The sequence below is a fragment of the Streptomyces lavendofoliae genome (assembly GCF_014649735.1).
GTDB classification, from domain to species: Bacteria; Actinomycetota; Actinomycetes; order Streptomycetales; family Streptomycetaceae; genus Streptomyces; species Streptomyces lavendofoliae.
The window spans coordinates 1-111852 of sequence record NZ_BMTP01000007.1; the positions used below are offsets into that span (position 1 = coordinate 1).

Sequence of the window (111852 nt, forward strand, 5' to 3'; positions counted from 1 at the left end):
AGATCGAACCTCGGGCCGAAGCTGCCCACACGCTTGACGAGGAACATAGAGGCACCCCCCCACCGGCAACGTGCCCGGCCCCGCCCGTGCGCGTACGGGCGGGGCCGGGCGCGGGCCCGTGGGCGGGGCGGAGCGGCTACGCCTCCCGGGCGGCGGAGGTGAGCGACATGTCCGGGTACCGGTCGCCGGCCACCTGGGCGGCGATCGCCTCCAGCTGCGCCAGCTCGTCCGGGCCGAGCGTGATCCGGGTGGCGGCGGCGTTCTCCAGGAGGCGGGCGCGCTTGCGGGTGCCGGGGATGGGCACGACGGTCAGGCCGTGCACCTCCGCCCGCTGTTGCACCCAGGCGAGCGCGACCTGGGCCGGGGTCACCCCGTGCGCCTCGGCGACCTTCCGGACGGGCTCCAGCAGCGCGGCGTTGCGGCGGGCGTTGTCACCGGTGAAGCGGGGCTGGTGCTTGCGGAAGTCGGTGCCGGACAGCTCCGCCGCCGCGTCCGTGAACGCGCCGGTGAGGAACCCGCGGCCGAGCGGCGAGTACGGCACGAACGCCACGCCCAGGTCGGCCGCGGCGCCCACCGCGCTGTGCTCCACGTCACGGGAGAACAGCGACCACTCGGACTGGAGCGCGGTGATCGGGTGCACGGCGTGCGCCTCGCGCAGTTCCGCCCCGGTCACCTCGCTCAGCCCCAGGTGCTTCACCAGTCCGCGCTCGACCAGCTCGGCCATGGCGCCGACGGACTCGGCGAGCGGCACGGCCGGGTCGCGGCGGTGCATGTAGTACAGGTCGATGACGTCCACGCCGAGGCGGCGGAGGCTGCCCTCGACGGCGGACCGGATGTACGCGGGGTCGTTGCGCACGCCCCGGTGGTGGGGGTCGTCGGTGCGCTCGATGGCGAACTTCGTCGCCAGGGTGATCTCGTCGCGGTGAGCGGCGGCGAACGGCGCGAGGAACTCCTCGTTGGCGCCGCGGCCGTAGATGTCGGCGGTGTCGATCAGGGTGACCCCGGCCTCCAGCGCGGCCTCCAGCGTGTCGCGGGCGGCGGCCTCGTCGGTGTCGCCGTAGAACTCGCTGATGCCCATGGCGCCGAAGCCCTGCACGCCCACCAGCGGGCCGTCGGAGCCGAGGCGTACGGTCGCGATCTTCTCGGTGCTCATGTGGTCCTCTCCGGGGCCCGTCGGGCACCCGCGTAAAAGTCGATCTTGTGGTCGAGCACGGCGAGCGTGTCCTGGAGTTCCGCTATCCGGGCCCGTACGTCCCGCCGGGTGGCCTTCAGCAGTTCCTGCCGTGCCTCGAAGGTGTGCTCGCCCTCGCGCACCAGCTCGGCGTAGCGGACCATGTCCGCCACCGGCATCCCGGTCAGCCGCAGCTTGCCGACGAAGGCGAGCCAGTCGAGATCCCTGTTGGTGAAGCGGCGCTGACCGGTGTGCGACCGGTCGACGTGCGGCATCAGTCCGATCCGCTCGTACCAGCGCAGGGTGTGCGCGGTGAGCCCGGTCCAGGCGGACACCTCGCTGATCGTGTAGCGGTCCTGCCCGTCGGGACGCGGATGCGGAGGTGGCGTGGACACACAGGGCCCGGGGCGCCCGGTCCGTACGGGGGTGCTCTCGATCACCGTCATGGCCTCCACGCTAGGACCTTGGAGTGCACTCCAGGCAAGCCCGTTCCCCGGCAAGGCGCGCACGGGCACGGGGATACGCTCGGACGCATGCGAAGTGTGGCGATGATCGAGAACTGGCCGGTGGAGACCGCCGCGGCGGCCGTGGTGCGCGCGGACGGCACGGTCGCCGGGGCGCACGGCCCCACGGACCGGAGGTTCCCGCTGGCGTCGGTGACCAAGCCGCTCGCCGCGTACGCGGTGCTCGTGGCGTACGAGGAGGGGGCGGTCGAGCTCGACGAGCCGGCCGGGCCCGAGGGGTCGACGGTGCGGCACCTGCTCGCCCACACGTCGGGCCTGGCCTTCGACGAGCACCGGGTCATGGCGGAGCCGGGCACGCGGCGGATCTACTCCAACGCCGGGTTCGAGGTGCTGGGCGACCACGTGGCCTCGGCCACCGACATCCCCTTCCCGGAGTACCTGCGCCAGGCGGTGCTGGAGCCGCTGGGGATGAAGGACACGACGCTGGACGGCTCGCCCGCCAAGGACGGCGTGTCGACGGTCGACGACCTGGTGCGCTTCGCCGCGGAGGTGCAGGCGCCGCGCCTGCTGGACCCGCGCACGGTGCTGGAGGCCATGTCGGTGGTCCACCCGGGGCTGACCGGAATCCTGCCCGGGTACGGACACCAGCGGCCCAACGACTGGGGGCTCGGCTTCGAGATCCGCGACGGCAAGTCGCCGCACTGGACCGGGACTTCGTCCTCCCCGCGCGCCTTCGGCCACTTCGGCCAGTCGGGCACGTTCCTGTGGATCGACCCCGACGCGGGGGCGGCGTGCGTGGCGCTGACCGACCGGCCCTTCGGGCCGTGGGCGGTCGAGGCGTGGCCGCCGTTCACGGACGCGGTGCTGGCGGACCTCGCGGCGGCCCGCTGACCGTCCGGCGGCGGGCCCGCCGCGCCCGTACGGAGGACTACCGACCGGCCCGGCGGGGAACACATACCTGTCACCACCGGTACAGAATTACGGGAAATTGTGGATGACATTTTCCCGACCCGCCGGGCCGGAGCCGAAAACGTATCGCCCGCTCCGGCCCGCACCGTGCTACTGTGTTCTCAGTTGCAGTTGTGGTTCCCAATGACTTTGCGTTCATTTTTCCGGTGTTTTCCGGAGGGGAAATCATCCCAGCGACTCCGGAGTCGCAAGGTGCGTCTCCGGGCACTGCCCCAAAGGGAGATCAAATATGGCATCTGGCACCGTGAAGTGGTTCAACGCGGAAAAGGGCTTCGGCTTCATCGAGCAGGACGGCGGCGGCGCTGACGTGTTCGCCCACTACTCGAACATCGCCGCTTCCGGCTTCCGCGAGCTTCAGGAAGGCCAGAAGGTGAACTTCGACGTCACGCAGGGCCAGAAGGGCCCGCAGGCCGAGAACATCGTTCCCGCCTGACGCTGACGCGTACGACGCGTGCCGGGGCCCGCACCATGGGTGCGGGCCCCGGCTCGTCGGCTTTTTCTTCCCGTCCGATACGACGGTCTCGCGCGCGAATACTGATTGCCGCTTCTTCCGGCTCGTATTCCCGGCGCTCCCCCGGACGAAGCGGTGACGCCCTCGGCGCCCGCACGTGTGTCGTCCATTTTCTCGGTTCGTTCTTGCAATTCCTCGTGCGGCCCCGCCGCCGGGAGGAATTCCTCGATACGTGCCGCATCGAGGAAGGTTCCGCATGAACCGCACCGCTCGCACGAACGACAGCTCCTACCGCTCCCGTACGACCACCGCCGGCTCCGGCCGGGGCGGCCGTGGCCGCCCGCAGGGGTCGGCCCGTCCGGCTGCCGCCGGACGAACGGGTGGCGGTTTCGGGCGCCGGCCCGCCCCGCTGCGGGGCGAGTTCGCCCTTCCGGTGGGCGGCAGCGCGGCACTGCCGCCGGTCGAGAGGTTCGACGACCTCGGCCTGCCCGCGAGCCTGCTGGCGGCGCTCCGCTCGGCGGGCATGAGCGTCCCGTTCCCCATCCAGGCGGCGACGCTGCCGAACTCGCTGGCCGGCCGGGACGTCCTGGGCCGCGGGCGCACCGGCTCGGGCAAGACGCTCGCGTTCGGGCTCGCCCTGCTGACCCGTACCGCCGGCAAGCGGGCCGAGCCCCGGCAGCCGCTGGCGCTGGTGCTCGTCCCCACCCGTGAGCTGGCCCAGCAGGTGACCGACGCGCTCACCCCCTACGCCCGGTCGCTGCACCTGCGGCTCACCACGGTGGTCGGCGGGATGTCGATCGGCCGCCAGGCGGGCGCGCTGCGCGGCGGCAGCGAGGTCGTCGTGGCGACGCCCGGCCGGCTCAAGGACCTCGTCGACCGCGGTGACTGCCGGCTGGACCAGGTCGCCATCACCGTCCTGGACGAGGCCGACCAGATGACCGACATGGGGTTCATGCCGCAGGTGACCCACCTGCTCGACCAGGTGCAGGCCGGCGGGCAGCGCCTGCTCTTCTCGGCCACCCTGGACCGCAACGTCGACCTCCTGGTCCGCCGCTACCTCAGCGATCCGGTCGTCCACTCCGTCGATCCCTCCGCGGGCGCGGTCACGACGATGGAGCACCACGTGCTGCACGTCCAGGGTGCCGACAAGCACGCCACCACCACGGAGATCGCCGCCCGCGACGGGCGGGTGATCATGTTCCTGGACACCAAGCACGCGGTGGACCGGCTGACCAAGGACCTCCTGGCCGTCGGCGTACGCGCCTCCGCCCTGCACGGCGGCAAGTCCCAGCCGCAGCGCACCCGCACCCTGGACCGGTTCAAGAGCGGGCACGTCAACGTCCTGGTGGCCACCAACGTCGCCGCCCGCGGCATCCACGTCGACGACCTCGACCTCGTCGTCAACGTCGACCCGCCCACGGACCACAAGGACTACCTGCACCGCGGCGGCCGCACCGCCCGCGCCGGCGAGTCCGGCACCGTCGTCACCCTGGTCCTGCCGGGGCAGCGACGCGGCATGGAGCGCCTGATGACCGACGCCGGCATCACCGCCCGGGTCACCCGGGTCCGCTCCGGCGAGGCGGAACTGAACCGCATCACCGGCGCCCGGACGCCCTCCGGCGTGCCCGTCGTCATCACCGCGCCGGCCTCCGAGCGGGCCAAGGGCCCCGGCACCGCCGGTCGCGGGCGGCGCCGCCGTCCGTCCCGCTGGGGCCGCGGCGCCACCGCCACCGCCGCCGCGTAGGGCGCCTCGGGACGCGCTCCCGATCGAACGGTCCGACGCCCCACGTCCCACGAAGGAGAAGCCCTTGACGCAGGTTCAGACACGGCCGGCGGTCACCCGCGCGACAGTGGTGACCCACGGCACGGGCCTGACCGCCCGTGACGCCATGGAAGCGCCCGGACCGCAGGTCGACGACCACATGACGGTCGACGTGGCCATGTCCGTGCTCATCAGCGCCCGCGTCGAGCACCTGCTCATCCAGGACGAGACCGGCCGCTGCTCCGGTCTGGTCACCCGGGCGCAGCTCGCCGCCCACCGCGGCGGCTCCTGGTACGTCGACCGCACCCGGCTGCGCGACATCCCCCTCGACCGGGGGCCGTTCACCTGCTCCGCGGCGGTCCTGGGCGACGCGGAGGCGGCGATGCGCGGCCGGACGCTGGACGTCTCCCCCGTGGTCGACGAGCACGGCTACCCGCTGGGCATCCTGTCCCTCTTCCCCTGAGCCCTCCGCTCCCCTCCTCACCCTCCCGAGGCCCCATGCGCTGCGTCATCGCCCACTTCCCCTTCGACCTGTTCGCCGGCGACGTCCGGGAGTCGATGAAGGGCATCCGCCCCGAACCCGTCACCGGGCCGTCCGTGACCATCGGACGCCGTACGTACCCCGTCAAGCAGGTGGGGGAAGTGATCACCAGGCAGGACCGCCGTGACTTCTCCTCCGCCGAGGTGACCAGGGCGCTGACCCGGCTCGGCTTCACCTGCCACGACGCCACGGCCGCGCCGGCGACCGCCGCCACCCCGCTGGAGACGGCGACGGCGCTCCTCGGCGGCGGGGCGCTCCGGTGACCTCCGGCGTCCGCGGGAGCGCGCCGGGTTCTAGAATCAACGCCCATGTCGAACCCTGATGAACTGCTCGTTGACATCGCCGCCACGGTGGAGTCGGAGCAAACCACTCAGATGTCCCTCACCGTCGTGGTCCACGGAGCCGTCATCACGGGCCGCCTGGCGCCCGAGAGCGTGTGGCGGCAGCGGGTGGCCGAGGTACTGAGGGACTCGGACCGGCTCGGTCCGTTCGCCGGCACCTTCGCCCCGCCCGGAGGCACCGGGTCGCGCCCGTCCGGTACACCCACCCACCTGCACTTCCACGTCGCCAGAATCCTTCAGGGCCAGGTGGGCATCCCCGAGACCGGCGGGATGTACCGCATCGCCATCAAAGACGTCAGCGCCTGGACGGTGGGCGACTTCAGCTACTCGGACCAGTGACCGCCCGCGCGGTGCGCCCCCACGGGGCGCACCGCGCGCCGTGCTCACCGCCCCGGTCGCCGCGGCCCGCGGGCGGGGTCAGCCGGTCATCTCCCACAGCAGCACCTCGGCCGCGCCGAGTGCCTCCAGCTCCAGTCCCCGCGCGCCGGTGATCCTGGCCGCGTCCCCCGGGGCGAGGTCGTCGTCGCCGAGCCGTACGGTGCCGCGCACGACGTGGACGTACACGAAGGCCGCGTCCGGGACGGCGACGCGCTCGCCGGGAGCGTCCGGGCGGCGCACGTGGAGCGTCGCGCCCGCGGCCGGCACGGCGTACGGGGTCGCGTCGGCGATGCCCCGCACGACCTCGTACGCCGGGGCGCCGCCGGGCTCCTTCGGGGCGAGCCACATCTGCACGAAGACCAGCGGCGCGTCACCGTCGTTGCGCTCCTCGTGCCGGACGCCGGCCGCCGCGCTGAGGTGTTGTACGTCACCCGGGCCGATCCGCGAGGTGTGCCCGGCCGAGTCCCGGTGGGTCAGCTCGCCCTCCACGACCCACGTGACGATCTCGGTGTGGCTGTGGGGGTGCTCGTCGAACCCGGAGCCGGGTGCGAGCCGCTCCTCGTTGCACGCCAGCAGGGCGCCGAAACGGAGGTTGTCGGGGTCGTAGTGGCGCCCGAAGGAGAAGGCGTGCAGGGTCTCTATGCCGGTCGTCGCCCCGCCACCGCGGTAGCGCTCACCGGCCCGCCGCACGGACCACACGGGTGTGCCCGGGCCGGGCCGCGCGGCGGCCGCCGCGGCGTCTGGATGCCATGAACTCACGGGACCACCGTAGACCCGGCGCCGCACTGCCCCGTCCGGATAAGGCAGTCTTGTCCCGTGCCTGAACCCGCAGCGAACGACACCCATCCCCATGCCGCCACCCTGAAGCGCCTGGAGCAGTCATCCGGGCGGCTCGCGGCGAGCGCCATTGCCCGCATGGACGAGACGCTGCCCTGGTACCGGGCGATGCCCCCGGAGAACCGGTCGTGGATCGGCCTGGTCGCCCAGGCCGGTATCGCCGCGTTCACCGAGTGGTTCCGGCATCCGGAGACCCCGCAGGCCATCTCGACCGACGTGTTCGGCACCGCCCCGCGCGAGCTGACCCGCGCCATCACGCTGCGCCAGACCGTGGAGATGGTGCGGACGACGATCGAGGTCATGGAGTCGGCGATCGAGGAGGTCGCCGCTCCGGGCGACGAGTCGGTGCTGCGCGAGGCGCTGCTGGTGTACGCCCGGGAGATCGCCTTCGCGACGGCCCAGGTGTACGCCCAGGCCGCCGAGGCGCGCGGCGCCTGGGACGCCCGGCTGGAGTCCCTGGTGGTGAACGCGGTGCTGTCGGGCGAGGCGGACGAGGGCGCGGTCTCACGGGCCGCCGCACTCGGCTGGAACTCGCCGGAGCACGTGTGCGTGATCCTGGGCACGGCCCCGGACGGGGACAGCGAGCTGACCGTGGAGGCGATCCGCCGGGCGGCCCGGCACGCCAAGCTCCAGGTGCTCACCGGCGTGCTGGGCGACCGGCTGGTGGTCATCGCGGGCGGCAGCGACAACCCGCTGCACGTCGCCAAGGCGCTGATCGGCCCGTACGCCGCCGGGCCGGTCGTGGCCGGGCCGATCGTGCCGGACCTGCTGGCGGCCACCCGGTCCGCGCAGGCCGCGGCGGCGGGGCTGAAGGCGTGTTCCGCCTGGCAGGACGCGCCGCGGCCGGTGCTGGCGGACGATCTCCTGCCGGAGCGCGCGATGGCCGGCGACCCGTCGGCGCGCGAGCAGTTGGTGGAGGAGATCTACAGACCGCTGGAGGAGGCGGGCTCGGCGCTCCTGGAAACCTTGAGCGTTTATCTGGAGCAGGCGAGCAGTCTGGAGGGCGCGGCCAGGATGCTGTTCGTCCATCCCAACACCGTGCGCTACCGGCTCCGACGTGTGACCGACGTCACCGGATGGTCACCGTCCGATGTGCGGTCCGCGTTCACGCTGCGAATCGCGCTGATCCTGGGACGTCTGGTCGACGGAGATCCTCAGTCCTAGACTTTTGTCGAACGTCCACAATTCCCCTGACGGTTCTTCGTCCCTGTCCTCACGGGCGCCGGAGGCCGTCCACAAGAGAGAGTGTGAGGGTGCTCGTACTCGTCGCTCCCGGCCAAGGCGCTCAGACGCCCGGCTTCCTGACTCCCTGGCTCGACCTGCCCGGCGCCTCCGACCGCGTCGCCGCGTGGTCCGACGCCATCGGGCTCGACCTCGTCCACTACGGCACCAAGGCCGACGCGGACGCGATCCGCGACACGTCGGTGGCCCAGCCGCTGCTCGTCGCGGCCGGTCTGCTGTCCGCCACCGCGCTCGGCACCTTCGCCGCCGGCGCGGCGGGCTCCCCGGGCGCCGTCGCCGGCCACAGCGTCGGTGAGATCACGGCGGCCGCGTTCGCGGGTGTCCTCGACGACACGGCCGCGCTCGGCTTCGTACGGACCCGCGGTCTGGCGATGGCCGAGGCCGCCGCCGTCACCGAGACCGGCATGTCCGCGCTGCTGGGCGGTGAGCCGGAGGTCACCGTCCCGCACCTGGAGAAGCTCGGGCTCACCCCGGCCAACGTGAACGGCGCCGGCCAGATCGTCGCCGCCGGCACCATGGAGCAGCTCGCGGCGCTGGAGGCGAACCCGCCCGAGGGCGTACGCCGGGTCGTGGCGCTGAAGGTCGCCGGCGCGTTCCACACGCACCACATGGCGCCCGCCGTCGGGACGCTGCAGAAGGCGGCGGACGGCCTGACGGTCGCCGACCCCACCGTGACGTACGTCTCGAACAAGGACGGGCGGACCGTCGCCACGGGTGCCGACGTCGTCGCCCGTCTGGTGGGCCAGGTCGCCAACCCCGTCCGCTGGGACCTGTGCATGGAAACGTTCCAGCAGCTGGGCGCGACCGCCCTGGTCGAGGTGTGCCCCGGCGGCACGCTCACCGGTATCGCCAAGCGCGCCCTGAAGGGTGTCAAGACGGTCGCCCTGAAGACGCCGGACGACCTCGACGCGGCCCGTGCGCTCATCGCCGAGCACACGACGCCCGCCGTCTGACAAGGAGCCGTAGAGCATGGCGAAGATCAAGCCCAGCCAGGGCGCCCCGTACGCGCGCATCATGGGTGTGGGCGGCTACCGGCCCACCCGTGTCGTGCCGAACGAGGTGATCCTCGAGACGATCGACTCGTCCGACGAGTGGATCCGCTCGCGCTCCGGCATCGCCACCCGCCACTGGGCCTCGCCCGAGGAGACGGTGACGGTGATGTCGGTCGAGGCGGCCGGCAAGGCCATCGCGGACGCGGGGATCACGGCCGAGCAGATCGGTGGCGTCATCGTCTCCACCGTCTCGCACTTCAAGCAGACCCCCGCCGTCGCCACCGAGATCGCGGACAAGATCGGCGCCGGCAAGCCGGCCGCGTTCGACATCTCGGCGGGCTGCGCCGGCTTCGGCTACGGCCTGACCCTCGCCAAGGGCATGGTGGTGGAAGGTTCCGCCGAGTACGTCCTCGTCATCGGCGTGGAGCGGCTGAGCGACCTGACCGACCTGGAGGACCGCGCGACGGCCTTCCTGTTCGGTGACGGCGCCGGCGCCGTCGTCGTCGGTCCCGCCCAGGAGCCGGCGATCGGCCCCACGGTGTGGGGCTCCGAGGGCGACAAGTCCGAGACGATCAAGCAGACCGTCGCCTGGACCGACTACCGCGACGGCACGGTCGACAAGTTCCCCGCGATCACGCAGGAGGGCCAGGCGGTGTTCCGCTGGGCCGTCTTCGAGATGGCGAAGGTCGCCCAGCAGGCCCTGGACGCGGCCGGCATCTCGGCGGCCGACCTGGACGTCTTCATCCCGCACCAGGCCAACATGCGGATCATCGACTCGATGGTGAAGACTCTCAAGCTGCCGGAGCACGTCACGGTCGCCCGGGACGTGGAGACGACCGGCAACACCTCGGCCGCCTCGATTCCGCTCGCGATGGAGCGGCTCCTGGCGACCGGTCAGGCGAAGAGCGGTGACACCGCGCTCGTCATCGGCTTCGGGGCGGGTCTCGTCTACGCCGCGACGGTCGTTACCCTCCCTTAGACACCGTTCGGGGTTTCTCCGGACGATCAGCCTCAAAACCCTCTGAGAAACACCTCTGAGACACACACCGAAGGAGCGCCACATGGCCGCCACTCAGGAAGAGATCGTCGCCGGTCTCGCCGACATCGTGAACGAGATCGCCGGCATCCCGGTCGAGGACGTCCAGCTGGACAAGTCCTTCACCGACGACCTGGACGTCGACTCGCTCTCCATGGTCGAGGTCGTCGTCGCCGCCGAAGAGCGCTTCGACGTCAAGATCCCCGACGAGGACGTCAAGAACCTCAAGACGGTCGGCGACGCCGCCGATTACATCCTGAAGCACCAGAACTGATCGGACCGCCACCCGGCGGTGGCGCCGCGTTCCCCGCATACCTCATACACGTGGAGAAAGAATTCCTGTGAACTCGACCAATCGCACCGTGGTCGTCACCGGTATCGGCGCAACCACACCGCTGGGTGGCGACTCCGCCTCGACCTGGGAAGGTCTGCTCGCGGGACGCTCCGGCGTCAAGCCCCTCGAGGGTGACCGCTTCGCCGACATGCCCGTCCGGATCGCGGCCCCGGCGGCCGTCGACCCGGGAGAGGTGCTGCCGCGCCCGCTCGCCCGCAAGCTGGACCGCTCGGCGCAGTTCGCCGTGATCGCGGCCCGTGAGGCGTGGGCGGACGCGGGCTTCACCGGCCCGGCGGGCGAGGACGCGTCCGTCGAGCCCGAGCGGCTCGGCTCCGTCATCGCCTCCGGCATCGGCGGCGTGACGACCCTGCTCGACCAGTACGACGTGCTGAAGGAGAAGGGCGTACGCCGCGTCTCCCCGCACACCGTGCCCATGCTGATGCCCAACAGCCCCTCCGCCAACGTCGGCCTGGAGGTGAACGCCCGGGCGGGCGTCCACACCCCGGTCTCGGCCTGCGCGTCGGGCGCCGAGGCGATCGGCTACGCCATCGAGATGATCCGTACCGGCCGTGCCGACGTGGTCGTCGCCGGCGGCACCGAGGCGGCGATCCACCCGCTGCCGGTCGCCGCGTTCGCCAACATGATGGCGATGTCGAAGAACAACGACGAGCCCGAGAAGGCCTCGCGCCCGTACGACAAGGGCCGTGACGGCTTCGTCCTCGGCGAGGGCGCCGGCGTCGTCGTCCTGGAGTCCGCCGAGCACGCCGCCGCGCGTGGCGCGAAGGTGTACTGCGAGGCGCTCGGCCAGGGCCTGTCGGCCGACAGCCACCACATCGCCCAGCCGGAGCCGACGGGACGCGGGATCGCCGCCGCCCTGCAGAACCTGCTGGAGGACACCGACCTCAAGCCGGCCGAGGTCGTGCACCTCAACGCCCACGCCACGTCCACCCCGCAGGGTGACGTCGCGGAGGTCAAGGCGCTGCGCAAGGTGCTGGGCGAGGACCTGGACCACGTCGCGGTGTCGGCCACCAAGTCGATGACCGGCCACCTCCTGGGTGGCGCCGGCGGCATCGAGACCGTCGCCACGGTCCTGGCCCTGCACCACCGCACGGCCCCGCCGACCATCAACGTCGACGACCTGGACGAGGAGGTCGACGCGGACATCGTGCGCGACACCCCGCGTCCGCTCCCGGAGGGCACGATCGCCGCGATCAACAACTCGTTCGGGTTCGGCGGCCACAACGTGGTGCTGGCGTTCCGGACGGTCTGACCTGGCGGTCGGCGACCGTAGGACATGGCTGTGGGCCCGCCCCCTTCGAGGGGGGCGGGCCCACAGCCATGTCCACGCCGCGCGGCGGTACGGGGGCGAGCCCCGGGCGACGGTGGGGTCAGACGACCTGGTGGAGCCAGCGGACCGGGGCGCCCTCACCGGCGTACCGGAAGGGTTCGAGCTCGTCGTCCCAGGGCTTGCCCAGGAGCCGGGCGATCTCCGCCTCCAGCTTGGTCTCGCCCTGGGCCGAACGGACCAGCGCGGCGCGCAGCCGGTCCTCGGGGATCAGGATGTCGCCGTGCATGCCGGTCACCGCGTGGAAGATGCCCAGCCGGGGCGTGGCGCTGTAGCGCTCGCCCTCGGCGGTGGCGCAGGGCTCGGCGGTGACCTCGAAGCGGAGCATCTGCCAGCCGCGCAGGGCGGAGGCCAGCTTGGAGGCGGTGCCGGGTTCACCCCGCCAGGAGAACTCCGCTCTCCAGGTGCCCGGGGAGGCCGGCTGCCGGATCCAGTCGAGCTGGACCCTCGCACCGAGCACTCCCCCCACCGCCCATTCGACGTGCGGGCACAGCGCGCGCGGTGCGGAGTGTACGTACAGGACTCCACGTGTCGTCACCGGGACCTCCAGTGTGGGACGAGGTTCGCCTTTCCCAGCGGCCTCAGTAAACAGCATCGGGAGTGAAACTCCGCAAAAGGGACAGCATGTGACGTGATGTAATTTACCGGAGCCGGTCGGCGAAGGCGCCTGACGGTTCGACGGGGAAAAGCTACCGTGCGCCGGGGCGCTTGGGATGACGTACGGTCTGCCCGGGGGAGCTCGACACCAAGCTTTCACTCGCCAGGACGCCGACGAAAGGGCTACCGGATGCCCGCCAGCCGACGAGGCCGTATACGACCGTTCGCCGCGTGCGCGACCGCAGCCGCCCTGGTGGCGGCCGTGGGCGCGTCCGGGTGCGAGGCGCCACCGGAACGGGGTCCGGGTGCGGCGGCGCGCCCCTCCCCGTCGCCGAGACCCACCCCGGCGTGGGACCCGAGCCCCGCCTCCATCGCGGCCGTCGGCGATTCGATCACCCGTGGGTTCGACGCCTGTGGGATCCTGGTCGACTGCCCGGAGGTGTCCTGGGCGACCGGCGCGGACGCGCGGGTCAACAGCCTCGCGCGGCGGCTGCTGGGCCCGTCGGCGCTGCCCACGCGCAGCTGGAACCTGGCCAGGTCCGGGGCGCGGGTGGCGGAGCTGCCGAGCCAGATGGCGAAGGCCGCGGCGAGGAGGCCGGGGCTGGTGACCGTGACGATGGGCGCCAACGACGCCTGCCGGGACAGCACCGATCTGATGACGCCGGTGGCGGACTTCCGCGCCTCCTTCGAGGAGGCGCTGCGGGAGCTGCGCGAGGTGGCGCCGAAGAGCCAGGTGTACGTGTCGAGCGTGCCGGACCTGATGCGGCTGTGGTCGACCGGGCGGGGCAGCGCGCTCGGCAAGCAGGTGTGGAAGCTGGGCGTGTGCGCGTCGATGCTGCGGGACGCCGACGACCTCGGTCCGGCCGCCCGGGAGCGCCGCGAGGAGGTGTACCGGCGGGTGATCGCGTACAACGGGGTGCTGCGGGACGTGTGCGCGAGGGACCGGCTGTGCCGGTACGACGGCGGGGCGGTGTTCGCGTACCGGTTCACCGGTGAGCAGTTGAGCCCCTGGGACTGGTTCCACCCGAGCGGTGACGGTCAGGAGCGGCTGGCGGAGATCGCCTACCGCAACGTCACGGCGCCGGTTCCGCCCGCGTAGGCTCGACGGGCATGAGCGCCGAGGAGTGCGGCCGGCTGGCCGACGGAACGACTGTCCACCGCTGGGTCCTGGAGCGGGGCGGTACGCGGGTGGGGGTGCTGACGTACGGCGGCATCGTGCAGTCGGTGGAGGTGCCCGACCGGCACGGTGCCGTGGCGAACGTGGTGCTGGGCCACGACTCGCCGGCCGGTTACGAGGCCGACCCGGGGCCGTACCTGGGGGCGCTGGTGGGGCGGTACGCGAACCGGATAGCGGGCGGGTCGTTCACGCTGGACGGGCGTACGTACCGGCTCGCGCTCAACGGCGGGCCGAACAGCCTGCACGGCGGTGAGCGCGGGTTCGACAAGCGGGTGTGGGACGCCGAGCCGGTCGACGGCGGGGTCCGGCTGTCGCGGGTGAGCCCGGACGGCGAGGAGGGCTTCCCCGGGCGGCTGGAGGTCTCCGCGACGTACACGCTCGACGAGCGGGGCGCGCTGCGGATCGCGTACGAGGCGGTGACGGACGCGCCGACGGTGGTGGCCCTGACGAACCACACGTACTGGAACCTGGGCGGTGCGCAGGAGATGCGGCTGGCGGCCGCGCACTACACGCCGCTGGACGACGCCTCGGTCCCGACCGGTGAGATCGCGAAGGTGGACGGCACGCGCCTCGACTTCCGCGCGTGGCGCCCGGTGGGAACGGGCCTGGATCACAATTTCGTCCTCGACGGCGGCGACGGCGGTGACGGGGAGCGCGGCGCCCCGGCGGCCGAGCTGTACTCCCCGGCGACGGGACGCCTGCTGACGGTCCGTACGACGGAGCCGGGGCTCCAGGTGTACGCCCCGGACCACCTGGACGGTGTCGCGCTGGAGACGCAGGCCTTCCCGGACTCCCCCAACCGGCCGCGGTTCCCCAGTACGGTGCTGCGGCCGGGCGAGGTCTACGCGTCGCGGACCGTGTACGCGTTCGGGGTCCGCTAGCCCTCCACCTCCAGGGGCGCGCGCAGGCGGGTGTCGGTCACGGAGCGGCCGGCCTGGATCTCGTACGTCCCCGGGATCGCCGTCCAGGCGCGGGCCCCCTCGTCCCAGATCTCGAACGCGCGCCCCGGGAGCGGGATCCCGGCCTCGGCGGCCTCGCCGGGGCCGGCCTCGACGGCCGCGAAGCCGGCCAGCCGGCGGGCCGGGCGCTCCACCGGGTCGTCCACGGGGGCGACGTACAGCTGGACCACCTCGCGGCCGGGCCGGGTGCCGGTGTTGCGGACCCGGACCGTGGCGGTGTCCGGGGTGAGTTCCAGGGACTCGTACTCCCAGGTGGTGTAGCCGAGGCCGTGGCCGAAGGGGTACGCGGGGGCGGTGCCGGCCCGGTCCCAGGCGCGGTACCCGGTGAAGAGGCCCTCGGTGTAGCGCAGTTCGCCGTCCTCCGGGACGACGCGGGTGACGGGTGCGTCGGCGAGGGTGGCCGGCCAGGTGGTGGGGAGGCGGCCGCCGGGCTCCTCGGCGCCGAGGAGGACGTCGGCGAGCGCGGCGCCGCCCTCCTGGCCGGGGAACCAGCTCAGCAGCACGGCCGCCACGTCGTCGCGCCAGGGCATCTCGACGGGGGAACCCGCGTTGACGACCACCACGGTGTTCGGGTTGGCGGCGGCGACGGCCCGCACCAGGTCGTCCTGGCGGCCGGGCAGCGTCAGGCCGGCGCGGTCGAAGCCCTCGGACTCGACGCGTTCGGTGGTGGCGACCACGACGATCGCGGTGCCGGCGGCGCGGGCGGCGTCGGCGGCCTCGGCGATCAGCTCGTCGGGGTCGCGGCGCGGGCCCCGGTGGACGAGGGAGAACAGCACGGCGGGCAGCGGCGCCGCGTGCTCCCGGTCCAGCGGGTGGAGCAGCGACACCCCGACGGGGACGCCCTCGGTGAGGGCGACGGCGCCGCGCTCCAGCGGGGCCCCGAAGAGCGCCTCGAAGGGGTCGGCCTCGTCGCCGGTCTCCTGGACGCCGTCGTAGAGCGTCTCGCCCGCGACGGTGAGGGTGAAGGCGCCGAGGCCACGGGTGCCGAAGGCGTGCTCGCCGCTCTCGCGGGGCGTGAAGGTGCCGGTGACCTCGACGCTGTGCAGGTTCTCGTGGGTCACGCCGGCGGGCAGGTCGTCCCCGATCCACTGGACCTGGCCGCTGGGCAGCGACCCCTCGCCGATGATCCTCCCGGCCGCGTCGCGGCAGACGGCGCGCAGCGTGAAGCCCTGACCGGCGGGGGCGGGTTCGTCGCCGGGGTCGGCGCCGGTCGCGTAGGTCAGCGCACCGGCGGGGAGCGCGGCGGTGAGGCCGTCGAGCGGGGAGACGGTGTGACCGGGGAAGACCTGGGCGGAGCCGCCGCCCAGGACGCGGGCGTCGCGGGCGGCGGCTCCGAGGAGGGCGACGGTGCCGCCGGGCTGGAGCGGGAGGGCGGCGTCGTTGCGCAGGAGGACGAAGGAGCGGCGGGCGATCTCGCGGGCGAGGGCGGCGCCGTCGACGGGGGCGGGCGGCGCGGCGACGGCCGGTCCGGCGCCGGCCAGGGCGCCGACCCGGGCGGCGAGCCGCAGCACGTTGCGCACGGCCCGGTCGACGAGCGCCTCGTCGACCTCGCCGGCCCGGACGGCGGCGGCCAGGGCGTCGCCGTACACGGTGACGGGGCCGGGCATGGCGATGTCGAGGCCGCCCTCGACGGCGCGCCGGGTGTGGCGGGCGGCCGTCCAGTCGGAGACGTTCACGCCGTCGAAGCCCCACTCGCCCCGCAGCACCTCGTTGACCAGCTGGTGGTGCTCGGTCATGGTGCGGCCGTTGACCTGGTTGTAGGCGGTCATGACGCCCCAGGGGCGGGCCTGGGTGACGATCGCCTCGAAGGGGGCGAGGTACAGCTCGCGCAGGGGGCGGGGGGCGACGACGTTGTTCACGGTGAAGCGGTCGGTCTCGGCGTCGTTGGCGACGAAGTGCTTCACGGTGGTGGCGACGCCGCCGTCCTGGACGCCGAGGACGTAGCCGGTGCCGATCTCGCCGGTGAGGTACGGGTCCTCGCTGTACGCCTCGAAGTGGCGCCCGCCCAGCGGTGAGCGGTGGAGGTTGACGGTGGGGGCGAGGAGGACGTGGACGCCCTTGCGGCGGGCCTCCTGGGCGAGGAGGCGCCCGGCGCGGCGGGCCAGGCCGGGGTCCCAGGTGGCGGCGAGCGCGGTGGGGGACGGCAGGGCGACGGACGGGTCGTCGGCGGTCCAGCGGACGCCGCGTACGCCGATCGGGCCGTCGGACATGACCAGCGATTCCAGGCCGATTGCGGGGAGGGCTGGGAGGGACCACATGTCCTGGCCCGCCAGGAGGCGGGTCTTGGCGTCCAGGTCGAGCGTGCCGAGCGCCGCCTCCACGGCCTCGTCGTACCGGCTGCCGGTCGCGTCTGCCACTGTCGTACCTCCGGGTCGGCGTGCGTGCGGGTCGGCGTGCGTGCGGTACGCCCCATGGTGCGCCCGGCACCTGTAGGTCGGTAGGTTTCGTTATGGTTCCGTGATCGAATGGATCGGGGTGCGAGGATGGCAGCGGCCAGGGCCAGGAGCGGGGAACGACGCGCGGAGATCGTGCGCGCCGCCCTCGAAGTGATCGCCGAGCGCGGCTACCGGGGTGCTTCGCTCGCCGCCGTCGCCGAGCGGGTCGGCCTGACCCAGCAGGGGCTCCTGCACCACTTCCCCACCAAGGAGGCGCTGCTCGTCGCGGTCCTGGAGGAGCACGACCAGTGGGACACCGGCGGGGGCGGCGGCCGGGACGGCTGGCGGCTCGACCTGCTGGAGCCGCTCGTCGAGTACAACGCGATGCGCCCGGGCATCGTGCAGACCTTCTCGGCGCTGCTCGGCGAAAGCGTGACGGAGGGTCACCCGGCCCGGGAGTTCTTCACCCGGCGCTACACCCAGGTGCGGGCCGAGCTGGCCGGAGTGCTGCGGGCGGAGTTCGGGGACCGGCTGCCCGGCGGGCTGACGCCGGAGGAGGCGGCGCCGCTGGTGACGGCCGTGCTGGACGGGCTGCAGTACCAGTGGCTGCTGGATCCGGACGCGGTGGACATGCCGGCCGCCTTCCGGGGCTTTCTGCGGCTGTTGGGGGCGCGGTAGCGTTCCGGCACCCGACGGAAGGACTGCCGCCTGTGTCCCGCATACGGTCGCGTACGACGCTGGTCGCCGCTCTCGCCGCGCTGGCGGCACCCCTTGCCCCCGCCCACGCGGCGCCGCCGCCCCTACAGCCCCCCTCCGTACGGCCGGCGGCTGTACAGCCCCCCGCCGCCCGGCCCGCCGCCGCGCGAGCCACCGTCGAGGAGGCCCGCCTCGACCGGGCCGTGCCGCGCGAGATCCTCGCCCGCAGCGGGTTCGACGCGGTGGCGCCCGGCTTCGCGGCCGCGCTGGAGGACGCGGGGTCGTACGCGGCGGCCGAACACGCCGTCGCGCGGCACGGCTCGCGGCTCTGGCAGCGGGCGGTGGACCGGGTGCGGGGGCGGGGCCCGGCGGGCGGCGATCTCGCCCGGGACGACGACCGGCCGCTGTACTGGGCGCGGTTGGCGATGACGCGGGAACTGCGGTCCTGGGTGCCCGGATTCGCACTGCCGGCGGAGGCGCGCGAGCGGCTGCTGGACCGGCTGGAGACCTCCTCGCGCGGCCAGGACACCATCCGCTACCCGGCCGGCAAGGGCGTCAGGCGGGTGTTGGTGACCGGGTTCGACCCCTTCACGCTGGACCGGGACGTCCGGATCAGCAACCCGTCGGGAGCGGCGGCCCTCGCGCTGGACGGGACACTGATCCGGACGGCGGACGGGCACCTGGCGCGGGTGGAGACGGCGGTGTTCCCGGTGCGCTGGGCGGACTTCGCGGACGGCGAGGTGGAGCGCACCCTGCGGCCGCACCTGCCCCGCGTGGACGCCTTCGCCACGGTGAGCCAGGGCCGGGTCGGCCGCTTCGACGTCGAGCGCCACAACGGTGCCTGGCGCGGCGGGTTCGGCGACAACGAGAACGTGTCGGAGACGGGTCCCGTGCCGGTCCCCGACCCGGCGTCGCAGCCGCAGTGGACGGTGACGACCCTGCCGTACGCGAGGATCACGGCGGCGGACACGGGCCGGTTCCCGGTATACGACAACACGTCGGTGACCGAGGTGCCGGCGGGCGGCACGGCCCCGGTGGTCCGGCCCGGGGGCCCGACGCCGGGCTCGGCGGCCCGTGCGGGCGGTGGCGGGGACTACCTGTCCAACGAGATCGCGTACCGCGCCACGCTGCTGCGCGACCGGCTGGGCCTGCCGGACCTGCCGGGCGGCCACGTCCACACGCCGGTCCTCCGGTTCGGCGCGGGCAACACCGGCGAGGTGACCGACCCGGAGTTCCTGCGCGAGCGGGCGGACATCACGGCTCAGGTGCGGGCGATCGTCGCGGTGGCCGCAGCCGGGCGCTGACGTCAGCGGACGGCGGCCAGGACGTGGCTGTGGCCGTACTGCCACACCACCCCGACGTGGTCGAACCCCGCCTCGCGCAGCAGGTCCAGGTGGCTGGAGACGGTCAGGTCGTTGCCCTCGCAGCGGGGGTGCCGGTGGCTGCCGAGCCGGCCGATGAAGCGCGCCAGTTCGGGGTCGGAGGCGGCGCCCGACCACCAGGACTCCCAGTCGTCGTGAGTGAGGGTCAGGTGCCGCTCCGCGTGGCGGCGGCCGATGTCGACGGCCAGCTCGGAGACCTTCGGGGAGTCCGGGCCGATGTGGTCGCCGTTGACGAGGACGCCGCCCGGCCGCAGGCACCCGGCCAGCTCCCGGTAGACCCGGCCCAGCGTGCGGTGGTCCAGGTAGTGCAGGGCCGTCGTGGACACGGCCGCGTCCACCGGGCGGTCCAGGGCCAGCGCGTCGAGCCAGCCCGGCTCGCCGATCATCGCCTCGACGTGGCGGACGGCGGGGCCGTAGTACGTGCTGCCCAGCTCCAGCAGGAGCGGGTCGCCGTCGACGGCGAGCACCTCCGCGTCCGGCAGCCGGCCGGCCAGCCGCGCCGCCAGGGAGCCCGGCCCGCTGCCGAGGTCCAGGACGAGCGGCGGCCCGGTCCGGCCCCGCGTCACATGCTCGACCACGTCCGCGATGACGGTGAAGCTCTCCTCGCGGTCGACCGCGTACCGCTGCTGCTGGACCTCCCAGCGCTCCACCCACCGCGCGGCCGTCACCGCGTTCACACCCATAGCCGCCCGTGTCCCTCCGCACCTCGCGACCCTGCTGCTATTGAAAATCATTGCAGACTGGCGAGCGCGGTGAGCAGTCTTTCCATCTCCTCGGGGGTGTTGTGGACGTGCAGGCTCACCCGTACCGAGCCGTCCCTCCTGTCCCGCCCGGCCTGGCAGTGGCCGTCGGACCGCACCATGAACCCGTGGTCGAACAGGATGAACCCCAGGTCATGGGCGTCGATCGCCCGGTGTCGGAAGGTCACCAGGCTGCGGCGCCGCTGCACCGGCGAGCCGGCCGCCAGACTGGTGCGGCAGCCGAGGACCTCGTAGGTGTCCGCCATCGCGTCCAGCCCGTCGGTGAGCAGGGCGGCGAGGGCCACGGTCCAGCGCTCGATCCGGTCGGTGCCGGCCGCGTCCAGCCAGTCCAGCGCGGCCACCAGGCTGGCGATGCCCACGGTGTTCGGCGTGCCCCGCCACCCGCCCGGCCGGAACTCCGGCCCCCGCCGCTGCCGCGCCCAGACCGCCCCGGTACCCGGCAGCGCGAGCGCCTTGTGCCCGGAGAACACCACGAAGTCCACGTCCGCGTCGTCCACGGCCACCGGCAGGTGCCCCACGCTCTGGGCGGCGTCCAGGCAGATCGGGACGTCCGGCCCGACCACCCGGCGCAGGCGGTGGACGTTCATGTCGGCGCCGTACACATGGTGCACGTGCGTCGCCGCGACGAAGCGGGTGCGCGGGCCCACGGCCCGGGCGAGCTCCGCGACGTCGTAGTCACCGGAGGCCGCCTGGTACGGCAGCTCCCGGACCCGGACGCCGACGCCCTGGCGGGCCAGCAGGTCCCGCGCCTCCAGCCACGGTGACAGGTTCGCCTGGTGGTCCCGGTGCGGGACGACGATCTCGTCCCCGTCGGCCAGCAGCGTGGGCAGCCAGTCCCGTGCGACGGTGCGCAGCCCCTCGGTCGTCCCGCTGGTGAAGTGGACGGACGACCGCTCCGGGGCCGGGTCGCCGAGGAACCGCTTGACCCGCTCACGGGCGTCCTCCACCAGCGCCGTCGTGGAGTTGGCCCAGGGGTAGGAGCCGCGCCCGGCGTTGGCGTTGGAGGTGGTGAGGTAGTGCTGGACGGCGTCCAGGACCGCCCGGGGCTTCTGCGCGGTGGCCGCGCTGTCCAGGTACACCAGGCCGGGGTGGGCCACGACGATGGGGAACTGGGCGCGCAGCTCCCGCTGCCAGGCTCCCAGCTCCTCGATGTCGGCGCCGAAGCCGGTCACTCAGTCACGCACCAGCGGCGCGCCCGCGTCCCGCCAGGCCACGATGCCCCCGGCCAGGCTGCGCGCGTCGGGGTGGCCCATACGGGTCAGCAGGGCGGCGTACCGGGCCGACCTCTCCCCCACCGGGCAGGCGAGCAGCACCGGCCTGCGCCTGCCGAAGGGCAGGCCGCCGCGCAGCATCTCGTCGAACAGCTCGTCCACGATGTTCAGCGAGCCGTCGATGTGCAGCGCGGCGTACGCGAACGGGCCGCGCAGGTCGATCACCAGCGGGTCCTCCTCGGCGATCCACTTCCGCGCGTCGGCGACGTCGATGACGGTGGCCGTGCGGGCCTCCGTGTCGGTCAGCGTGGCCACGGAGTTCTTCGCCGGCGCGTGCCCCAGCAGCTCGGGGCGGCGCTGCCGGACGTAGCCGAGATAGCTCTCCACCCGGTCGCAGACGATGAAGACCGCCGTCCGGCGTTCCGCCGGCTCCTCGCCGAGAGCGTCCTCCACGGCCCGCAGGTGGCGTACGGCCCCCTGGTAGGCGGCCCCGCCGGTCGGCCCGGCGAGCAGGCCGCAGCGGCGCAGGAGGGTGACCATGCCGTCGATGGCGTCGTCGGCGCCGACGGTCTCGATGGTGTCGTACGTGGCCGGGTCGAACAGGCCGACCTGCTGCACCTCGTCGGCGTTGCGGATGCCGGGGATGAAGTCCGCCTTCTCGCCGACGAGTCCGACGACCCGCACCGCCGGGTCGTGGACGCGCAGCGCCCGGGCGACGCCGGTGGACGATCCCGCGGTGCCCACGCAGGCGATGAACCAGTCCGGGGCACGGCCGTCGAGGTCCGCGACGATCTCGGGGCCGGTGCCGGTGGCGTGCGCCTCGGTGTTGCGGGCGTTGAAGTACTGGTCGGTGTGGAAGTGGGCGCTGCCGGGCCGGTTGAGCCGCTGGTGGAAGAGCGTCAGCGGGTCGTCGGTGTCGGTCGGGTCGAGGCACTCGGACTGCCCCGGCAGCTCCTCGATCTCGGCGCCCAGCAGCAGCAGGAGGTCCTTGATCTCCGGGATGCGCATCCGGTTGGTGACGCTCTTGAACGGCAGGCCGTGCAGGCCGGCGATCAGGGCGAGGGCCTTGGCGGTGTTGCCGCTGGACAGTTCGACGACCGTCTCGCCGCGCTCCCTGGCGGCGGCCAGGCCGTCGCGGGCCATGTTCCACGCGGCCCGGTCCTTGAGGGAGCCGAAGGGGTTGAGCATCTCCAGCTTGGCGTAGAGGTCGATGGTGCGCAGACCGTGGACCTCGGGGTCGATGCGCACCAGCGGGGTGTTGCCGATGGCGTCGGTGATGCTGTCGTACCTCATGTGCGCGGTCCCCCCGGACGTGTGATCGGCCAGTACTGCTCGTCGAGGCACCAGTGCCAGGACTCCCCCTCCCGGTGGACGGCGACCTTGCGGGCGACGGGCTGCCGCTGGGCGTGGGTGGCGCCGAAGTCCATGCAGTAGCCGGCGGTGTTGGGGAAGGCGAGCAGGTCGCCGGGGCGGGGCAGCCGGGGCAGGTGGACGGTGCGGCGGGTGATCAGGTCGGACTCCAGGCACAGGTTGCCCATGAGGTGGACGGCGGCGGGCCGCCCGGTCGCGGTGGTGGGGGTGGCGTCGCGGGGCAGGACGACGGGGTCCACGAGGACGCCGTGGTCCTCCAGGCCGGCGTCACCGGCGTTCATCGCCAGGCGCACCAGGTGCTCGCCCCGGTCCGCCGCGCGTACGTCCAGCACCCTGCCGAGGGTGAGCCCGCACTGGTCGGTGAGCGCCCTGCCGGGTTCGGCGTACAGCTCGTGCAGGCCCTCCAGCAGGAGGGTGCCGAGCGGCCGGCCGCCGAGGGTGGGGGCGGGGCGGGACAGCAGTTCGTCGAGGTATCCGGCGCCGGCGAGGTGGCGGTGGGCCGGGTACAGGCCGAGGGCGCCCTTGAGGGTGCCGTTCTCCATCCGCAGGCCGTAGCCGTGGCCGTCCCAGGTCATGGGCGGGCGGCGGCCCATGACGGCCTGGGTGAGGGCGGTGGTGTAGCGGTCCCACTGCCCGGCGTGCGCCAGGTACGAGATGCCGAACCCGCCGCCGACGTCGACGGCGCGCGGGGAGAAGTCGCGCGCCCGCAGCTCCTCCATCGCGTGCAGGCAGCCTTCGAGCGCCGCCGCCTTCTCGTCGAGGCTCGTGGTGTCGAGGTGGTAGCCGACGCCGGTCGGCTCCACCGCGTCCCGGTGCCGGTCCACGGTGTCGAGCAGGTCCTTCAGCGAGCGCGCGGGGGTGCCGAAGCGGCTGCGGCGCGACAGCACGGTGGTGCCGGAGGTGTCGAAGCCGGAGAGCCGCAGCACCACGCGCAGGCGCGGCAGGCCGTACGCGCGGACGAGCCGGGCGGCCTGCTCCACCTCGGCGGGCCCGTCGGCGTTGACGACGGCGCCGGCACGGGCCGCCAACCACAGGAACTCCGGGTCCTTGGGCCCGGTCGTCATGATCCGGTCGCCCGTCCAGCCGGACGCCAGGGCGTGCTGCAGCTCGCCGAGCGACGCCGCGTCGAGGCCGGCGTCCGTGGTGACCAGCCGCCGCACCAGGGCGCTGGAGCGGTTGGCCTTGTGCGCGTAGAAGATCCGGCCGGTGAGCCGGTGGCGGCGGAAGACGGCGCGGAAGCGTTCGGCGTTCTCCGCGATCTGATCCGGCAGCACCACGTTCAGGGGCGAGCCCAGTGCGTCGACCAGCGCGTGGAGGAGCGTGCCGCCCTCCTCCAGGAGGGCGGCCGGCCGCTGTTCGAGGCGCGGTTCCAGGTGCAACGGCTCTCCGGCCGCGCCCGCGACATCCGTGCCTGCCGGGTCCCTCCCCGGCGTGTCCGCGCCCTCCGGGCCCGCGCCGACCGGGCCGGTGCCCGGCATGTCGGCGCCCGCCGCGTTCGTGCCCGCCGTGTTCGTGCCTGCCGTGTTCGTCCCAGCCGTGCTCATCCCAGCTGTTCCTCCCGCGAGGAATACCGACCGGCCCGTCGTCGTCCCGCTCTTTATGCCCAACTTTCCACGGCGGGATGGCGGCGGGGAACGAGACGGCCGGATCTAGCCGTCGCGGGACGTCACGTCACACCCAGGGCGATCCCCAGCCCCACCAACGTGGCGCCGATGGCCCGATTGACGGCCTTCTGGGCCCGCAGCACGGCGGCACGCAGCCGGGAGTGGGAGAAGAGGAGCGCCACCAGGCCGAACCAGACGAGGTGGGCCAGTGACATGAACAGGCCATAGGCGCCCTGCTGCCAGCGGGGCGTGTCCGGGCCGACGACCTGGGTGAAGGTGGACACCACGAACAGCGTGGTCTTCGGGTTGAGCACGTTCGTCAGGAAGCCGGTGCGCAGCGCGCCCCACCGGGACAGGGTTTGCCCCGCTTCCAGGTCGACCGTCACCTCGGCGCGGGAGAAGAACGTCCGCAGGCCGATCCACACCAGGTAGGCGGCGCCGACCAGCTTGATCGCGGCGAACAGCGCGGTGTTGGCGGCGATCAGCAGGCCCACGCCCAGCATCGTGTACGTGACGTGGACCAGGACGCCCGCCGCGACGCCCGCCGCGGAGAACAGGCCGGTCGTCCGGCCGTGCAGGCAGCTGTTGCGCACGACCATCGCGAAGTCGGCGCCCGGGCTGACGACCGCGAGGACGGTGATGACCGCGACGGCGAACAGCTCAGGCACGCCGGCCCTTCGCCGCCGCGCCGCCCGCCAGGTCCGTCCCGGCAGCGCCGCCGGCCTCCGGCGGCACCTGGTCCCGCCGGGCCCCAGGCCCCTGCGGCGTCTCCCCCGCCTCCCTCGCCTCCAGATCGCGGACCAGCAGCGTCGCGCCCGCGACGGCGCCCGGCATCAGGAACACCGCGACGAACGGCACCAGGAAGGCGAGGGTCAGCGGAACACCGAAGCCCAGGGTGAGCATGCGGCGCCCGCGCAGCATCGCGAGGCGCTCCTTCAGTTCCACCCCGCGCCGCTGGAGCGCCACCGCCGTGAGCTCCTCCGCCAGGAAGAAGCCCGAGACGCAGAAGCCGACCACCGGAACGACGGTCTGGCCGACGACGGGGACGAACCCGAGGGCGAACAGCAGGATGCCGTAGCAGGCCACCCGCGCCAGCACGCGCAGGCTGTCCCGGGCGGAGATCCACAGTTCGCGCCAGAGCGGCAGCCCGGACTCGGGCACCTCGCCGCCCTCGGTCCGGTCGACCTGCTCGGACAGCGACTCGTAGAAGGGCTGGCCCACCAGCAGCGTCACGGCCGTGAAGGTGATGACCGCCAGGAACAGGCCGAAGGCGAAGAGCAGCGCGGTCAGGAAGCCCCGGAAGACGCCCTGCCAGGGCGAGGACCAGTCGTCCGCGAAGGGCGTCGCCCACGCGGTCAGGTCGTCCGCGCCGTACGCCAGACCGGCCAGCGCGCCCGCGTACAGCACCAGGGTCACCAGGCCGGGCAGCAGCCCGAACCCGAACCACCGGCCGTGCCGGCCGACCCAGCGCTGCCCCTTCATCACATAGCCGAAGCCCACCCCGAGATCACGCATGGGCTCACCCTATCGGGGCCCCGCCGCCGCGGCCGGGCCCCCCGGACGGCCGGAGGGCCGCACCCGTGCGGGTGCGGCCCTCCGGCGCGTACGGACCGGTCCGTAACGGCGCGTGGATCAGGCGACGTCGAGGTCGACCGTGATGTTGCCGCGGGTGGCCTTGGAGTACGGGCAGACCTGGTGGGCCTTCTCGATGAGCTCCTTGGCGGTGGCGGCGCTCACGTTCGGGATCTTCGCCGAGATCTTGACGATGATCCCGAAGCCCTCGGCGTTCTTGCCGATGCCGACCTCGGCGGTGACCGTCGAGCCGGAGATGTCGGCGCCCTCCTGGCGGGCCACGACACCGAGCGCGCCCTGGAAGCAGGCGCTGTAACCGGCGGCGAACAGCTGCTCGGGGTTGGTGCCCTCGCCGGATCCGCCCATCTCCTTGGGCGGGTTCACGACGACGTCGAGCTTGCCGTCGTTGGTGGCGACACGGCCGTCACGCCCGTTCTCGGCGGTGGCGACTGCGGTGTACAGGACGTCGGACTGCTGGATCGACATGTAGCGGTTTCCTCCTGTGTTGCGCCGCGACTCGCGCCCACGATCGCGGCGGGCTGGAGGTGAGCCTATCGGGTGAGTGAAACGATCATCTTGCCGGTGTTCTCGCCGCGCAGCATGCCCAGGAACGCCTCGACGCCGTTCTCCATGCCCTCGACGACCGTCTCCTTGTACTTCAGCTCGCCCGAGGCCAGCCAGCCGGCGACCTCCTTGACGAACTGCGGCTGGAGGGCGGCGTGGTCGCCGACCAGCATGCCCTGGAGGCGCAGCCGCTTGCCGATGACCAGCGCGAGGTTGCGCGGGGCGGGGGTCGGCTCGGTGCTGTTGTACTGGGCGATCATGCCGCAGATGGTGGCGCGGCCGTGCACGTTGAAGGACGAGATGGCCGCCTCCAGGTGCTCGCCGCCGACGTTGTCGAAGTACACGTCGATGCCGTCGGGGGCGGCTTCCTTCAGCTGGGCGGCGACGGGGCCGTCCTTGTAGTTGAAGGCGGCGTCGAAGCCGTACTCCTCGGTGAGGAGCTTGACCTTCTCGTCGGAGCCGGCCGAGCCGATGACCCGGGAAGCGCCCCTGAGCTTGGCCATCTGGCCGACCTGGCTGCCGACGGCACCGGCCGCGCCGGAGACGAAGACGACGTCGCCCTCCTTGAAGGACGCCACGTCGAAGAGACCGGCGTAGGCGGTGAGGCCGGTCATGCCGAGGACGCCGAGGTAGGCGGAGAGGGGCGCCAGGGAGGCGTCCACCTTGGTGGCGTGCTTGGCGTTGACGTCCGCGTACTCGCGCCAGCCGAGACCGTGCAGCACGTGGTCGCCGACCGCGAAGCCCTCGGCGTTGGAGGCGACGACCTCACCGACCGCGCCGCCCTCCATGGGCTGGTCGAGCTGGAACGGCGGTACGTACGACTTCACGTCGTTCATGCGGCCGCGCATGTACGGGTCGACCGAGAAGTGCAGGTTGCGGACGAGGATCCGGCCCTCGGCCGGCTCGGCGACGGGCGCCTCGCGCAGGGCGAAGTCCTCGGGGGTGGGCCAGCCGTGCGGGCGGGCGACGAGGTGCCATTCGCGGCCGGACGTGGGAAGAGCGGACATGGTGCGTGCCTCCTGGTATTGCTTCACGCCGTGTTTCACGCGGCACGGGTGCGCGGTGACGCGGGTACGCCGTGACACGGTGATCCACGCTGCGTTTGTTTCACTACCTGAAACAACCATGCGCCTGGATATTTCAGGTTGTCAAGTAAACGGGTATTCTGGGACGCATGTCCAGCAGACGCACAGACCCGCTGACCCTCGAAGTGGTCGAGCTGATCGGCACGGTGGTCACCCGCTACCACGAGGAGTACGAGCAGGCCGCGGCGCAGCACTCCCTTACCGGTGCCCAGGCACGCGTCCTCGGACTCCTCGCACTGGAGCCGACGCCGATGCGCCGCATCGCCAGGTCCCTGCGGTGCGAGCCGTCCAACGTGACGGGCATCGTGGACCGCCTGGAGGCGCGCGGGCTGGTGGAGCGGCGCCCCGACCCGGCCGACCGCCGGGTGAAGATCGCCGCGGCGACGGAGGAGGGCCGCGCGACGGCCCGCCGGCTGCGGGAGGCGCTCGACTTCGCCCGCGAGCCGCTGGCCGGCCTGTCGGAACAGGAGCGCACGGCCCTGCGTGACCTGCTGCGACGCATGCTTGGCCAGGACGCCGGCCCGGCGGGCGCGTAGGAGGAAGGGCGGGTCCGACGGAGCCGCGGCCCGGCGCCAGCGCTTCGGGCAGCGATGCGGGGCACGGGAGCCGGGCGGCAGAGGACCTGCGAGGGTCGGGGTGCGGCGTACGCGAGGTCCGGGCCCGGCGGATCCGGGCGGAGCCAGGGGCCCGGGGCGGGGGGCCGCCGCTTCGAACGGGACGGAAGGGGCGCCGGCGGCCCGGGGCCGGTCCGGGGGCGGGCGGCGCGTCCGGTGCGGGGCGTGGCGTGGCGACGGGAGTCAGGGCCGGAGGCGGCGAGCGGGGGCTACACGCACCACCACAGGAACCAGTCGCACGACTCGGTCGCCGTGGGGGCCGGGGTGGGCTCCGCGGGAGGCGGATCGTCCGGCGCCGGTTCCCCGGGGGCCGTCTCGTCCGGCTCGCCCGGCTCGCCCGGGTCGTCGGGGGTGCCGGGGTCCTCGGGCGGCGGGTCCTGCGGGGCCGGACCGTCCTCGGACGGGGCGTCCGGGGTGCCCGGCTGCTCGGGGTCGCCCGACGACTGCGGGGCCGACGCACCGGGGACGGGGGCGTCGCCCGGCGCGGACGCGGAGGCGCCCGGCCCGCGCGAGGGGGTTCCGGTCACCTCCTCCCCGGCGCCGGGGCCGTCCTCGGAGTCGTCCGGCGCGGGAGTCGCCGCCACCGTCCCCTCCACCGGAGCGGGGTCGTCCGGCAGCGCGGAGCCCTCCGGCTGGTCGGGCAGCGGCTCGGGCGCGGCCTGGTCCTCCTGCCGTACGGCGGTGGCGGCACGGTCCTCCCCGGGATACTCGATCGCCAACTCGGCGAGGCTCAGCAGACCGGCCGCCAGGAGCAGGGCGCCCACCCCGACCAGCAGCTTGCGCCCACGTCGCTTGCGGCCCCTGCGCCCCGCCGGGCGGGACCGGCGGGCGGACCGGGGGCGGTGCGCCTGCCCGCGCGCACGGCGAGGCCCCGCGGGCGGTAGCTCCTCGTCCCTGTCCAGCTCGAAGACGTGGTCCGCCGCGGACATCCGGGGATCGACGTGCCGGAGCTCCTCGACGGGCGTACCGCAGCCGGCACAGGCCAGGGCTCCGTTGAGGTGCCGCTGACACTGGTGGCAGTAATCCATGGCGCCCGCAGATTATGTGGCCATGGGACACCGCAGGTAGCCGCGACTGTGAGGATCCTGTGTGGAAACGCCCATCCTCCGGCGCGCCGTTCGTTTCACGTGGAAGGGGCAGGATGTCGGCATGACAGCCCCCGGGACCCCGTCCGCCCCATTTGGCCCGCTCGACTTCCAGCTCGTCCTGCTGCGCCGGATGGCCGACCACCAGCCGGGCCTCGTCGAGGACGCGCGGCGCGAGCTGGGCGCGTCCCTCGCCGAGATGCGGGAGGCCAACCGCCGCTGGCAGGCCATGATCCGCTCCCCCAGGTCCCGGGGCGCCCTCGGGCGCTACCGCTCGGTGCTCGGCGAGCCGGAGAGCCGCACCCGCCGCGCCATCGGCGATCTGGAGGGCGACGCGCTGCTGTGGCCCGTGCCGCTCTGGCCCGACCTGCGCTTCGAGGTGCTGGCCGCGCCCGGCGGCCCGGTGTGGAACGAGTGGCTCGTCCGGGCCCCCGGCGCGGCCGGACCGGACCTGCGGACGGCCGCCGATCTGCGCCCGTGGAGCTGCACCGTCGACGAGGTGGCCCGGGCCTTCCCCCCGGCCCGCCCCCTGGAGGGCAGCGCCCCTACTCGCCTGCGCCTGGCGTTCGCACCGCCCGGCGGGGAGCCGTGCGTGGCCGAGTTCACCTGGGGACTGCTCCAGCGCCTGGTCTGAGGTCCTCGCCACCGGCCCCCTCCCCCGGGCGGCGCCGCACCGCCCGGTGCGCGCCCGCCACCTGACGCCCCCTCGGAGCCGGTCGCGGGGCGGCCGGGGCGTGGTCCGGATAACCCCTTCGGCCGCCGCCTGTCACCCCGTCAGCTCCCCCGGCGCGCGCCGGGCGCCCCGCGCACGCACGATGCGAGGACGTACCGCTCTTGGGAGGATCCGCACCGTGACCGTCAGTCTCGAGCAGTTGCGCCGCTGTCATGTCGCCGTCGACCTGGGGGCCGCCAGGACCCGCGTCTTCGTCAAGGGTGTCGGACTCGTCGTCGACGAGCCGAGCGTCGCCGCCGTCAACACCCGCACCGGGGCGCTCATCGCCGTCGGGGAGTTCGCGGAGAAGATGACCGGCCGCACCCCCGACTACATCCGCGTCGTGCGCCCCATCTCGGGCGGCAGCGTCGTCGACATCGACATGGCCCAGCGGATGCTGCGCCACCTCCTCGGCGAGAAGCTCCGCCGCCAGCTGCGCCGCAAGCCGATGCTGCGCGCCGCCGCGTGCACCCCGCACGACAGCGACCCGCTCGCCCAGCGCGCCACGATCGAGACGCTCGTCGGGCTCGGCGCCCGCCGTGTCGAGCTGGTCGACACGCTGATCGCGGCGGCCGTCGGCTGCGGGCTGCCGGTGGAGCAGCCCACCGCCACCATGATCCTGGTGTGCGGCGCCGCCACCACCCAGGTCGCCGTCCTGTCGCTCGGCGCCATCGTGACCGCCGAGCGCATCCCGGTGGGCGGCAACGCCATCGACCACGCCGTCATCCAGTACCTGCGCCACCAGCACGAGCTGATGCTGCCCAGCCAGTCGGTACGTCCCCTCCAGCTCGCCCTGCACGGCAACGGCCTCACCCCGCACGGGCCGGCCTCGACCGAGATCCACGGGCGGGACGTGGCGACCGGGCTGGCCCGGTCCGTGCTCGTCGACACGGCCGCCGTGCGCCAGGCGCTGCACACCCCGCTGACGGCCGTGCTCGACGGCATCGGGAAGGTGCTGCGCGACTGCCCGCCCGACCTGGTCGCCGACCTCGTCGACCGCGGCATCATGATGGTCGGCGGCAGCGCGCTGCTGCCGGGCCTCGACCAGATGCTGCGCAACGCCACCGGCATGCCGGTGCAGATCGCGGAACGGCCCGACATCTGTGCCGTACTGGGTCTCGGGGCCATGCTGGAGGGCCGCATCCAGCCCATCACGCTCAACCCGCTCGCCGAGGCCGAGTGACGCACGGGTGACCCGGGGCGGGCTCCCCGCGCTGCTCGAGGCGGTGCTCGACGTGGGCACCGACCTCGCGCCGCACCGCACCCTCCAGCGGCTGGTCGAGCACGCCGCCGGCCTGACGGACGCCCGGATCGGCGTCCTCGGGGTCGTCGACCCCGGGCTCGGCCGGCCGGACGGACCGCACGGCACCCCGGACCCCGACCCCGGCCCCGGCACGGACTCCGCCCCCGCTCCCGACCCCGGCGCCCCCGACCCCGGCGCCCCCGGCACCTGCCCGTACACCGGCCTGTACACGGTCGGCATGACGGAGGAGGACCGGCGGCGGGTCGGCCGGCTGCCCGAGGGGGACGACCCCGGCGGCCGGTCCTTCCTCGGCGTACCGATCAGCGTCGGCGCCGAGGTGTTCGGCCACCTCTATCTGACCGGGAAGCGCGGCGGGCCCTTCACCGACGAGGACCTGGCCGTGCTGCGCGTCCTCGCCGCGCAGGCGGGCATCGCCATCGGCAACGCCCGGCTGTACGAGACGGCCCGGCAGCGGGAGCGGTGGATCGAGGGCGCGGCCGCCGTGACGACGGCCCTGCTGACCGGGGAGCCGGCGGCGGACGCCCTGGTGACCGTGGCCGAGCGCGCCAGGCTGCTCGCCGGCGCGGCGGCCGGGGTGGTCCTCCAGCCCACCACCGGGGGCGGGATGGAGATCGTCGCCGCGTCCACGCCGCACGATCCGGACGACCTCGTCGGCACGGCCATCGCGCCCGGCTCCCCCGTCCTGGAGCAACTGCTCGGCGGGCAGCCGGTCTTCGTCGAGGACTCGGCCACCGATCCCCGGATGACGACCCCGGTACGGACGCGGTTCGGGCCGTCGATGATGCTGCCGCTGCGCAGCGGGGGGAAACTGATCGGCACCCTCGCCCTCCCCCGCCGCCGCGGCGGGCGCCCGTACACGCCGGTCGAGCGGCAGCTGGCGTCCGCGTTCGCCTCCCAGGCGGCCCTGGCGCTGGTCCTCGCGGACGCCCGGCGGGACCGTGAGCGGCTCGCCGTGTACCAGGACCGCGACCGGATCGCCCGGGACCTGCACGACCTGGTGGTGCAGCGGCTGTTCGCCACGGAGATGATGCTGGAGTCCACCCGGCGGCGGGCCGGGGACGCCCCTGCGGCCGGGCTGCTGGACCGGGCGGTGGACGAGCTGGACTCCACGATCCAGGAGGTGCGCACCGCCATCTTCGCGCTCCGGCAACCCCCCGCCGAGGCGCCCCGGTCCTTCCGGGGCCGGGTGCTGCGCGAGACCGACGGCGCGGCGGCGCTGCTGGGCCTCCGGCCGTCCGTCCGCTTCACCGGTCCGGTGGACGCCCTGGTGACCGGCCCGGTCGCCGACCGCCTGCTGGCCGCCCTGCGCGGCGCGCTGGCCGGGGCCCACCGGCACGAGGGCGTGACGGCGGTGGGCGTCGAGGTGGACGCGGCGCACGAGCTGCCCGACGGACGCCCCGGCGTGCGCCTCACCGTCACGGACGACGGCACCGGGGACGACGGGACGCGCGGCACCACGTCCACCTGGTCCTCGCCCCGCTGACGGCCCGTGGCCCGGCACCGCCGCCCCGGTGAGCCCGGCACGGACGCCGAACACCGACCCCGGCCGCCGGACTCCGGCCACCGGCCGCCCACCGCCGTACGGCGCGGCGGCAGGCGGCGGGCCGGCCGCGACGCGCCCGGAGGGCGCCGCGGGCACCGGCGGCGGGCAGTGCGCTCGACGGTGGGTCGAGCCCGGCCCGTACCCGGGACGAGCGACGCCCGAACTGCGGCGAACAGCACACTCGGCACCGCTTCCCGCCGGGCCGCCGCGGGGAGAATGGTGGGGCCCGTGACCACGGGTGCACAGCTCCGCGCCCCACCTCGAGGAGGACGACGAGTGAGTTCGCTCTTTCCGGCCCTGGACGCCGGATCCGAACGGCCCGCCCTGCGGTTCGGGGACCGTTCGCTGACGTACGGCGAACTGCGCTCGGCCGCCGCCGCGACCGCCGCCCGGCTGGACGGGGCGGAACGGGTCGCCGTCTGGGCCACCCCCACGCTGGAGACCGCCGTCGCGGTGGTCGCCGCGCTGCTCGCGGGCGTACCGGCCGTACCGCTCAACCCGAGGACGGGCGGGCGCGAGCTGACGCACATCGTCACCGACAGCCGCCCCGCCCTGGTCCTGGCGGCACCGGCGGACGAACTGCCGGACGCGCTGGGCGGCCTGGAGCGGCTGGACGTCACCGTGACCGGCACCGGCACCGTCCCGCCCGGAGCGAAGGGGTCCGGGGCGCCGGACCCCGAGGCCGCCGCGCTCGTCGTCTACACCTCCGGCACCACGGGGCCGCCCAAGGGCGCCGTCCTGCCCCGGCGCGCGATCGCCGCGAGCCTCGACGCCCTGGAGGACGCCTGGGGGTGGACGTCCGACGACGTCCTGGTGCACGCGCTGCCGCTGTTCCACGTCCACGGGCTGATCCTCGGCGTGCTCGGCCCGCTGCGGCGCGGCGGATCGGTGCGTCACCTGGGCAGGTTCACGACCGGTGGCGTGGCGCGGGAGCTGGCCGCCGGCGGCACCATGCTGTTCGGCGTCCCGACGATGTACCACCGCATCGCCGAGGCCCTGGACGACGACCCGCAGCTCGCGAAGGCGCTGGCCGGGGCGCGGCTGCTGGTCTCCGGCTCGGCGGCGCTGCCCGTGCACGAGCACCGGCGGATCGCCGCGCTGACGGGACGGCGGGTCGTCGAGCGGTACGGCATGACCGAGACGCTCATGAACACCAGCGTCCGTGCGGACGACATCGAGCCGCGCACCGGCTCCGTCGGCGTGCCGCTGCCCGGTGTCGACCTGCGGCTGGTCGAGGACGACGGCGCGGAGATCACCGTGTACGACGGGGAGACGGTCGGCGAGATCCAGGTCAAGGGCCCGAACCTGTTCACCGGGTACCTGAACCGGCCCGACGCGACGGCCGCGGCCTTCGACGGCGACTGGTTCCGCACCGGGGACATGGCGGTGCGGGACACGGACGGTTCGGTACGGATCGTGGGGCGCAGGGCGACGGACCTGATCAAGAGCGGCGGGTTCAAGATCGGCGCCGGGGAGATCGAGAACGCGCTCCTCGGCCACCCCGGGGTGCGGGAGGCCGCCGTGACCGGCGAACCCGACCCCGACCTGGGCGAACGGATCGTGGCGTGGATCGTCCCCGCCGACCGGGACGCCCCGCCCGCCGCGGAGGATCTCGCGGACCACGTGGCGGCGCAGCTCGCCCCGCACAAGCGCCCCCGGACCGTCCGGTACCTGGACGTCCTGCCCCGCAACGACATGGGCAAGATCATGAAGCGGGCGCTCCATGGCTGAGCGCCCGTCCGCCCGCCAGGCCGTCGCGCTCCTGACCGGTTCCTTCGCCGAACACGCCCCGCCGCCGCGGTCCAGCGCCCCCGACGGGCCGCTGTCCTGGGAGGGGTACGGCGCCTCGCGCGCCCGCGCCGCCGACCGGACCGGCGAGGCCGAGTCGGTCGTCTACGGCACGGCGGACGTCGGCGGCCGGTCCTGCGTCGTCCTCGCCTTCGAGTTCGGCTTCCTCGGCGGCTCGCTGGGCGAACGTGCCGGTGACCGGCTGGAGGCCGCCTACCGGCTGGCGCGCGAGCGGCGCGTACCGCTCGTGTCGCTGGTGGCGACCGGAGGCAGCCGGATGCAGGAGGGCATGGTGGCGCTCACCCAGCTCCAGCGGGTGGCGCGCGAGTCGGTGCTGCTGCGGGAGGCCGGGGTGCCGCACCTCGCGGTGCTGCGCGACCCGGCGACCGGCGGTGGCTGGGCGACGGTCGGGGCCGGCGCCGACGTGATCCTGGCGCTGCCGGGGGCGCAGGTCGGGTTCGCCGGGTCGCGGGTGCGGCCGGCGGACGCGGACCCGGCCGCGTACACCGCCGAGGGCCAGCTGGCGGCGGGGCACGTCGACGCCGTCGTACGTCCGGAGGAGCTGCGCGGGACGGTCACGCGCTGGCTGACCGCGCTGACAAGCCCGGCGCCGGAGGTCCCGCCGCCGGCCGCCCTCTCCCCCACACCGCTGCCCGCCACCGGCTGGGACGCGGTCCGGCAGGCCCGCGACCCGGCCCGCCCCCGCGCCGAGGCGTACCTGGACGCGTACTTCACGGACCGGCTGCCCCTGGTGGGCGACCGCTGCGGCGGTACGGACCCGGGGACGCCGTGCGGCATCGGGCTGCGCCCCGACGGGCGGTCGGTGGTGTACGTCGCCCAGTGCGGCACGGCGACCCGCCCGGCCGGTTACCGCACGGCAGCCCGGGTGATCCGGCTCGCCGACCGGCTCGGCCTCCCGGTGCTGACGCTCGTCGACACGCCGGGCGCCGCGAACGACGCGGAGGCGGAACGAGCGGGCGCGGGCGCCGCGATCGCGGACGCGTTCACGGCCGTCGCCGGGGCGCGGGTGCCGGTGACCACGCTCCTGATCGGCGAGGGCGGCTCGGGCGGGGCGCTGGCGCTGGCCGCGCCGTCCCGCACCTGGGCGACACCGGACAGTTACTTCTCGGTGATCGCCCCGGAGCTGGCGGCCGCGATCCTCAAACGCCCACCGGAGGAAGCCCCGCGCACCGCCGAGCAGCTCCACCTGCGCCCCCAGGACCTCCTGGACCTCGGCCTGATCCGCGGCATCGTCTGACCCCGGGCGCGGCGCGGCGGATATCGCGGCGGGGCTCAGCCCCCGGCGGTGTCGTCCTCCGTCGCGCAGCCGTCCGGGTAGGCCGCCGACTCGGCTGCGTCGAGCGCGGTGGTCAGTTCGTTGAGGCGGGCGCGCAGCTCGCGGACCTCCTCCAGCCGCATCCCGGTCGCCGCGGCGATCCGGCGCGGCACACCGAGGGCCCGTTCGCGCAGCTCGGTGCCGGCGGGGGTGGGGCGGGCGGTGACGGAGCGCTCGTCCTCGGCGCTGCGCCGCCGCTCCACGTACCCGGCGGCCTCCAGCCGCTTGAGCAGCGGCGAGAGGGTGCCGGAGTCCAGTCGCAGGTGCTCGCCGATCCGTTTGACGGGCAGCTCCCCGTGTTCCCAGAGGACCAGCATCACCAGGTACTGGGGGTAGGTCAGGCCGAGGTCCTTGAGCGCGGTGCGGTAGACGCTGTTGAACGCGCGCGTGGCGGCGTGCAGCGAGAAGCAGATCTGGTGGTCGAGGCGGAGGAAGTCCTCGTCGCGCACGGTCCGGGGCGTGTCCATGCCTACAGGATAGCCCGAGGGCGATTTAGTTGTGCACAACTTAATTGTGCGCTATAAATATGACACCGATCCACCGCCACCTCCACCCCTCACCTCCCACGAGAGGACAGTCCCTCATGGACGCGCTCTACACCGCTGTCGCCACCGCCAACGGACGCGAAGGCCGCGCCGTCAGCTCCGACGGCCAGATCGATCTCCCGCTCGGCTTCCCGCAGGCACTCGGCGGCGACGGCAAGGGCACCAACCCCGAGCAGCTCTTCGCCGCCGGGTACGCGGCGTGCTTCGCCAGCGCCATGGGCGCGATAGGCCGCCAGGAGAAGATCGACGTCAAGGACGCCTCGGTCACCGCCGAGGTCAGCATCGGCAAGGACGGGGACGGCGGCTTCGGCCTCGCGGTCGTGATGCGCGTCGAGCTGCCCGATCACCTCCAGGGCGAGCCGGGCCGTGAGCTGCTGGAGAAGACGCACGCGTACTGCCCCTACTCCAAGGCCACGCGCGGCAACATCCCGGTCGAGCTGGTCATCGAGTGACGACCGGCGGCCGGACGCTCAGCGGACCGGCTCCGCCCCTCCCCAGCCCGCGACCGCCGCGCCCTTCAGGCGGCGCGTCCGGTAGCTCTCGGCGTCGAGGGTGACGACCTCCGCGTGGTGGACCAGCCGGTCCACCGTCGCGGAGGCCGTCGCGCCGTCGCCGAACACCTCGTCCCAGCGGCCCAGCGGCCGGTTGCCGGTGACGATCAGGGAGGCCCGCTCGTAGCGGTGCGAGACGAGCTGGAAGAGGAGACGGGCCGCCTCCGGCTCGAAGGGCACGTAGCCGACCTCGTCCACGACGAGCACCTGGTACGCGTCCAGCCGGGCCAGCTCCTTGCGCAGCCGGCCCGCCGCCTTGGCGTCCGCGAGCCGGGCGCCCCACTCGGCGGCGGTGGCGAACAGGACCTGGTGGCCGGCCTGGCAGGCCCGTACGCCCAGGGCGACCGCCAGGTGCGTCTTACCGGTGCCGGGGCCGCCGAGCAGCACCACGTTCGCCTTCCTCGCCACGAAGTCGACCTTCCCCAGCCGGGCGATCACCTGCGGATCGGGCGCCCGGAGGTGTCCCTCGTCGAACGCCTCCAGCACCTTGCGCGCCGGGAACCCGGCGGCCTCGATCCGTTCCTCCGCACCCGCCGCGACACCCGCCCCCGCCGGCTCCTCCAGCCCCCTCGGCTCCTCCAGCCCCCTCGGCTCCTTGTCCCGCTGCGCCGGGATGACCACCGCCCGGGGCTCCTCCTTCACGGGGTGCGCCTTGGCCTCGTGCGCGGCCATGGGACCCGACATGTACGCGAGGATCGCCGCCGAGGCGATGAACGCCATGTGGATGACGGTCCCCCACAGCAGGTCGTGCCGGGGCGTGTGGTGCACGTCGACGAACATCTGCAGCAGGTGCACCGAGGAGATGCCCACGATCGCGGTGGCCAGCTTGACCTTCAGCACGTTGGAGTTGACGTGCGACAGCCACTCGGGCTGGTCCCGGTGCCCCTGCAGCCCGATGCGCGAGACGAAGGTCTCGTACCCCCCGACGATCACCATGATCAGCAGATTGGCGATCATCACCACGTCGACCAGCTTGAGGACGGCGAGCATGACGTGCGTCTCGTCCGCGTGACCGCTGATGACGTGGTGGATGAGGTGCCAGAGCTCGTTGAAGAACTTGTAGACGTACACCCCCTGCGCCGCCACCAGGCCGAAGTACAGGGGCGCTTGGAGCCAGCGGGTCGCGAAGAGGGCACATCCCAGGGTGGTCATGTTCGACGTGGGCGAGGTGGAGCGGGACACAGGACCTCCAAGGCGGGGAGGTCCGTCATTCTTGTACGCCATCACCGACAATCTGAATTCGCGCCACCCTTTGGGATGAATAGGAATTCAGTAGCACAACGACCTCTGCGGGCCCCTCACACGTATCGACACACACGCGGGAGCGATTAGTCGATACGGCGTCGGTCACCGCAGACGGCACAGTCCGCCACAGCAGCCGCTCGGGCCCCGGCAGCACCATGGAAGAGGGTGCCCGCCCGCTCCAGCGGCTCTACGGGAGCGCCGGAGCGAGCGCCGCGCGCTCTGGGGGGCGCCCTGGCCTTCGGCCACGGGGCACCAATGAGGGTGGACTCGTGTACGGCGAATGCCGCGTCACGTCCATCGCGCACGCCGTCGCTGGACCATGAGACGAGGGACCTTGAGACGAAGCCCTGGGGACGAGCCCCGTCAGCCTGCTCCCACATATCTCATAACGGATCGCCCCGGCGCTCGGCTTGTCGAGCAATCCTGCCTTTGCTGCCACACTCCGAAAGAAACCCGCGCAAAGGTAATAGGGACAGCTATTTCTCCGCAGAGGATGAATCGATGCGCGGCGGCGTACCTCCGGCACTGATGTGCCGCACCAGAATTTTGGTTCATATTGCGCGAGCGAGTGGATGACGCACACGCCGACACTGGTAGTGAGCAGCGCTGTCACCGCATTCCAGGCTGTCGGCGAGAGGCCTGAACGCAGTCATGCGCTCGCCCCGGGCGCCAACCGATCCGGAATCTCTACTTCCCTTTTTATCAACCGCTAGATTCGGCAACGGCACACCTGTCCCACCACTGTCCGAGGGCCGGAACAAACATTCATGACATCCCATATAGCCACTCTCCGCCGTCTTCCTCACATAAGGCTGATCCCTATGCTGTGGACTCTCGCACTCGGCTTGTGGGGGCTTTCCCGGCAGGACAGTGTGTGGCGGGACGAGGCCGCAACCTGGCAGGTGGCCCAGCGATCCACCGGCGACATCGTGCGCATGCTGGGGAACGTCGACGTCGTGCGTGGGCTCTACTACCTGTTCATGCCCGGACTCTTCGAATGCTTCGGGCCCGGCATCACGGTCCTGCGACTGCCTTCCTGCACGAACCTCACCATACGGCGGCTCGCGCCGCTGCTCGGCGTCTCGCCGGCGACGGTGCGCGGGGGCATCCAGCGACCGCGAGCACTGCTCGCCATCGAACCGGCCCGACGGCCCCGCGGACGCGGTCGAGCGGTTGTGGATCGTGGACGGCACCCTGATCCCGGTCCGCGACCGGCAGGTCGGCGCCTACTCACGCGACCACCGCTTCTCGGCACACGTGCAGGTCATCATCGACGCCAACACCCGGCCGGCCGCCGGTCGTTCCCAATGCGTCACCGGCCTCCGTTCGTGCGACTCAGCGGCGTCGCCGTGGGTCGAAGCTGTGTGCGTGACCTCAGCATGAGGGAAGGCCGCTTGCCTCCGGACAGCGCAATAACGGCCAGGCCCGAGGCAGGGTTCCAGCTCACCGTAGATGGGGCGTACCCGGTTTGATTTCACGCAACTGCCGGACAGCCGCCGCCAGATTCAGGACGCTTTCGCCCGGGCGCCGGTTTCCTCGGTGGCGATCTTCCTGGCCCCGGCCTCGTCCACGTATTCATAGCGTGTGACCACGGCAGCGAGCCGGGGGCTGAACTCAGCTTGAGCCGGGAGTCCCCCCCGGGGGGGGCCTGCCGAGTGATCGCCAGACCGCGCGCAATGTGCCGTTCACCCTGATGAGCGATAGCCTTGGACGTAAAAGAGGCCCATATCTGCGGGTCTGGAGCCCATGGGTCCTGAAGGACCTCAGAGGCGGGCGTTGATCTCATCGATGGCGCCGACAGCCGGGTTACGCGGGTAGCAGCGTACGACCTTCCAAGGCACTGGTTTGCACGGCCCGGGCTTGCTTTGGCGTCCACCTGCCAATGGAGGCGGTCATGGCTGCAGCAGTGCTGAGCAGTGAAGGAGCATCGCCGACCCCGGAGGAGGTGATGCAGAGACGAGGAAGTCCTCCACGAGAGCCGATAGCAGACCCCACGTTGGCAATCGAGGTCAACCCCGTGTGGCGGGGATCGCCCCAGCACCGACTGGTGACCATTGGCGATTCACTCACGCACGGCTTCCAAAGTGGGGCGATCTTCAATACGGACCTGTCCTACCCGGCGATCATCGCCCACGAGCTGGGGTGGGGGGAGTCCTTCCGGTATCCCTCCTATAACGGTCACGGGGGCCTGCCGCTCAATATCGAGCTGCTCCTGCGCGACCTGAAGGACCGCTTCGGCCCTAACCTCGACGGGTGGGAGGTGCCGCTGGCGCTGTTCCACGGCCGGCAGTTCATGGACGAGGTGGAGGACTACTGGGAGCGCGGGCCGGGAACCGTCGTCCCCCAGTTGACCAGTATCAACCACAACCTCGCGGTGTACGGGTGGGATCTGCGCGATGTCCTGGACAAGACCGCGAAGACCTGCCTCCAAGACATCGGGGTGCCCCGCGACGACTGGCTGAGCCAGGTCACGCAGGACAACGGCGACCGTGCAGCCCTGCGGGTCCTGCCCTCCGCCGCAGCGGACCAGTCACTCACCCTGCTGGACGCGGCGGCGAGGCTGGGTGATGAGCGGGACAGCGACCCGCAACACGGGATCGAGACGCTGATCGTCTTCCTCGGCGCCAACAACGCGTTGCAGGCCGTGACCCAGCTGAAGGTGGTCTGGAGCGACACCGGGTACGACGACCTGCACGGCAAGCGGCCGTACACGGTGTGGACCCCCGCCCACTTCCGCGCCGAACTGGGCGCAGTCGCCAACCGGGTGCGCCAGATCAAAGCCCGCCACGTCATCTGGTGCACCGTGCCCCATGTCACCATCGCCCCGGTGGCCCGCGGCGTGGCCACCAAGACCGGGCTCGGCTCGCGCTACTTTCCCTACTACACCCGACCGTGGATCAGCGACCGCGAGTTCAATCCGCGTCAGGACCCGCACATCACCGGCCAGCAGGCTGAGGACGTCGACCTGGCCATCGATCTGTACAACGCCGCCATCGTCGACGAGGTGGAAAGGGCACGGCGCGCAGGCGCGGACTGGTACCTCATGGACACAGCAGGCCTGATGGACCGGCTGGCCTCACGCCGCTACATCGAAGACCCCCTCGCACGGCCCCCGTGGTGGCAGCCCTATCCGCTACCCGCGCAACTGCAGGCCCTGCTACCCGAACCGAACTCTCGGTTCCTGGCGAGCAACGGGAACCAGCGCACGGACGGGGGCCTGTTCTCCCTCGACGGGGTCCACCCCACCACCATCGGATACGGGATTGTCGCTCAGGAACTGATCACCGTCATGCGCCGCGCCGGTGTGGAGTTCCGCCAAGCCGACGGGAGCGTACGGGCGGATCCGGTCACCGTTGACTTCTCCCGGCTCATCCGCCGCGACACCCTCATCAACAATCCCCCCGGTAACCTCACTTCGGGGCTGGACATCCTCGGGTGGGCGGACCAGACGCTGGACCTCTTGCGGCGCACCCTGTGCTTCCGTACGTGACCTGTCGTGGAGACCGTTCGAGGGTTCAGGAGCGACATGGCGTAGATCCTCAAGCCGGTTCGGGTCACAGATCCCCACCATCTACCTGGCCGGACTCCATATCGCGGGCATCTTCCTCTGCCCGTCGGACAGTACGTCGGTGCCGGCCGTGGCGGCGTCCGGCCACGGACTTCGACGACCGGGACGTGCCGCAAGGGTCGCTACGACCGCACACGGTGTACCGCGTCGGCCGCGATGAGTGGCGGGCGCCGGCGCGATGACGACGAGGCCGGTCACGGCCGGGTCACCCCGGACGTGACCGGCCGGCACCGGTCGGCGCCTCAGCGGGCGCACATGACGTAGAGGGTGCCGCTGCCCCCGGAGCCGCTCGCCTTCTTCATGACGGTGCCCTTCCAGCCGACGGGCGTGCCGGAGGAGTTCCGGAGGGCTCGGTGCGCGCGACGTACATGCTCGCGGTGAGGTCGGCGCCGATGCCCCCGCCTGTGGCCACCCAGCCGGCGGGGCAGGTGATCGTCCCGCTGCCGGTCGTGAAGTACTTCGACTTCACGAGGGGGTGGGAAACCGCGGCGTCGGCCGGGGACGAGTTGACCAGAGTCATGGCGAGGAGGAGCGAGGCGGCTGCACCCAGGCCGTAGCCGGTGCGTCGGGCGGCGGAGCTCATGCTCATGAGGGGTTCCTTTCGAGTGACGGACGGCGGGGTTCCGGCGGCGGACATGTGGCCCGTCCTCGACCGGGCGCCTCGCCAGCCGCTGCCGCTGTCGGTGCGGGCCCGGGCGCTGTTCCTAACGGGGCGGCTGGACGAGGCGCGGGAGGCCTACGCACAGCTGCGCCCGATGCTGCCGCTTCCGACGGCGAACCCGTCCTAGCCTGCGGTGCTGCTGCACATGGTCGACCCGATCGCCCTGGTCGGGGACGTGGAGGGCGCGGCTGGTGTACGACCAGCTCGCGCCGATCCGGCCGTACCCGGGCGCACTCGGCACGCCCACGGCCTACTTCACGGGCACGGTCGGCCGCGACCTCGGGCGTCTGGCCGCGGTCGCGGGCCGCCCGGCGGAAGCAGAGGAACTGCTACGCGAGGCGCTGTTGCGCAACCGGGTGCCGGGCGCGCGGCCGGTCGTGGCGCTGACCTGCCTGGATCTGGCCGCCGTGCGGCGCGACCGGGGTGAGCGGGGCGGCGATCGGGGCGCGCTGGCGGAGGCGGCCGGACTGGCCGGGGAGGCGCTGAAGATCGCCGAGCAACTGGGCCGGCCCGGCCCGGCCGCCGCCGCGGTACGCCAGCCCGGTGAGATTGCCGCCCTGCGGGACGAGACGGACCCGCTCACACAGCGAGAGGCCAGATCGCGGAGTTCGTGGTACAGGCGCGCACGAACCGGCAGATCGCCGCGGACCTGTTCATCTCCGAGCGCACGGTGGAGACCCACGTCCGCAAGATCCTCGGCAAACTCGGCTGTGCCAACCGGACAGAACTGGTGGCGCGGTGGGCGGCCGGCGAGGAGCGCCGTTAGAGGCCGTCTCATGTGGTGCCGGTTGGGTTCCTTGATACGAGTGCGGCGAGCTGGTGCAACCACGGCCTGGTCGTACTGCGGGCCGAGCATCTTCACGAGCAGCTGCCGCAGAACGTGTGGGGCAGCCTGTCTCCGACTCGCTTCACGCCGAGCCACGACGGGACGGCAAGCCTTGGCGAGTGGATCTCACACGGCCCGAACGAGGGTGACCCTGTGGCGTCTGACTGATCGGGGCATGTCGCAGCATCTGCGTCCCCACCCGTCCCCAATCCGGGAGGGACAGCGTGGGCGAAGGCCGTCACGATCACCTCGATGATCCGTACGACCAGCGTTTCCGCTGGTCGAAACGTTTCTGCGGGGCCACCGCTTGGTGGGGCGGGTGGGACTCGAACCCACGGCCGACGGATTATGAGTCCGCTGCTCTAACCGGCTGAGCTACCGCCCCTTACGGCGCGTCGCGCACATTTGTGCGCGCCGTCTGCCGCAGCATAGCCGCTCATACGATCTCCTGCTCCGGATGGTCGGCAACGCACGTCCCTGAGGACTCCCACGCGCCCCGCGCGGTTCCCGCCGCGGGTGAATCGGGGCGGGAGCAGGGCGAAAAAAGAAGGAGAGGGCCGCAAGGGCCCTCTCCTGTCACCGCTCCCCCGACTGGACTCGAACCAGTAACCCTCCGGTTAACAGCCGAATGCTCTGCCAATTGAGCTACAGGGGATCGCGCTCCCCCGACTGGACTCGAACCAGTAACCTGCCGGTTAACAGCCGGCTGCTCTGCCAATTGAGCTACAGGGGATTGCTGCGTTGCACCGAACGTACCTACCCGGGGGGCTCCCGGGCGGCGCTCGCTCGCTGCGACACATACATTAGCGCAAGCAGGGGGGTGCTCCGCCAATCGGTTCCCCCGGGGTGATCTCCGGCCCTGACGGGTAGGCGGCCAGCACCGACGCCTACGGAAGGGTGGCAGCCATGCGGTACAAGCTCACGTTCGTCGTTGGACTGGCCTTCGGCTATGTCCTCGGCACGCGTGCCGGGCGCGAGCGCTACGAACAGCTGCGGAAGTCCGCACGCAAGTTCTCGCACAATCCGGCGGTGCGCAACGCGGCCGAATCGGCCGCGCAGACCGGCAGGGAGGTGGCCGGCAAGGCGCTGCACACGGTGAGCGACAAGGTCGGCGACCGGATGCCCGAGTCGGTCGCCCAGCGGGTGCGCTCGCTGAAGGAGCGCAGCCAGGCCAACGGCCAGGACGAGTGGGGGACCAGTAACACCTAGGGTGCGGCAGAATCTATCCCCATGGGGATAGTCGCCGGGTTGGACAGTTCGTCGGGTTTCACGCGCATCGTCGTCTGCGACACGGAAACGGGTGCGGTGCTGCGGCAGGGCTACGCGCCGCATCCCGTCGAGCCGAAGGCGACGGAGGTAGACCCGCAGGCGTGGTTGCTGTCGCTGGGCGAGGCCGCGTCGGGCGGGTTGCTCGAAGGTGTCCAGGCGATCGGTGTCTCCGCGCAGCAGCACGGACTGGTGCCGCTCGACCGGCAGGGCGCGCTGGTGCGGCCCGCGCTGGTGGGCAACGACAAGCGGGCCCAGGTGGCCGCCGCGGACCTCGTCGAGGGCTTCGGCGGCCGTCAGGCGTGGGCCGAGGCCGTGGGCTGCGTGCCGCAGGCGGCGCAGCCGGTGGCGAAGCTGCGGTGGCTGGCGCGCACGGAGCCGGAGGCGGCGGCGCGGATCGCGGTGGTGATGCAGCCGCACGACTGGCTGGTGTGGCAGCTGCTGGGCCGGCCGGTGCGGCGGACGACCGACCGGGGCGCGGCGTCGGGCACGGGCTACTGGTCCGCCGGCACGGGCGCGTACCGCCCGGACCTGGTGGAGCTGGCGCTGGGGCACCAGGCCGCGCTGCCGGAGGTGCTGGGGCCCGCCGAGGCCGCCGGGATGACCCCGGAGGGGCTGCTGATCTCGGCCGGGACCGGCGAGACGATGGCGGCCGCGCTCGGGCTGGGGCTCGGGCTGGGGGACGCGGTGGTGTCGCTCGGGGCGTCCGGCTCGGTCATGGCGGTGCACCACGAGGCGCTGGCCGATCCCCGGGGGATGATCACGGCGTTCGCGGACGCGGCGGGGATGCACCTGCCGGTCGTGCACACGTCGAACGCGGTCCGGGCGTTGCGCGGAACCGCCGGGATGCTGGGCCTGGACGGGGGCCTGGAGGAGCTGTCGGCGCTGGCGCTGAAGTCGACGCCGGGCGCCTCGGGACTCGTACTGCTGCCGTACCTGGAGGGTGAGCGCACCCCGCAGCTGCCGCACACGGCGGGGACGCTGAGCGGGATGCGGCGCGAGTCGATGAAGCCCGAGCACCTGGCGCGGGCGGCGTTCGAGGGCATGCTGTGCTCGCTGGCGGACGCGATGGACGTGCTGCGCGGGCGGGGTGTGGAGGTGCGGCGGGTCTTCCTGCTGGGGGCGGCCGCCGAGCTGCCCGCGGTGCAGGCGGCGGCGCCGGCGATCTTCGGGGCGCAGGTGGTCGTCCCCCAGCCGGCCGATTACGCGGCGCTCGGTGCGGCGCGGCAGGCGGCGTGGGCGCTGGGGGTGTCCCAGGGCGTGCTGTCGCCGCAGGCCCCGCCGGCCTGGCAGGGCGCGGCGGCCCAGGTTTTCGAGCCGGGCGAGGAGCTCGCGGTCGGCCGGGCGGTGCGTCAGCAGTACGGCGCCACGCGCGAGCAGCTGCACCCGGGGGCCTTCTCCGTCTGACGGCGGGGGCGCTCAGGGGGCAAAGGACCGGGAAACCGAGTCGTCGGAGCAGGCGCGTGCGGCGATAGTTGGACCGTGCTCAGACAACTTCTCCTGATTCATCTGGGGCCGTACAGAAGGCCCATAACGCTGTTGGTGGCTCTGCAGCTGTTGCAGACGTGCGCCACCCTCTATCTGCCGACGCTGAACGCGGACATCATCGACAACGGTGTCGTCCGGGGCGACACCGGTTACATCCTCACGTACGGCGCCTGGATGATCGCGGTGTCCGTGGTCCAGGTGGTGTGCAACATCGGCGCCGTCTACTTCGGCGCGCGTACGGCGGCGGCGCTCGGACGGGATGTGCGGGCGGCGGTCTTCGACCGGGTGCAGTCGTTCTCTGCGCGGGAGGTCGGGCACTTCGGGGCGCCCTCGCTGATCACGCGGACCACCAACGACGTCCAGCAGGTGCAGATGCTGGTGCTGATGGCGTTCACGCTGATGGTGTCCGCGCCGATCATGTGTGTGGGCGGCATCGTCATGGCGCTCGGGCAGGACGTGCCGCTGTCCGGGGTCCTGCTCGCGGTGGTGCCGGTGCTGGGCGTCACCGTGTCGCTGATCGTGCGCCGGATGCGGCCGCTGTTCCGGACGATGCAGGAGCGGCTGGACACGGTGAACCGGGTGCTGCGCGAGCAGATCACCGGCAACCGCGTGATCCGGGCGTTCGTGAAGGACGCCTACGAGCGGAGGCGGTTCGAGCGCGCCAACACCGAGCTGACCGAGGTGTCGATGTCGACCGGCCGGCTGATGGCGCTGATGTTCCCCACCGTGATGACGGTGGTGAACCTCTCCAGCGTGGCCGTGGTCTGGTTCGGCGCGCACCGGATCGACGGCGGCGGGATGGAGATCGGGGCGCTGACGGCGTTCCTGGCCTATCTGATGCAGATAGTGATGGCCGTGATGATGGCCACGTTCATGTTCATGATGGTCCCGCGCGCCGAGGTGTGCGCCGAGCGCATCGAGGAGGTGCTGCGTACGGAGTCGAGCGTGGTCCCGCCGGTGGCGCCGGTGCGGAAGCTGCTGCGGCGCGGGCACCTGGAGGTGCGGGGCGCGGACTTCCGCTACCCGGGTGCCGAGGAGCCGGTGCTGCGCGGGGTGGACCTGGTCGCCCGGCCGGGCGAGACGACGGCGGTCATCGGTTCGACCGGCAGCGGCAAGTCGACGCTGCTGGGCCTGGTGCCGCGGCTGTTCGACGTGACGGGCGGCGAGGTGCTGGTCGACGGCGTGGACGTGCGGGAACTCGATCCGGTGCTGATGGCGAAGACGGTGGGCCTGGTGCCGCAGAAGCCGTACCTGTTCTCCGGGACGGTGGCGACGAACCTGCGGTACGGCAACCCCGGCGCGACCGACGAGGAGCTGTGGCACGCGCTGGAGGTGGCGCAGGCCGCCGATTTCGTACGGGAGCTGGAGGGTGGCCTGGAGGCGCCGATCTCGCAGGGCGGGACGAACGTGTCGGGCGGGCAGCGGCAGCGCCTGGCCATCGCGCGGACGCTGGTGCAGCGGCCGGAGATCTACCTGTTCGACGATTCGTTCTCGGCGCTGGACTACACGACGGACGCCCTGCTGCGGGCGGCGCTGGCGGCGGAGACGGCCGAGGCGACGGTGGTGATCGTGGCCCAGCGGGTGTCGACGATCCGGGAAGCCGACCGCATCGTGGTCCTGGACGAGGGCCGGGTCGTGGGGACGGGGCGCCATCCCGAGCTGATGGCGGGCAATGAGACGTACCGGGAGATCGTGCTCTCCCAGCTGACCGAGGCGGAGGCTGCCTGATGGCGGGGCCGGCGGGACGGATGATGGCCGGGGCCGGGGGCCCCGGCCAGCGGTCGATGGACTTCAGGGGATCGGGGAAGCGGCTGCTGCGGCAGCTGAGACCGGAGAAGGCCACGCTGTGGCTGATGCTGGCGGCCGGGGTGCTGAGCGTGGCGCTGTCGGTGGTCGGGCCGAAGATCCTGGGCCGGGCGACGGACCTGATCTTCGCGGGCGTGGTCGGGCGGCAGACGCCGGACGGGCTCACCAAGGAGCAGGCCCTGGCGGGGCTGCGGGCCGACGGGGACGACGGGCTCGCGGACATGCTGTCGGGGGTGGACTTCCACCCCGGGCAGGGCATCGACTTCGGCGCGGTCGCGGGCGTGCTGATGGTCGTGCTGGTGGTGTACCTGGTGGCCGGGCTGCTGATGCTGGTGTCGACGCGCATGTCGATCCGGGTGATCAACCGGACCGTGTACCGGCTCCGGGAGGACGTACAGGCCAAGCTGGAGCGGCTGCCGCTGGCGTACTTCGACCGGGCGAAGCGCGGGGAGGTGCTGAGCCGGGCGACGAACGACATCGACAACATCTCGCAGACCATGCAGCAGACCATGGGCCAGCTGATCAACTCGGCGCTGACCATCGTCGGCGTGCTGGTGATGATGTTCTGGATCTCGCCGCTGCTGGCGCTGGTCGCGCTGGTGACGGTGCCGCTGTCGGTGGTCGTGGCGACGCGGGTCGGCAAGCGGTCGCAGCCGCACTTCGTGCAGCAGTGGAAGTCGACGGGCCGGCTGAACGCGCACGTCGAGGAGATGTACACCGGGCACGCGCTGGTGAAGGTGTTCGGGCGGCAGGACGAGTCGGCGGCCGACTTCCGCGAGCAGAACGAGGCGCTGTACGAGGCCGGGTTCCGGGCGCAGTTCAACAGCGGGATCATGCAGCCGCTGATGTTCTTCATCTCGAACCTCAACTACGTCCTGGTCGCGGTGGTGGGCGGGCTGCGCGTCGCGTCCGGGACGCTGTCCATCGGTGACGTGCAGGCGTTCATCCAGTACTCGCGGCAGTTCTCGATGCCGCTGACGCAGGTGGCGTCGATGGCGAACCTGGTGCAGTCCGGGGTGGCGTCCGCGGAGCGGGTCTTCGAGCTGCTGGACGCGGAGGAGCAGGAGTCGGACGCCCCGCGCCCCGCCGGGCGGCCGGCGGAACCGGTGGGGCCGGCGGAGCGGGTGTCGAAGGGGCGGGTGACGCTGGAGAAGGTCTCGTTCCGCTACGACCCGGACCGGCCGCTCATCGAGGACCTGTCCCTGTCGGTGGAGCCGGGCCAGACGGTCGCGATCGTCGGTCCGACGGGCGCCGGCAAGACCACGCTCGTCAACCTGCTGATGCGGTTCTACGAGGTGACCGGCGGCCGTGTCCTGCTGGACGGGGTCGACGCGACGGAGCTCACGCGCGACGAGCTGCGGTCCCGCATCGGCATGGTGCTCCAGGACACCTGGCTGTTCGGCGGCACGATCGCCGACAACATCGCCTACGGCGCGCCGGAGTCGCGCGGGGTGACCCGGGAGGAGATCGAAGAGGCGGCCCGGGCCGCGCACGCCGACCGGTTCGTCCGGACGCTGCCGGACGGGTACGACACCGTCATCGACGACGAGGGCGCGGGTGTCAGCGCGGGTGAGAAGCAGTTGATCACCATCGCGCGGGCGTTCCTGTCGGACCCGGTGATCCTGGTGCTGGACGAGGCGACCAGCTCCGTCGACACCCGGACCGAGGTGCTCATCCAGAAGGCGATGGCCCGGCTGGCGCACGGGCGGACGAGCTTCGTCATCGCCCACCGGCTGTCGACGATCCGGGACGCGGACGTGATCCTGGTGATGGAGAACGGGGCGATCGTCGAACAGGGCACGCACGAGGAGCTGCTGGCCGCGCAGGGCGCCTACGCCCGCCTGTACGCGGCCCAGTTCGCCCAGGCGGTGGCGGAGGTCGACTGACGCGCCACCGGCCCGGCGCCGGGCCGGTGGCGCCGTGGCCGGCGGACCGGCGCCGTGGCCGGCGGGCCGCGATGGCCGGCGCGGCACCGTCCCGGGGGCGCCCGGTCAGTCGAGGTAGCCGCGGAGTTGGTCGGCGAAGGCGTGGTCGCGGAGTTTGCCGAGCGTCTTGGACTCGATCTGGCGGATGCGTTCGCGCGTCACGCCGAAGATGCGGCCGATCTCCTCCAGGGTGCGGGGCCGGCCGTCGACGAGTCCGTAGCGGAGCTGGACGACCTTGCGTTCCCGCTCGCCCAGCGTGGACAGGACGGCCTCCAGGTGCTCGCGCAGCAGCAGGAACGCCGCGGACTCCACGGGGGACGCGGCGTCGCCGTCCTCGATGAGGTCGCCGAGCGCCACGTCGTCCTCCTCGCCGACCGGGGCGTGCAGGGAGACCGGTTCCTGGGCGAGGCGCAGCACCTCGCCGACCCGTTCGGGCGCCAGGTCGAGGTGGGCGGCGACCTCGGCGTGGGTGGGCTCGCAGCCGCGTTCCTGGAGCATCCGGCGCTGGACCCGTACGACCCGGTTGATCAGCTCGACGACGTGGACCGGGACGCGGATGGTGCGGGCCTGGTCGGCGAGCGCGCGGGACATGGCCTGCCGTATCCACCAGGTGGCGTACGTGGAGAACTTGTAGCCGCGCGCGTAGTCGAACTTCTCGACCGCCCGGATCAGGCCGAGGTTGCCCTCCTGGACGAGGTCGAGCATGGTCAGGCCCCGGCCGACGTACCGCTTCGCCACGGAGACGACGAGGCGCAGGTTGGCCTCTATCAGCCGGCGCTTGGCCATCCGGCCCATGACGACCAGCCGGTCGAGGTCCAGGGCCAGCTGGGAGTCCAGGTCGGGGGTGCCGGCGAGTTTCTCCTCGGCGAAGAGTCCCGCTTCGACACGGCGGGCCAGTTCGACCTCCTCGGCGGCGGTGAGGAGCGGTATGCGGCCGATCTCGCGCAGGTACTGGCGGAAGAGGTCGGAGGACGGGCCGCCGCCGGCCGCCTCGGCGGCGGCACGGCTCCGCGGGGAGGGCGCCTGCTCGGGTTCGTCCGGATCCGGTACGGCGTCGGGCAGGACCTCCGGGTGGTGGGCCGGGATGCCCTGTACGGGGACGGCGATGGCCGTGGCCGTGGCCGGGTCGATGTCGGTCAGGGTCCGGGTCTGCACGAGGGCGACCTCCAGGGTGATCGCTGCCGGTTCGGGGGCGTGCGGCAGCGGGACGGCGGCGGCCGCGCCGCTGTTCTCCGTCCCGTACTCGATGAGCGGATCCGCGGGGGTGTGGCGCACACCGTCGGTGGGCCGGCCGCGCTCCGAGGACTCAGGCACCGCCCCCAGTGTGGGGTACGACACATCACCGCCAGTAGGGGCGTGCGACCACTTTTTGCGACCGTCCGGTGACAGCGCGCGGTGGGGACGCGGTGGCACCGGGGTTCCGCGCGGCGCGGGGGGACGAAGTGTCCCGTGCCCGGGGGCGATCCCGCACACAGTGTCGAACGCCCGCGCGGGGAGCCGCTGGTTAGGGTCGCGCCATGACGCAGAGTCTCGCTCTCCACATCGCCGACGCCGAACTCGAACCCGAGCCGCTCGATCCGGCGCGGATCGTCTCCGGCACCCCCGAGGTGACCGGCAGGGTGGTGTGGGAGTCGGAGGACGGCAAGCGGATCCGGGGGATCTGGCAGATCACCCCGGGCGTGGTCACCGACACCGAGGCGGACGAGCTGTTCGTGGTGATCAGCGGCTCGGCGACCGTCGAGGTCGAGGGCGGACCCACGCTGCACGTCGGCCCCGGGGACATGGGGGTGCTGCGCGAGGGCGACCGGACGACGTGGACGGTGCACCGGACGCTTCGCAAGGCGTACGCGATCGACCTGTAGGGACCGGGGCCGGCGCAGGGGACTACAGCGCGGCGGCGCCGAGGTTGCGCAGCGACTGGGCGTACTGCTGGAGGACCCACAGCTCGTTCTGGACGGCGGCCAGGTGGTCCGGGTCGCCGTGCGTGCCGAGGCGGGCGAGGGAGCCCTGGACGTCGTGGATCCGGCGGTCGACGGCCCGCAGGCGGACCTGGACGAGCTGGTCGCCCGCGTACGTCTCGTCGACGGTTCGTCCGTGGATGACCTCCACGGCCAGCTCCGTGACGAGCGCGCGGACCGTGTCGTCGGGCGCGGCGTCCCGGACGCGCGCCAGGTAGCCGGCGGTGTCGCCGACGCCCTGTTCGGCGCCGCCCGCCTCCGCGATGGTGCGGCGGACCGCGGCGTACGGCGGGGCGGTGAACTCGTCGGCGCCGTACGCGTCGAAGGCGGGTGAGACGAGGGCGGGGTGCTGGAGCGCCAGCTTCAGCAGCTCCCGCTCGGTGCGGTGGGCCGGGCTGCGCAGATTCAGCGCCGGGCCCGAGGCGGCGGGGGCCCGCGCCGCGGACGGGGCGGGCGCGGGGCGGGCGGCGGGCGCGGGGCCCCGGCCGCCGCGGTCCCTGGCCCAGCGGGCGAACTGGGCGACGCGCTTGACGACGAACTGGGTGTCGAGGATGCCGAGCATGCCCGCGAGCTGCACGGCGACCTCGTGCTGCGACGCGGTGTTCTTGATGCGGGCGACGACGGGCGCGGCCTCGTCGAGGGCGGCGGCGCGGCCGGCCGGGGTCTCCAGGTCGTACCGGCCCACGATCTGGCGCAGCGCGAACTCGAAGAGCGGGGTGCGGGGCTCGACGAGGTCGGCGACCGCCTCGTCGCCCTTGGCGAGGCGCAGGTCGCAGGGGTCCATGCCGTCCGGGGCGATGGCGATGTAGGTCTCGGCGGCGAACTTCTGGTCGTCCTCGAAGGCCCGCAGCGCGGCCTTCTGGCCCGCGGCGTCGCCGTCGAAGGTGAAGATGACGCGGGCCGAGCCGTTGTCCATCAGCAGCCGGCGGAGGATCTTGATGTGGTCGCCGCCGAAGGCGGTGCCGCAGGTGGCGATGGCGGTGGTGACGCCCGCGAGGTGGCAGGCCATGACGTCGGTGTAGCCCTCGACGACGACGGCCCGGCTGGACTTGGCGATGTCCTTCTTGGCCAGGTCGATGCCGTACAGCACCTGGGACTTCTTGTAGATCGGCGTCTCGGGCGTGTTGAGGTACTTGGGCCCGTTGTCGTCGTCACGGAGCTTGCGGGCGCCGAAGCCGACGACGTCGCCGCCGACGTCCCGGATCGGCCACATCAGGCGGCCGCGGAACCGGTCGATGGGGTTGCGCCGGGACTCCTGGGAGAGCCCGGAGAGGAGCAGCTCCTTGTCGGTGAAGCCCTTGCCGCGCAGGTGGCGGGTGAGGTGGTCCCAGCCGGCCGGGCTGTAGCCGACGCCGAAGTGCTGGGCGGCGGCCTGGTCGAAGCCGCGCTCGGCGAGGAACTTGCGCCCGATCTCCGCCTCGGCGCCGTCGAGTTGCTCGGCGTAGAACTGGGCGGCGGCCTTGTGGGCCTCGATCAGCCGGATCCGCTCGCCGCGCTGGTGGCCGGGGTTGTACCCGCCCTCCTCGTAGCGCAGGGTGATGCCCGCCTTGGCGGCGAGGCGCTCGACCGTCTCCGAGAAGGAGAGGTGGTCGATCTTCATCACGAAGGCGATGGTGTCCCCGCCCTCCTGGCAGCCGAAGCAGTGGAAGAGGCCCTTGCTGGGGCTGACCTGGAAGGAGGGGGACTTCTCGTCGTGGAAGGGGCACAGTCCCTTGAGGTTGCCGCCGCCGGCGCTGCGGAGCTGGAGGTACTCGGACACGACGGCGTCGATCGGGACCGCGTCCCGTACCGCCTTCACGTCGTCATCGTTGATCCTGCCGCCTGCCACCCCTGAATCTTACGGCGGTGTGGGCGCCGGTCCGGCGGGAACCGGGCGCTACGGCCGGGGCAGGACGGCGGTGAGGGGCGTCGAGGGGTCGGCGAGGGCCTCGGGGTCCACGGGCGCACCGGAGCGGACGAGTTCCTGGACGGCGGGTGTGACGTCCCACACATTCACGTTCATCCCGGCCAGCACCCTGCGGTCCTTCAGCCAGAAGGCGACGAACTCGCGCCTGCCGGCGTCGCCGCGGATCACCACCTGGTCGTAGGTGCCGGGCGGGGCCCAGCCGCTGTACTCCATGCCGAGGTCGTACTGGTCGGAGAAGAAGTACGGGATCCGGTCGTGGGTGACGTCCCGGCCGAGCATGGCGCGGGCGGCGGCGGGGCCGCCGTGGAGGGCGTTGGCCCAGTGCTCGACCCGCAGCCGGGTGCGGAGGAGGGGGTGCTCGGCGGCGGCCACGTCCCCGGCGGCGTGGATGTCGGGGTCGGAGGTGCGCAGCGACGCGTCGACGGCGATGCCTCCGCCGTGGGCGCGGTCCACGAGGGCGAGGCCGGCGTTCTCGGCGAGGGTGGTGCGGGGGGTGGCGCCGACGGCGATCAGCACGGCGTGGGCGGGGTGCTCGTCGCCGTCGTCGGTGCGGGCGGCCAGCACCATGCCGTCCTGGCCGATGATCTCGGTGAGGTGGGTGCCGAACCGGAAGCGGACGCCGTGCCCGGCGTGCAGATCGGCGAAGAGCTGGCCCAGCTCGGGGCCGACGGCGTGGTGGAGGGGGGTGGGGGCGGGCTCGACGACGGTGACCTCGGCGCCGTACGCCCGCGCGGCGGCGGCGGCCTCCAGGCCGATCCAGCCGGCTCCGGCGATGACCAGGTGGCCGTTGTCGCGGCCGAGGGCGGCGAGGGTCCCCTGGAGCAGGTCGGCGTGGGCGAGCCGCCGCAGGTGGTGGACGCCGGCGAGATCGGTGCCGGGGATGTCGAGGTGGCGCGGTGCGGAACCGGTGGCCAGCAGCAGCTTGTCGTAGCCGATGGTGGTGCCGTCGCCGAGGCGGACCGTCCGGGCGGCGCGGTCGACGGCGGTGACGGGCTGGCCGAGGTGCAGTTCGACGTCGTTCTCGGCGTACCAGGGGGACTCGTGGACGAAGACCCGCTCCCGCGGGTCCTTGCCGGTGAGGTAGCCCTTGGACAGCGGCGGGCGCTCGTAGGGCGGGTCGACCTCGTCACCGATGAGGATGACCCGGCCGTTGAACCCCTCGGCGCGGAGTGTCTCCGCCGCCTTCACCCCGGCCAGTCCCCCGCCGACGATGACGAAGGTCTGATCTGCGTCGACCACTTGTTGCCTCCTGGTGGTTCCGGGAACGTCACGCTGCGCCGTCGGCATCCAGCAGCGTCCCGTACGGAGCGTGATGGTGGAAGAGGACGTCGGGCGTCACCTTCACCGGCGGCCGGTCAGGCGGGCGTGGAGAGTGCGGGCGGAGGCGTCGGTGAAGGAGGCGATCTGGTCGACGATGATCCGCTTGCGGGCCCGGTCGTCGGGCGCCGCGTCGAACAGGGCGCGGAACTGGGGGTCGAGCCCCTCGGGCGCGCGGGCGGTCAGCGCCTCGGCCAGCTCGGCGAGCACGATCCGCTGGTCGGCCCGGAGCGCCTCCTGCTCGGCACGCTGCATCACGTACCGGTCGGCGACCGCCTTGAGCACGGCGCATTCGTTGCGGGTCTCGCGCGGTACGACCAGTTCGGCGGCGTACCGGGTGAGGCGGCCCGTCCCGTACGCCCGGCGGGTCGCGGCCTCGGCGGCGAGGCAGAAGCGGCCGATCAGCTGGCTGGTGGCGTCCTTGAGGCGGGCCTGGGCGGTGGCGCTGCCGTCGTAGCCGTGCGGCCACCACTCCTGCTCCATGAGCCGGTCGAGGGCGTCGGCGAGCTCCTGCGGGTCGGTGCCGGCGGGGACGTACCGCCCGATGGCGACGGCCCAGATGTCGGCGCGTTCCGGTTCGGCGAGGAGGAGGTTGGGGTCGAGGTGCCCGGCGTGCAGGCCGTCCTCGAAGTCGTGGACCGAGTAGGCGACGTCGTCGGACCAGTCCATGACCTGCGCCTCGAAGCAGCGGCGGTGCTCGGGCGCGCCCTGCCGCACCCAGGTGAACACCGGCAGGTCGTCCTCGTAGACGCCGAACTTGGGCGAGTCGGGGTCGGCGGGGTGGGCGCCGCGCGGCCAGGGGTACTTGGTGGCGGCGTCGAGGGTGGCGCGGGTGAGGTTGAGGCCGACGCTGACGACCTCGCCGGTGGTGCCGTCGTGGAGGAACCGTTTGGGTTCGATCCGGGTGAGCAGGCGCAGCGACTGGGCGTTGCCCTCGAAGCCGCCGCAGTCCTCGGCGAAGTCGTTGAGCGCCTGTTCGCCGTTGTGCCCGAAGGGCGGGTGGCCCATGTCGTGGGACAGGCAGGCGGCCTCGACGAGGTCGGGGTCGCAGCCCAGGGCGGCGCCCAGCTCGCGGCCCACCTGGGCGCACTCCAGGGAGTGGGTGAGCCGGGTGCGCGGGCTGGCGTCCCAGGCGTGGCTGCGGGAGCCGGGGGTGACGACCTGGGTCTTGCCGGCCAGTCGCCGCAGCGCGCTGGAGTGCAGCACGCGTGCGCGGTCCCGCTGGAACGCGGTGCGGCCGGGCCGCTTGTCGGGCTCGGGGGCCCAGCGCGCGGTGGCCGCCTCGTCGTACGTGCCGTCAGTGCCGTCAGTGCCGTCGGTGCCGTACATGCCGTTCATGCACTGAAGGTAACCGCAGGGACTGACGATGAACCGGTCAGGCGGTGACCAGTCGGGAGGAACCGGCCGGGACCGGTGCCGTGGCGAGGGCGCGGTCGTAGCGGTGCAGGACGAGGCGGGCGAGTGCGGCGTGCGGTCCGAGGGGCGCGGCGGCGATCCAGGGGGCGGCCGCCGCGCTGCGGGTGGCGAACAGCCCGGGGGCGGTGAAGTAGGAGGCGACGGCTACGCGGTGGTGGCCGCGGGCGGTGAGCGCGCGGACGGCTTCGGGGACGGTGGGCGAGGCGGCGGAGGCGTAGGCGGCGATCACGGGCACGCCGAGGCGTTCGCCGAGCAGCCGGGCGGTGCGGCGGGTGTCGGCGGCGGACTCGGGGTCGCGGGAGCCGGCGGCGGCGAGGACGACCGCGGTGCCGCCGCCGGTGCCGGGCGCGGTGCGCCACCCGGCCTCGGTGAGCCGGGCGTACAGCGCCTCGACGAGCAGGGGGTGGGGGCCGAGCGGGGCGGCGACGCGCACGCGCAGGTGGGGTGCGGTGGCGGCGGCGCCGGGCAGGTCGTGCTTGACGTGGTACCCGCGGCCGAGCAGCAGGGGTACGAGGACGGCGTCGCCGTCCGGCAGGCCGGCGAGGGTGTCGGTGAGCAGGGGGGCGTTCAGCTCGATGTGGCCGAGCCGTACGGGCAGGCCGGGCCGGAGTTCGCGGACCCGGTCGAGCAGGGCGTTCACGGTGGTCGGCGCGCGGGGGTCGCGACTGCCGTGGGCGACGGCGACGAGGGTGGGCGGCTGGGGTGTGCTCATGGGCCTGCGCGTTCCGTGGCGGTGAGGATGGGGCGGCTGGGAGCCGAATTGCGCGGTGATGCGGGTGAGCAACTGGGAGGTGGTGTCGAAGGGGTGGGATGCGAGGGGGCGGGGTGCTGGGGGGTCGGCCGGCTCCGTCATGAACCAATGGTGACGGGCGGGTGTTGCCGGGGCGTTGCGTGGCGGTGACGGGTGTTTTCGCAGGCGCTCACCGCCCGCCCGGAGGCCGCGCCGGACGGAGGTGAGCCGCGCGGCCGGGCGGTGGCGACGGTACGGCGGAGAACGATCTTCCTTACCCACTACCTTGTTTTCGAAACTCGGAATATATTTTCCGCACACAGGAAGTGGGGGTTCCATGGGTGGTACGCAGAGGACGCTGCCACGCCGCGCCGTCGCGGAGCTCGTCGGCACCGGGGCGCTGGTGTCGGTCATCATCGGATCGGGCATCCAGGCCACCGGCCTGAGCCAGGACGTGGGGGTACGGCTGCTGGCCAACTCGCTGGCCTCGGCGATCGGGCTCGGGCTGCTCATCGCCCTGTTCGCCCCGGTCTCCGGCGCCCACCTCAACCCGGTCGTCACCCTCTCCGCCTGGTGGACCGGGCGACGCGCCCCCGGCGGGCTGACCGGCCGGGAGGTCTCCCTCTACATCGCCGCGCAGCTGACCGGGGCGGTCGCGGGAGCCCTGCTCGCCGGGGCCATGTTCGGCCGGACGCCCGGCGGTTGGTCCACGCAGGCGAGGTCCGACGGCCACCTGCTGCTCGGCGAGGTCGTCGCCACGGCCGGTCTGGTGCTGCTGGTCCAGGGGCTGGACCGGATCGGGCGCGCCCAGCTCGCGCCCGTCGCGGTCGCCGCGTACATCGCGGCCGCCATCTGGTTCACCTCGTCCGGCTCGTTCGCCAACCCGGCCGCGACGGTCGGCCGCTCCCTCACCGACACGTTCACCGGCATCGCGCCCGCGTCCATGCCGGGCTTCATCGCCGCCCAGCTCCTCGGCGGCCTCCTGGGTGCGGGGCTCGCCGCGCTGCTGTACGGCGGCCGGCCGTCGGCGGGATCACACGTGCCCCGCTGAACCGGACGGGCCGTTGCGGCGTCGGAGGAGACGGAGGTGGGACGTGGGATTCCGACAGGGTGTGCGGTCCGTGCGGTGGCGGCCGAGGTGGCCGGCGACCCGGCGCGGACGGCGGCGGCTGGTACGCGGGGTCATGGTGGGGTGCGTCCTGGCGCTGACGCCCGCGACGTGGATGCACACGGTCGCGGACGACCGCTTGCGCACGGCGGCGGACGTGCCCGCGCGGGACGTGGCCGTCGTGTTCGGGGCGGGGCTGTGGAAGGGCCGCCCCACCCCCTACCTGGCGCACCGGCTCGACACCGCCGCCGCGCTGTACCGGGACGGCAAGGTGAGGGTCCTGCTCGTCACCGGCGACAACGGCCGCCCCGAGTACGACGAGCCGGACGCCATGCGCGCGTACCTGAGGGAGCGGGGCGTACCGGACGGGCGGATCGTCAGCGACTACGCGGGCTTCGACACCTGGGACTCGTGCGTCCGCGCCAAGAGGATCTTCGGCGTGGACCGGGCCGTCCTGGTGACCCAGGGCTTCCACATCCGCCGCGCCGTCGCCCTCTGCCGGGCCGCGGACATCGACGTGTACGGGGTCGGGGTCGACGAGCCGCACGACTCCGTCTGGTACTGGGGCGGGGCCCGCGAGCTGGCCGCGGCCGGAAAGGCGGCGCTGGACGCGGTGTTCGAGCCGGATCCGACGTTCCTGGGCCGGCGGGAGACCGGCGTGACGGAGGCACTGGGGCGCTGACTCCCGCCGGTGCCCGGCCGCGCCCCGCGCCTCACCGGCCCGGCAGGTGGGCGTGGAGCGCGCCGTACCGGGCCTGTAATGCGCCGTGTCGGTGGCCGTAACACACGCGTCGCATGCTCGGGGACATGCTCACCGCCACCACCGCCACGCACTGTCCGTACTGCGCCCTGCAGTGCGGCATGAACCTCCGGCCCGCCGGCGACGGCGTCGAGGTGGTGGAACGCACCGACTTCCCCGTCAACCGGGGAGCCCTGTGCGGCAAGGGACGTACCGCGCCCGCCGTGCTCTCCTCCCGGGTCAGGCTGGAGGGGCCCCTGGTCCGACGCCCCGCCACAGGCAGGCTCGAACCGGCCACCTGGGAGGAGGCCCTGCGTGCCGTCGCCGACGGACTGCGCGGCACCAGGGAGCGGCACGGGGCCGACGCCGTCGGTGTCTTCGGAGGCGGCGGGCTCACCAACGAGAAGGCGTACACGCTCGGCAAGTTCGCCCGGCTGGTCCTCGGCACCTCGCAGATCGACTACAACGGCCGGTTCTGCATGTCGTCCGCCGCCGCCGCCCACCAGCGGGCCTTCGGGCTCGACCGGGGGCTGCCCTTCCCCCTGGAGGACATCCCCCGCACCGGGTGCGTGATCCTCGTCGGGTCCAACCTGGCCGAGACCATGCCGCCCGCCCTGCGGTACCTCACCGAGCTGAAGGAGAACGGCGGCAAGCTGATCGTCGTCGACCCGCGCCGCACCCGTACCGCCGAACAGGCCGACCTGCACCTCGCGCCCCGTCCCGGCACCGACCTGGCGCTCGCCCTCGGGCTGCTGCACCTGGTGGTCGCCGAGGGGCGGACGGACGAGGAGTTCGTCGAGCGCCGCACGACGGGCTGGGCCGGCGCCCGCGCCGCCGCCATGTCCCACTGGCCGGCGCAGGTCGAACGCATCACCGGTGTGCCCGTGCCGCAGCTGCGGGAGGCGGTGGCGATGTTCTGCGACGCGCCCGAGTCGATGGTGCTGACCGCGCGCGGCCCGGAGCAGCAGTCCAAGGGAACCGACACCGTCGGCGCCTGGATCAACCTGTGCCTGGCGACCGGGCGCGCCGGCCGCCCCCTGTCCGGGTACGGCTGCCTCACCGGACAGGGCAACGGCCAGGGCGGGCGCGAGCACGGGCAGAAGGCCGACCAGCTGCCCGGCTACCGCAAGCTCGACGACCCCGCCGCCCGCGCCCACGTCGCCGGGGTGTGGGGCGTCGACCCCGACACCCTCCCCGGGCCCGGCCGCAGTGCCTACGAGCTGCTCGACGCGCTGGGCACCGACGTCAGGGCGCTGCTGCTCATGGGGTCCAACCCGGTCGTGTCGGCGCCCCGCGCCGCGCACGTCCAGGAGCGGATCGAGTCCCTGGACTTCCTCGCCGTGGCGGATGTGGTGCTGTCGGAGACCGCCGCGCTCGCCGACGTCGTCCTGCCCGTGACCCAGTGGGCGGAGGAGACCGGCACCCTCACCAACCTGGAGGGCCGCGTCCTGCTGCGCCGCCGGGCCGTCGACCCGCCCGAGGGCGTGCGCACCGACCTGGAGGTGATGCACGCGCTCGCCGGGCTGCTGGGATGGGAGAAGGGCTTCCCCAGCGACCCCGAGGAGGTCTTCGAGGAGCTGCGCCGCGCGTCGGCCGGCGGCCCCGCCGACTACGCGGGCATCAGCTACCGGCGCATCGCGGAGGAGGACGGTGTCTTCTGGCCGTGCCCCGAGCCGGACCACCCCGGCACGCCCCGGCTGTTCCTGGAGCGGTTCGCGACCCCGGACGGGCGGGCGCGGTTCGTGCCCGTCACCCACCGGGCGGCGGGTGAGGAGACGGACGACGCGTACCCGGTGGTGCTGACGACCGGGCGGGTGGTGTCCCAGTACCAGTCGGGCGCCCAGACCCGGCGCGTCGACGAGCTGAACGCCGCCGCGCCCGGACCGTTCGTGGAGCTGCACCCCCGGCTGGCCGGGCGGCTGGGCGTCGCCGAGGGCGAGCCGGTGGCCGTGGTGTCGCGGCGGGGGCGGGCGGTGGCGCCGGCCCGGATCACGACGGGCATCCGGCCGGACACGGTGTTCATGCCGTTCCACTGGGCCGGGGAGGGCCGGGCGAACACGCTGACCAACCCGGCGCTCGACCCGACCTCCCGCATGCCCGAGTTCAAGGTGTGCGCCGTGCGTCTCGAAGCGGTGCGCCCGGCGGGCGGGGAGGACGCGGCGGACGGCTGAGCCGTCCGCCGACAGGGCCGACGGGGCCGGGAGGGCGGGGGGTCGCCTTACCGACCCCGGGCGGTCCGCCGGTCACCGCGCGGACGTCTCCCGCCGGAGCCAGGCCAGGTACGCGGTGCTCCCCCGGACCACCGGGGTCGCGAGGATCTCGGGTGTCTCGTAGTCGTGCGCGGCGGTGAGGTACGCCTCCAGCGTGTCGTAGCCGGCCTCGGTGGTCTTGAACAGGACCTGCCACTCCTGACTGGTCTCGATGGCGTTCTGCCAGTGGTAGACGGAGGTGACCGGGCCGGAGACCTGCGCGCAGGCGGCGAGCCGCGCCTCCACCGCTCCCCGGGCCAGCTCCTGGGCCTTCTCGGCGCTGTCTGTGGTGGTGAGTACGGTCAGGGCCAGGGTCACGGTCGCTCCTCCGCGCGTCGTCTCCGCGTGCCGGTCGTCGCGCCGCGGCGGTGCGCCGCGTCGCGTACGGGCCGAGCGTACGCACCCGCCGCCGGGCGCGGGCGGCGGGCGTGGTCGTCCCGCGTGCCGTGCCCGGCGACGCGCCGCCGGGGGGCCGGGGTCAGCCGCCGTAGGGGCGGGCGGACTTGGCGTCGCGCAGGGCGTGGGCCCACCAGGCGAGCTGGTCGAGCACCGTCTTGGCGGCGGCGTCCGGGGCGGTGGGGTCCTTGTGGCGGCCGTCCTCGTCGAAGTGGCCGTGGGCGTTGTGGAAGGACACCGTGTCGCGGACGGTCACGGCGTGCATCTCGGCGAAGACCTGGCGCAGCTGCTCGACCGCGCGCAGACCGCCGGACAGGCCGCCGTAGGAGACGAAGCCCACGGGCTTGGCCTGCCATTCGGTGAAGTGCCAGTCGATGAGGCTCTTGAGGGCCGCGGGGAAGGAGTGGTTGTACTCGGGGGTGACGACGACGAACGCGTCGGCGCCGGCCAGCACGGGGCTGACCTTGGCGAGCCGGTCACGGACGGCCGGGGGCGGGTCGTAGGACAGGGCGGTGGGCAGGTCGGTCGCGGGGTCGGCGAGGTCGATGACGTCGACGGCGAAGTCGCTGTGCCGGGTGGCGTGGTCGAGGAACCAGTCGGCGACGACGGGGCCGAAGCGGCCCGCGCGGTTGCTCGCGACGATGACGGCCAGCCTGAGCGGTGCGGTGCGGGTGATCTCCATGGAAGAGACCTTGCTACCTCGACCATTGTTGAGGTCAAGCCCCGATGCGAGTGCGGGGGCGAAGGGGCGGGGCTGGGTGCGGGTCGCGGGGGTGTCGGCGGGCCGCGGGGGTGTGGGCCGGCTGCGGGTGCGGGTGCGGGCCGCGGGTGCCGGGCGGGTGCGGTGGCGGCGGCACCGCGGCGCGTCACCCGTTCGGGGCGGCGCGCCGGGGCACGCCGGGGAACGCCGCTGACCTGCGCGGACGCCCGCCGTCCAGGGCGACACGCCGACCCGGACGGCGCAATCTGATGGGACATCAGAAGGCGGGCGCGGCGGGCGGGGCCTTACCTCGGTACCAGGACATCCGCCCGTCACGCCCCGTCTGTCGCGCGCCCCGGAGGACCTCATGCGCACCACTGCCCACCTGCTGACCGGTACCGCGCTGGCGGCCGTCTCGCTCGGCGCCCTCGCCTCGCCGGCCGCGTACGCCGGTGACCTCGGGAGGCTGGAGGTGTACCCGTCGACCGCCAAGCCGGGCGAGACCGTCACGGTCAACACCACCGCGTGTGGCAAGAAGGGGCACGGCATCGGCGACGCCCAGTCGCTCGGCGCGGGCGACTTCGAGCTGTCGCAGGGGACCCACAAGGAGCTCGTGGTCGGCCGGTTCACGGTCCCCTCCCGCACCAAGCCGGGCACCTACGCCATCGCCGTCGCCTGCGACAACGGCAAGACGGCCACCGGTGACCTGGTCGTCGAGGACGGCGGCGGGCACACCTCGGGCGGCCAGGACTCGGGAGGGCACAGCTCCGGAGGCCACAGCTCGGGCGGCCACGACCAGGGCGGGCACGAGCCCAGCGGTCACGTGAAGACCGGGGTGGGCGGCAGCGTCGGCCCCGACACCACCCAGATCGCGGCGGGAGCGGCCGTGCTGGCCGCCTCCGCCGCGGGCGGGGTCTGGCTCCTGCGCCGCCGGGCGAGCGGCGCGCAGGACAGCTGACGGGGTCCGTCCCCGTACCCCCGCCCCGCTCCCCGCCCCCGCCGCGTGTGTCCCCGAGACCGCGGCGCGGGCGGGGAGCCCCAGCCATGCGAGGGCAGCCATGACCGACGACACCAGGAGCGCCACGGGAGGCGGCGCCGGCACGACCACGGGCCCGGGCACCGCCGGTTCCGGCGCGAAGGGCAAGGGCTGGGGCATGGCCATCGCCGCGTGCCTCGGCCTCTGGCTCGTCCAGAACGGCTCCGCGGAGACGACCCCGCCGGTCCCGTCCGCCGCCGAGGCCTTCGCCGCCGGACCGCACCGGCACACCGACGCGGCCGCCGCCCCGCTGCCCCCCTCGGCCCCGGTCCGTGTCCGCATCCAAGAGATCGGGGTCGACGCCCCGGTGATGCGCCTGGGCCTCGCCCGTGACGGCAGCCTGGAGGTGCCGCCGGCCGGGAACCCCAACATCGCCGGCTGGTACAAGGACGGCACCCCGCCCGGCGCGAAGGGGACGGCCATCGTCGCGGGCCATGTCGACAACGCCGAGGGCCCCGCCGTCTTCTACGCGCTCGGCAGCCTCAGGAAGGGCCACTGGATCGAGGTCACCCGCCGCGACGGCCGTACCGCCGTCTTCACCGTCGACGCCGTCGAGGTGTACGACAACGAGGACTTCCCCGACCGGAAGGTCTACGGGCCCGCCGACCGCGCCGAGCTACGTGTGATCACCTGCGGCGGCACGTTCGACGAGAAGACCGGCTACCAGGGCAACGTCGTCGCCTACGCCCATCTGATCGGCGTGCGTTAGCCCCACTGGTCGAAGGCGAGCTTCGCCACCAGCGAGAAGACCACCACCAGCAGTACGCCCCGCACGAACTCCGCGCCCTTGCGCAGCGCCATGCGCGCCCCGAGCATCCCGCCCGCCAGGTTGAACACCGCCATCAGCGCCGCCGGCCCCCACAACACCGTGCCCTGGTACGCGAACATCGCCAGCGCCCCCGCGTTGGTGCACACGTTCACGATCTTGGCCGTGGCGGAGGCGGTCACCAGGTCCAGGTGCAGCACCGCGGTGAGCGCCAGCACCAGGAACGTGCCCGTGCCGGGGCCGAACAGCCCGTCGTAGAAGCCGATCCCGCCGCCGACGAGGACGATCGCCGCGACCACCCGCGCCCGGGTGACCGGGCCCTTGTCCGCCGTCGTACCGAAGGACGGCCGCAGCATCACGAACGCCGCCACCGCAAGCAGCACCACCATGATGACCGGCCGCAGGACGTCGCTGCCGATCCCCGCGGCGAAGAACGCGCCGCACATCGACCCGGCCAGCGCCGCCAGTCCGATCCTGGCCGCCGTCCCCACCCGGACCGGCGCCCTGCGCACGTAGGTCGCGGCGGCACCGGTCGTGCCCACGATGGCCACCGCCTTGTTGGTGCCGAGGATGTGGGCGGCCGGGACCTGCGGGAGGCCCAGCAGCAGCGCGGGCAGGAGGAGCAGCCCGCCGCCGCCCACGACGGCGTCGATCCAGCCCGCCACGAGGGCGGCCGCGCAGAGGAGGACCAGGGTGGTCAGCGATATGTCGGGCACGACCGTGAGCCTATGAGGTGGATACATGTGCCGCCCACGGAACCGGTGAGGCTTGAGGTACCTCTGAGGTTGGAGGGTGCCCCGGTGGCGTGTCCCGCCCGTACTCGTGTCCGTGCCCCTCACCGAGGGCCGCGGTCGCCGCTGAGATCAGCTTTCCGTGCGCGAAACAATCGGGATGCGGACGGGAAACACCGCCGACGCACGCTGGCGGCATGAGTTCACGGATCGTGGTGGTCGGCGGAGGCACGGCGGGCGCTCGCCTCGCCGAGCGGCTGCCCGTCACCCTGCTCGGCGAGGAGCCGCACGCGCCCTACAACCGGGTGCTGCTCGCGGACGTCCTGGCCGGACGGTACGGGCCCGAGGTCATCGCCCTGCCGGCCCCGCACCACGACGGGGCGCGGCACGAGGTGCGGGTGACCGGCATCGACCGCGCCGCCCGGGTGGTGCACTGCGCGGACGGCGAGGCTTTCGCCTACGACCGGCTGGTGCTGGCCACCGGCTCGAACCCGGTGCTGCCGCCGCTGCGGGGCCTGGGCGGCGGGCGGCTGCCGGCCGGGGTGCACGCGTTCCGGACGCTCGACGACTGCCTGGCGCTGGACGCGCTGGCCGGCCCCGGGGTGCGGGCGGTGGTGATCGGCGGCGGCCTGCTGGGCGTGTCGGCGGCCCGCGCGCTGGCCGCCCGGGGCGCGGACGTGGTGCTGGCCCAGCAGGGCGAGCACCTGATGGAGCGTCAGCTCGATGCGGGCGCTTCGGCGATCCTGCGCCGCCACCTGGAGGCCGATCTGGGCGTGGAGGTGCACACCGAGTGCCGCGTCCGGGGCCTGCGGTGCGTGGACGACACGGTCGAGGCGGTCGAACTCGCCGACGGCTTCGTCCTGGACGCCGATGTCGTCGTCATCGCCTGCGGGGTGCGCCCGCGTGTGGGCCTCGCCCTCGACGCGGGACTGGACGTGAAGCGCGGGATCGTCGTCGACGACCGGCTGCGCACCTCCGACCCGTACATCCACGCCGTCGGCGACTGCGCCGAGCACGACGGCCGGCTCTACGGGCTGGCCGGTGCCGCCCTGGAGCAGGCCGATGTCCTCACCGAGGTGCTGAGCGGCGGCACCGGCGCCTACCGGGGCACCCGCGCGCTGACCCGGCTCAGCATGGACGCCCTGGAACTCGCCGCGTTCGGCGAGGCGACACCGCTGCCCGGTGACGACACCGTCCAGCTGGCGGACGCGACGAGCGGCGCCTACCGCAAGGTCGTCGTGCGCGGCGACCGGCTCGTCGGCGGCGTCCTGCTGGGCGACCTCGGCGCTGTCGGGGCGCTCGCCCGGGCCTGGGAGGGCGACGAGGCCCTTCCGGAAGCGCCCCTGCTCCACCTGCTCACCCACGACGGAGGCTCCTGAAATGGCCCACATGCCCACAATCGTCCTCGTCGGCCACGGCATGGTCGGCCAGCGCTTCCTGGAGGCCCTCGCCGAGCGCGGTGTCACCGAGCGGGCGCGGATCGTCGTGCTCTGCGAGGAGCCCCGCCCGGCGTACGACCGGGTCCGGCTGACCTCGTACTTCGACGGCAGGACGCCCGACGACCTGTCGATGGTCGAGGACGGCTTCATGGCGCGGCACGGCATCGAGCTGCACCTGGACGACCCGGCCGAGACCATCGACCGCGAGGCCCGCACGGTCACGTCGCGGGCAGGGCGGGTGATCGCGTACGACACCCTCGTCCTGGCGACCGGTTCGTACCCCTTCGTACCGCCGGTGCCGGGCAAGGACGCGACCGGCTGCTTCGTGTACCGGACGATCGAGGACCTGCTCGCCATCGAGGAGTACGCCAAGACGGCGCGGACCGGCGCGGTGGTCGGCGGCGGGCTGCTCGGCCTGGAGGCGGCGGGCGCGCTCAAGGGCCTGGGCCTGGAGACGCACGTGGTGGAGTTCGCGCCGCGGCTGATGCCGGTGCAGGTGGACGAGGGCGGCGGCGCGGCGCTGCTGCGCACCATCGAGAACATGGGCCTCGTGGTCCACACCGGTACCGGTACGCAGGAGGTCCTGACCGAGGACGGCTCGGTGACCGGCATGGCCCTGTCGGACGGGACGACGGTCGCCACCGACATGGTCGTCTTCTCGGCGGGTGTCCGCCCCCGCGACCAGCTGGCGCGCGACTGCGGCCTGGCGGTCGGCGAGCGCGGCGGCATCGCGGTCGACGAGCTGTGCCGTACGTCGGACCCGGCGGTGTACGCGATCGGCGAGTGCGCGATGGCGGCGGACGGCCGGGTGTACGGCCTGGTGGCGCCCGGGTACGAGATGGCGCTCACGGCCGCCGCCACCATCGCGGAGGAGGAGGCCAAGGCGTTCACGGGCGCCGACATGTCCACCAAGCTGAAGCTGCTCGGCGTGGACGTGGCGTCGTTCGGCGACGCGCACGGCACCGCCGACGGCTGCCTGGACGTCGTCTACTCCGACTCCCGCTCCGGGATCTACAAGAAGCTGGTGGTCGACCCCGACGGCGTGCTGCTGGGCGGCGTCCTGGTCGGTGACGCCGAGTCGTACGGCATGCTGCGCCCGATGACCGGGACGAAGCCGCCGGTCGCGCCGGAGCAGCTGGTGCTGCCGGCCGGCGCCGGCGCACCGGTGTCGCTCGGCCCGCAGTCGCTCCCCGACGAGGCGATCATCTGCTCCTGCCACAACGTCACCAAGGGCGCCATCTGCGCCTGTTCGTCGCTGCCCGAGGTGAAGAAGTGCACCAAGGCGGGCACCGGCTGCGGCAGTTGCGTGAAGGTGATCCAGCAGCTCCTGCCGAAGCCGGCCGACAGCGGGATGTGCGGCTGCTTCCCGTACACCCGCAGCGAGCTGTACGAGATCGTCCGCACGATGCGTTCCACCTCGTACGCGCAGCTGCTCGACTCGCACGGCCGCGAGGAGGCGCGCGGCGGCGAGGGCTGCGAGATCTGCAAGCCGGCCGTGGCGTCCATCCTCGCGAGCCTGACCAACGAGTACATCCTCGACGGCGAGCGGGCCGCGCTCCAGGACACCAACGACCACTTCCTGGCGAACATGCAGCGCAACGGCTCGTACTCGATCGTGCCGCGCATCCCCGGCGGGGAGATCACCCCGGAGAAGCTGATCGTGATCGGCGAGGTGGCCAGGGACTTCGGCCTCTACACCAAGATCACCGGCGGTCAGCGGATCGACCTCTTCGGCGCGCGGGTCGACCAGCTGCCGCGGATCTGGACCCGGCTGGTGGACGCGGGCTTCGAGTCGGGGCACGCCTACGGAAAGTCGCTGCGCACGGTGAAGTCGTGCGTCGGCCGGACCTGGTGCCGCTACGGCGTGCAGGACTCGGTGAAGATGGCGATCGACCTGGAGCTGCGCTACCGGGGCCTGCGCGCCCCGCACAAGCTCAAGTCGGCGGTCTCGGGCTGCGCCCGGGAGTGCGCCGAGGCCCAGTCGAAGGACTTCGGCGTGATCGCCACGGCCAATGGCTGGAACCTGTACGTCGGCGGCAACGGCGGCGCGACCCCGCGCCACGCGGACCTGCTCGCCCAGGACCTGTCGGACGCGGAGCTGATCCGGCTGATCGACCGGTTCCTGATGTTCTACATCCGCACCGCGGACCGGCTGGAGCGCACCGCGGCCTGGCTGGAGCGGCTGGAGGGCGGGCTCGACCACCTGCGCGACGTGGTCGTGCACGACAAGCTCGGGCTGTGCGACGAGCTGGAGGCGCTGATGGCCGCACACGTGGCGAGCTACCACGACGAGTGGGCCGAGACGCTGAACGACCCCGAGCGGCTGCGCCGGTTCGTCTCCTTCGTGAACGCCCCCGACGCGCCGGACCCGTCGGTGAAGTTCGTGCCGGAGCGCGGCCAGATCAAGCCGGACCTGACGATCCTCACGCTGGAACCCCTGGAAGGAGCTTCCGCCCGATGATGCTCGAACTGTCCTACGACGACGAGTGGTTGCCGATCTGCGACGACTCCGTGCTGACGCCGGGCCGCGGCATGGCGGCCCTGCTGCCCGACGGCCGGCAGGTGGCCCTGTTCCGGGACCGGGCCGGGCGGTCGTACGCGATCGACAACCGGGATCCGTTCACGGGTGCGCAGGTGCTGTCGCGCGGCCTGATCGGGTCGGCGGGCGGGCGGCCGTTCGTGGCGTCACCGCTCCTGAAGCAGCGCTTCGACCTGGAGACCGGGCGCTGCCTGGACGACGAGGACGTGGCGGTCGCCGTGCACGAGGTCCGGACGCGCGAACTGGCCGCCGTCTCCTGACGGACGCCCCCGGACCGGCGCCGCGCGTCGGAACCGCGTCCGGGGCCGGTGCGCCGGCCGCGTCCGGGGCCGGTGGCCCCGTGGGGGCCGGTCGCGCCGTGGGGGCCGGTCGCGCCGCCGGCGGCGGCGCGCCGGTGTGGCGTACGCCGCCGTCGCACCCGCCGCCTCAGCCCTGGACCGCGGCCGGGTCCATCCACATGACCTCCCAGAGGTGGTGGTCCGGGTCCTGGAAGGACCGGCCGTACATCGTGCCGTAGTCCAGGGGGTCGTTGGCCGCCGAGCCGCCCGACGCCAGCGCGGCGTCGCACAGCTGGTCGACCCGCTCCCGGCTGTCGGCACTCAGCGCGAAGATCGCCTCCGTGGAGCGCGACGCGTCCGCGATCTCCTTCTTGGTGAAGTCCTTGAAGCGGGGCTCGGTGAGCAGCATCACGAAGATGGTGTCGCTGATGACCAGGCACGCGGTCCGGTCGTCGCTGAACTGCTCGTTGAACGAGTAGCCGAGCTCGCTCCAGAAGGTCTTCGACGTGCCGAGGTCCTTCACGGGCAAGTTCACGAAGATCATCTGAGGCATGTCGTGGTCTCTTCTCTCATCGGTGGGTCGCTTTCGAGGGGGTAGACCGGGAGGCGCGGCAAAACTCATCGCTCCCGCCGGATCTCCCCGGGAGAAATCTCGCCCCGCTCCGCCCGGACCGCCACTCAGGGGCCTCCGCCCCCCGGCACAACCCGGCGGCACCACCCGACCGCACCACCCGGCCGGACGCGCGCCGCCGCGGGCCGGGGCCGCGCCTCCCGGCCACGCGCGCCCGGGAGGCGGTACAAGGTGAACGGGAAGGAGCGCCTCACCCGACCCGAGAAGCCACCGGAGGGGTGGACCGGCCCGGACCGGCTCCCGACGCTTCCCCTTCACCGCTTGTTGCTGCACTGTCAATCCAGGGCTTCTAGGTTCCCGATGCGCTCGACCCCGCCGCCCCGCCCCGGTGCGGCTGGTCCGGTCACGAACGAACCTCCTGGAGTGACAAGTGGAACGTCGTAGTTTCCTGCGTGGAGCGGTCATCGGCGGCACCGCCGCCGCGTTCGGCGGCACCCTGATGCGGGGCGCGGCCTACGCGGCGCCCGCACAGCCGGGTCCCGGGCCGTACGGGGCGCTCGGCGCGGCGGACGCCAACGGCATCCAGCTGCCCGGCGGCTTCACGAGCCGGGTGATCGCCCGGTCCGGGCAGAAGGTCGGCTCCACCGCGTACACCTGGCACAACGCCCCGGACGGCGGCGCCTGTTTCGCGGACGGCACGGGCTGGATCTACGTGTCGAACTCGGAGATCACGCCGGGCGGCGGCGCGAGCGCCGTGAAGTTCTCCTCGACCGGCGCGATCACCGGCGCCTACCGCATCCTGTCGAACACCCGGCAGAACTGCGCCGGCGGCAGGACCCCGTGGAACACCTGGCTGTCCTGCGAGGAGGTGAGCCTCGGGTACGTGTACGAGACCGACCCGTTCGGCGTGAACGCCGCCGTCCGGCGGGACGCGATGGGCCGCTTCAAGCACGAGGCGGCGGCGGCCGACCCGGTGCGCAAGGTGGTCTACCTGACCGAGGACGAGACCAACGGCTGCCTGTACCGCTTCGTCCCCACCACGTGGGGCGACCTGTCCTCCGGCACGCTCCAGGTGCTGAAGGCCGGGACCGCCACCTCCGGCAGCTTCACCTGGGCGACCGTCCCGGACCCGGACGGCTCCCCCACCTACACCCGTGACCAGGTCTCCGGCGCCAAGCGCTTCAGCGGCGGCGAGGGCTGCCACTACGCCAACGACACCGTCTGGTTCACCACCAAGGGCGACAACCGCCTGTGGCAGCTGAACCTCACGAACAACACCTATGAGCTGGCCTACGACGACTCGCTGGTGACCGGCGGCACCGCCCCGCTCACCGGCGTGGACAACGTCACGGGCTCGTCCTCCGGCGACCTCTTCGTCGCGGAGGACGGCGGCAACATGGAGATCTGCGTGATCACCCCGGACGACGTGGTGGCGCCCTTCCTGCGGATCAACGGCCATTCCGGCTCCGAGATCTGCGGCCCGGCCTTCTCGCCGGACGGCAAGCGGCTGTACTTCTCCAGCCAGCGGGGCACGACCGGCAGCTCGTCGGGGGGCATCACCTACGAGGTGACGGGGCCGTTCCGCGCGTAGCGCCGTCGCTGCGGCCGCCGCTGACCCGGCTGGGCGCCACCTCCGTCGAGGAGGGCGGCGCCCAGTGGCGTCAGGGTGTGCAGCACGGAGCTGCCCTGGCGCAGGGTGACCACGAGGCCGGCGTCCCGCAGCACGCCCGCGTGCTGGCTGGCGGAGGCGAGCGACACGCCCGCCCGGCGGGCCAGCTCGCTGGTCGTGCCGCCCTGGCCTATGGCCCGCAGGACCGCGCAGCGGGTGTGCCCGACGAGCCGGCCGAGCGGCGACGCGCCCGGCTCGCCGGGGCCCGACACGGGCGCGTCGGTGTGGGTGACGGGGTAGACCAGCACGGGCGGCAGGTCCGGGTCGCGCAGGACGACCGGGGTGCCCCGGCAGAAGTACGAGGGCTGGAGCAGCAGGCCGCGCCCGTCCAGCCGCAGGTCGCGGTCCACCGGGTAGTCGGCCTCCAGCACGGGGGCCCGCCAGCGCAGCACGGGCGGCAGGGAGGCGAGCAGTTCGTCGGCCCCGCCGTCGAGCAGGGCGCGGCCACGGACCGCCCGGTCGGCCTCGACGCGGGCCTCGATGTGCGACCAGTACGGCTCGATGGCGGCCCGGTGGTAGCCGCGGAGCGCCCCGATGAGCCGCCCGAAGGGCTCCTGCCGCCCCTCGGCGAGGTCGCGCGCCCAGCCGGGCAGGCCGGGGCCGCCGGGCCGTGAGGAGGCCAGCAGGGCCAGTTCGGTGTGGACCCGGGCCGGCGGTGTGGCCCGCACCGCCTGGAGGCCGGTGTCGAGTCCGTCGAGGCCCTCGGGCGGGGTGAGGAAATCGGGGAAATAGCCCCGCGTGGGCACCAGGGCGCCCAGCAGTCGCGTTTCGCCGTTCAGCCGCGTCCGCGATTCCGAGCGCCATGCTCCGTAGACGAGCGCGCCGCGCCGGTCCCGCAACCGGTGAAAGCTGAGAATCGTTTCCCACAACGCATCCGGCCGGGCGGCCATCCGGACCCCGGCAAGGTCGTCCCCGGTGAAATGAATACGCAGCACTGAACCCACCCCTGTTGCATCCGCAATCACCCCCCGCCAATGAGTATGCATGCCATCACACGCCGTCACCACGGCATTTCAGCCACAGTTGAAACGCATCGCGGAGACCGGGGGTGAACCGAAAAGCTGTACGGCGTCGGGCAGGAAACCTTCAGGACCGAGGTGACGCGCTGAAGACCGTGGGGGGCTTCGCGCGTCCGGCGGCGGACCTGAAAGGTTGCGGCTCTCCCGCCCGGCAGGGGTAATGGGGCGCGGTCGGCGGGTGGGGATCCGGTGGCCGCGCTCCGCCCGTTCTTTGCGGGTTGAATCACCTGATTCGACCGGACATTGGCCGGTACATTGACCTGACATAAAGGTCCGGTGTTCAACAGCCCGGAATTCAACCGGCCGCAATGTAACAGGAACCCACAATTCCTCTCCCGGGGCCTTCCGCCCCACCACGCTCCGCGCCCCCGGCGCACGGCCCCGGCCCCCGGCTGCCCCGGGACCACCGGCTCCCCGGCTCCGGCACCCAGCCCCTCTGGTCCTCCGCCCCGGCTGCCGGGAGCTCCCGGCCCCCCTCGGCGCCCCGGCCCCGCCCCTGGAGCCCCTATCCCCGTCCCCGCCCCCGGAGGCCCAGCCCCTGGAGGCTCCGGAGGCCCCGCCCCCGGAGGCTCCGGAGGCCCGGAAGCCTCGGGCACGACGACGGGGCGGACACCTCCGCACAAGGTGTCCGCCCCGTCTTTCCTGAGGACCGGAGCCGCCGCCGATCGGTGAGGGTCGGGGACCAACGGCGGCTCCGGAGTCTGGAGGGCCGGACCGTCCGGGGCACGGACGGTCCGGCTCAGCTCAGCGGCTGTCGCTCCCGCTCGACTGCGCCGCCGCGCGCCCCGCCTCCAGGCGCGCCACCGGGATGCGGAACGGCGAGCAGGACACGTAGTCCAGGCCCACCTCGTGGAAGAAGTGCACCGACTCCGGGTCACCGCCGTGCTCGCCGCAGACGCCGAGCTTGATGTCGGGGCGGGTGGCGCGGCCGGCCTCGACCGCGCTGCGCACCAGCGCGCCGACGCCGTCCTTGTCGATCGTCTCGAACGGGCTGACGCCGAAGATGCCCTTCTCCAGGTACGCGGTGAAGAAGCTGGCCTCCACGTCGTCCCGGGAGAAGCCCCACACCGTCTGGGTGAGGTCGTTGGTGCCGAAGGAGAAGAACTCGGCGCACTCGGCGATCTGACCGGCGGTCACGGCGGCGCGCGGCAGCTCGATCATCGTGCCGAGCGCCAGCTTCAGCTCGACGCCGGTCTGCGCCTGGACCTCGGCGATGACCTGCTCGGCCTCGTCGCGGACCAGCTCCAGCTCCTGGACGGTGCCCACCAGCGGAATCATGATCTCGGCGCGCGGGTCGCCCTTGGCCTCGATGCGCTGGGCGGCGGCCTCGGCGATGGCGCGGACCTGCATGGTGAACAGGCCGGGGATGACCAGGCCGAGGCGTACGCCGCGCAGACCCAGCATCGGGTTCTGCTCGTGCAGCCGGTGCACGGCCTGGAGGAGGCGCAGCTCGTTCTCGTGCGGCTCCTTGCGGGCCTCGGCGAGGGCGACGCGCACCGACAGCTCGGTGATGTCGGGGAGGAACTCGTGCAGCGGCGGGTCCAGCAGGCGGACCGTCACCGGCAGGCCGTCCATCGCCTCGAACAGCTCGACGAAGTCGTCCTTCTGGAGCGGCAGCAGGGCCTTCAGGGCCTCGTCGCGCTCGGCGTCGGTGTCGGCGAGGATGAGCCGCTCGACGTACTGTCGGCGGTCGCCGAGGAACATGTGCTCGGTGCGGCACAGGCCGATGCCCTGGGCGCCGAAGCGCCGCGCGCGGGACGCGTCCTCGGCGTTGTCGGCGTTGGCCCGTACGCGCAGCCGGCGTACCCGGTCCGCGTACGCCATGATCCGGTGCACCGCCTGGACCAGCTCGTCGGCGTCGTCGGCGCCAGCGTGCATGCGGCCCTCGAAGTACTCGACGACCGGCGACGGCACGACGGGGACCTCACCGAGGTACACCTTGCCGGTGGAGCCGTCGATGGAGACGACGTCGCCCTCCTCGACGACGTGCCCGCCGGGCACGGTCATCCGGCGGCGCTTGGTGTCGACCTCCAGCTCCTCGGCGCCGCAGACACAGGTCTTGCCCATGCCGCGCGCCACGACGGCCGCGTGGGAGGTCTTGCCGCCGCGCGAGGTGAGGATGCCCTCGGCGGCGATCATGCCGTCCAGGTCGTCGGGGTTGGTCTCGCGGCGGATCAGGATGACCTTCTCGCCGGACCGGGACCACTTGACTGCGGTGTACGAGTCGAAGACGGCCTTGCCGACGGCGGCGCCCGGTGAGGCGGCGATGCCGCGCCCGACCTGCTGGACCTCCGCCTTCTCGTCGAAGCGCGGGAACATCAGCTGGGCGAGCTGGGCGCCGTTGACGCGCTGGAGCGCCTCGGCCTCGTCGATGAGGCCCTGGTCGACGAGCTGCGTGGCGATCCGGAAGGCGGCACCGGCGGTGCGCTTGCCGACGCGGGTCTGGAGCATCCACAGCTGGCCGCGCTCGATGGTGAACTCGATGTCGCAGAGGTCCTTGTAGTGGTTCTCCAGCGTCTCCATGATCTGCATCAGCTGGTCGTACGACTTCTTGTCGATCGACTCGAGGTCGGCCAGCGGCACCGTGTTGCGGATACCGGCGACGACGTCCTCGCCCTGCGCGTTCTGGAGGTAGTCGCCGTAGACGCCCTGGTGGCCGGAGGCCGGGTCGCGGGTGAAGGCGACGCCGGTGCCGGAGTCGGGGCCGAGGTTGCCGAAGACCATGGAACAGACGTTGACGGCCGTGCCGAGGTCGTGCGGGATGCGCTCCTGGCGGCGGTACAGCTTGGCGCGGTCGGTGTTCCAGGAGTCGAAGACGGCCTTGATGGCCAGGTCCATCTGCTCGCGCGGGTCCTGCGGGAAGTCGCGGCCGGCCTCGGCCTTGACGATCTTCTTGAAGTTCTTGACGAGCTTCTTCAGGTCGGCGGCGTCGAGGTCGGTGTCGACGGTGACCTTCTTGGCGGCCTTGGCCTCTTCGAGGGCCTCCTCGAAGAGTTCGCCGTCGACGCCGAGGACGGTCTTGCCGAACATCTGGATGAGGCGCCGGTACGAGTCCCAGGCGAAGCGCTCGTCGCCGGCCTGCTGGGCGAGGCCTTCGACGGACTTGTCGGAGAGTCCGATGTTGAGGACGGTGTCCATCATGCCGGGCATGGAGAACTTGGCGCCGGACCGGACGGAGACCAGAAGCGGGTTGTCGGCCTGACCGAGCTTCTTGCCCATCTTCTCCTCGAGGGCGTCGAGGTGCGCGGTGACCTCGTCGCGCAGCTCGACGGGCTCGTCACCGCTGTCGAGGTAGACCTTGCAGGCCTCGGTGGTGATGGTGAAGCCGGGAGGCACCGGGAGACCCAGGTTGGTCATCTCGGCGAGGTTGGCACCCTTACCGCCGAGCAGGTCCTTCAGGTCCTTGTTGCCCTCGGTGAAGTCGTACACGAACTTCTGATCTTTGTTTTCCGACACGGGTCTCGACTCCTCGAGGACTCGGTGGCTGCCCTGACGGCGAGGAACATACCCAGATCAAAGGCTTCTGGGTACGTACGCCTATCCGTCATGCGGCCTTAACCACCCGTCCGCCAGCAGATCGAAAGTGACCGAGCGGTAGGTTCTCCGACCCGGCCCCTTCAGCCTCCGAATGACCTTTGACCCAAAGCTGAGGATAATCGCTCACTTGAGCGTCAAGGAGGCCACGTGAGTTCAACTCTTGAACACAAAAAGGGTGGCACTCAGTGCCACCCTTTGAGAAGTGCAACCGCCCCTTTGGCGCTCATCTGAGCGCAACCCCTATCAGGGGTGGCGAGAATCACGCCCCGCTGGAGCGGCCGATTCCACGATCCGGACGGCGTCCGCACCCTCCGTGGACACCCTCGGCGCATCCGGCCGACCGGTGCCGCCGTCAGCCGCCCGAGGTGTCCAGTTCCGCGTCGGCGCTGACGGCGGAGCAGTCGTAGGGGTCCTTGAGCCAGCCGTCCGGGAGCACCACCCGGTTGTTGCCGGACGTCCGCCCGCGCGGCCCGTCCGCCCCCACCGGCCACGCCTGGTCCAGGTCCAGCGCGCTCAGCTGAGCGCGCAGCTCGTCCAGGGCCGAGGTCACCGCCAGCCGCTTGCGCATCTCCGAACCGACCGCGAAGCCCTTCAGGTACCAGGCCACGTGCTTACGGAAGTCGATGACGCCCCGCGTCTCGTCGCCGATCCACTCCCCCAGCAGCCGCGCGTGCCGGACCATCACGTCCGCGACCTCGCGCAGCGTGGGCGCCGCCGCCGCGCCCGTCCCCTCGAAGGCCGCCACCAGATCGCCGAAGAGCCACGGCCGCCCCAGGCAGCCGCGCCCCACGACGACGCCGTCGCACCCGGTCTCGCGCATCATCCGCAGCGCGTCGTCCGCCGACCAGATGTCGCCGTTGCCGAGGACCGGGATCTCCGGGACGTGCTCCTTCAGGCGCGCGATGGCGTCCCAGTCGGCCGTGCCGCCGTAGTGCTGGGCAGCCGTCCGGCCGTGCAGGGCGATGGCCGTCACGCCCTCCTCGACCGCGATGCGGCCGGCGTCCAGGAAGGTGATGTGGTCGTCGTCGATGCCCTTGCGCATCTTCATCGTGACGGGCAGGTGTCCGGCGTTGGAGACGGCCTCGTTCAGGATCGCCCGCAGCAGCGGCCGCTTGTACGGCAGGGCGGAGCCGCCGCCCTTGCGGGTCACCTTGGGCACCGGGCAGCCGAAGTTCAGGTCGATGTGGTCGGCGAGGTCCTCGTCGACGATCATGCGGACCGCCTTGCCGACCGTCACCGGGTCGACGCCGTACAGCTGGATCGAGCGGGGCGTCTCCGTCTCGTCGAAGTGGATCAGCTGCATGGTCTTCTCGTTGCGCTCGACCAGCGCCCGAGTCGTGATCATCTCGCTCACGAACAGCCCCTTCCCGCCGGAGAACTCACGGCACAGGGTGCGGAACGGGGCGTTGGTGATGCCGGCCATCGGCGCGAGCACCACCGGCGGCTGCACGGTGTGCGGCCCGATGGAAAGGGGACTGAACGCGGTCATGCCCCCCATTGTCACCCACGTACCGAGTGGATCGTTAGTTAGGCGTACTTTGAATATATGCCCGAGCTCTCGCCCCGTCGGCGCCTGCTGGTCCTGGCGATCTGCTGCATGAGCCTGCTGATCGTCAGTCTCGACAACACCGTCCTGAACGTCGCACTGCCCTCCATGCGCCGTGAGCTGGGCGCGGACGTCGCCGGGATGCAGTGGACCATCGACGCCTACACGCTCGTGCTGGCGTCGTCGCTGATGCTCGCCGGCTCCACGGCCGACCGGATCGGCCGCCGCAAGGTCTTCATGGCCGGGCTGGTCCTCTTCACCCTCGGCTCGGTGCTGTGCTCCCTCGCCCCGGACCTGCCCTCGCTGGTGGCCTTCCGCATGGTGCAGGCGGTGGGCGGTTCGATGCTGAACCCGGTCGCCATGTCGATCATCACCAACACCTTCACCGAGCCACGCGAGCGTGCCCGTGCCATCGGCGTCTGGGGCGGCGTCGTGGGCATCTCCATGGCGGCGGGCCCGCTGGTCGGCGGCGTGCTCACCGACTCGGTCGGCTGGCGCGCGATCTTCTGGATCAACCTGCCGGTCGGGCTCCTCGCCCTGTTCCTCGCCTTCCGGTACGTCCCCGAGTCCCGTGCCCCCCGGCCGCGCCGGGTGGACCCCGTGGGCCAGCTGCTGGTGATGACGCTCCTGGGTTCTCTGACGTACGCCATCATCGAGGCGCCCGTCGCCGGGTGGACCTCCCCGCTGATCATCGGCCTCGGCGTGGCCGCCGCCCTCGCCCTGGCCGGGCTGGTGCTGTACGAGCGGAGGCGCGCGGACCCGCTGATCGACCTGCGGCTCTTCCGCAGCGCCCCGTTCGGCGGGGCCACGGTCGTCGCGGTGTGCGCCTTCGCGGCGCTGGGCGGGTTCCTCTTCGTCAACACCCTGTACCTCCAGGACGTGCGGGGCCTCACCGCGCTGCACGCCGGGCTGTACATGCTGCCCATGGCGGCGCTGACCTTCGTCTGCGCGCCCCTGTCGGGGCGGCTGGTCGGCAGCCGGGGCCCCCGCCTGCCGCTGCTGATCGCCGGTGCGACGATGACGGCGAGCGGGGTGCTGTTCGCCGCGTTCGAGGCGGAGACGTCGACCCCGCTGCTCTTCACCGGGTACGTGCTGTTCGGCCTGGGCTTCGGCATGGTGAACGCCCCCATCACCGACACGGCCGTCTCCGGCATGCCCCGTGCCCAGGCGGGCGTCGCCGCCGCGGTCGCCTCGACCAGCCGGCAGATCGGCCAGACGCTGGGCGTCGCCGTCATCGGCGCCGTCCTGGCCGCCGGCGTCCCGGCCGCCTCGCACACGGCCGGCTTCGTCGCCGCGAGCCGCCCGGCCTGGTGGGTGATCGCCGGCTGCGGCCTGAGCGTGCTCGTGGTCGGCGCCGCCACCAGCGGTCCCTGGGCCCGCGCCACCGCCGCCCGCACGGCCCGGCGCCTGGAGGAACCCGGGCCCGCCCCCACCCCGGGCTGAACGACACCCGGTGCGCCCGGCCCGGAGCGGCGAGCACGGGGGCCGCTCCCGCGGGGCCGCACGCCGGCGTCCGGGCGGCAGGGGCCGCGCGGGGACTCCCCCCACGACGCACGACAAAGGCCCGGACCCCCGTGAAGGGGGCCCGGGCCCTGTTTCGCGCCGTGCGACATATCGCCGTGCGCGGTACGGGGGGAGGCGACCGGTGGGGTCAGCTCTCCTGGGACTCGCCGAGGGCGCGCTCGCGCATCTTGCGCAGCAGGTCCTGCTTCTGGTCGGCGGCGGCCCGGCGGTCGGCCGCGCGGGCCGGGGCGGAGCCCTGCTGGTCGGCGCGGGACAGCTTCTTCCGCTGTCCTCCTACGCCGAGAAGGTTGTTACGGCTCTTGGCCACGGGTTCTCCATCGTGGTGAGAAGTGATTCGGCTGGGGGCGCGTGGGGGGCGGGTGGTCGGGCCCGCCGCACTCTCACTCGTAGATCGGAAGGAACGGCATGGAGTGACGGTACCCCGCCCGGGTGCGACCGGCATCCACTTTTCCCTGCGGATGACTGCTGACAGATATTGAAATCTGTCAGCAGTCATGTCACCGTGGAGGGACGACGCAGTTCCCCGCACCTCGAGGAGCCCCCATGACCTCCGCCCTCCCCCTCCGCCGGCTCGGCACCACCGGGCCGGACGTCTCCGCCCTCGGCCTCGGCTGCATGGGCATGTCCGCGCTGTACGGCGACGCCGACCGCGCCGAGTCCATCGCCACCATCCACGCGGCCCTCGACGCCGGAGTCACCCTCCTGGACACCGGCGACTTCTACGGCATGGGCCACAACGAGCTGCTCATCAACGAGGCCCTCCGCACCGCCCCCGCCGCCTCCCGCGAACGGGCCCTGACGAGCGTCAAGTTCGGCGCCCTGCGCACCGTCGAGGGCGGCTTCACCGGCTACGACGGCCGCCCGGCGGCGGTCAGGAACTTCGCCGCGTACTCGCTCCAGCGTCTGGGCACCGACCACATCGACGTCTACCGCCTCTCCCGCGTCGACCCCGACGTGCCGATCGAGGAGACGGTCGGCGCCATCGCCGAGCTGGTCGAGGCCGGCCACGTACGCCACATCGGGCTCTCCGAGGTGGGGGCGGCCACGCTCCGCCGCGCCGCCGCCGTCGCGCCGATCGCCGATCTCCAGATCGAGTACTCGCTGGTCTCGCGCGGGATCGAGGCCGAGATCCTGCCCGCCGCGCGCGAGCTCGGCATCGGCGTCACCGCGTACGGGGTGCTGTCCCGGGGCCTGATCAGCGGCCACTTCTCCCGCGACCGCGCGCTCGCGCCCGGCGACTTCCGCGGCGTGAGCCCCCGCTTCCAGGGCGAGAACCTCAGCCGCAACCTGAACCTGGTCGACCGGCTGCGCGAGGTGGCACAGGGCAGGGGCGTCACCGTGGCCCAGGCCGCCATCGCCTGGGTGCTGGCCCGGGGCGAGGACATCGTCCCGCTCGTCGGCGCCCGCCGCCGGGACCGCCTGGCCGAGGCGCTCGGCGCGCTCGACGTCACGCTCGACGCCGGTGACCTCGCCGCCGTCGAGGCGGCCGTCCCGGCGGGCGCGGTGGCCGGCGCGCGCTACCCGGAGGCCCAGATGGCACACCTGGACAGCGAGCGCTGACCGTCCCCGCCGCCGGGGTACCTTCACTGTCCATGAGCACCGATGCCCTGACCCCCGACCGCATCCTCGAAGCCACCGAGGAGGTGCTGCGCCGCTACGGCCCGGCCAAGGCGACGGTGGTCGACGTGGCGCGGGCCCTCGGTGTGAGCCACGGCAGCGTCTACCGCCACTTCCGCACCAAGGCGGCGCTCCGCGAGGCGGTCACCGAACGCTGGCTGGAACGCGCGGTGCGGGAGCTGGCCCCCTTCGCCGACGGACCGGGCCCGGCCGCCGAGCGGCTCACCGCCTGGCTCTCCGCGCTGTTCGCCGCCAAGCGCCGCAAGGCCGGTGCCGACCCGGAGCTGTTCGCGACGTACATGGTGCTGATCGGCGAGAGCAGCCGGGTGGTGGCCGAGCATGTGGACCACCTCGTCGGGCAGCTCGCCCGGATCGTCGAGGACGGCCACCGGCAGGGCGAGTTCGCCGCCCCGGTGACCGACGCCACCACCACGGCCCGCGCGGTCTTCGACGCCACCGACCGCTTCCACGACCCGGCACACGTCGCCGACTGGAGCGAGCCGGACATCGACGCGGCCTTCGACGCCGTGGTCGCCCTGCTGCTGCGCGGCCTGCGCGCGTAGGCCCGACACCCTCGGCGCGCCGTCCCGCCCCGCACCCGCCCGGCGCCGCCGCCCCGCCGTCCCGGCTCCGCGTACGCCGAGGCCCCCGGTCCCTCACCAGGGAACCGGGGGCCTCGCGCGCCGAGCGGGGTGTCAGCAGCCGAGCAGGCGGCTGCCGAGGTAGCCCTGGATCTGGTCCAGGGAGACGCGCTCCTGCTTCATGGTGTCGCGCTCGCGCACGGTCACCGCGTTGTCGTCGAGCGTGTCGAAGTCGACCGTCACGCAGAACGGCGTGCCGATCTCGTCCTGGCGGCGGTAGCGGCGGCCGATGGCGCCGGCGTCGTCGAACTCGATGTTCCAGTTCTTGCGCAGGTCGGCCGCGAGGCCCTTGGCCTTAGGCGACAGCTGCGGGTTGCGGGACAGCGGCAGCACCGCGACCTTGACCGGCGCGAGGCGCGGGTCGAGGCGCATCACGGTGCGCTTCTCCATGACGCCCTTGGCGTTGGGGGCCTCGTCCTCGTTGTACGCGTCGAGGAGGAACGCCAGCATCGCGCGGCCGACACCGGCGGCGGGCTCGATGACGTACGGCGTCCAGCGCTCGCCGGCCTCCTGGTCGAAGAACGACAGGTCCGTGCCCGACGCCTTGGAGTGGGCCGACAGGTCGTAGTCGGTGCGGTTGGCGACGCCCTCCAGCTCGCCCCACTCGCTGCCGCCGAACTGGAAGCGGTACTCGATGTCGGCGGTGCGCTTGGAGTAGTGGGAGAGCTTCTCCTTCGGGTGCTCGTACCAGCGCATGTTCTCCTCACGGAGACCCAGGTCGCGGTACCAGTTCCAGCGCTGCTCCATCCAGTATTCCTGCCACTGCTCGTCCTCGCCCGGCTTGACGAAGAACTCCATCTCCATCTGCTCGAACTCGCGGGTGCGGAAGATGAAGTTGCCCGGAGTGATCTCGTTCCGGAAGGACTTGCCCATCTGCGCGATGCCGAACGGCGGCTTCTTGCGCGAAGTCTGCTGCACCTGCGCGAAGTTGGTGAAGATGCCCTGGGCGGTCTCGGGCCGCAGGTAGGCGACGGAGCCGGAGTCCTGGGTCGGGCCGAGATGCGTGGAGAGCAGGCCGGAGAACTGCTTGGGCTCGGTGAAGGTGCCCTTGTTGCCGCAGTTGGGGCAGCCCAGGTCCTTCAGGCCGTTCTCGGGAAGGCGGCCGTGCTTCTCCTCGTACGCCTCCTCCAGGTGGTCCGCGCGGAACCGCTTGTGGCAGGAGGTGCATTCGGTGAGCGGGTCGGTGAACGTGGCGACGTGGCCGGAGGCCTCCCAGACCTCGGAGGCCAGGATCACCGACGAGTCGATACCGACGACGTCCTCGCGCGAGGTGACCATGTAGCGCCACCACTGGCGCTTGAGGTTCTCCTTGAGCTCGACACCCAGCGGTCCGTAGTCCCAGGCGGCCCGCTGACCGCCGTAGATCTCGCTGCACGGGTAGACGAAGCCACGGCGCTTGCTCAGGTTGACGATCGAATCGATCTTGTCGGCGGCCACTGTGCTCTCTTCATAACGACGATGGCGAACGGCGAATGCCTCAGGTTACCGGCGCGCGCACCCCTGGGATCAAATCGGTGGGTGGCCGGGGCCACGTACCCCCTTTGTTGACAATCGTTTCCAACATTGTTGAAAATGAATCCCATGAACGTACGACGCCTGATACCCACGACCGCCCTGGCCGGAGCGGTGGCCCTCGGTCTGGTCACGCTCTCCGCCTGCGGCGGAACCTCCGCCTCCGGCAAGGAGGACGGCAAGCTGGATGTGGTGGCGTCGTTCTACCCCATGCAGTTCCTGGCCGAGCGGATAGGCGGCGACCACGTCTCCGTCACCACCCTCACCAAGCCGGGCGTCGAGCCGCACGACCTGGAGCTCAAGCCGAAGCAGATCGGCGAGCTCGGCGAGGCGGACTACATCCTCTACCTCAAGGGTATCCAGCCCGCCGTCGACGACGCCATCAAGCAGGCCGGCGTCAAGAACACCGTGGACGCGGGCACCCTCACCGAGCTGGAGAAGCACGGCACCGCCACCGACGGCCACGCCCACGAGGGCGAGGGCCACGGGCAGGACGAACACGGCGGCGAGCACGACGCACACGCCGGCGAAGAGGCCGGAGCCGACCCGCACATCTGGCTGGACCCGGTGAAGTACACCGAGGTCGCCAAGGGCGTCGGCGCCTCCCTGGAGAAGGCCGACCCGGACAACGCGGCGGCGTACAGGAAGAACACCGACGAGCTGGTGAAGAAGCTGGACGCGCTCCACGGGAAGTTCGAGCGGGGCCTGCGGAACACCCGCACCAAGACCTTCATCACCACCCACTCCGCCTTCGGCTACCTCGCCGAGCGGTACGGCCTGGACCAGGAGGGCATCTCCGGCGTCGACCCCGAGTCCGAGCCGAGCCCCGCGCGGATCAAGGAGCTCCAGGACACCGCGAAGAAGGACGACGTCACCACCGTCTTCTTCGAGACCCTGGCCAGCGACAAGACCGCGAAGACCCTCGCCCGGGACACCGGCCTCGGGACGGACGTCCTGGACCCGCTGGAGGGAATCACCGACCGGTCGAGGGGCGCTGACTACATCGAGGTCATGGAAGCCAACCTCGCCGCGCTGCAGAAGGCCCTCGGCGCGAAGTGACACGCATGGGAGGCAGCACTGTGAGCAGCGAACCCGCCAGGACAGAGCCCGTCATATCCGTCCGCTCGGCCACCGCCTCGCTCGGCTCGCGCCCCGTGCTGCGCGGCGTCGACCTCACCGTCCACGGCGGTGAGGTCGTCGCGCTGCTGGGCGCCAACGGCTCGGGCAAGTCCACCGCCGTCCGCTCCATGATCGGCCAGGTCCCCCTCACCGGCGGGTCCATCACGCTGTTCGGCACCGAGCTGAAGCGGTTCCGCGACTGGTCGCGCGTCGGCTACGTACCGCAGCGCACCACCGCCGCCAGCGGTGTCCCCGCCACGATCCGCGAGGTCGTCTCGTCCGGCCGCCTCTCCCGTACGAAGCTGAGGTGGCCCTCCAGGGCCGACCGGGCTGCCGTGGAGCGGGCCATCGGGCTCGTCGGGCTCGCCGACCGCGCCAAGGACTCGGTGAGCGCCCTGTCCGGCGGCCAGCACCAGCGGGTGCTGATCGCCCGCGCCCTCGCCGCCGACCCCGAGCTGCTGATCATGGACGAGCCCATGGCGGGCGTCGACCTGGCCAGCCAGGAGATCCTCGCCTCGACGCTGCGCGAGCAGGTCGCGGGCGGGGCGACGGTCCTGCTGGTGCTGCACGAGCTGGGCCCGCTGGAGCCGCTGATCGACCGCGCGGTGGTGCTGCGCGACGGCTGCGTCGTCCACGACGGCCCGCCGCCCAGGGCCGTCGGCCAGCACGCGCTGCCGGGCCACGACCACGTACATCCGCACGCGGCGGACGAGCCGCTCCGCACGGGACTGCTGACCTGACATGGAAATCCTCCAGCTCGCCTTCATGCAGCGCGCGCTGCTCGCGGCCGTCCTGGTCGGCATCACCGCGCCGGCCGTCGGCATCTACCTGGTCCAGCGCCGGCAGGCCCTGATGGGCGACGGCATCGGCCACGTCGCCATGACCGGCGTCGGCCTGGGCTTCCTGCTGTCCACCAACCCGGTGTGGATGGCCGCGGCGGTCTCCGTCGCCGGCGCGATCACCATGGAGCTGATCCGGGCGTACGGGCGCACCCGCGGCGACATCGCACTGGCGCTGCTCTTCTACGGCGGCATGGCCGGTGGCGTGATGCTGATCAACCTGTCGCCGACCGGGTCGAACGCGAACCTCAACTCGTACCTCTTCGGCTCGCTGTCCACGGTGTCCGAGGAGGACGTCACCGCCATCTGCGTACTGGCGGCGTTCGTGATCCTCGTCACGCTGGGGCTGCGGCGGCAGCTGTTCGCCGTCAGTCAGGACGAGGAGTTCGCGCGGGTCACCGGCCTGCCGGTACGGGCGCTGAACCTGCTCATCGCCGTGACCGCCGCGGTGACCGTCACGGTCGCCATGCGGGTGGTCGGGCTGCTGCTGGTCAGCGCCCTGATGGTGGTGCCGGTCGCGGCGGCGCAGCAGCTGGCGCGGAGCTTCCGGATGACGTTCACCCTGGCCGTGCTGATCGGTACGGGGGTGACGCTGGCCGGTACGGCGACCTCCTACTACCAGGACGTGCCGCCCGGCGCGACGATCGTGCTGCTGGCCATCGCGGTCTTCGTCGTCCTGACCGGCCTGGCCGCTCCGCTGGCCCGGCGGCGGGCCCGGGCCGCCGAGCCCGCGCCCGCGGCGGCGTGCGACGTGGCCGTCGCCGGCGCCCCCGGCCCGGCGGACGACGACGTCAGGGTCGGGAAGCCCTGACACGGGCCTGCCGGGCCCGTCGGCGGGGCCTGGCAGAATGGCCCGGACGTACGAGTGAGCGGGCCGAGTGTTGAGGAGGCACCTGTGGCGATGGCTGGAACCCCCGGCGTGCGCGGCCGGTCGACCCGGCAGCGAGCTGCCGTGTCGGCGGCGCTGAACGAGGTGGACGAGTTCCGCAGCGCGCAGGAGCTGCACGACATGCTCAAGCACCGCGGCGACTCGGTGGGCCTGACGACGGTCTACCGCACCCTGCAATCCCTCGCCGACGCGGGCGAGGTCGACGTGCTGCGCACCAGCGACGGCGAGGCGGTCTACCGCCGCTGCTCGACGGGCGAGCACCATCACCACCTGGTGTGCCGGATGTGCGGCAAGGCGGTGGAGGTCGAGGGCCCCGCGGTGGAGCAGTGGGCCGAGACGATCGCCGGCGAGCACGGCTTCGTGAACGTGGCGCACACGGTGGAGATCTTCGGTACGTGCGCGGAGTGCGCCGCCAAGTGACCCGCGCGTGAGGGGCCCGCGTCGGCGGTGTGCCGGTGCGGGCCCCTCACGCGTGCCGCGTCGCGGGCGGGGGATGTGCTGGTCCAGGATCGCCCGCGGCCGGTCGGCGCCGTCCGGGTCAGCCGGCCGGCTGCTCGCCCTCCGGACGGCCCCGCATGGCCAGCAGCTCCTCGTTGGGGATCGCCCCGCCGAAGCGGCGGTCACGCTGGGCGAACTCCAGGCAGGCGCGCCACAGGTCGCGGCGGTCGAAGTCGGGCCACAGCACGTCCTGGAAGACCATCTCGGCGTACGCGCTCTGCCAGATGAGGTAGTTGGAGGTGCGCTGCTCACCGCTGGGCCGCAGGAACAGGTCCACATCCGGCATGTCCGGGTAGTACAGGTACTTCTGGATCGTCTTCTCGCCGACCTTCGACGGGTCGAGCTTGCCCGCCTTCACGTCCTCGGCGATGGCCTGCATGGCGTCCGCGAGCTCGGCGCGCCCGCCGTAGTTCATGCAGAAGTAGAGCGTGAGCCGGTCGTTGTCCTTGGTCTGCTCCTGGGCGATCTGCAGCTCCTTGGCCACCGACTTCCACAGTTTGGGCATCCGGCCCACCCAGCGCACCCGGATGCCCAGCTCGTCGAGCTGGTCGCGGGTCTTGCGGATGAAGTCGCGGTTGAAGTTCATCAGGAAGCGCACCTCGTCCGGTGAGCGCTTCCAGTTCTCGGTGGAGAAGGCGTACAGGGAGATCGAGCCGACGCCCATCTCGATCGCGCCCTGGAGGACGTCGAGGACGCGCTCGGCGCCGACCTTGTGGCCCTCGGTACGCGGCAGGCCGCGGTCCTTGGCCCAGCGGCCGTTGCCGTCCATGACGATCGCGACGTGGTTCGGCACCAGCTCGCCGGGGATCTTCGGCGGCCGGGCGCCCGAGGGGTGCGGCTCGGGGTTCTCGTAGTCGCGGCGGGACCGGCCCAGGAATCCGCGTCGTGCCATGCGGCTCACACTCTCCTCAATCTGCTTCTACTTCTCGACGTACCGAAGGGAGCGCAGCCCTCGCTCCAGGTGCCAGTGCAGATACGCGGACACCAGTCCGCTGCCCTCCCTGACGTGGCGCGGCTCGCACGCGTCCGCCGTCTCCCAGTCGCCGGTCAGCAGCGCGCTGAGCAGACCGACGGCCTCCGCAGAGGGTACGACGCTCCCCGGCACCCGGCAGTCGCCGCATATGACACCGCCCGCCGCCACCGAGAAGAACCGGTTGGGGCCCGGCAGGCCGCAGCGCGCGCAGTCGTCGAACGAGGGCGCGTAGCCGTTCACGGCCAGCGAGCGCAGCAGGAAGGCGTCCAGGATCAGGTGCGGGGCGTGCTCCCCGCGCGAGAGGGTCCGGAGCCCGCCGATGAGCAGCAGGTACTGCTGCACGGCCGGCTCGCCCTCGTGGTCGGTGAACCGCTCCGCGGTCTCCAGCATCGCGGTGCCGGCCGTGTACCGCGCGTAGTCGGTGACGATGCCGCTGCCGTACGCCGCGATCGTCTCGCTCTGCGTGCACAGCGGCAGCCCGCGCCCCACCAGCTCGGATCCCCGCGCGAAGAACTGCACGTCGACATGGCTGAACGGCTCCAGCCGCGCCCCGAACTTCGACTTGGTCCGCCGTACGCCCCGCGCGACGGCCCGCACGCGGCCGTGCCCGCGCGTGAGGAGCGTGATGATGCGGTCGGCCTCGCCCAGCTTCTGGGTGCGCAGCACGACGCCGTCGTCGCGGAACAGGGTCATGGGCCCATTGTCCCGTACGCCCGGCCGGGCCCGGGCCCGCTCGGACATAACCGCCCAGGTGTATTCATATACCGGCGCACCCCCGCTTCCCGCCAAGGGCGAGCACCGCGGCGCGGGGCCGTCGGCCTCCTGGGCGCCGTCGTCGCGGGAGGACTCCGGGCTCACGCTCCTCCATGACGACCAGGTCTTCGAGACCATCGCCCGCACCACGGGCCCGCCCGTACCCGCGATCGACCCGCGCTGCCGAAGCCACCCGGCGTCACGGCACCTCGCCACGGCTCCGCGCGTTCACGTACGACATCGCCGCGCTGAGCCGCTCCGCGTCCGTCGCCGGCCGCACCCCCTCCGGCGGGCAGTCCCACTCCCGCCCGCCCCCGATGGGCCGCAGTTGCAGGTACGGCCCCACGTGCCCCATGAGGCGCCCCACGCGTCCACTGCGGACATCGACGACGTACGACCCGACGGGCAGGTTCATGAGCGGCCACCTTCCTCCGGCAGAGCGGCGGCCAGCCTGCGCGCCGTCTCCACCGTGCAACGTCCCAATTCCACGAGCGGCCGAGGGGGCTCGGCGGCACACGTGACGGGGTCCAGCCCCAGGGAGGGCAGTCCGATCCCCGCCCTTTCCAGTGCCGCGCGCAATTCCGCCAACGCCTCCTCCGCGTCCCGAACACTCCCCGGCGACTGCCGCTCGGTCTCTTCCTTCACCAACGCCGTCCTTTCCGAATCCATTTCCCGCTTACTGCCCCCAGGATGGCCCCGCACCTCTAGCATTGGCGGTTGCGCACGCGCTACAACTGCACGGCAGGACTGGGGTGTTAAGCCATGGCCAACGCAGGCTCGTCCAGGCAGGCCGCCTGGGAGTTCTACGGCACGGAGCTGAAGAACCGGCGCGAAGCCGCGAAAATGACGCAGCAGGAACTGGGGCGGAAGGTGTTCGTCTCGGGCGGGTACATCGGCCAATTCGAACAGGCCATTCGCAAACCGCAGTTGGATGTGGCGGCGAGGATCGACGAGGTCCTACAAACCGATGGTTTTTTCGAGCGGATGTGTCGCCAACTCATCAACAAGTCGCCCTATGCCGAGTATTTCGCGGCAGCGGCGGAGCTGGAGTCCTTGGCGACGGCCATCTGTGACTTCGCCCCGGCGATCGTGCCGGGCCTGCTCCAGACGGCGCCGTACGCCCGGGCCGTCATCCTCGCGAGCAACCCGTTCGCCGCCGACGACCAGATCGAGGAGAAGGTGGTCGCCCGTATGGAACGGGCGCGTCTCCTCAAGGACCCTGCCACGCCCGAGTACTGGGTGATCCTTCACGAGCACGTGCTACGGCCGCCCACGGGCGGACCGGCGGTGATGGCCGAGCAACTCGACCACGTCGCGGCACTCGCACACCGCCGCAGGGCGCTGGTCCAGGTGCTTCCCGCCGCAGCTGGGGCCCACCCGCTCATGGGGCGCATGCTGACGCTCATGGAGTTCGAGGACGCACCTCCAACCGCCTATACGGAAGCCGTGTATTCAGGCAATCTCCTGGACGACCCGGCCCTGGTGAAGCGCGTACGGGCCGCCTACGATCTGCTCAGGGCCAGCGCACTGGCGCCGGAGGCGTCCCTGACCCTGATCGAATCAGCGGCGGAGGACCACAGACGATGCGCGAGTACGAGCTGAGCGGCGCCCCCTGGCGCAAGAGCAGCTACAGCGACGACAACGGTGGAAGCTGCGTCGAGGTTCTCGACGACGCCCCCGGCGACCTCGTCCCCGTGCGGGACAGCAAGAACCCCTCCGGACCGGTCCTGGTGGTCGGCGCACACGCCTGGCGGGCGTTCGTCGAGGGTGTCGGTGCCGGTGGCTAACGTGATCACATGAGTTCTTCCCTCAGCGCATACCTGCTCGACCCCGAGGCCGCCCGCGCCCTCGTCGGTTCCGCTGACGAGCAGCTGCTCCAGGTCATACGTGACCGCTTCGGCGACGACCTGGCGGCCGACGACCGCTACTTCTCCTCCGAGATAGCGGACGGCGCCCCCACCGCGTACGAGGCGCTGCGCGCGGTGGTGCACGGCGGGCCGTTCCACGAGAACAAGCAGTACGCCTTCCAGTACGGCTACGCCTACAAGCGCCTGTGCTCCCTGACGGGCGCCTTCCTGGACAACTCCTCCTTCAGCCCGTTCCGGGGCGACTGGCTGGAGGTCGTCGACGAGGGACTGCGGGCACTGCGGATCACCGCCGTCTCCGTGGCGGAGCTGGGGTACTACGACGGTCTGCCGGCGGGGATCCCGTCCTACGACCTGCCGCGCTGCGGCGAGTGGACGCACGGGGAGTGCCTGGAGGCGCTGGAGCAGTTCGAGCGGACCAAGCGGGACGGTCACGCCCCGCCGCTGGAGCCCCAGGTGGTCGACGCCGTCATGGACGTCATCGGCTGGCTGCGCCACGCGCAGGCCCGCCCCGGCCTCGGCGTCGTGGGCTTCGTCGCCTGAGGCGTCACGGCTCCCGCCCCTCCTGCTTCGCCACCACCACGTCCTTGCGGAGCGCCCGCGCCAGGATCACGCCCACCACGATCAGGCCCACCGCGAACCACCGGGGAGCCGCGTCGTGGATCAGGACGAGCACGCCCATGGGGATCAGCAGGCCGACGAACGGCATCAGCAGGCTCCGCACCGGCGGCCTGGGGACGGCCGGGTACCACTCGGTGAAGCGCATGGCGGTGACCAGCGCGGAGGCTGGGATCAGCCAGGCCGTCCAGAGGTTGTCGGGATCGCGCAGCACCAGGTCCCCGACGCCGCCGGCCAGGGCGGCCACCAGGAAGGCGAGGGACCAGGCGTGGGTGACGACCACGTTGGCCCGCAGGAAGCCGGGAGTGTGCCAGAACGCCCGGGGCACCTTCTTCCGGGCGTACGGGGTGGTCAGCGGAACCCTCGCCGCGACGGAAAGGACCGCCAGGGCGACGACCGCCAGGTCGGAGACTTCGTTGGCGTACGTCTCCAGCCACCGCAGCGTCTCCGGCGGGGCGATCATGCCGACGACGGTGAGCACCGCGAAGAGGACGAGCCCCGCCACCTCCAGGAACACCGGGCGGTGGCGCACCAGCACCAGGACGACCGCCACCGCCAGGGCCAGCCAGGCGGCCGGCTCGTAGCGACCGGGCCCGAGCAGCAGCGTGAAGACGATCCACGGGGACATCCCCGTGATCGAGCTGTTCATCAGCCTGGCGCCCCAGCCGGCCGTGCCGTCCATGGTTCCAGCGTGGCGCGATTCATGCCGCGAGGCGAGAGATGCCATAAGCCCGGCTTATGGGGTCATAGGCGGGGGGCGGGTACCGAGGTGAGGCGAGCCTTACTTAGGGTGCGTATGAGCACTCACGTGACCGCTCACTCCTCGCTCGAAGGGAATTCGTCATGCCCCGCCCCCTGCGGGTCGCGATCGTCGGTGCCGGCCCCGCCGGAATCTACGCCGCCGACGCGCTGCTGAAGTCCGAGGCCGCCACCGACCCCGGCGTGTCGATCGACCTCTTCGAGCGGATGCCGGCGCCGTTCGGCCTGATCCGGTACGGCGTGGCCCCCGACCACCCGCGTATCAAGGGCATCATCACGGCGCTGCACCAGGTGCTCGACAAGCCGCAGATCCGGCTGTTCGGCAACGTGGACTATGGCACCGACATCGCCCTGGACGACCTGCGGGCGTTCTACGACGCGGTGATCTTCTCCACCGGTGCGACGGCGGACCAGGCGCTGGACATCCCGGGCATCGACCTCGACGGCTCGTACGGCGCCGCCGACTTCGTGTCCTGGTACGACGGCCACCCGGACGTGCCGCGCACCTGGCCGCTGGAGGCCGAGAAGGTCGCCGTGCTGGGCGTGGGCAACGTCGCGCTGGACGTGGCGCGCATCCTCGCCAAGACGGCCGACGAGCTGCTGCCGACCGAGATCCCGCCGAACGTCTACGAGGGCCTGAAGGCCAACAAGGCGCTGGAGATCCACGTCTTCGGGCGGCGCGGCCCGGCGCAGGCGAAGTTCAGCCCCATGGAGCTGCGCGAGCTGGACCACTCGCCGAACATCGAGGTCATCGTCAACCCCGAGGACATCGACTACGACGCCGGGTCGATCGAGGCGCGGCGCTCCAACAAGCAGGTCGACATGGTCGCGAAGACCCTGGAGAACTGGGCGATCCGCGACGCCGGGACCCGGCCGCACAAGCTGTTCCTGCACTTCTTCGAGTCGCCCGCCGAGGTCGTCGGCGAGGACGGCAAGGTCGTCGGACTGCGCACCGAGCGGACCGAGCTGGACGGCACGGGCAACGTCAGGGGCACGGGCGCGTTCACGACCTGGGACGTCCAGGCGGTCTACCGCGCGGTGGGCTACCTCTCCGACGAGCTGCCGAAGCTGCCCTTCGACCTGGCGAGCGGCACCGTGCCGGACGAGGGCGGCCGGGTCGTCGAGGGCGGCACGCACATGGCGTCGACGTACGTCACGGGCTGGATCCGGCGCGGCCCGGTCGGGCTGATCGGTCACACCAAGGGCGACGCCAACGAGACGGTGGCCAACCTGCTGGAGGACCACCGTGAGGGCCGGCTGCTGACGCCGGCCGCCCCGGAGGAGGGCGCGGTCGACGCGTTCCTGCGGGACAAGGGCGTGGAGTACACGACGTGGGAGGGCTGGTACCGCCTGGACGCCGCCGAGCGGGCGCTGGGCGAGGCCGAGGGCCGCGAGCGCGTCAAGATCGTCGAGCGTGAGGGCATGCTGCGGGCGAGCGCCGGGCAGTGAGCCGGTGCGACCGGGCCGCCTCCCCTGGGACTCCGGGGGGCGGCCCGGTCGCCGTCACGCGTCCAGCAGCGGGACGAGCTGCTCCTCCTCGTACACGAGGTGGGCCTCCAACTCGTCCGTGAGGCGTTCCACTTCGCGCAGTACGTGGCCGGGGTCGGCCGTGTCGCCGGACACGACCTCCTTCAGTTCCGCGAGCAGGGCGGCGATCCGCACGTGCTCCCGCTGGAGGCGGTCCACCACCGGGGCCAGTTCGGGGTGGCGGTCGGCGAGCATCGGGAAGAGCATCGTGTCCTCCCCGGTGTGGTGGTTGTGCAGGCCCTGACAGACGGCCAGGCAGTTGACGCGCAGCTGCGTGCCGAGGCCGGTGGCGGTGCCGGACTCGGCGATCTCCTTGCGGATGAGCCCGAGTTCGCGCCGGAACATGTCGTGGACGACCTTGATGGCCTCGCCCATCGACTTCGCGTTGACGTGCGGCGGGCCGGGCACCTCGTCGAGGGCGACCACGGGGATCACGCGGCTGGTCTTCGCCTGGTAGTCGGCCCACCCGGAGTCGGCCTCGACCGCGCGGGCGAAGGCGCGGTCGCGTTCCTCACCCTCCAGGACGGTGGCGTCGGCCTCGTACGTGAAGACGCCGCTCTCGACGGTCACCCGGGGGTGGGCCAGCAGATTGTGGTACCAGGCCGGGTGCTTGGGCGCGCCGGCGGCCGAGGCGATGATGAGGATGCGGCCGTCGCCGTCGGGGTAGTAACCCACGGGCGTGGTGTGGGGCCTGCCGGACCGGGCGCCGGTCGTGGTCAGCAGGACGAGCCGGGCTCCCTCGAACCATCCGCCCACGCGGCCGTGGTTGGCTCGGAACTCCTCGATGACCGGCTGATTGAAATCGTTGGGCAATTGTCTGCTTTCTGCTCCGGGGTGAAGGACTGCTGAGCGCGCGGACGCGCGTGGAGAGAAAACAGAAGGAGGCGGGGCCCTGGCCCGCCCCGGCGTCACGCCGAGGCCGGGTGCCCTACTCGTGTGTGGCCCAAGGCCGACCCGGCAGTCACCGCGTCAACGTACCGATGACGCCGGACGCGCCGCAACGGGAATTTACGGCCACCGCCGTCAGCCGAGCGGGATCTCCTCGCCGATGCCCCGTTCGCGGGCGGCCGCGATGACCAGCGCGGCGGCCGCCGCGTCCTGGACGGCGACACCGACGGACTTGTAGAGCGTGATCCGGTCGGGCGAACGGCGGCCCGGCTTGCTGCCGTTGAGCAGTTCGCCCAGCTCGGCGTGGATGTGGTCGGCGGTGATCACACCGTCGCGGATGGGGAACAGCAGGTCGCTGCTCCCCGCGGGGTACGGCGCGAGGACCGCCCGCCGGGACTCCACGCACACCAGGGCGTCCGCCACGGTGGCGTCGTCGACCTCCCGCCCGCCACGGGTGAAGCCGACGGAGGCGATGTGCGCGCCGGGCGCGAGCCAGGCCCGCCGGACGACCGGGTCGGCGGAGTGGGTGGCGGCGGCCACGAGGTCGGCACCGTCGAGCGCCTCCGCGTAGGTGGGCAGGGCGACCACCTCGGCGTTCAGGGCGGCCCCCAGCTCCTCGGCCAGCACGCCCGCCCTGACCGCGTCGCGCCCGGCCACCCGGATGTGCCGGACGGGCCGCACCCGGCACATGGCGTGGGCGTGCGCCCGGGCCTGCACGCCGGTGCCGAGGACGGCGAGGACGGTGGCGTCGTCGCGGGCGAGGAGCCGCGCCGACAGCGCGGAGGCGGCGGCGGTGCGCGCGGCGGTGATGGCGGTCCCGTCGAGCAGCGCCCGCGGTGCGCCGGTCTCGGGGTCGAACACGGCGATGAGCGCCTGGTGGGTGGGCAGCGGCGTCCCGGTGTTGTGCGGGAAGAGGGTGACCAGCTTGGTCATGAGCGCCCCGGCGGACGGCACGAAGGCGGGCATGGTCGCGAGGAACCCGTCCCGCTCGGGCACCATGGCGGCGGTCCGGTCGGGCATGGAGGCCCGGCCCTCGCTGAGGTCCACCATCGCGGGACCGAGCCCGTCGATCAGCGCGTCCATGTCGAGCAGGGCCTCGACCTGTGAGCGTCCCAGTACCAGCATCCGCCCAGCGTCCGTCACGGTCCCGGTGGCCGCCGGGACGACACGCCCGGGGTGGCCCTAGAACGGCGCCCGCGCCGTCTCCATGAGGCGGATCGTCTCGTCGGCGGGGAGGTGCAGGGCGGCGCCCACGGTGGTGAGGACGTCCCGCTCGGCGGTGGTGTACGCCCCGTCGGCGAGGGCGATACGGGCGCCCTGGAGCAGGATGGACTCCCGGCCGGCGGGCGCGAGGTGCGGGGTGAGCGGCTCCAGTGCCTCGTGCAGCTCGATCGCGAGGGCCGCGCCGCACGGGGTGCCGGTGTCGGCGACGAACCGGCCGGTGTCGGCCTCCAGGGCCTCGATCAGCGCGGTGAGGCTGTCGGCGGTGCAGTCCTCGTATCCGGCGGCGCGGACCGCGGAGACGGCGGTGCGGAGCACCGGGAGCGAGGACACGCCGCCTGCCGCGAGGACGGCGAGGGCCACGGTGTGGACGGCGTCGCGGAGCATCGCGGAGAAGCGGGCGGTGGTGGGGTGGTCCAGCGCGTCGGTGCCGAAGTGTCCTTGGCAGGCGGCGCATTCGACGACCGGTCCGGTGAGACCGCGGGGCAGCAGCGGCACACCGAGGAGGGTCAGGCGCCGACGGCCGGTGCGTCGGCGGTAGTTGCGGTCACCGCCGCAGCCGGGGCAGAAGAACTGGCCGTCGCCGACGGTGTTCCACGAGGTGGAAATGGAGCAGATGCGCACTCTTCGCTCGCGTGATCCTCGTGCTGGCACCACGTCGCACCTCCGAAACGCCTCGGCCACCTTGCCGCGTTGGCGTGATGTTAGCCACATCCGTGATGCCGCGTCAGCACCTCGGCGTGAGATCGCCACGGACATGGCTGAACCCCGCCCTCCGGAAATCCTCCGGGGATCGTCCGGGCAGGGCGGGGTTCCTCGCCCCGGGGTCAGCGGGCGGCGCGGTTCACTGCGGAGATGACGGCCTTCAGCGAGGCGCGGGTGGTGTTGGCGTCGATGCCGATGCCCCACAGCACCTTGCCGTCGATGGCGCATTCGATGTAGGAGGCGGCCTGCGCGGACGCGCCCTCGCTCATCGTGTGCTCCTGGTAGTCCAGCAGCCGCACATCGATGCCGATGGCCTGCAGCGCGGCGAAGAACGCCGAGATCGGGCCGTTGCCGGACCCGGTCAGCACCGTCTCGGCACCGTCGACGACCGCCTCGACGGTCAGCGTGTCCGTGCCGTCCTTGTCGGTCGTGGTCTGACCCGAACGCAGCTGGATACGGCCCCACGGGTTGTCCGGGTTGGGCAGGTACTCGTCCCTGAAGACCGACCAGATCGCCGCCGGCGTCACCTCGCCGCCCTCGGCGTCGGTCTTGGCCTGGATGATCCGCGAGAACTCGATCTGCATCCGGCGCGGCAGGTCCAGCTTGTGGTCGTTCTTCAGCACGTACGCGATCCCGCCCTTGCCGGACTGCGAGTTGACCCGGATGACCGCCTCGTAGGACCGGCCCACATCCTTCGGGTCGATCGGCAGGTACGGCACGGCCCACTCGATGTCGTCGACCGTCCTCCCCTGCTCGGCGGCGGCGGCCTCCATCGCGTCGAAGCCCTTCTTGATGGCGTCCTGGTGGGAGCCGGAGAAAGCGGTGTAGACCAGGTCACCCGCGTACGGATGGCGCGGATGGACCTCCATCCCGTTGCAGTACTCCGAGGTCCGGCGGATCTCGTCGATCTGCGAGAAGTCGATCTGCGGGTCCACCCCCTGCGAGAACAGGTTCATCCCCAGCGTGACCAAATCCACGTTGCCCGTCCGCTCACCCTGCCCGAACAGACAGCCCTCGACACGGTCGGCACCCGCCATCACCGCCAGCTCGGCCGCCGCCACCGCCGTACCCCGGTCGTTGTGCGGATGGGCCGACAGACAGACGAACTCGCGGCGCGACAGGTTGCGCGACATCCACTCGAACCGGTCCGCGTGCGTCGAGGGCGTCGAGCGCTCCACCGTGGCCGGCAGATTCAGGATGATCTCGCGGCCCTCCTCGGGCTGCCAGACATCCATCACCCCCTCGCAGACCTCCAGAGCGAAGTCCAGCTCCGTGTCGGTGAAGATCTCCGGACTGTACTGGTAGCCGAACACCGTCTCATCGCCCAGGATCTTGTCGGCGTACTCCATCACCAGCCGGGTGCCGTCCACCGCGATCTGCCTGACCTGCTCCTTCGAGCCGCGGAACACCACCCGGCGAAAAACCGGCGCGGTCGCGTTGTACAGGTGCACCGTGGCCCGGTGAGCACCGCGCAGCGACTCCACCGTCCGCTCGATCAGCTCCTCACGCGCCTGCGTCAGAACCGAGATCGTCACATCCTCCGGGACCGCGCCCTCCTCGATGATCGAGCGCACGAACGCGAAATCGGTCTCACCCGACGACGGGAAACCGACCTCGATCTCCTTGTAGCCCATGCGGACCAGCAGGTCGAACATCTCACGCTTGCGCGCCGGGCTCATGGGATCGATCAGCGCCTGGTTGCCGTCGCGCAGGTCGGTGGACAGCCAGCGCGGCGCCCTGGTGATGCGCCGGTCCGGCCAGGTCCGGTCGGGAATCTCGACGGCCTCGTACCGGCCGTACTTGTGGATCGGCATCCCGGACGGCTTCTGGGTGTGGGTCGCGTTGGTGATCGGCGTGGGGCGGCCGACGGGCTGGGACATCGCGTAGGGCTCCTCGGTTGTCCTGCACAGGGACGGCCGACTGGGTCGAAGCAGCACCAGACTCCGCGGGGAGGGGGTCGGCCTACGACTACAGGCCCTCGCCGCGGCAGCTAAGAAGAAGCAGCCCGAAACGCATGATGCGGAGAAGCCTAGCCGAGCGGCACCGTGAGTGGAGGTGCCGTTTCAGTATGCGGGATACGGGGCGCCAACCGTCGAACAGTGACCTATCACTCGTTTTCGGGAATCGCCGTCGCAGCCAGTGACACACTGATGACGGACTGCCACATTGCGAGGCATGACAGCCAGCGCTTCCGGGTTCTGCACGATCGTCCCGCCGCACCTCCTCGACCGCCTGTCCCGCGCCTCGGACCCCGTCGTCGCCGCGGCCGCCCGCCGCACCCTCATCACCGACGCCGCGAACCGCACCGCCCGCCGGCTGACCACCGTCGCCGGTGCCGCGGCCGTGCCCCCGGACGCGGACGCGGTCCCCGACAGGCCCACGCGCACGGTCTACGACGCCGGGCACCGGACCGCCCTGCCGGGGAAGAAGGTCCGCGCCGAGGGCGCCGAACCGGCCGGGGACACGACCGTCAACCGCGCGTACGCCGGTCTCGGCGCCACCTTCGAGCTGTTCCGCGACGCCTACGGGCGCGACTCGATCAACGGGTCGGGGCTGCCGCTGGACGCGACCGTCCACTACGGCCGCGACTACAACAACGCCTTCTGGAACGGCGACCGGATGGTCTTCGGCGACGGCGACGGCAGGATCTTCCTCGACTTCACCCTCGCGGTGGACGTCATCGGCCACGAGCTGGCCCACGGGGTCACCCAGTACACCGCGAACCTGGCGTACTTCGGCCAGTCCGGGGCGCTCAACGAGTCGATGTCGGACGTCTTCGGCTCCCTGGTCAAGCAGAAGGCGCTCGGGCAGACCGCCGAGCAGGCCGACTGGCTGATCGGAGCCGGGCTGCTGGCGCCCGGGGTGCAGGGCGTGGCGCTGCGCTCGATGAAGGCCCCGGGGACGGCGTACGACGACGACGTCCTGGGCAAGGACCCCCAGCCGGCGAAGATGGCGGACTACGTGCGCACCGGTTCCGACAACGGCGGCGTGCACATCAACTCCGGCATCCCGAACCACGCCTTCTACCTGTTCGCCAAGGAGCTGGGCGGCAACGCCTGGGAGCGGGCCGGGCGGGTCTGGTACGACGTGCTGACCGGCGGCGGGCTGGCGGTGGACGCGGAGTTCGCCGACTTCTCCCGGCTGACGGTGGCCGCGGCCCGTGAGCGGTTCGGCGCGGGCGGCGCGGAGGTCGACGCGGTGGTGAAGGCATGGTCGACGGTGGGCCTGCCGACGGAGTAGACAGGGCCCATGCGTATTCGGGTCATCCGTACGGGCGGGTTCGCGGGCATCGAGCGGCGGGCCGAGGTGGACACCTCGGGGCTGCTCGACGCCCGCGACTGGCACGCCCTCGCCGAGGCGGCGCTGAAGGACGGGCATGGACAGCGGCCGGGGGGCGTGCCGGACGGGTTCGGCTACGAGATCACGGTGGACGGGCGGACCGTGTACTGCGCCGACCCCGGGCTGACCGGGGAGCAGCGGGAGCTGGTCGCCCGGGTGCTCCGGGAGGGCGCGTGAGCCGCTCCCGGGCCCGGCCGGGCTAGAAGCCCAGCTTGCGCAGCTGCTTGGGATCGCGCTGCCAGTCCTTGGCGACCTTCACGTGCAGGTCGAGGAAGACCGGCGTGCCGAGCAGCGCCTCGATGTGCTTGCGCGACTTGGTGCCGACCTCCTTCAGGCGCTGGCCCTTGGGGCCGATGATGATGCCCTTCTGGCTGGGGCGCTCGATGTAGACGTTGGCGTGGATGTCCAGCAGCGGCTTGTCCGCCGGCCGGTTCTCGCGCGGGATCATCTCCTCGACGACCACGGCGATCGAGTGCGGCAGCTCGTCCCGTACGCCCTCCAGCGCGGCCTCGCGGATCAGCTCGGCGACCATGACCTGCTCCGGCTCGTCCGTGAGGTCGCCCTCCGGGTAGAGCGGCGGGCTCTCGGGCAGCAGCGGGATCAGCAGGTCGGCCACCAGCCGGACCTGCTTGTCGCCGACCGCGGAGACCGGGATGATCTCCTGCCACTCCATGCCCAGTTCCCTGCCGAGCTGGTCGATCGCGATGAGCTGCTCGGCGAGGGTCTTGGAGTCCACCAGGTCGGTCTTGGTGACGATCGCGACCTTGGGGGTCTTCTTGATCTCCGCCAGCTCCTTGGCGATGAACCGGTCGCCGGGGCCGAGCTTCTCGTTGGCGGGCAGACAGAAGCCGATCACGTCGACCTCCGCCCACGTGGTGCGCACGACGTCGTTGAGCCGCTCGCCGAGCAGGGTGCGCGGCTTGTGCAGGCCGGGGGTGTCGACCAGGATCAGCTGCGCGTCCGGGCGGTGCACGATGCCCCGCACGGTGTGCCGGGTCGTCTGCGGCCGGTTGGAGGTGATCGCCACCTTCTGGCCGACCAGAGCGTTCGTGAGGGTGGACTTGCCCGCGTTGGGGCGGCCGACGAAGCAGGCGAAACCGGCCCGGTGGGCGGCTTCGGTTTCTGGGTTACGAGCGCTCATGTCGGCCATTCTCCCCGATGCGGGCACCGCCCACGTACCGCAGCCCCTCCATGAGGTACGTCACGGGGTGCTCCGTCAGGCTCCCGACGCCCGTCGCCGGGCCGCCCAGCCGGCCGCGACCGAGGCGGCGTAGAGGGCGACGACGACCCCCACGACCAGGTCCAGCCAGTCGACCGGCCCGCCCCGTACGAGCGCGACGGCCGCCGGTACGCCGACGGCGAGGCCGATCGCGACCATCAGCACCCCGGCGGCGCCCCGCACCCCTCGCGCCACGTCCGGCCGGTTCCCCTGCATGAGGTCGGCCGCCCCCCACAGCACCAGCAGCAGCGGGAAGGCGTGGTACGGCCGCGGGTCGCCCTCGACGAACCAGTCGGCGACGTTGATGGCGAGGCCGATGGCGCCGACGCCCAGGACGAGCCGGGCGTGCGTCGGCGTCCGGGCCTCCCCCGTGCGCGCCATCAGCCGGCGCTGACGGTGGAGCGCAGCTCGCCGTCGGGCCCGGCCACCAGCACCGGGGTGTCGGGGCCGCCCAGGTCGCGGACGGCGGCGCGGTCCGCGTCCGGGACGGTGCCGGCGTCGGTGACGACGGCCGCCGCCTCCAGCGACTTCGCCCCGCTGGCCACGGCCATCGCCACCGCCGTCCGGAGCGCGCTGAGGTTCAGCGACTCCAGGGCCACGGTCCCGGCGACGTACGTGCGCCCGGTCTCGTCCCGCACGGCCGCGCCCTCGGGCACACCGTTGCGGGCACGGGCGCTGCGCGCCAGCGTGATGATCTTGCGGTCCTCGGGGCCGAGGTCGGTCGTCTCAGTCATGCCCCGAGGATATGTCCGCGATCAGGTTCAGCCCCGGGCGGCCTTGACGAACTTGTCGCCCGCCCGCTGGGCGAGGTCGTCCAGGTCCTTGGCGGCGGCGGGGGTGCCGGGGAGGTAGACCAGCCGGGACACGCCCGTGCCCTGACGGGCCACGACCACGTGGAGGGCGAACTCCATCGCGCCGCCGAGGTCCATGCTGACGCGCACGCCGTGGGACTCCTCGCCGGCCTTGGGGGTGGTCAGCTTCTCCACCTTGAGCTCGGCGGGCACGCCCTCCATGGTCACCTTGAAGCCGGTGCACTTCTCCAGGGCGGGGCCGATGGGCGACACGAAGTCCGCGGCACCCGTGCCCGGGAAGGTCATGATCTGGTGGGTGAGCTGGTTCGCGCCGTTGCCGCCGACGAAGTCCTCGTTGGCGCCGATGGTGGCACCGGCGACCTTGTTCTGCAGGAGGGTCGCGATCGGCTGGCACTCGGGCTTGTCCGCCTTGTAGGCGCTGTCGTCGGCGGGGTTCTTCCCGGCGGTCCAGCCCTTGGGCAGGTCGGCGACCGCGAGGACACCGGCCTTCATCTGCGCGGCGGTCAGCGGGGCCGCGGCCGCCGGCTTGTCGCCGCCCTTGTCCTTGGCCGCGCCGTCACCGCCCTTGTCGGACGAGCCACCGCACGCGGCGGTGAGAGTGAGCGCGGAAATGCTGAGCGCGACGGTGACGCCGCGACGAATGCGAGTACGCATGAGGGTTGTTCTCCCCTGGAGTGAAAGTGCTTGGGGAGCTGTGGTTCCCCCCTCCCCGCCGTGACCGGCCGTGCAGAGGATACCCATCGCAAGATCACAGGAGGGGCACGGACGTGTCCTCACCCTGTGCGCGCGGCAGGTGCCCGTGCCGGGACTACGGGCGGTCCAGGCGGAGGCGGGTGGCCTTCGGCAGGCCCGCGACGACCAGGTCGTAGGAGTCCTCGACCAGCTCGCGGACCAGCCGGGCGGGGAGGCCGGCGACCGAGACGGTGTTCCAGTGGCGCTTGTTCATGTGCCAGCCGGGCACGACGGCCGGGTGCTCGGCGCGCAGCCGGAGCGCGATCTCGGGGTCGCACTTGAGGTTGACCGTGAGCGGCCGGGCGTCCAGGGCGGACAGGGCGAACATCTTGCCCTCGACCTTGAACACCGAGGTCTCCGGGCCGAAGGGGAAGTCCTCCACCGCGCCGTTGAACGTGAGGCAGAACGCCCGCAGTTCGCCCGGGGTCATGCCACCGGCTCCGCGACCACCGTGACGATCTTGTTGCGGCGGCCCGCCGGGGACTCGGCCGTCAGGCGCAGGGCCCGGCCGTCCGGCAGGTCGACGACCGCCGACGCGCCGGCGATCGGGACCCGGCCGAGGGCCTTGGCGAGCAGCCCGCCGACGGTCTCCACGTCCTCGTCGTCGTACTCGTCCAGGCCGAACAGCTCGCCCAGGTCGCCGATGTCGAGCCGGGCGGTCACCCGGAAGCGGCCCTCGCCCAGCTCCTCCACCGGCGGAAGTTCCCGGTCGTACTCGTCGGTGATCTCCCCGACGATCTCCTCCAGGATGTCCTCGATGGTGACGATGCCGGCCGTGCCGCCGTACTCGTCGATGACGACGGCGCAGTGGTTGCGCTCCTGCTGCATCTCCCGGAGCAGGTCGCCGGCGTTCTTCGTGTCGGGCACGAAGGCCGCCGCCCGCATCGCCGTGGAGACGAGGTCGGACTCGGAGTCGCGGTTGATGTGGGTCTTGCGGACGAGGTCCTTCAAGTAGACGATGCCGACGACGTCGTCCTCGTTGTCCCCGGTCACCGGGATGCGGGAGAAGCCGGAGCGCAGCGCCAGCGTCAGGGCCTGGCGGATGGTCTTGTACCGCTCGATGGAGACGAGGTCGGTGCGCGGGACCATCACCTCGCGCACGAGCGTGTCGCCGAGCTCGAAGACGGAGTGGACCATGCGCCGCTCGTCGTCCTCGATGAGGGACTCCTGCTCGGCGAGGTCGACCATGGCCCGCAGTTCCGCCTCGGAGGCGAAGGGGCCCTTGCGGAATCCCTTGCCGGGGGTGAGCGCGTTGCCGATGAGGATCAGCAGCTGCGGTACCGGGCCCATGACGCGGGCCAGCGGCAGCAGGACGTACGCGGCGGCGGTCGCCGTGTTCAGTGGGTGCTGACGGCCGATGGTGCGGGGCGACACGCCGACGGCGACGTACGACACGAGCACCATGACGCCCATCGCGACCAGCAGGGCCGACCACGTCTCGTCGAACTCGTTCAGGCAGACGTAGGTGACCATGACGCCGGCCGCCATCTCACAGGCCACCCGGACCAGCAGCGCCATGTTCAGGTAGCGCGTGGGGTCGGAGGCGACCTGGACCAGCTTGGCGGCGCCGCGCCGCCCGACCCGTACGGCCTCGGCGGCGCGGAAGCCGGAGACGCGGGCCAGGCCCGCCTCCGCGCAGGCCGCGAGCCATGCGACCACGACCAGGGCGACCGCGCCGAGGACCAGCTGCGCGGTCATGAGACGGTCGGCGCCGGGGAGGGACCCGTCAGGCCCTTCTCCGCCCGCCAGCCGTCGACGATCGCCGCCTGGAGGCCGAACATCTCGGCCTTCTCGTCCGGCTCCTCGTGGTCGTACCCGAGCAGGTGCAGCACTCCGTGGACGGTGAGGAGCTGGAGCTCCTCGTCCATGGAGTGCTGCGTCGGGGCGTCCTGCCCCTGCTTGGCGGCGACCTCCGGGCATAGCACGATGTCACCGAGGAGCCCCTGCGGGGGCTCCTCGTCGTCCTTGCTCGGCGGGCGCAGCTCGTCCATGGGGAAGGACATGACGTCCGTGGGGCCCGGCAGGTCCATCCACTGGATGTGCAGCTGCTCCATCGCGTCCGCGTCCACCACGATCACCGAGAGTTCGGAGAGGGGGTGGATGCGCATCCGCGTGAGCGCGTACCGGGCGACGTCGAGGATCGCCTGCTCGTCGACCTCGGTACCGGACTCGTTGTTGACGTCGATCGACATGGTGCTCGTGCGCTCTACTTCCCGTTTTGGTTGTCGTACTTCTCGTACGCGTCGACGATACGGCCGACGAGCTTGTGCCGTACGACGTCCTGCGACGTGAGCGCCGAGAAGTGGACGTCCTCGACCCCCTCCAGGATGTCCCGGACCTGGCGGAGACCGCTCTTGGTGCCGCCCGGCAGGTCGACCTGGGTGACGTCACCGGTGATGACGATCTTGGAGTCGAACCCGAGCCGGGTCAGGAACATCTTCATCTGCTCGGGGTTCGTGTTCTGGGCCTCGTCCAGGATGATGAACGCGTCGTTGAGCGTCCGGCCGCGCATGTACGCCAGGGGCGCGACCTCGATCGTGCCGGCGGCCATCAGGCGCGGGATCGAGTCCGGGTCGAGCATGTCGTGCAGCGCGTCGTACAGCGGCCGCAGGTACGGGTCGATCTTCTCGTAGAGCGTGCCCGGCAGGAAGCCGAGGCGCTCGCCCGCTTCGACGGCCGGCCGGGTCAGGATGATCCGGGTGACCTGCTTGGACTGCAGGGCCTGGACCGCCTTGGCCATCGCCAGGTACGTCTTGCCCGTGCCGGCGGGGCCGATGCCGAACACGACCGTGTGCTTGTCGATGGCGTCGACGTACCGCTTCTGGTTGAGCGTCTTGGGACGGATCGTGCGGCCCCGGCTGGAAAGGATGTTCTGCGTGAGCACTTCGGCGGGGCTCTCCTGCCCCGGCTCCGCCGTGCCGTTCTCGCTCGCCCTGAGCATGGCGATCGAGCGTTCCACCGCGTCCTCCGTCATCGGCTGCCCGGTGCGGAGCACCAGCATCATCTCGTCGAACAGGCGCTGGATCAGCGCGACTTCGCCCGCCGGTCCGACCGCGCTGACCTCATTGCCCCGGACATGGATGTCGGCGGCCGGGAACGCCTCTTCGATCACGCGCAGCAGAGCGTCGCCCGAGCCGAGCACGGTCACCATCGGGTGTTTGGCAGGGACGGTGAAGTGGGCTCGCGCCTGCTGGGTCTGGGCTGTGGGTGTCTGCGTCATGGGCCGGCACTCAGGCCTGCACATACCTCCCGCTGCAGGGTTCTCGCTGCTCGACAACCTCTGGACTTCCAGCGTACGTCGTGGCGCTGACAACCCCGAAGGCTTTTCCCGTACCGGTCGCGGCCCCCGGTCGCGGACCGCGCCGCGGACGCGTACGGGGACCGGTTCCCGGCCGGGTTTCCGTACCCGCCCCTGGCCGTCCTACGCCGAGCGGCCGAAGCCGATCGTGGGCACGGCCCGCCGCAGCGGCCACGGCCTGATGGGGGCGGGAAGCAGCGACTCCAGGAACGCGTACCGGCGCAGGCCCTCCGGGTCCTGGCCGGAGCAGTCCTGGACGTGGCTCCACCAGGCGGCGACCTCCACCCACCCCGGCGCGGACAGCGACCCGCCGAACTCCTGGACCGACAGGGCGGCGGTCAGCCCGGCGAAGGCGAGCCGGTCGGCGAGCGGCCACCCGGCGAGCGTGCCGGTGACGAACCCGGCGACGAAGACGTCCCCGGCGCCGGTCGGGTCGAGGGCGGCGACCTCGATGGCCGGGACCTCGGCGGTCTCACCGGTCGCGCCGTCCACGGCGCAGGCGCCCTCGGAGCCGAGGGTGACGACGGCGAGCGGCACCTTGTCGGCGAGCGCGCGGGCGGCGGCGCGCGGGCAGGAGGTGCGGGTGTAGCGCATCGCCTCCTCGGCGTTGGGCAGGAACGCCTCGCAGTGGTCGAGGTCCGGCAGGGCGGCCAGGTCCCAGTGCCCGGTGTCGTCCCAGCCGGTGTCGGCGAAGATCCGGGTGGACCCGCGGGCGGCATCGGCGACCCACTCCTCGGAGCGGCCGGGCGCCAGGGAGGCGACGGCGGCACGCGCGCGGGGCGGTGAGGCGGGCAGGGAGCCCTCCGGCGGCGGGGCCTCGTGACCGTGCGACACCATGGTGCGTTCGCCCTCGTAGGCCATGGAGACGGTCACCGGGGAGTGCCAGCCGGGCACCGTGCGCGAGCGGGACAGGTCGATGCCCTCGCCCTGCTCCAGGGCGTCCCAGCAGTACTCGCCGTAGTGGTCGTCGCCGAAGGCGGCGGCCAGGGAGGTCCGCAGCCCGAGCCGGGCGAGGGCGGTGGCCATGTTGGCCACCCCGCCGGGGCTGGAGCCCATGCCGCGCGCCCAGGTCTCGGTGCCGCGCACGGGGGCGCTGTCCAGCCCGGTGAAGATGATGTCGAGGAAGACGGTGCCGGTGAGGAAGACGTCGCACTCCGGGTCGGCGGGTGTGCGGAGCGCGTCCAGGGGGTCGATGCCGGCCGTGTGTTGCCGCTGTTGCTGCTGGTGCTGCTCTCCTCGGGATGTGGTCACGGCGGGCTCCCCGGTCGCGGTGCGGATCAGGACAGTGTGCCCGATTCTCGCCGTGGACGACGGGTGCCGACCCGGACGAAACGCCCCTGCATACCCACACTCCCACACGGCAAACGTTTTGTGAGCCGGATCACATCCTTCCACCTTCGCGTACGACCGGCCCGCTTGATACAAATTGGCCCGCGTTCCCGTGCACGTTCCCGTACGACACCGGGCGCTCCTCCCCTCGCCCTCTCCCTGTCCGGGAACGCCCATGTCCTCGCGCCCCCGCGCCCCGTGGCCGCTCGTCGCCCTCTTCACGGCCGGCTACCTCGCCGCGTACCTCCTGCCGACCGTCGTCGGCCGCCTCTCCGCCGGACTCGGCCTCACCCCGGCCCAGTCCGGCCTGGTCGGCTCCGGCCTGCTCCTCGGCTCCGCCGCCGCCGGCTTCACGCTCGCGTCGCGCGTGGACCGCCACGGCCCGCGCCGACTGGCCCGCGCCGGGCTGCTGCTGGCCCTCACGGGCTACGGGTGCGCCGCCCTCGCCTCCGCCGTCCCCCTGGTCGTCGCGGGCGCGGTGGCCGGGGGCTTCGGGTCCGGTACGGCGACGGCGGTCGCCGCGGCCGGGATCGCCGGGCGGCGCGATCCGCACCGGGTCTCCACGCTGGGCCTGCTGTCGGTGTCCGCCACGGCCGGCGCCCTGTACCTGACCCTGCCTCACCTGGGCGGCGGCCACGCGCTGCCGTTCGCCGCGCTCGCGCTCGCCGCCGCCGCCGTGTGGCCGGCCACCGGGCGGCTGGAGGGCGGCCACGACACCGGCGCGGCCCGTGGGCCGGGGGTGCCGCTGCCCCGGCCGGGGGCCGGCCTGGTGCTGGCGGGCGCGATGATGTGCTGGTCGATGGCGCAGAACGCGCTGTGGGGCGTCAGCGGGCGGATCGGGGTCACCCAGGCGGGCCTGAGCGAGGTGACGGTCGGCGCGGTGTTCGCGGTGGCGCTCGGCGCCGGGCTGCTCGGCGTCACGGCGGCCGGGGCGCTCGGCTCCCGGCTCGGGCGGGCGGTGCCGATCGGGGTGGGCACGGTGGTGATCGCCGGCTGCATCGGCGTGAGCTCCGCCGCCGAGGGCCTGGCGTCCTTCGCGGCCGGCGAGGTGCTCTGGAACGCCTGCTATCCGGTCGTCCTGTCGTACCTGATCGGCCTGGCGGCCTCCCTGGACCCGCGCGGACGCTGGGCGGTCCTCGCCGGCTCGGCGTCCTCGCTGGGCGTGGCCTGCGGCCCCGTCGTCGGCAGCGTGCTGTCGGAGCGGGCGGGCTACCCCGGGATGGGCCTGGTGCTGGGCGGCCTGCTGCTGCTGCTCGCCGGCCCGCTGACCGCCGTGGCCCTGCACACCTCGGGCCGCCCGCTGGTGCCGGGCGCGGTCCGGCGCCGGGGCGGCGCCCCCGCGGCCGTCGTCGCGGGCACCACGGGCGCGGCGGCCGGGCTCGCCGCCCCGCAGGTCGGCGCGCCGGAGCAGCCGGTCACCGAGTTCCCCGTGCGCGCCGTGGTGCCCCTGCTGGTGCGCCGCCGCGCCTACCGTCAGGCGGGCCCGTCGGGGCCCCGCTGACCGGGACCGCCGGCCGTTCGCCCCGCCCGGCGCAGGCGTACGCAGGGCGGGGCGAACGGGCGCGCCTGGGGTCTGTCTTCCGGATCAGGCCGGACCCCGCGAGCCCGGCATGATCCGAAAGACGGGCCCTAGTCGAAGGTGTACGCCTCGACCTCGGCGAGGTACCGCGCCCTGCGGTCCTCGTCGTGGTCCAGGAACGACGCCAGGAACGAGTTGCGCGCCAGCTCCCGCAGCTGCTCCTGCCCGATGCCCAGCGCCTCGTGCACGGCGTGGAAGGTGTCGCCGACGTACCCGCCGAAGTACGCCGGGTCGTCGGAGTTCACCGTCACCAGCAGCCCCGCCGCCATCATCGAGGGCAGCGGGTGATCCTCCAGGACGTCGACGGCGCGCAGCCGGACGTTCGACAGCGGGCACAGGGTGAGCGGCACCCGCTCCCGCACCAGCCGCTCCACCAGCTCGCCGTCCTCCATCGCGCGCAGCCCGTGGTCGATCCGCTCGACGCCCAGGACGTCCAGGGCCTCGCGGACGTACGCGGGCGGGCCCTCCTCGCCCGCGTGCGCGACCTTCCGCAGGCCGAGCGCGCCGGCCGCCGCGTACACCTCGGCGAACTTCGACGGCGGGTGCCCCACCTCTGCCGAGTCCAGGCCGACGCCCACGATGTGGTGCAGGTACGGCTCCGCCGCCCGGAGCGTCTCCATGGCCGACTCGGCCGAGCGGTCGCGCAGGAAGCACATGATCAGCTGGGTGGAGACGCCGTGCCGCTCCTCGCTGCGGTCCAGCGCCCGCGCCAGTCCCTCGACGACCGTGCCGAGGGGCACACCGCGCTCGGTGTGCGCCTGCGGGTCGAAGAAGATCTCGGCGTGGCGTACGCCCTGCCGGGCGGCCCGTGCCAGGTAGGCGTCGGCCAGCTCCGTGAAGTCGTCGGCGGTGCGCAACACGGCCATCAGCCCGTAGTACAGGTCCAGGAAGGACTGGAGGTCGCTGAAGAGGTACGCCGCGCGCAGCTCCTCGGTGTCGGCGTACGGCAGGTCGACGCCGTTGCGCGCGGCGAGCGCGAAGGCGAGTTCGGGTTCGAGGGTGCCCTCGATGTGCAGGTGGAGTTCCGCTTTGGGCAGTGCTTCGGGGAGGTGCATGGAGCGTGAGCCTTACTGGCGTTTCGGGAGGGGGACGCGGGCGAGGTCGTGGGCGACGGTCAGCTCGCCGTCGAAGCCGGCCGCCCGCGCCTGCCGGGCGAACAGGTCGGGGTCGCCGTAGCGCTGCGAGAAGTGCGTGAGGACGAGGTGGCGCACGCCGGCCTCGCGGGCCACCGCCGCCGCCTGCCCGGCGGTCAGGTGGCCGTGGTCCTCGGCGAGCACGGCGTCCTCGTCGAGGAACGTCGACTCGATGACCAGCATGTCGCAGCCGTCGGCGAGCACATGGACACCGTCGCACAGCCTGGTGTCCATGACGAAGGCGAACCGCTGGCCGCGCCGGACCTCGCTGACGTCCTCCAGCCGCACCGCGCCCAGCGCGCCCTCGCGCTGGAGACGGCCCACGTCCGGGCCCTTGACGCCGTGCGCGGCGAGCCTCTCGGGGAGCATGCGGACGCCGTCGGGCTCGGTCAGCCGGTAGCCGAACGACTCGACCGGGTGCGAGAGGCGGCGGGCCTCCAGGGTGTACGCGGGGGTCGCGGCGAGCACGCCGTCGTCGGCGACCGGCGCCTCGGTGAGCTTCACCGTCTCGCGGTAGGCCGTCGCGTACCGCAGCCGGTCGAAGAAGCGCTGCCCGCTCGCCGGGTAGTGGGCGGTGACCGGGTGCGGCACCTGGTCGAGGTTGATGCGCTGGATCACCCCGGCGAGACCGAGGGAGTGGTCGCCGTGGAAGTGGGTGACGCAGATGCGGTCGATGTCGTGTGCGGCGACCCCGGCGCGCAGCATCTGGCGCTGGGTGCCCTCGCCCGGGTCGAAGAGGATGCCCTCGCCGTCCCAGCGCAGGAGGTAGCCGTTGTGGTTGCGGTGTCGGGTGGGCACCTGGCTCGCGGTGCCCAGCACGACGAACTCTCGTACGGACATGGCCCCGTGACTATCCGGGAGGCCAGTTCAGGCCGCGTCCGCCGAGCACGTGGGCGTGCGCGTGCCAGACGGTCTGCCCGGCACCGGAGCCGGTGTTGAAGACGACGCGGTAGCCGATGCCGTCGACCTTCTCGTCCGCGGCGACCCGGCCCGCCTCGCGCAGCACGTCCGCGGCGATCTCCGGCGCCCCCTCGGCGAGGGACGCGGCGTCCGGGTAGTGCGCCTTGGGGATGACCAGGACGTGCGTGGGCGCCTGCGGGTTGATGTCGCGGAAGGCGACGGTCGTCTCCGACTCGCGCACGATGGTGGCCGGGACCTCCCCCGCCACGATCTTGCAGAACAGGCAGTCGCTCTGCGTCTCTCCGGCCATGTCCTGGTCCTTTCTGTCACCGTCTGCGTACGGGGGCACTCTATCGGCGGCCGGGCGCGCGTCTCCTGAGGGCGGACCTGCTGACCCAGTACGTGATGACCACGCCCCAGAACAGCGGTCCGCCGAAACCGGCGACGACGCCCGCGCCGGCCGTGGGCAGCGCCAGGGTGACCGCCGACTCCAGGCCCAGCAGGGCCACGGCGCCGGCCATCCACAGCACCGGGGGGCAGGTGCGGGAGATCAGCAGCAGGGGGCGCCGCAGCCGCGGCGGTACGCGCCGCAGCATCCACAGCGCCCAGCCGCCCCACAGCGCCAGGAACACGGCGATCCCGATGGCCTCGGCCACCACCGCGCCGGTCCCCGTGCCCCCGGTCCGCAGCTGGGCCGAGCCGATGCCCGCGGCCATGAACCCGGCGAGCGCCACCCAGCGCGCGCCCGCGGCGGTGCCCCAGGCCATGGTCTCCAGATTGAAGCGGGCCTCGCGGTCCTCCAGGTCGAGCGCGGCCGAGTCGACGAACCCCTCGGCCGCCCTGGTCCACGCGCCGCGCCGGTACCAGCGGCGGCGCAGGTGCAGCAGGGACAGGTTGTTGTGGGCCTCGCTGCTCTCCGGGTTCAGCCGCAGCGCGTTCTCGTAGGCCCTCTCGGCGGTGGCGTAGTCGTTGAGCTGGTACGCGACCAGGCCGAGGAGGAAGTGCGTGGCGTCCTCCTCGGGGCCCAGCTCCACGGAGCGGAGGGCCAGGGCGTACGCCTCCCGGCGCCGTGCCGGGTTCTCCGAGCGGACCAGGATGGTGCCGAGGACGTGGTACCCGCTCCAGTGGTGCGGCACGAGGGCGAGGCCGCGCCGCGCGGAGTCCTCCGCCGCCGCCCACCGTGGGCCGCCGGCCGGCCCGTGGGCCAGCAGGTCGGCGCGCAGGAACCACGCCGACGGCAGTTCGGGGTCGGCGCGCAGCGCCTCGTCGGCCAGGCGCAGCGCCTCCGCGCGGTCGCCGAGGTGGCGGCGGCAGCGGGCGAGCAGGGAGAGCGCCGGGGCGTCGTCCGGGTGCTGGGCGAGGTGCTGGGCCGTGAGCGCCGCGGCCTGCTCGTAGCGCTCCAGGTCGTACAGCGCCTCGGCCCGCTCCAGTGTCCGCGCCGGCGGGGTGGGCGGGGTGGTCACAGTTTGCGCTTCCTCTTCAGGTACGCGAGGAGGTCGTCGTACATCCCGCCGTCGTTGGCGAACGTCGCCACGTTGCGCGCGGCGGCGAACCAGGGGTCGGTGGACGGCCGGATCTGCCTGGCCGCGCCCATCAGGTCCCTGGTGTCGATCATCCGCACGGTGCCGGTGCGGGCCGAGTCGAGCAGCGCGGTCTCGGCGGCGGTCTCGCAGACGTGGGCGAGGTCGGCGCCGGAGAAGTCCTCCGTGGCCTTGACGAGCTTGCCCAGGTCGACCGCTTCGATGGGCCGGTCGCGCAGGTGGTAGCGGAGGATCGCCTCGCGTGCGGTGGCGTCCGGCGGCAGGACGAGCAGGGTGCGGTCGAGGCGGCCGGGGCGGCGCAGCGCGATGTCCACGTCCCAGGGGACGTTGGTGGCGGCGAGGACGAACACGCCGTCGTTGCTGTCGGCGGCGATGCCGTCCAGCTCGGTCAGCAGCTGGTTGACGACGTTGCGCAGCCCGCTGTGGTGGCTGCGGCTGCGCTTGGCGCCCAGGGCGTCCAGCTCGTCGAGGAAGACGACGCACGGGGCCTGGGCGCGGGCGGTCTCGAAGATGTCGTGGACGTTCTTCTCGGAGGCGCCGATGTACATGTCGAGGATGTCGCTGAGCGAGATCGACAGGAAGCCCGCGCCGAGCTCGCCGGCGACCGCGCGGGCGATGAACGTCTTGCCGCAGCCGGGCGGTCCGTAGAGCAGGAGACCGCCGCGCAGGCTCTTGCCGTACAGCTTGCGCAGCTCGGGGTTGCGCATGGGCGCCAGGAACGCGGCCTCCAGGCGGTCCTTGACCTCCTGCATGCCGCCGACGTCCGCCAGCCGTACGGCGCCGGGCGCGTCGACGTCCCAGGCGTCGGCGCCGTCCGGGTCGTCACCGAGGCCGTCGACGGTGAGGGGTGTCTCGGTGCCGTCCACGAACCGGGGCGGCACGATGCCGCCGACCTCCTGCTCGGCGGCGGCCCAGTCGAAGTCCTCACGGCC

The 111852-nt window shown here is 72.6% G+C and carries 108 protein-coding genes, 3 tRNA genes and 1 pseudogene (1 of these 112 only partly in view); 54 read left to right on the forward strand and 58 right to left on the reverse strand.

Annotation, left to right across the window (positions count from 1 at the left end; genetic code table 11):
• Window positions 1-136: 136 nt before the first annotated feature.
• Window positions 137-1153, reverse strand: a complete 1017-nt coding sequence (locus IE109_RS14685; RefSeq protein ID WP_189551323.1) for an aldo/keto reductase — start codon at window positions 1151-1153, stop codon at window positions 137-139.
• Window positions 1150-1617, reverse strand: a complete 468-nt coding sequence (locus IE109_RS14690) for a MerR family transcriptional regulator (RefSeq protein ID WP_189551324.1) — start codon at window positions 1615-1617, stop codon at window positions 1150-1152. Before IE109_RS14690 ends, IE109_RS14685 begins: the two co-directional genes overlap by 4 nt.
• An 87-nt stretch (window positions 1618-1704) precedes the next feature.
• Here IE109_RS14690 and IE109_RS14695 point away from each other — a divergent pair, with 87 nt between their 5' ends.
• The 6 genes from IE109_RS14695 (at window position 1705) to IE109_RS14720 (ending at window position 6038) form a co-directional block, all read left to right on the forward strand.
• Window positions 1705-2526, forward strand: coding sequence for a serine hydrolase domain-containing protein (locus tag IE109_RS14695; protein WP_189551325.1), 822 nt, complete (start codon window positions 1705-1707; stop codon window positions 2524-2526).
• 307 nt (window positions 2527-2833) lie between these two features.
• Window positions 2834-3037, forward strand: coding sequence for a cold-shock protein (locus IE109_RS14700; protein ID WP_033176054.1), 204 nt, complete (start codon window positions 2834-2836; stop codon window positions 3035-3037).
• Between the two features lie 274 nt (window positions 3038-3311).
• Window positions 3312-4799, forward strand: coding sequence for a DEAD/DEAH box helicase (locus tag IE109_RS14705; RefSeq protein ID WP_189551326.1), 1488 nt, complete (start codon window positions 3312-3314; stop codon window positions 4797-4799).
• 64 nt (window positions 4800-4863) lie between these two features.
• Window positions 4864-5280, forward strand: coding sequence for a CBS domain-containing protein (locus IE109_RS14710; RefSeq protein WP_189551327.1), 417 nt, complete (start codon window positions 4864-4866; stop codon window positions 5278-5280).
• 35 nt (window positions 5281-5315) lie between these two features.
• Window positions 5316-5621, forward strand: a complete 306-nt coding sequence (locus IE109_RS14715) for an SCO5918 family protein (RefSeq protein WP_189551328.1) — start codon at window positions 5316-5318, stop codon at window positions 5619-5621.
• Between the two features lie 45 nt (window positions 5622-5666).
• Window positions 5667-6038 carry a GvpU-like protein gene (locus IE109_RS14720; protein ID WP_189551329.1) on the forward strand — a complete coding sequence of 124 codons (372 nt, stop codon included), beginning with the start codon at window positions 5667-5669 and terminating at the stop codon, window positions 6036-6038.
• Between the two features lie 78 nt (window positions 6039-6116).
• Here IE109_RS14720 and IE109_RS14725 read toward each other — a convergent pair whose 3' ends face one another.
• A complete protein-coding gene (locus tag IE109_RS14725) occupies window positions 6117-6776 on the reverse strand; it encodes a pirin family protein (protein ID WP_229891116.1) in 660 nt (219 codons plus the stop codon).
• Window positions 6777-6893: 117 nt separating this feature from the next.
• Between IE109_RS14725 and IE109_RS14730 the strand changes: the two genes are divergently transcribed.
• The 5 genes from IE109_RS14730 to fabF all read left to right on the forward strand — a co-directional run bounded on the left by IE109_RS14730 (window position 6894) and on the right by fabF (window position 11788).
• The gene (locus tag IE109_RS14730; protein WP_189551330.1) at window positions 6894-8078 is read left to right on the forward strand and encodes a PucR family transcriptional regulator; all 1185 of its coding nucleotides are present in this window, start codon (window positions 6894-6896) and stop codon (window positions 8076-8078) included.
• Window positions 8079-8167: 89 nt separating this feature from the next.
• The gene (locus IE109_RS14735; protein ID WP_189551331.1) at window positions 8168-9109 is read left to right on the forward strand and encodes an ACP S-malonyltransferase; all 942 of its coding nucleotides are present in this window, start codon (window positions 8168-8170) and stop codon (window positions 9107-9109) included.
• 16 nt (window positions 9110-9125) lie between these two features.
• Window positions 9126-10127, forward strand: a complete 1002-nt coding sequence (locus IE109_RS14740; protein WP_189551332.1) for a ketoacyl-ACP synthase III — start codon at window positions 9126-9128, stop codon at window positions 10125-10127.
• Between the two features lie 82 nt (window positions 10128-10209).
• Window positions 10210-10458, forward strand: a complete 249-nt coding sequence (locus tag IE109_RS14745) for an acyl carrier protein (protein ID WP_064071140.1) — start codon at window positions 10210-10212, stop codon at window positions 10456-10458.
• Window positions 10459-10525: 67 nt separating this feature from the next.
• Window positions 10526-11788: a beta-ketoacyl-ACP synthase II gene (gene fabF, locus IE109_RS14750; protein ID WP_189551333.1), complete on the forward strand. Its 1263-nt coding sequence runs from the start codon at window positions 10526-10528 to the stop codon at window positions 11786-11788.
• A gap of 118 nt (window positions 11789-11906) precedes the next feature.
• Here the strand turns inward: fabF and IE109_RS14755 are convergent, their stop codons facing one another.
• Entirely contained in the window at window positions 11907-12401 is a 495-nt protein-coding gene (locus tag IE109_RS14755) for a DUF3145 domain-containing protein (RefSeq protein ID WP_189551334.1), read from the reverse strand.
• Between the two features lie 273 nt (window positions 12402-12674).
• Between IE109_RS14755 and IE109_RS14760 the strand changes: the two genes are divergently transcribed.
• Window positions 12675-13559: an SGNH/GDSL hydrolase family protein gene (locus IE109_RS14760; protein ID WP_229891119.1), complete on the forward strand. Its 885-nt coding sequence runs from the start codon at window positions 12675-12677 to the stop codon at window positions 13557-13559.
• 11 nt (window positions 13560-13570) lie between these two features.
• A complete protein-coding gene (locus tag IE109_RS14765; RefSeq protein ID WP_189551336.1) occupies window positions 13571-14518 on the forward strand; it encodes an aldose epimerase family protein in 948 nt (315 codons plus the stop codon).
• Here the strand turns inward: IE109_RS14765 and IE109_RS14770 are convergent.
• Complete coding sequence (locus IE109_RS14770) at window positions 14515-16953, reverse strand: beta-glucosidase family protein (protein WP_189551337.1); 2439 nt, start codon at window positions 16951-16953, stop codon at window positions 14515-14517. The genes IE109_RS14765 and IE109_RS14770 overlap by 4 nt on opposite strands.
• A gap of 126 nt (window positions 16954-17079) precedes the next feature.
• On the opposite strand from IE109_RS14770, the gene IE109_RS14775 reads away from it, so the two are divergent.
• Both IE109_RS14775 and IE109_RS14780 read left to right on the forward strand, forming a co-directional pair.
• Window positions 17080-17649: a TetR/AcrR family transcriptional regulator gene (locus IE109_RS14775; protein WP_189551338.1), complete on the forward strand. Its 570-nt coding sequence runs from the start codon at window positions 17080-17082 to the stop codon at window positions 17647-17649.
• A 32-nt stretch (window positions 17650-17681) separates the two neighbouring features.
• A complete protein-coding gene (locus IE109_RS14780) occupies window positions 17682-18971 on the forward strand; it encodes a PA0049 family protein (RefSeq protein ID WP_189551339.1) in 1290 nt (429 codons plus the stop codon).
• 2 nt (window positions 18972-18973) lie between these two features.
• Here IE109_RS14780 and IE109_RS14785 read toward each other — a convergent pair whose 3' ends face one another.
• The 8 genes from IE109_RS14785 to IE109_RS14820 form a co-directional block, all read right to left on the reverse strand.
• Window positions 18974-19732 (reverse strand): class I SAM-dependent methyltransferase, encoded by a 759-nt coding sequence (locus tag IE109_RS14785; RefSeq protein ID WP_189551340.1) that lies wholly within the window; start codon window positions 19730-19732, stop codon window positions 18974-18976.
• Between the two features lie 47 nt (window positions 19733-19779).
• Window positions 19780-20982, reverse strand: coding sequence for an aminotransferase class V-fold PLP-dependent enzyme (locus IE109_RS14790; protein WP_229891057.1), 1203 nt, complete (start codon window positions 20980-20982; stop codon window positions 19780-19782).
• The gene (locus IE109_RS14795) at window positions 20983-22314 is read right to left on the reverse strand and encodes a pyridoxal-phosphate dependent enzyme (RefSeq protein ID WP_189551341.1); all 1332 of its coding nucleotides are present in this window, start codon (window positions 22312-22314) and stop codon (window positions 20983-20985) included.
• On the reverse strand, window positions 22311-23936 hold the full coding sequence (locus IE109_RS14800; RefSeq protein ID WP_229891059.1) for a Y4yA family PLP-dependent enzyme: 1626 nt from the start codon (window positions 23934-23936) through the stop codon (window positions 22311-22313). Before IE109_RS14800 ends, IE109_RS14795 begins: the two co-directional genes overlap by 4 nt.
• A 122-nt stretch (window positions 23937-24058) precedes the next feature.
• A complete protein-coding gene (locus tag IE109_RS14805; protein ID WP_189551342.1) occupies window positions 24059-24664 on the reverse strand; it encodes a LysE family transporter in 606 nt (201 codons plus the stop codon).
• A complete protein-coding gene (locus IE109_RS14810; RefSeq protein WP_229891061.1) occupies window positions 24657-25511 on the reverse strand; it encodes an EI24 domain-containing protein in 855 nt (284 codons plus the stop codon). The genes IE109_RS14805 and IE109_RS14810 overlap by 8 nt, the downstream gene beginning before the upstream one ends.
• A 117-nt stretch (window positions 25512-25628) precedes the next feature.
• Window positions 25629-26054, reverse strand: a complete 426-nt coding sequence (locus IE109_RS14815) for an organic hydroperoxide resistance protein (protein ID WP_073751683.1) — start codon at window positions 26052-26054, stop codon at window positions 25629-25631.
• A 65-nt stretch (window positions 26055-26119) separates the two neighbouring features.
• Entirely contained in the window at window positions 26120-27139 is a 1020-nt protein-coding gene (locus IE109_RS14820) for an NADP-dependent oxidoreductase (protein ID WP_189551343.1), read from the reverse strand.
• Window positions 27140-27306: 167 nt separating this feature from the next.
• Here IE109_RS14820 and IE109_RS14825 point away from each other — a divergent pair, with 167 nt between their 5' ends.
• Window positions 27307-27753 carry a MarR family winged helix-turn-helix transcriptional regulator gene (locus IE109_RS14825; protein WP_189551344.1) on the forward strand — a complete coding sequence of 149 codons (447 nt, stop codon included), beginning with the start codon at window positions 27307-27309 and terminating at the stop codon, window positions 27751-27753.
• Between the two features lie 287 nt (window positions 27754-28040).
• On the opposite strand, the gene IE109_RS14830 is transcribed toward IE109_RS14825, so the two are convergent.
• Window positions 28041-28859 (reverse strand): SCO2400 family protein, encoded by an 819-nt coding sequence (locus IE109_RS14830; RefSeq protein WP_189551345.1) that lies wholly within the window; start codon window positions 28857-28859, stop codon window positions 28041-28043.
• A 121-nt stretch (window positions 28860-28980) separates the two neighbouring features.
• Between IE109_RS14830 and IE109_RS14835 the strand changes: the two genes are divergently transcribed.
• The 5 genes from IE109_RS14835 to IE109_RS14855 all read left to right on the forward strand — a co-directional run bounded on the left by IE109_RS14835 (window position 28981) and on the right by IE109_RS14855 (window position 35481).
• Window positions 28981-29550, forward strand: coding sequence for a hypothetical protein (locus IE109_RS14835; RefSeq protein WP_189551346.1), 570 nt, complete (start codon window positions 28981-28983; stop codon window positions 29548-29550).
• 217 nt (window positions 29551-29767) lie between these two features.
• Window positions 29768-30811, forward strand: coding sequence for a rod shape-determining protein (locus tag IE109_RS14840; protein WP_189551347.1), 1044 nt, complete (start codon window positions 29768-29770; stop codon window positions 30809-30811).
• Between the two features lie 7 nt (window positions 30812-30818).
• The gene (locus IE109_RS14845) at window positions 30819-32375 is read left to right on the forward strand and encodes a sensor histidine kinase (protein WP_189551348.1); all 1557 of its coding nucleotides are present in this window, start codon (window positions 30819-30821) and stop codon (window positions 32373-32375) included.
• A 336-nt stretch (window positions 32376-32711) separates the two neighbouring features.
• Window positions 32712-34166, forward strand: coding sequence for an acyl-CoA synthetase (locus IE109_RS14850; RefSeq protein WP_189551349.1), 1455 nt, complete (start codon window positions 32712-32714; stop codon window positions 34164-34166).
• Window positions 34159-35481, forward strand: a complete 1323-nt coding sequence (locus tag IE109_RS14855) for a carboxyl transferase domain-containing protein (protein WP_189551350.1) — start codon at window positions 34159-34161, stop codon at window positions 35479-35481. Before IE109_RS14850 ends, IE109_RS14855 begins: the two co-directional genes overlap by 8 nt.
• Before the next feature lie 35 nt (window positions 35482-35516).
• Here IE109_RS14855 and IE109_RS14860 read toward each other — a convergent pair whose 3' ends face one another.
• Entirely contained in the window at window positions 35517-36026 is a 510-nt protein-coding gene (locus IE109_RS14860; RefSeq protein ID WP_189551351.1) for a MarR family winged helix-turn-helix transcriptional regulator, read from the reverse strand.
• Between the two features lie 116 nt (window positions 36027-36142).
• On the opposite strand from IE109_RS14860, the gene IE109_RS14865 reads away from it, so the two are divergent.
• The gene (locus tag IE109_RS14865; protein WP_189551352.1) at window positions 36143-36556 is read left to right on the forward strand and encodes an organic hydroperoxide resistance protein; all 414 of its coding nucleotides are present in this window, start codon (window positions 36143-36145) and stop codon (window positions 36554-36556) included.
• Window positions 36557-36574: 18 nt separating this feature from the next.
• Here IE109_RS14865 and istB read toward each other — a convergent pair whose 3' ends face one another.
• Window positions 36575-37807 carry an IS21-like element helper ATPase IstB gene (gene istB / locus IE109_RS14870; protein WP_189551614.1) on the reverse strand — a complete coding sequence of 411 codons (1233 nt, stop codon included), beginning with the start codon at window positions 37805-37807 and terminating at the stop codon, window positions 36575-36577.
• Window positions 37808-38940: 1133 nt separating this feature from the next.
• Here istB and IE109_RS33160 point away from each other — a divergent pair.
• Window positions 38941-39220 (forward strand): annotated as a pseudogene (locus IE109_RS33160) (IS5/IS1182 family transposase); the annotation flags it as partial.
• Here IE109_RS33160 and IE109_RS34025 read toward each other — a convergent pair.
• Entirely contained in the window at window positions 39127-39405 is a 279-nt protein-coding gene (locus IE109_RS34025; RefSeq protein WP_373297716.1) for a nucleic acid/nucleotide deaminase domain-containing protein, read from the reverse strand. The pseudogene IE109_RS33160 and the gene IE109_RS34025 overlap by 94 nt on opposite strands.
• Window positions 39406-39947: 542 nt before the next feature.
• Here IE109_RS34025 and IE109_RS14880 point away from each other — a divergent pair.
• Window positions 39948-41390: a hypothetical protein gene (locus tag IE109_RS14880; RefSeq protein WP_229891064.1), complete on the forward strand. Its 1443-nt coding sequence runs from the start codon at window positions 39948-39950 to the stop codon at window positions 41388-41390.
• Between the two features lie 376 nt (window positions 41391-41766).
• Here the strand turns inward: IE109_RS14880 and IE109_RS14885 are convergent, their stop codons facing one another.
• Window positions 41767-42057: a hypothetical protein gene (locus IE109_RS14885; protein WP_189551354.1), complete on the reverse strand. Its 291-nt coding sequence runs from the start codon at window positions 42055-42057 to the stop codon at window positions 41767-41769.
• Between IE109_RS14885 and IE109_RS14890 the strand changes: the two genes are divergently transcribed.
• Window positions 42056-42256, forward strand: coding sequence for a hypothetical protein (locus IE109_RS14890; protein ID WP_229891066.1), 201 nt, complete (start codon window positions 42056-42058; stop codon window positions 42254-42256). The two genes, IE109_RS14885 and IE109_RS14890, sit on opposite strands and share 2 nt — an antisense overlap.
• Before the next feature lie 471 nt (window positions 42257-42727).
• Complete coding sequence (locus IE109_RS14895) at window positions 42728-42895, forward strand: response regulator transcription factor (RefSeq protein ID WP_189551616.1); 168 nt, start codon at window positions 42728-42730, stop codon at window positions 42893-42895.
• A gap of 368 nt (window positions 42896-43263) precedes the next feature.
• On the opposite strand, the gene IE109_RS14900 is transcribed toward IE109_RS14895, so the two are convergent.
• The 3 genes from IE109_RS14900 to IE109_RS14910 all read right to left on the reverse strand — a co-directional run bounded on the left by IE109_RS14900 (window position 43264) and on the right by IE109_RS14910 (window position 43688).
• Window positions 43264-43340 (reverse strand) — tRNA-Ile (locus IE109_RS14900).
• 197 nt (window positions 43341-43537) lie between these two features.
• Window positions 43538-43610 (reverse strand) — tRNA-Asn (locus tag IE109_RS14905).
• A gap of 5 nt (window positions 43611-43615) precedes the next feature.
• Window positions 43616-43688 (reverse strand) — tRNA-Asn (locus IE109_RS14910).
• A gap of 173 nt (window positions 43689-43861) precedes the next feature.
• Between IE109_RS14910 and IE109_RS14915 the strand changes: the two genes are divergently transcribed.
• The 4 genes from IE109_RS14915 (at window position 43862) to IE109_RS14930 (ending at window position 49401) form a co-directional block, all read left to right on the forward strand.
• On the forward strand, window positions 43862-44164 hold the full coding sequence (locus tag IE109_RS14915) for a YtxH domain-containing protein (protein WP_189551356.1): 303 nt from the start codon (window positions 43862-43864) through the stop codon (window positions 44162-44164).
• Window positions 44165-44185: 21 nt separating this feature from the next.
• Window positions 44186-45628 carry an FGGY family carbohydrate kinase gene (locus tag IE109_RS14920; protein ID WP_189551357.1) on the forward strand — a complete coding sequence of 481 codons (1443 nt, stop codon included), beginning with the start codon at window positions 44186-44188 and terminating at the stop codon, window positions 45626-45628.
• Window positions 45629-45703: 75 nt separating this feature from the next.
• Window positions 45704-47437, forward strand: coding sequence for an ABC transporter ATP-binding protein (locus IE109_RS14925; RefSeq protein WP_189551358.1), 1734 nt, complete (start codon window positions 45704-45706; stop codon window positions 47435-47437).
• Window positions 47437-49401, forward strand: coding sequence for an ABC transporter ATP-binding protein (locus IE109_RS14930; protein WP_189551359.1), 1965 nt, complete (start codon window positions 47437-47439; stop codon window positions 49399-49401). The genes IE109_RS14925 and IE109_RS14930 overlap by 1 nt, the downstream gene beginning before the upstream one ends.
• A gap of 105 nt (window positions 49402-49506) precedes the next feature.
• Here IE109_RS14930 and IE109_RS14935 read toward each other — a convergent pair whose 3' ends face one another.
• On the reverse strand, window positions 49507-50754 hold the full coding sequence (locus IE109_RS14935; protein WP_189551360.1) for an RNA polymerase sigma factor: 1248 nt from the start codon (window positions 50752-50754) through the stop codon (window positions 49507-49509).
• 203 nt (window positions 50755-50957) lie between these two features.
• On the opposite strand from IE109_RS14935, the gene IE109_RS14940 reads away from it, so the two are divergent.
• Entirely contained in the window at window positions 50958-51302 is a 345-nt protein-coding gene (locus IE109_RS14940; protein ID WP_189551361.1) for a cupin domain-containing protein, read from the forward strand.
• Window positions 51303-51324: 22 nt separating this feature from the next.
• Here the strand turns inward: IE109_RS14940 and dnaG are convergent, their stop codons facing one another.
• The 4 genes from dnaG to IE109_RS14960 all read right to left on the reverse strand — a co-directional run bounded on the left by dnaG (window position 51325) and on the right by IE109_RS14960 (window position 56890).
• On the reverse strand, window positions 51325-53226 hold the full coding sequence (dnaG, locus tag IE109_RS14945) for a DNA primase (RefSeq protein WP_189551362.1): 1902 nt from the start codon (window positions 53224-53226) through the stop codon (window positions 51325-51327).
• Between the two features lie 48 nt (window positions 53227-53274).
• The gene (locus IE109_RS14950) at window positions 53275-54543 is read right to left on the reverse strand and encodes an NAD(P)/FAD-dependent oxidoreductase (RefSeq protein ID WP_189551363.1); all 1269 of its coding nucleotides are present in this window, start codon (window positions 54541-54543) and stop codon (window positions 53275-53277) included.
• 102 nt (window positions 54544-54645) lie between these two features.
• Window positions 54646-55950: a deoxyguanosinetriphosphate triphosphohydrolase gene (locus tag IE109_RS14955; protein WP_189551617.1), complete on the reverse strand. Its 1305-nt coding sequence runs from the start codon at window positions 55948-55950 to the stop codon at window positions 54646-54648.
• 46 nt (window positions 55951-55996) lie between these two features.
• Window positions 55997-56890 (reverse strand): sirohydrochlorin chelatase, encoded by an 894-nt coding sequence (locus tag IE109_RS14960; RefSeq protein WP_189551364.1) that lies wholly within the window; start codon window positions 56888-56890, stop codon window positions 55997-55999.
• A 214-nt stretch (window positions 56891-57104) separates the two neighbouring features.
• On the opposite strand from IE109_RS14960, the gene IE109_RS14965 reads away from it, so the two are divergent.
• The 3 genes from IE109_RS14965 to IE109_RS14975 all read left to right on the forward strand — a co-directional run bounded on the left by IE109_RS14965 (window position 57105) and on the right by IE109_RS14975 (window position 60785).
• Entirely contained in the window at window positions 57105-57818 is a 714-nt protein-coding gene (locus IE109_RS14965; RefSeq protein ID WP_189551365.1) for an aquaporin, read from the forward strand.
• 43 nt (window positions 57819-57861) lie between these two features.
• Window positions 57862-58557, forward strand: coding sequence for a SanA/YdcF family protein (locus IE109_RS14970; protein WP_229891068.1), 696 nt, complete (start codon window positions 57862-57864; stop codon window positions 58555-58557).
• A gap of 125 nt (window positions 58558-58682) precedes the next feature.
• Window positions 58683-60785, forward strand: a complete 2103-nt coding sequence (locus tag IE109_RS14975; protein ID WP_189551366.1) for a molybdopterin oxidoreductase family protein — start codon at window positions 58683-58685, stop codon at window positions 60783-60785.
• Between the two features lie 72 nt (window positions 60786-60857).
• Here IE109_RS14975 and cutA read toward each other — a convergent pair whose 3' ends face one another.
• Together cutA and IE109_RS14985 are read right to left on the reverse strand one after the other, a co-directional pair.
• Window positions 60858-61181, reverse strand: a complete 324-nt coding sequence (gene cutA, locus IE109_RS14980) for a divalent-cation tolerance protein CutA (RefSeq protein WP_189551367.1) — start codon at window positions 61179-61181, stop codon at window positions 60858-60860.
• Window positions 61182-61341: 160 nt separating this feature from the next.
• The gene (locus tag IE109_RS14985) at window positions 61342-61941 is read right to left on the reverse strand and encodes an NADPH-dependent FMN reductase (protein WP_189551368.1); all 600 of its coding nucleotides are present in this window, start codon (window positions 61939-61941) and stop codon (window positions 61342-61344) included.
• Window positions 61942-62326: 385 nt separating this feature from the next.
• On the opposite strand from IE109_RS14985, the gene IE109_RS14990 reads away from it, so the two are divergent.
• Window positions 62327-62917 (forward strand): GVDTG sorting domain-containing protein, encoded by a 591-nt coding sequence (locus IE109_RS14990; RefSeq protein WP_189551369.1) that lies wholly within the window; start codon window positions 62327-62329, stop codon window positions 62915-62917.
• Window positions 62918-63113: 196 nt separating this feature from the next.
• Window positions 63114-63704 (forward strand): class F sortase, encoded by a 591-nt coding sequence (locus tag IE109_RS14995; RefSeq protein WP_229891121.1) that lies wholly within the window; start codon window positions 63114-63116, stop codon window positions 63702-63704.
• Here IE109_RS14995 and IE109_RS15000 read toward each other — a convergent pair.
• Entirely contained in the window at window positions 63701-64477 is a 777-nt protein-coding gene (locus IE109_RS15000; protein ID WP_189551371.1) for a sulfite exporter TauE/SafE family protein, read from the reverse strand. The genes IE109_RS14995 and IE109_RS15000 overlap by 4 nt on opposite strands.
• A 212-nt stretch (window positions 64478-64689) precedes the next feature.
• Between IE109_RS15000 and IE109_RS15005 the strand changes: the two genes are divergently transcribed.
• From IE109_RS15005 to nirD, 3 genes are read left to right on the forward strand one after another with little or no spacing between them, the layout of a single operon-like run.
• On the forward strand, window positions 64690-65871 hold the full coding sequence (locus IE109_RS15005; protein WP_189551372.1) for an NAD(P)/FAD-dependent oxidoreductase: 1182 nt from the start codon (window positions 64690-64692) through the stop codon (window positions 65869-65871).
• A gap of 1 nt (window position 65872) precedes the next feature.
• On the forward strand, window positions 65873-68392 hold the full coding sequence (gene nirB / locus IE109_RS15010) for a nitrite reductase large subunit NirB (protein WP_189551373.1): 2520 nt from the start codon (window positions 65873-65875) through the stop codon (window positions 68390-68392).
• Window positions 68389-68730: a nitrite reductase small subunit NirD gene (gene nirD / locus IE109_RS15015; RefSeq protein WP_189551374.1), complete on the forward strand. Its 342-nt coding sequence runs from the start codon at window positions 68389-68391 to the stop codon at window positions 68728-68730. Before nirB ends, nirD begins: the two co-directional genes overlap by 4 nt.
• Window positions 68731-68896: 166 nt before the next feature.
• Here the strand turns inward: nirD and IE109_RS15020 are convergent, their stop codons facing one another.
• On the reverse strand, window positions 68897-69301 hold the full coding sequence (locus tag IE109_RS15020) for a VOC family protein (protein ID WP_189551375.1): 405 nt from the start codon (window positions 69299-69301) through the stop codon (window positions 68897-68899).
• A 448-nt stretch (window positions 69302-69749) separates the two neighbouring features.
• On the opposite strand from IE109_RS15020, the gene IE109_RS15025 reads away from it, so the two are divergent.
• Window positions 69750-70910, forward strand: a complete 1161-nt coding sequence (locus IE109_RS15025) for a PhoX family protein (RefSeq protein ID WP_189551376.1) — start codon at window positions 69750-69752, stop codon at window positions 70908-70910.
• On the opposite strand, the gene IE109_RS15030 is transcribed toward IE109_RS15025, so the two are convergent.
• The 3 genes from IE109_RS15030 to dusB all read right to left on the reverse strand — a co-directional run bounded on the left by IE109_RS15030 (window position 70880) and on the right by dusB (window position 77033).
• Entirely contained in the window at window positions 70880-71923 is a 1044-nt protein-coding gene (locus tag IE109_RS15030) for an ArsR/SmtB family transcription factor (RefSeq protein WP_189551377.1), read from the reverse strand. The genes IE109_RS15025 and IE109_RS15030 overlap by 31 nt on opposite strands.
• A gap of 828 nt (window positions 71924-72751) precedes the next feature.
• Window positions 72752-75463: a pyruvate, phosphate dikinase gene (gene ppdK / locus IE109_RS15035; protein WP_189551378.1), complete on the reverse strand. Its 2712-nt coding sequence runs from the start codon at window positions 75461-75463 to the stop codon at window positions 72752-72754.
• Between the two features lie 433 nt (window positions 75464-75896).
• Window positions 75897-77033 carry a tRNA dihydrouridine synthase DusB gene (gene dusB / locus IE109_RS15040; RefSeq protein WP_189551379.1) on the reverse strand — a complete coding sequence of 379 codons (1137 nt, stop codon included), beginning with the start codon at window positions 77031-77033 and terminating at the stop codon, window positions 75897-75899.
• A gap of 57 nt (window positions 77034-77090) precedes the next feature.
• On the opposite strand from dusB, the gene IE109_RS15045 reads away from it, so the two are divergent.
• Window positions 77091-78533: an MFS transporter gene (locus IE109_RS15045; RefSeq protein ID WP_189551380.1), complete on the forward strand. Its 1443-nt coding sequence runs from the start codon at window positions 77091-77093 to the stop codon at window positions 78531-78533.
• Between the two features lie 208 nt (window positions 78534-78741).
• Here IE109_RS15045 and IE109_RS15050 read toward each other — a convergent pair whose 3' ends face one another.
• Window positions 78742-78921 (reverse strand): DUF6243 family protein, encoded by a 180-nt coding sequence (locus IE109_RS15050; protein ID WP_189551381.1) that lies wholly within the window; start codon window positions 78919-78921, stop codon window positions 78742-78744.
• A 236-nt stretch (window positions 78922-79157) separates the two neighbouring features.
• Here IE109_RS15050 and IE109_RS15055 point away from each other — a divergent pair, with 236 nt between their 5' ends.
• Both IE109_RS15055 and IE109_RS15060 read left to right on the forward strand, forming a co-directional pair.
• Window positions 79158-80174 carry an aldo/keto reductase gene (locus IE109_RS15055; RefSeq protein WP_189551382.1) on the forward strand — a complete coding sequence of 339 codons (1017 nt, stop codon included), beginning with the start codon at window positions 79158-79160 and terminating at the stop codon, window positions 80172-80174.
• 32 nt (window positions 80175-80206) lie between these two features.
• On the forward strand, window positions 80207-80794 hold the full coding sequence (locus IE109_RS15060; RefSeq protein ID WP_189551383.1) for a TetR/AcrR family transcriptional regulator: 588 nt from the start codon (window positions 80207-80209) through the stop codon (window positions 80792-80794).
• Between the two features lie 132 nt (window positions 80795-80926).
• Here IE109_RS15060 and IE109_RS15065 read toward each other — a convergent pair whose 3' ends face one another.
• Entirely contained in the window at window positions 80927-82309 is a 1383-nt protein-coding gene (locus IE109_RS15065; RefSeq protein ID WP_189551384.1) for a glycine--tRNA ligase, read from the reverse strand.
• 144 nt (window positions 82310-82453) lie between these two features.
• Here IE109_RS15065 and IE109_RS15070 point away from each other — a divergent pair, with 144 nt between their 5' ends.
• The 4 genes from IE109_RS15070 to IE109_RS15085 all read left to right on the forward strand — a co-directional run bounded on the left by IE109_RS15070 (window position 82454) and on the right by IE109_RS15085 (window position 85651).
• Window positions 82454-83443: a metal ABC transporter substrate-binding protein gene (locus tag IE109_RS15070; RefSeq protein WP_189551385.1), complete on the forward strand. Its 990-nt coding sequence runs from the start codon at window positions 82454-82456 to the stop codon at window positions 83441-83443.
• Between the two features lie 5 nt (window positions 83444-83448).
• Window positions 83449-84243 (forward strand): metal ABC transporter ATP-binding protein, encoded by a 795-nt coding sequence (locus tag IE109_RS15075; protein ID WP_189551386.1) that lies wholly within the window; start codon window positions 83449-83451, stop codon window positions 84241-84243.
• A 1-nt stretch (window position 84244) separates the two neighbouring features.
• The gene (locus IE109_RS15080) at window positions 84245-85153 is read left to right on the forward strand and encodes a metal ABC transporter permease (RefSeq protein WP_189551387.1); all 909 of its coding nucleotides are present in this window, start codon (window positions 84245-84247) and stop codon (window positions 85151-85153) included.
• Between the two features lie 90 nt (window positions 85154-85243).
• The gene (locus tag IE109_RS15085; protein WP_179166373.1) at window positions 85244-85651 is read left to right on the forward strand and encodes a Fur family transcriptional regulator; all 408 of its coding nucleotides are present in this window, start codon (window positions 85244-85246) and stop codon (window positions 85649-85651) included.
• 118 nt (window positions 85652-85769) lie between these two features.
• Here IE109_RS15085 and IE109_RS15090 read toward each other — a convergent pair whose 3' ends face one another.
• The 4 genes from IE109_RS15090 to IE109_RS33165 all read right to left on the reverse strand — a co-directional run bounded on the left by IE109_RS15090 (window position 85770) and on the right by IE109_RS33165 (window position 88124).
• Window positions 85770-86621, reverse strand: coding sequence for an isoprenyl transferase (locus IE109_RS15090; RefSeq protein ID WP_189551388.1), 852 nt, complete (start codon window positions 86619-86621; stop codon window positions 85770-85772).
• Window positions 86622-86648: 27 nt separating this feature from the next.
• Window positions 86649-87395: a DNA repair protein RecO gene (gene recO / locus IE109_RS15095; RefSeq protein ID WP_189551389.1), complete on the reverse strand. Its 747-nt coding sequence runs from the start codon at window positions 87393-87395 to the stop codon at window positions 86649-86651.
• Window positions 87396-87654: 259 nt separating this feature from the next.
• Window positions 87655-87870: a hypothetical protein gene (locus tag IE109_RS15100; protein WP_189551390.1), complete on the reverse strand. Its 216-nt coding sequence runs from the start codon at window positions 87868-87870 to the stop codon at window positions 87655-87657.
• Window positions 87867-88124 carry a hypothetical protein gene (locus tag IE109_RS33165; RefSeq protein WP_229891074.1) on the reverse strand — a complete coding sequence of 86 codons (258 nt, stop codon included), beginning with the start codon at window positions 88122-88124 and terminating at the stop codon, window positions 87867-87869. The genes IE109_RS15100 and IE109_RS33165 overlap by 4 nt, the downstream gene beginning before the upstream one ends.
• Before the next feature lie 93 nt (window positions 88125-88217).
• Here IE109_RS33165 and IE109_RS15105 point away from each other — a divergent pair, with 93 nt between their 5' ends.
• From IE109_RS15105 to IE109_RS15115, 3 genes are read left to right on the forward strand one after another with little or no spacing between them, the layout of a single operon-like run.
• The gene (locus tag IE109_RS15105; protein WP_189551391.1) at window positions 88218-89057 is read left to right on the forward strand and encodes a helix-turn-helix domain-containing protein; all 840 of its coding nucleotides are present in this window, start codon (window positions 88218-88220) and stop codon (window positions 89055-89057) included.
• Window positions 89039-89242 (forward strand): DUF397 domain-containing protein, encoded by a 204-nt coding sequence (locus IE109_RS15110; protein WP_189551392.1) that lies wholly within the window; start codon window positions 89039-89041, stop codon window positions 89240-89242. The genes IE109_RS15105 and IE109_RS15110 overlap by 19 nt, the downstream gene beginning before the upstream one ends.
• Before the next feature lie 9 nt (window positions 89243-89251).
• Window positions 89252-89863, forward strand: coding sequence for a DUF7691 family protein (locus tag IE109_RS15115; protein WP_189551393.1), 612 nt, complete (start codon window positions 89252-89254; stop codon window positions 89861-89863).
• A gap of 4 nt (window positions 89864-89867) precedes the next feature.
• Here IE109_RS15115 and IE109_RS15120 read toward each other — a convergent pair whose 3' ends face one another.
• Window positions 89868-90620, reverse strand: coding sequence for a hypothetical protein (locus IE109_RS15120; RefSeq protein ID WP_189551394.1), 753 nt, complete (start codon window positions 90618-90620; stop codon window positions 89868-89870).
• 161 nt (window positions 90621-90781) lie between these two features.
• On the opposite strand from IE109_RS15120, the gene IE109_RS15125 reads away from it, so the two are divergent.
• Complete coding sequence (locus IE109_RS15125) at window positions 90782-92146, forward strand: FAD-dependent oxidoreductase (RefSeq protein WP_189551395.1); 1365 nt, start codon at window positions 90782-90784, stop codon at window positions 92144-92146.
• 54 nt (window positions 92147-92200) lie between these two features.
• Here IE109_RS15125 and IE109_RS15130 read toward each other — a convergent pair whose 3' ends face one another.
• The 4 genes from IE109_RS15130 to leuA all read right to left on the reverse strand — a co-directional run bounded on the left by IE109_RS15130 (window position 92201) and on the right by leuA (window position 96918).
• Complete coding sequence (locus IE109_RS15130; RefSeq protein WP_189551396.1) at window positions 92201-93037, reverse strand: nitroreductase/quinone reductase family protein; 837 nt, start codon at window positions 93035-93037, stop codon at window positions 92201-92203.
• Window positions 93038-93247: 210 nt separating this feature from the next.
• On the reverse strand, window positions 93248-94237 hold the full coding sequence (locus IE109_RS15135) for an ornithine cyclodeaminase family protein (protein ID WP_189551397.1): 990 nt from the start codon (window positions 94235-94237) through the stop codon (window positions 93248-93250).
• Window positions 94238-94294: 57 nt separating this feature from the next.
• Window positions 94295-94990: a TerB family tellurite resistance protein gene (locus IE109_RS15140; RefSeq protein ID WP_229891076.1), complete on the reverse strand. Its 696-nt coding sequence runs from the start codon at window positions 94988-94990 to the stop codon at window positions 94295-94297.
• A 170-nt stretch (window positions 94991-95160) separates the two neighbouring features.
• Complete coding sequence (gene leuA, locus IE109_RS15145; protein WP_189551399.1) at window positions 95161-96918, reverse strand: 2-isopropylmalate synthase; 1758 nt, start codon at window positions 96916-96918, stop codon at window positions 95161-95163.
• A 295-nt stretch (window positions 96919-97213) separates the two neighbouring features.
• On the opposite strand from leuA, the gene IE109_RS15150 reads away from it, so the two are divergent.
• Together IE109_RS15150 and IE109_RS15155 are read left to right on the forward strand one after the other, a co-directional pair.
• On the forward strand, window positions 97214-98278 hold the full coding sequence (locus IE109_RS15150; RefSeq protein WP_189551400.1) for a M4 family metallopeptidase: 1065 nt from the start codon (window positions 97214-97216) through the stop codon (window positions 98276-98278).
• Between the two features lie 9 nt (window positions 98279-98287).
• Complete coding sequence (locus IE109_RS15155; RefSeq protein ID WP_189551401.1) at window positions 98288-98554, forward strand: protealysin inhibitor emfourin; 267 nt, start codon at window positions 98288-98290, stop codon at window positions 98552-98554.
• Between the two features lie 22 nt (window positions 98555-98576).
• On the opposite strand, the gene era is transcribed toward IE109_RS15155, so the two are convergent.
• The 9 genes from era to IE109_RS15200 form a co-directional block, all read right to left on the reverse strand.
• A complete protein-coding gene (gene era, locus IE109_RS15160) occupies window positions 98577-99527 on the reverse strand; it encodes a GTPase Era (protein WP_373297710.1) in 951 nt (316 codons plus the stop codon).
• Between the two features lie 66 nt (window positions 99528-99593).
• Window positions 99594-99977 carry a hypothetical protein gene (locus tag IE109_RS15165; RefSeq protein ID WP_189551403.1) on the reverse strand — a complete coding sequence of 128 codons (384 nt, stop codon included), beginning with the start codon at window positions 99975-99977 and terminating at the stop codon, window positions 99594-99596.
• A complete protein-coding gene (locus IE109_RS15170) occupies window positions 99977-100330 on the reverse strand; it encodes a cytidine deaminase-like protein (RefSeq protein ID WP_189551404.1) in 354 nt (117 codons plus the stop codon). The genes IE109_RS15165 and IE109_RS15170 overlap by 1 nt, the downstream gene beginning before the upstream one ends.
• 27 nt (window positions 100331-100357) lie before the next feature.
• A complete protein-coding gene (locus tag IE109_RS15175) occupies window positions 100358-101062 on the reverse strand; it encodes a hypothetical protein (RefSeq protein ID WP_189551405.1) in 705 nt (234 codons plus the stop codon).
• A gap of 154 nt (window positions 101063-101216) precedes the next feature.
• Entirely contained in the window at window positions 101217-101570 is a 354-nt protein-coding gene (locus IE109_RS15180) for an MmcQ/YjbR family DNA-binding protein (protein ID WP_189551406.1), read from the reverse strand.
• The gene (locus IE109_RS15185; RefSeq protein WP_189551407.1) at window positions 101567-102838 is read right to left on the reverse strand and encodes a hemolysin family protein; all 1272 of its coding nucleotides are present in this window, start codon (window positions 102836-102838) and stop codon (window positions 101567-101569) included. The genes IE109_RS15180 and IE109_RS15185 overlap by 4 nt, the downstream gene beginning before the upstream one ends.
• Window positions 102835-103332, reverse strand: coding sequence for an rRNA maturation RNase YbeY (ybeY, locus tag IE109_RS15190; protein ID WP_189551408.1), 498 nt, complete (start codon window positions 103330-103332; stop codon window positions 102835-102837). Before ybeY ends, IE109_RS15185 begins: the two co-directional genes overlap by 4 nt.
• Window positions 103333-103346: 14 nt before the next feature.
• The gene (locus tag IE109_RS15195; protein ID WP_189551409.1) at window positions 103347-104360 is read right to left on the reverse strand and encodes a PhoH family protein; all 1014 of its coding nucleotides are present in this window, start codon (window positions 104358-104360) and stop codon (window positions 103347-103349) included.
• A gap of 201 nt (window positions 104361-104561) precedes the next feature.
• Window positions 104562-105689, reverse strand: coding sequence for a carbohydrate kinase family protein (locus IE109_RS15200; protein WP_189551410.1), 1128 nt, complete (start codon window positions 105687-105689; stop codon window positions 104562-104564).
• Window positions 105690-105942: 253 nt separating this feature from the next.
• Between IE109_RS15200 and IE109_RS15205 the strand changes: the two genes are divergently transcribed.
• Entirely contained in the window at window positions 105943-107268 is a 1326-nt protein-coding gene (locus IE109_RS15205; protein WP_189551411.1) for an MFS transporter, read from the forward strand.
• Between the two features lie 128 nt (window positions 107269-107396).
• On the opposite strand, the gene IE109_RS15210 is transcribed toward IE109_RS15205, so the two are convergent.
• The 5 genes in view from IE109_RS15210 to IE109_RS15230 are tightly spaced (at most 40 nt apart) and all read right to left on the reverse strand, a layout consistent with a single transcriptional unit that may run on beyond the window.
• Complete coding sequence (locus IE109_RS15210) at window positions 107397-108401, reverse strand: adenosine deaminase (RefSeq protein ID WP_189551412.1); 1005 nt, start codon at window positions 108399-108401, stop codon at window positions 107397-107399.
• A gap of 12 nt (window positions 108402-108413) precedes the next feature.
• Entirely contained in the window at window positions 108414-109319 is a 906-nt protein-coding gene (locus IE109_RS15215) for a ribonuclease Z (protein WP_189551413.1), read from the reverse strand.
• Window positions 109320-109329: 10 nt separating this feature from the next.
• Complete coding sequence (locus IE109_RS15220) at window positions 109330-109689, reverse strand: histidine triad nucleotide-binding protein (protein ID WP_189551414.1); 360 nt, start codon at window positions 109687-109689, stop codon at window positions 109330-109332.
• Between the two features lie 40 nt (window positions 109690-109729).
• A complete protein-coding gene (locus IE109_RS15225) occupies window positions 109730-110842 on the reverse strand; it encodes a tetratricopeptide repeat protein (RefSeq protein ID WP_189551415.1) in 1113 nt (370 codons plus the stop codon).
• On the reverse strand, window positions 110839-111852 hold the 3' portion of the coding sequence (locus IE109_RS15230) for an ATP-binding protein (protein WP_189551416.1). The gene runs 288 nt beyond the window's last position; 1014 of the gene's 1302 nt are visible here — the last part of the coding sequence; its start codon lies off the right edge, out of view — the gene reads right to left on this strand; the stop codon is at window positions 110839-110841. The genes IE109_RS15225 and IE109_RS15230 overlap by 4 nt, the downstream gene beginning before the upstream one ends.

Bases quoted from the DNA above. Each gene is read 5' to 3' on its own strand.
- IE109_RS14795 (WP_189551341.1), bottom strand. From the start codon at position 22,314: ATGAGGTACGACAGCATCACCGACGCCATCGGCAACACCCCGCTGGTG.
- IE109_RS15060 (WP_189551383.1), top strand. From the start codon at position 80,207: ATGAGCACCGATGCCCTGACCCCCGACCGCATCCTCGAAGCCACCGAG.
- IE109_RS15170 (WP_189551404.1), bottom strand. From the start codon at position 100,330: ATGACTGAGACGACCGACCTCGGCCCCGAGGACCGCAAGATCATCACG.
- dusB (WP_189551379.1), bottom strand. From the start codon at position 77,033: ATGACCGCGTTCAGTCCCCTTTCCATCGGGCCGCACACCGTGCAGCCG.
- IE109_RS14995 (WP_229891121.1), top strand. From the start codon at position 63,114: ATGGCCATCGCCGCGTGCCTCGGCCTCTGGCTCGTCCAGAACGGCTCC.
- IE109_RS14830 (WP_189551345.1), bottom strand. From the start codon at position 28,859: ATGGATTACTGCCACCAGTGTCAGCGGCACCTCAACGGAGCCCTGGCC.
- IE109_RS14985 (WP_189551368.1), bottom strand. From the start codon at position 61,941: ATGGAGATCACCCGCACCGCACCGCTCAGGCTGGCCGTCATCGTCGCG.
- IE109_RS15220 (WP_189551414.1), bottom strand. From the start codon at position 109,689: ATGGCCGGAGAGACGCAGAGCGACTGCCTGTTCTGCAAGATCGTGGCG.
- IE109_RS14975 (WP_189551366.1), top strand. From the start codon at position 58,683: ATGCTCACCGCCACCACCGCCACGCACTGTCCGTACTGCGCCCTGCAG.
- IE109_RS14835 (WP_189551346.1), top strand. From the start codon at position 28,981: ATGACAGCCCCCGGGACCCCGTCCGCCCCATTTGGCCCGCTCGACTTC.
- IE109_RS15115 (WP_189551393.1), top strand. From the start codon at position 89,252: ATGAGTTCTTCCCTCAGCGCATACCTGCTCGACCCCGAGGCCGCCCGC.
- IE109_RS15125 (WP_189551395.1), top strand. From the start codon at position 90,782: ATGCCCCGCCCCCTGCGGGTCGCGATCGTCGGTGCCGGCCCCGCCGGA.
- nirD (WP_189551374.1), top strand. From the start codon at position 68,389: ATGATGCTCGAACTGTCCTACGACGACGAGTGGTTGCCGATCTGCGAC.
- recO (WP_189551389.1), bottom strand. From the start codon at position 87,395: ATGACCCTGTTCCGCGACGACGGCGTCGTGCTGCGCACCCAGAAGCTG.
- IE109_RS14890 (WP_229891066.1), top strand. From the start codon at position 42,056: ATGAGGGGTTCCTTTCGAGTGACGGACGGCGGGGTTCCGGCGGCGGAC.
- IE109_RS14745 (WP_064071140.1), top strand. From the start codon at position 10,210: ATGGCCGCCACTCAGGAAGAGATCGTCGCCGGTCTCGCCGACATCGTG.
- IE109_RS14815 (WP_073751683.1), bottom strand. From the start codon at position 26,054: ATGTCGATCCAGCAGTCCGACGTCCTGTACACCGCAGTCGCCACCGCC.
- ybeY (WP_189551408.1), bottom strand. From the start codon at position 103,332: ATGTCGATCGACGTCAACAACGAGTCCGGTACCGAGGTCGACGAGCAG.
- IE109_RS15175 (WP_189551405.1), bottom strand. From the start codon at position 101,062: ATGCGTACTCGCATTCGTCGCGGCGTCACCGTCGCGCTCAGCATTTCC.
- IE109_RS14705 (WP_189551326.1), top strand. From the start codon at position 3,312: ATGAACCGCACCGCTCGCACGAACGACAGCTCCTACCGCTCCCGTACG.
- IE109_RS14965 (WP_189551365.1), top strand. From the start codon at position 57,105: ATGGGTGGTACGCAGAGGACGCTGCCACGCCGCGCCGTCGCGGAGCTC.
- IE109_RS14955 (WP_189551617.1), bottom strand. From the start codon at position 55,950: ATGTACGGCACCGACGGCACTGACGGCACTGACGGCACGTACGACGAG.
- IE109_RS15105 (WP_189551391.1), top strand. From the start codon at position 88,218: ATGGCCAACGCAGGCTCGTCCAGGCAGGCCGCCTGGGAGTTCTACGGC.
- IE109_RS14740 (WP_189551332.1), top strand. From the start codon at position 9,126: ATGGCGAAGATCAAGCCCAGCCAGGGCGCCCCGTACGCGCGCATCATG.
- IE109_RS15135 (WP_189551397.1), bottom strand. From the start codon at position 94,237: ATGCTGGTACTGGGACGCTCACAGGTCGAGGCCCTGCTCGACATGGAC.
- IE109_RS15005 (WP_189551372.1), top strand. From the start codon at position 64,690: ATGAGTTCACGGATCGTGGTGGTCGGCGGAGGCACGGCGGGCGCTCGC.
- IE109_RS14800 (WP_229891059.1), bottom strand. From the start codon at position 23,936: ATGAGCACGGCTGGGACGAACACGGCAGGCACGAACACGGCGGGCACG.
- IE109_RS14940 (WP_189551361.1), top strand. From the start codon at position 50,958: ATGACGCAGAGTCTCGCTCTCCACATCGCCGACGCCGAACTCGAACCC.
- IE109_RS14715 (WP_189551328.1), top strand. From the start codon at position 5,316: ATGCGCTGCGTCATCGCCCACTTCCCCTTCGACCTGTTCGCCGGCGAC.
- IE109_RS15080 (WP_189551387.1), top strand. From the start codon at position 84,245: ATGGAAATCCTCCAGCTCGCCTTCATGCAGCGCGCGCTGCTCGCGGCC.
- IE109_RS15195 (WP_189551409.1), bottom strand. From the start codon at position 104,360: ATGACGCAGACACCCACAGCCCAGACCCAGCAGGCGCGAGCCCACTTC.
- IE109_RS33165 (WP_229891074.1), bottom strand. From the start codon at position 88,124: ATGGATTCGGAAAGGACGGCGTTGGTGAAGGAAGAGACCGAGCGGCAG.
- IE109_RS15165 (WP_189551403.1), bottom strand. From the start codon at position 99,977: ATGGCGCGCACGGGGGAGGCCCGGACGCCGACGCACGCCCGGCTCGTC.
- IE109_RS15045 (WP_189551380.1), top strand. From the start codon at position 77,091: ATGCCCGAGCTCTCGCCCCGTCGGCGCCTGCTGGTCCTGGCGATCTGC.
- IE109_RS14810 (WP_229891061.1), bottom strand. From the start codon at position 25,511: ATGCGTGATCTCGGGGTGGGCTTCGGCTATGTGATGAAGGGGCAGCGC.
- IE109_RS14775 (WP_189551338.1), top strand. From the start codon at position 17,080: ATGGCAGCGGCCAGGGCCAGGAGCGGGGAACGACGCGCGGAGATCGTG.
- IE109_RS14685 (WP_189551323.1), bottom strand. From the start codon at position 1,153: ATGAGCACCGAGAAGATCGCGACCGTACGCCTCGGCTCCGACGGCCCG.
- IE109_RS14825 (WP_189551344.1), top strand. From the start codon at position 27,307: ATGTCCAGCAGACGCACAGACCCGCTGACCCTCGAAGTGGTCGAGCTG.
- IE109_RS15205 (WP_189551411.1), top strand. From the start codon at position 105,943: ATGTCCTCGCGCCCCCGCGCCCCGTGGCCGCTCGTCGCCCTCTTCACG.
- IE109_RS15185 (WP_189551407.1), bottom strand. From the start codon at position 102,838: ATGACCGCGCAGCTGGTCCTCGGCGCGGTCGCCCTGGTCGTGGTCGCA.
- IE109_RS15085 (WP_179166373.1), top strand. From the start codon at position 85,244: ATGGCTGGAACCCCCGGCGTGCGCGGCCGGTCGACCCGGCAGCGAGCT.
- IE109_RS15070 (WP_189551385.1), top strand. From the start codon at position 82,454: ATGAACGTACGACGCCTGATACCCACGACCGCCCTGGCCGGAGCGGTG.
- IE109_RS14920 (WP_189551357.1), top strand. From the start codon at position 44,186: ATGGGGATAGTCGCCGGGTTGGACAGTTCGTCGGGTTTCACGCGCATC.
- IE109_RS15020 (WP_189551375.1), bottom strand. From the start codon at position 69,301: ATGCCTCAGATGATCTTCGTGAACTTGCCCGTGAAGGACCTCGGCACG.
- IE109_RS14700 (WP_033176054.1), top strand. From the start codon at position 2,834: ATGGCATCTGGCACCGTGAAGTGGTTCAACGCGGAAAAGGGCTTCGGC.
- era (WP_373297710.1), bottom strand. From the start codon at position 99,527: ATGGCCGACATGAGCGCTCGTAACCCAGAAACCGAAGCCGCCCACCGG.
- IE109_RS15090 (WP_189551388.1), bottom strand. From the start codon at position 86,621: ATGGCACGACGCGGATTCCTGGGCCGGTCCCGCCGCGACTACGAGAAC.
- IE109_RS14690 (WP_189551324.1), bottom strand. From the start codon at position 1,617: ATGACGGTGATCGAGAGCACCCCCGTACGGACCGGGCGCCCCGGGCCC.
- IE109_RS14765 (WP_189551336.1), top strand. From the start codon at position 13,571: ATGAGCGCCGAGGAGTGCGGCCGGCTGGCCGACGGAACGACTGTCCAC.
- IE109_RS15155 (WP_189551401.1), top strand. From the start codon at position 98,288: ATGCGTATTCGGGTCATCCGTACGGGCGGGTTCGCGGGCATCGAGCGG.
- IE109_RS15180 (WP_189551406.1), bottom strand. From the start codon at position 101,570: ATGACCCCGGGCGAACTGCGGGCGTTCTGCCTCACGTTCAACGGCGCG.
- IE109_RS14855 (WP_189551350.1), top strand. From the start codon at position 34,159: ATGGCTGAGCGCCCGTCCGCCCGCCAGGCCGTCGCGCTCCTGACCGGT.
- IE109_RS14915 (WP_189551356.1), top strand. From the start codon at position 43,862: ATGCGGTACAAGCTCACGTTCGTCGTTGGACTGGCCTTCGGCTATGTC.
- IE109_RS14865 (WP_189551352.1), top strand. From the start codon at position 36,143: ATGGACGCGCTCTACACCGCTGTCGCCACCGCCAACGGACGCGAAGGC.
- istB (WP_189551614.1), bottom strand. From the start codon at position 37,807: ATGACCACCCTGGGATGTGCCCTCTTCGCGACCCGCTGGCTCCAAGCG.
- IE109_RS15110 (WP_189551392.1), top strand. From the start codon at position 89,039: ATGCGCGAGTACGAGCTGAGCGGCGCCCCCTGGCGCAAGAGCAGCTAC.
- IE109_RS15055 (WP_189551382.1), top strand. From the start codon at position 79,158: ATGACCTCCGCCCTCCCCCTCCGCCGGCTCGGCACCACCGGGCCGGAC.
- IE109_RS15150 (WP_189551400.1), top strand. From the start codon at position 97,214: ATGACAGCCAGCGCTTCCGGGTTCTGCACGATCGTCCCGCCGCACCTC.
- IE109_RS14860 (WP_189551351.1), bottom strand. From the start codon at position 36,026: ATGGACACGCCCCGGACCGTGCGCGACGAGGACTTCCTCCGCCTCGAC.
- IE109_RS14990 (WP_189551369.1), top strand. From the start codon at position 62,327: ATGCGCACCACTGCCCACCTGCTGACCGGTACCGCGCTGGCGGCCGTC.
- IE109_RS14885 (WP_189551354.1), bottom strand. From the start codon at position 42,057: ATGAGCATGAGCTCCGCCGCCCGACGCACCGGCTACGGCCTGGGTGCA.
- IE109_RS14930 (WP_189551359.1), top strand. From the start codon at position 47,437: ATGGCGGGGCCGGCGGGACGGATGATGGCCGGGGCCGGGGGCCCCGGC.
- IE109_RS15100 (WP_189551390.1), bottom strand. From the start codon at position 87,870: ATGAACCTGCCCGTCGGGTCGTACGTCGTCGATGTCCGCAGTGGACGC.
- IE109_RS15120 (WP_189551394.1), bottom strand. From the start codon at position 90,620: ATGGACGGCACGGCCGGCTGGGGCGCCAGGCTGATGAACAGCTCGATC.
- leuA (WP_189551399.1), bottom strand. From the start codon at position 96,918: ATGTCCCAGCCCGTCGGCCGCCCCACGCCGATCACCAACGCGACCCAC.
- IE109_RS15075 (WP_189551386.1), top strand. From the start codon at position 83,449: ATGGGAGGCAGCACTGTGAGCAGCGAACCCGCCAGGACAGAGCCCGTC.
- nirB (WP_189551373.1), top strand. From the start codon at position 65,873: ATGGCCCACATGCCCACAATCGTCCTCGTCGGCCACGGCATGGTCGGC.
- IE109_RS14720 (WP_189551329.1), top strand. From the start codon at position 5,667: ATGTCGAACCCTGATGAACTGCTCGTTGACATCGCCGCCACGGTGGAG.
- IE109_RS15215 (WP_189551413.1), bottom strand. From the start codon at position 109,319: ATGTCCGTACGAGAGTTCGTCGTGCTGGGCACCGCGAGCCAGGTGCCC.
- IE109_RS14695 (WP_189551325.1), top strand. From the start codon at position 1,705: ATGCGAAGTGTGGCGATGATCGAGAACTGGCCGGTGGAGACCGCCGCG.
- IE109_RS14960 (WP_189551364.1), bottom strand. From the start codon at position 56,890: ATGACGGAGCCGGCCGACCCCCCAGCACCCCGCCCCCTCGCATCCCAC.
- IE109_RS14785 (WP_189551340.1), bottom strand. From the start codon at position 19,732: ATGGGTGTGAACGCGGTGACGGCCGCGCGGTGGGTGGAGCGCTGGGAG.
- IE109_RS14820 (WP_189551343.1), bottom strand. From the start codon at position 27,139: ATGTCCGCTCTTCCCACGTCCGGCCGCGAATGGCACCTCGTCGCCCGC.
- IE109_RS15210 (WP_189551412.1), bottom strand. From the start codon at position 108,401: ATGCACCTCCCCGAAGCACTGCCCAAAGCGGAACTCCACCTGCACATC.